This is a genomic window from Alkalidesulfovibrio alkalitolerans DSM 16529 (assembly GCF_000422245.1).
GTDB classification, from domain to species: domain Bacteria; phylum Desulfobacterota; class Desulfovibrionia; order Desulfovibrionales; family Desulfovibrionaceae; genus Alkalidesulfovibrio; species Alkalidesulfovibrio alkalitolerans.
In genome coordinates this window covers 1-112892 of record NZ_ATHI01000032.1, presented here as the reverse complement: position 1 = coordinate 112892, position 112892 = coordinate 1, and the positions used below count along the sequence as shown (strand labels likewise).

Here is a 112892-nt window from a genome sequence, read left to right as displayed (position 1 = left end):
CACAACGGCTCGCCTGTGTCCTTCGAGGCCGGTTCCGGCGACGTCAAGACCTTCACCTTCCCTTAGGAAGCCTTCGTTCGGAGTCGCCCATGGAGTTCACCGAAAGGGCCTTGGTTCTGCGAACCGGGCGTTTTCGGGAGGCGGACATGTGGGTTCGGCTGATCGGCCCCACACGCGGCCTCTTCCAGGCCTTCGCCTTCGGCGGATGCCGCAGCCGTCGTCGTTTCGGGGGCTGTCTGGACACCTTTAACCTCGTCATGGCCACAGCGGCCACCGATCGGGCCGGACGTTACCTGCATCTGCGCGAGACAACCCTCGTGCGCGCATTTCCCCGACTTCGCCATGACCTTGCGCGTCTTGGCATGGCCGCCAACTGCCTGGCCTTCGCCGAAGCCGTCCAGGATGGGGCGCAGAGCGCGGGCAGCGTCTTCGACGCCCTCCTGGGAACGCTCGATCTTCTGGACGTAGGTGAAAGACTCCCCGAAGGCCTGCCTATGTTCTTCAGGACTCGCGCTCTGGCCGCCCTGGGCTACTGGCCTGAGCTTCAGTCTTGCCATGTCTGCGGCAAGGGTTTACACGACATGCCCTTGGCGTTTCTGGCTATCGACAGCGGTCGCCTGTCCTGCCCCGCCTGCGGGTGGGGCGATCTAAGTCTGCTGCGGCTCGGCCAGGAAGCCGTGAGTACCTTGCGTTTTCTTTCCCGGAGCGATCCCGGCGGCTGGCCCGACCTGGACGTCTCGCCCACGGCGCGGCGCGAATGCTTCGCCGCCGTGGACAGGTTCATCGAATACCATCTCGGCCTCGCGTGGGACGCGGGCCGTTATCGCCGCGCCTGAGCCCGGCGAAAAGAGGGGAGAGCATGACCTTTCAAAATGTCATCCTGACGCTGCAACGCTTCTGGGCAGAACAGGGCTGTCTCGTGGGCCAGCCCTACGACATCGAAGTGGGTGCGGGCACCTTCAACCCGCACACCTTCCTTCGGGTCATCGGTCCCGAGCCATGGAACGTGGCCTACGTGGAACCCTCGCGCAGGCCCACAGACGGCCGCTACGGCGAGAACCCCAACCGTCTGCAGCACTACTACCAATTCCAGGTGATCCTCAAACCCTCGCCGGACAACGTGCAGGAACTCTACCTCGAAAGCCTGCGCGCCCTGGGAGTCAATCCGGCGCGCCACGACATCCGCTTTGTGGAGGACGACTGGGAGTCGCCCACGCTCGGTGCATGGGGTCTTGGCTGGGAGGTCTGGCTGAACGGCATGGAGGTTACACAGTTTACCTATTTCCAGCAGGTAGGCGGCATTGATCTTTCGCCTGTGAGCGTGGAGCTGACCTACGGCCTGGAGCGCATCTGCATGTACCTCCAGGAGAAGGAATCGGTCTACGACCTCGCCTGGAATGAGCGTGTGACGTACGGTCAAGTGCACCACCAGAACGAGGTGGAGCAGTCACGTTACAACTTCGAACTGGCCGACACCGCCATGCTCTTCGCCAATTTCGACGCCTTCGAGAAGGAATGTCTGCGCCTGACCGAAGCCAGGATGCCCTGGCCAGCCTACGACTACACCCTCAAGTGCTCGCATACCTTCAACCTGCTCGACGCGCGCGGGGCCATCTCCATCACCGAGCGCACCGGCTACATCCACCGCGTCCGCAACCTGGCCGGCCGCGTCGCCCGCCTCTACGACGAGCAGCGCAAGGAAATGAATCATCCGCTTCTGAACACCGCGAGGGGGGAGTAACGATGCCCCGTTTTGTTCTCGAGATCGGCGTCGAGGAGATGCCCGCCCGTTTCTTTCCCGGACTGACCGAAGAACTGCAGCGGGTGGTGGCGGGAGAACTGATCGCCGCCAAGATTGATTTCGACCGCATTTTCGCTCAGGGAACTCCGCGCCGCCTGGTCGTCCAGGTCCTGGACGCGGCCGAGGTACAGCGCAGCGAGGAAGAGATCATCACCGGCCCCCCCGCCAAGGTCGCCTTCGACGCGGACGGCGCGCCCACCAAGGCTGGCTTGGGCTTCGCGCGCGGCCAGGGAGTTGAGCCCGAGAGCCTGTTCACCATGGACACGGACAAGGGCCTCTACGTGGCCTGCAAGAAGCTCACGGGCGGCGGCCGCACCATCGACATCCTGCCCGCGATATGTCGCACCGCGGTCGCATCCCTGTCCTTCCCCAAAAAAATGCGCTGGGGCAGCCGCGAAGTCGGTTTTGGCCGTCCTGTGCGCTGGCTGCTGGCCCTCTTCGGAGAGGACGTGGTGCACTTCGCCTTGGAAGACATCGCCTCCAGCCGCAAGACATGGGGGCACCGCGTCATGGGCCCCGGCCCCTTCGACGTGCCCTCGGCCGATGCCTACGAATCCGTGCTTTTCAATGATTGCAAGGTCGTGCTCGACCCCGAGGAGCGCAGGCGCATCGTGCGCGAGGAGGGCGAACGCCTGGCCGCTGAGGCGGGCGGGCGCATCGTCTGGAACGAGGCGCTGGAAAACGAAGTGGTGGGGCTCGTGGAATGGCCCAGGCCCATGCTTGCGAGCTTTGCGGAGCGCTACCTCGAACTGCCGCGCCAGGTGCTTTTGACCAGCATGCAGAGCCACCAGAAGAGCTTCGGCGTGGAAGGGGCAGACGGCAAGCTCATGAACCGCTTCCTCACGGTCCTGAACATCGAGCCCGTCGAGCCCGGTCTGGTGCGCAAGGGCTGGGAACGCGTGCTCAAGGCGCGCCTCGAGGACGCCCGCTTTTTCTGGGAAGCCGACACCGCCGCCGAGGTGGACGCCTGGCTCGCCAAGCTCGACAACGTGACCTTCCTGGCCCCCCTTGGCTCCATGGGCGCCAAGACGCGGCGCATCGAGGCGCTGTGCGGTCATCTGGCCGCCATGGCCGAGCCCGCGCTTGCCGCCGATCTGCCGCGCGCAGGCCGCCTGTGCAAGGCCGACCTCGTCTCGGAGATGGTTTATGAGTTCGACAGCCTGCAAGGCATCATGGGCGGCATCTACCTGCAACGCAAAGGTTTTTCCGAAACCATCGCCACGGCCGTGGCCGAGCACTACCTGCCCGCCGGGCCGGACACGCCCGTGCCCGCGAGCCGCGCCGGGGCGCTCCTTTCCATCGCGGACAAGATGGACACTTTGTGCGGCTGCTTCGGCCTGAACATGATCCCCACTGGCGGCGCGGATCAATACGCCCTGCGTCGTCAGGCCCTGGGCGTGATTCGCATCGTGACCGAGCACTCTTTGCGCCTGGATCTGGACGAACTCATCAGCCTGGGATTTGCGGGCTACGAGGGAGTCGCCTGGAAGCTCTCCCGCGAGGAGGCCACTGCCAAGCTCAAGGAGTTCTTCGGCCAGCGCCTCAAGGCCTGGTTCACCGGGCGAGGCCTGGAGACTCTGGTGGTCGAGGCGGCGCTCGGGGCCGGATTCGCCGACATGCGCGAACTGTCCGCCCGGCTCGCGGCCCTTTCGGCCTTCAGCGCCTCGCCTGGCTTCGATCAGGCCGTGTTGACCTTCAAACGGGCGGCCAACATCATCCGCAAGCAGGGCCAGGAGGGCGGCCGCGTTCTGAGCGGCATCTACGATTCCGCCCTGTTCGAGAGCGAGGCCGAGCGCACCCTGGCGGCTGCCATGGAAAAAGCAGCCCCGCGCTTCGAGGAGCTTTGGAAGGCGGACGACTTCGAGGCGCTGTTCGGCCTGCTGGCGGAACTTCGCCCTGCGGTGGACGCCTTCTTCGACAACGTCATGGTCATGTGCGACGACGAGGCGCTGCGCACCAACCGCCTGAACCTGCTCGCCGCCCTGACCGGCATGCTCGGGCGGCTGGCCGACTTCTCGGCCTTGCAGGTTTAGCGGCAGGTGCAGCGGGGAGGGGTTGACACCAGCGCGACTTGGGTGTAAAGGCCAGCGTTCCCGCAGGTAATGCGTGAATTTCGAAGATAACGATCAGACCAGACACAAGGGAGACATATTTTGGCCAATCACAAGTCCGCGCTCAAGAGGCACAAGCAGAGCCTGGTTCGCAACGCCCGCAACCGCGCCATGAAAACCAGGGTCAAGAACGCCATCAAGGCCGTTCGCGAAGCCGTCACCCTGGGCGACAAGGAAAAGGCGACCGTCGCCCTCAAGGCCGCCACGTCCGTGCTGGACAAGGCCGCGACCAAGAAGGTCATCCACTGGCGTAACGCCGGACGCAAGGTGTCCCGCCTGAGCGTCGCCGTGTCCAAGCTGGGCTGAGCCGGATCGTCTGAATAGATATTCCGCCCGCCATGCATACGCATGGCGGGCTTTTCGTTTTGCTCTTTCCCCTGGAAACTCCCTTCTGCCGCACTGCCGTTTTAAGGCTCCAGGATAGCCGGAACAAGTCACACAAAAAGAACGGTCCGTGACGCATGTGGCGTCGCGGACCGTTCTTTGCCTCATGCCCCCGGAAACCCGGAAGATTCGGCACGGCTTTGTCCGAAAAGGCTAGACCAGCTGCTTGAGCAGGGTATCCTTGATGGAGTCGATGGAGCCCTCGCCGTTGAGCTCGATGTAGGTGAAGCCGGCCTTGGGAGCCAGATCCTTGTAGAAGTAGCTGGCGGCCAGGGTACCGGTCTTGGTGTCGTAGTAGATGTCGTGGCGCTTGTCGATGGCGCCCTCGTCCTGGTCGTCGGAGCGGGCAGAGAGATCGCCGCCGCAGACGCGACACTTGTCGCCGTTGGGCTTGATGGCGTCGATGAAGATGTTGTTGGGATGGTTGGGGTCGTTCTTGCAGATGCGGCGGCCCATGATGCGGTTCTTGGCCACCTGGCGGGGCAAGAGTATCTCGATGACGTAGTCGAGCTTCACGCCGTCCTTCTGCAGGGCATCCCACAGCTTCTGGGCCTGGACGATGGAGCGGGGGAAGCCGTCGAGCAGCCAGCCCTTCGCGCCGGACTGCTTGAGCACGTCGAGAACCATGGGGATGGTGATGTCGTCGGGCACCAGCTCGCCGCGGTCGATGTATTCCTTGGCCTTTTTGCCCAGTTCGGTGCCGCCGCCGATGTGCTGACGGAAGATGGCCCCGGACTCGATGTGGTCGAGATCGTACTTTTTCTTCGCCAGGGAACCCTGCGTTCCCTTGCCGCTGCCGTTGGGGCCGAAGATCAGGATATTCATCGCGTCCTCCTGTGGAAATTTTCACAAAGTGGTTCTGTCTACTCCTTCACTCCCTCCCTGTCAACGTCGCGAACGTGTGTAAAGAGAAGGAGTCGAAGGACGTGCCGCTCTTCACAAGAACGTCAGCCGCCTTCCCGACGCACGCGACCAAAGGCGATGCCTTCGCGCGTGACGAGAGCTTCCTTGTCGCCGGGAAAGCGCACCGCGGCCCCAATGCGGCCCTCGGCGTAGGCGCGTTCGAGGTCGAGCAAATTGTCCATGCGCGCCTGCCCTGGCCCGAGGCGCTCCAAGGCCCGCTTGCACAAACGCAGGCGCAGGGAAGGGTGAAGCGCGTCGAGGGAGGCACGGGACAGCAGCAGACTCTCGCCGTCGGACAGGGCATGCGCCTCGTGATCCGCCATCAGCCCGGCGAGATGGCCCTGGTCCAGGCGGGCCAGCCGCCACAGCCGCGCTGCGGCCTCCAGATAGCTGGGGTTCTCCTCCACAAGCAGTGGCAGCATGCGCGCCCGCACGCGGTTGCGCAAAAAGGCTTGGTCGGCGTTGCTCTCGTCCTCGCGCCAAGGCACGTCCAGGTATTGCGCAAAGGCCCGCAATTCCGCCTTGGGCGTCAGGAGCAAAGGGCGCAGGAGGGCGCGTTCGGGGTCGATGGCGGGCATGCCGCCGAGTTCGGGCCAGCCCGCGCCGCGCATGAGGCGCATGACTTGATCCTCGGCCAGTTCGTCGAGTTGGTGGCCAAGGAGCACGAAGGCCGCGCCGGTCTCGCGGCGCACTCGTTCGTAAAGCGCCAGCCGGGCGCGGCGTCCGGCGTCCTCGATGCCCAGCTTCTCGCGCGCGGCCAAAGCGGCCACTTCCTCGCAGGCCTCATGAAGCGGAACGCCGAAGGCCTCGCAGACCGCGCGGCAATGGGCCGCGTCGTCGGCCGAGGCCGCGCGCAGGCCGTGGTCCAGGTGGACGGCGCGCAGGGCCGCGTCGAGCCTGGGCGCGAGAAAGGAGAAGCAGGCCAGAAGGGCGGTGGAATCCAGTCCCCCGGAAAAGGCGATCAGAAGCGTCTTGCCGCGCAGCCTTGCGCCGAGTTCCTCCTCGACGAACCGCTGCACGCCAAGGCAAAAGTGCGCCCAGCGCGGAGCCAGTTCCTGAAGTGTTGCGGGCGGATCGGGGAAAAGGGGCACAAGGCCTCCCGGCCTGCTAAACCGGGATGTCCAACTCCCGGATGAAGGCGTCCACGTAGTTGATGGCCCAGGCGCGGGCCTCGGGGCTTGCGTAGTGCACGCACGAGCAGCGCATGCGGCCTCGGGCGCGCACCAAAAGCTCCAAGCGCACGAAGTCCGTGTCCGTCTCAAGGCCCATGACGTGCGGGCCGCATTCGTCCGCGTGGGCTTTTTGCTCCTCGGAGAGCAGTTCATGCGGCACACTCAGGTAGTACAGCCCTTCGAGCGGGCTCTTCATGTCTTCCCTGGCGCTCAAAGCCTGGTCGATGCGCGAGGCGTCCTCGCGCGTCAACTCGTCGATCACGTACCAACGCATCTCAATCCTCGGTCTCGTCTGAGGCGCACGCGCCGTTGTCGTCATCTATGGATTTCGGTTTGCGGTCGGCGTGGGCGTCGGGCGGCACGCGCTCGCTGTCCAGGTTGAACATGCGCCGCGAGAGGTCGATGAAATGTTCGGCCCCGCCTTCTTCCTGAGCCCGGCGTTTCAGGAAGCAGATGGGCTCGTGGTAGAGCTTCTGGGCCACGGAGAGGGCCAGCGTCTCGATACATCGCACGACCCGTTCGTCCGTGTCCGGCCCCAGGCGGCGCAGGGTCTTGGCCAGTTCGCGCCGGGCCAGATCCTCGCCTTGCGCCATGAGGTCGCGGATGGTGGGATGCAGGTCGAGCGAGGCCAGCCAAAGGGCGAAGCCCGACGTCTCCGCATCCACGATGGTCAAGGCGCGCGTGGCCTCTCCCTGGCGCTGGGCCATGTTCTCCTCCACGACCTCTTTCAGGTCGTCGATGTCGTAGAGATAGACGTTGTCCAACTGGTTCACGTCGGGGTCGATGTCGCGCGGCACGGCGATGTCGATGAAGAACATGGAGCGGTTGCGGCGCTTGCGCAATACCTCGCGCACGTCCTTCGCCCGGATCACGGCCGTGGGCGAGCCCGTGGAACTGATGATGATGTCCGTGTCCGGGAGGTGGTCGTACATCTCCTCGATGGCGATGGGCGTGCCCTTGAAACGCGTGGCCAGTTCCTGGGCTCGCGCGAGGGTGCGGTTGGCCACCGTGATGTGCGCGATGCCCGCGTTCAACAGATTCTGGGCAGCCAGTTCGGCCATCTCGCCCGCGCCCACGAGCATGGCCCGCATGCCCGAAAGCTCGCCGAAGATTTTCTTGGCGAGTTCGACGGCCGCGTAGCTGATGGAGACCGCGCTGGAGGCGATTTCGGTTTCGGAACGGACGCGCTTGGCCACGAAAAACGCCTTGTGCAGCAGGCGGTTGACGATGACCCGGGCCGTTCCCTGGGCCAGGGCGGCGCGGTAGGCGTCCTTGAGTTGGCCAAGGATCTGCGGCTCGCCCACGACCATGGAATCGAGGCTTGAGGCCACGGTGAAGATGTGGCGCACGGCCCCGAGGTTCGTGTGGGTATAGACGGCGGAGCGAAGATCATCGACTGGCTGGCCGCAGACCCCGGCCCAGTGTGCGAGAACGTGGCCGACGATGTCCGTGCCTTCCTGCCCTACGGCCAGGATTTCGACACGGTTGCAGGTGGACAGGGCCATGGCCTCGCTGACCGGCCCGTCGACCAGGGTGCGGGCGAAATCCGGCTTGTCGGAAAGGGCGAAACGTTCGCGGATTTCGACGGCCGCGGTTTTGTGGTTCAGCCCTATGAGGTGGATATCGTGTTTCACGGCTTGCTACGTTGGATCGACGAGGCTGTGGTGCATGGGAAAAAGCCAGTTCACGGCCAGCATGGAGCCGACGATGAAGACGAAGAGCCAGATGGCCAGACGGGCTGGTTTCTTGCCCTGCCAGCCCTGGACGAAGCGTTGATGGAAAAGGAAGGCGAAAAGCAGCCAGGCTGCCAGAGCCAGGATCTCGCGCGGGTGGCCCGTAAAGACGATCTTGCGCGCCATGGCCGACCAAACGAACCCGGAGAGCAGCCCCATGGTGTAGAGTGGAAAGCCGAGCAGGGAGGCCAGCCGGTTGACGCCGTCCAAAGTATTTAGGCTCGGCATCTGGTGCGTGAAGCCCGAGAGTTTGGCCTTCGACTTGATGGCCTGCTCCATGTATTGGAAGGCCAGCCCCGCGCCGAAGGCCATGGCCAGAAGGCCCATGGAGATGTAGAGCGAGCCGATATGCACGATCCAGAAGAAGGTGGCGTATTGCTTGGGAACGGCCACGGTCAGGCCGCTGAAGGCGAAGGATGCCGAAAAGAGAAGGAAGGCCAGCGGTGTGGCCGCAAGCCCCAGGAACGAGACTCGAACGAGCCGCCACAGGGTAGCGAAGACCACCAGCACGACCCACGACAAGAGGCTCATATAGAAGGCCGCCGGGGCGCTCTTGAAGTCGCCCGAAAGCCAGACGCCGAGATCGAGCGTGTGCACGAAAAGCCCAAGGCCCGTGATCAGGGCGCAAAACCGCAGGGCCGAGGGCTTTTGCCCGACGAAGCCCGCGATAACGCTGATCGTGCCCGCCAGATAGCAGACGAAGACGATCCAATGCATGAGATCAAAAAAGGCCATCGAGCACCTCGTCGATGCGGCCGTGCAGTTCCTGCGGCAGATGGGCTGCGAGGATGCTCCTGGCCTGTGCTTCGTCCCCGCTCTCCAGGCATTCCATGAGCGGTGAGCCCACGATGTCGCGGAACAGGGCGGTGTTGTGCTCCGTGCCCCGGGCCAGCCCCAGGACGTGCGGCCGCAGGCGGGCCATGAGGATCAGGAAGTCGCCGTAGTGGGAGCCGAAATAATCCTGCAGGTCGCGGCGGATCTTCTTGGCCAGGGCGGGGCTCGATCCGCCGGTGGAGATGGCCAGGGTCAGGTCGCCCTTCTGCACCACGGCCGGGACGATGAAGCTACACTTTTCCGGCTGGTCCACGATGTTGCACAGGATGCCGCGCTCGCGGCAGAGGTTAGAGACGCGCCAGTTCAGCTCCTCGTTGTCCGTGGAGGCGATGACGATGAACTTGCCCTCCACGTCCTCGTCGCGAAACCCGCGCGTCTCGTAGCGGATGACGGGGTTGTCGAGCAGGGAGGCCATCTCCTCGGAAGGAGGACGGGTATCCACCACGAGCACGGAGCGGGGTCCGCGCTCGGCCAGGGAGGCGATCTTGCGGCGGCCGACGCCGCCCGCGCCCACGACCAGGCAGTCCTTGTCCGTCAGATTAACGAAGATGGGGTAGTAGCGCATAAGGGTATTCCCCTTACCAGAAGGCGCGCCGGGAGTAAATGAAACCGTGCTTTCTTGCCCAGGCCGGGCGAATGCGGTAGGAGTTCCGATGAACCTCAGCCCCTCCCGGACGTGAAGCAACGATTCCTCGTCATCCAGCTCGCCCGCTTCGGCGATCTCGTGCAGACCAAGCGCCTGATCGCGACGCTTATGCGGCGCGGCGAGGTGCATCTGTGCCTGGACCGTTCGCTCGACGAGCTGGCCGGGCTCGTCTTTCCCGGCGTCGCGACCCACCCGGTCCGGGCGCACGCAACGGGTCTTTCCAGGGGCCAGGGGGCGGCCGAGATCGCGGCCTTCAACCTGCCGGTCATGGCAGGCCTTGCGGGGCTCGATTTCGATGCCGTCTTCAATCTGAACTTCTCGGGACTCAACTTCGCCCTGGCCCGGCTCTTCGACCCTGGCCGTGTGCGCGGCTATGCGGCGCAAAACGGCCAGGAGACGCGAGACGCCTGGGCGGACATGGCCTTTCGCGCCGCGCGGCGGCGTACGACCCACGGCTTGAATCTGGTGGACTTCTGGGCCATGCACGCGCCGTGCCCGCTTCCGCCCGCCGAGGTCAACCCGCCCGCCGAGCCCAAGGGCGGCGGCGTGGGCGTGGTGCTCGCGGGCAGGAGTCAGCGTCGCTCCCTGCCGCCCGAAATCCTCGGTCCCGTGGCTGGGGCGCTGTGGAGCGCCAAGGGCAGGGGGCGGCTGGTGCTTTTGGGCGGACCGGGCGAACGTCGAGCGGGCGAGGAAGTTCTGGCCCACATCCCGAGGATCGCGCGCGGCGCGGCCCAAAACCTCGCGGGCCGGACGGATTGGGCCGGGCTGATCGAGATCGTCTCCGGGCTCGACACGCTGCTGACCCCGGACACCGGGACCATGCACCTGGCCGCGCACCTGGGCACGCCGGTCACGGCCACGTTCCTGTCCTCAGCCTGGGCCTTCGAGACCGGGCCCTACGGCGAGGGGCACACGGTCTGGCAGGCCGTGGCCGACTGCTCGCCCTGCGTGGAGTCGCGGCCCTGCCACGAAAACGTGGCCTGCCGTTCTCCCTTTGCCGATCCGTCGTTTCTCAAGGCCCTGGTGCGGCACGAGGCAGAGCCCTTGCCCGGTCTCGTTGGGCTGCGCTCCGTGCTCGACCCCTTGGGCGTGGACTTCGCGTCCTTCTCGGGACGGATTCCCCAGGCCGCGGAGCGAAGAGCCTTTCGCGCCTTCATGGCCCGCCACGCTGGCCTCGACGCGTCAGGCGAACCATCGGCGCACGGCCTGGCGGGCGAGATGCTGCTCGAGCGCGATTGGCTCGGTGGCCCGGATATGAACCGACCTCTTGCGAGCGAGTGACATGAACCGATCGTTGCGCATCCTGCTCGTCCTGCCGCTGTACGGCGGCTCCCTGCCCGTGGGCCGCTTCTGCGCCTCGGCGCTCTCCCGCCTGGGGCATCTGGTGGAGACGGTGGAGTCGCCGGATTTCCAGCCCACCTACCTCGCCCTGCGCAACCTGAAGGTCGCGGGCGACAAGCTGGATTATCTCCAGAACTCCTATTTGCAACTCGTGGCCCAAGCCGTGGTGGCCAAGGCCGAGACCTTCGCTCCTGACATGGTGCTGGCCATGGCCCAGGCGCCGCTCTCCCGCCAGGCCCTGAAAAAGTTCAAGAGCCTGGGCATCCCCACGGCCATGTGGTTTGTGGAGGATTTTCGTCTCTTCACCTACTGGCAGGCCTTCGCGCCGCTCTACGATGTCTTCGCAGTCATCCAGAAAGAGCCTTTCGGCGAGGAATTGGAGAAGATCGGCCAGCCGAACCACCTCTACCTGCCCTTGGCCGCCGATCCCACATTTCACGCGCCGCTCGACCTCACACCCCAGGAACGGCGCAGGTTCGGCTCGGACCTGTCCTTCATGGGAGCGGGCTATCCCAATCGGCGCGTGGCTTTTCGGCAACTCTTGAACCATGACTTTAAGATTTGGGGCAACGAATGGGACGGCGACCCCGTGCTCGCCCCGTACGTGCAGGAAGGCGGCCGCCGGGTGAGTTCCGAGGAGTGCGTGAAGATCTTCAACGCCTCGAAGATCAACCTGAACCTGCACTCCAGCATCGATCCCGAACGGCTGGTGACAAACGGCGACTTCGTCAATCCCCGGACTTTTGAGCTTGCCGCCTGCGGGGCGTTCCAACTCACGGATAGCCGCTCGCTCATGGACGAGGCATTCGCGGTCGACGAGGTGGTCCGCTTCGCCTCACTGGCGGAGATGAAAGAAAAAATCGTCCATTACCTGGCCCACGAGGACGAACGGACAGCCATCGCCGCGCGGGCCAGGGCGCGGGTCCTGGCCGAGCACACCTACGACGCGCGCATGCAAACGCTGCTCGATTTTTGCGCCGAACGCCTGACCGGCTGGCCCAAGGAGCGCGAACGGCCTGGCGACGCAGTGGAGGCCGCGCTGCCCGAGGATCTGCGTCGCGAACTCGCCGCGCTGCGCGAACGCCTCGGGCTCTCGGGCGAGGCGTCCTTCGATGATCTCGTATGGGCCGTGCGCGGGCAGCAGGGAAAGCTCTCGCCGCTGGACACGACGATCCTCTTCCTGGACGAATGGCGTAAGCAGTACGGATTGGCGGGCCGTTGAAAAAAGCGCCGCTGGGGCCCCTGGACCCCGCGATTCGCATCAAAATCATAGCTGGCAAAACCGACGCCGGTGCGACGATGAAACCAGGCTGGAAAAGGGTTTGTCAACAAGCTCGTGATGCTTATCAATCCAAAATTACTTGCTTATTCCGCTGCTGGAGTTGTCTTTCAGGCGAGGCGTCAAAAACCGCGAGGGCAAGGCGCAAAAAGAATCCACACCCGATGCGTATTACAGATACGCGAGGGGGTTGGATTCTTTGCGGCAACGCAGCCAGCGCGGGATTTTCACGCCTCGCTTGCCTCGCATCGAAATCATCGCCTGTTTGCTACGAGGACCGGCCCTTGTCCGGCGGGGAGGGCGGCTTGCCGCGCCCGGCCTTCATCTTCAGCACCTTCTGATACCAGAGATTGATCTTGGGCTCCATGCCGTGCTCCCTGGGGTGGTAGAAGCGGCGGCCGGAGATGTCCTGGGGCAGGTACTCCTGGTCGGCCCAGCCTTCGGGAAAGGCGTGGGGATACTTGTAGCCCCGGCCGAACCCCCAGTCTTTTTGAAGCTTTGTAGCGGCGTTACGCAGATGCAGGGGCACCGGCCGGGGCCCGTCGCGCCGCACCTCCTGCTGCACGGCCAGATAGGCCGCGTAGGTGGAATTGCTCTTGGGCGCGAGCGCCAGATAGACCGTGCATTCGGCCAAGGGGATGAACCCCTCGGGCATGCCCACCATTTCCACAGCCTGCTGCGTGCTCACGGCCAGCGGCAGGGCGTAGGGGTCGGCCAGCCCGATGTCCTCGGAGGCCGAAAGGATCAGACGGCGGCAGACGAAGCGCGGATCTTCGCCCGACTCCAGCATGCAGGCCAGATAATACAGGGCAGCGTCCGGGTCCGAGCCGCGTATGGACTTGATCATGGCCGAGGCCAGTTCGTAGTGCGAATCGCCGCCCCGATCGCCCCGGATGACCATTTCCGGCAGGGTCTTGGCCAGTTCCGCGGGGACCAGCTTCTCAGGCGGCAGTTTGGCCGCGTATTCGATGAGATTGAGGAGCGTGCGCGCGTCGCCGCCGGACATGCTGGCCAGAAGCTCCAGCGACTCCTCGGAAAGATCGAGGTTCAAGGCTGCCGCGCCGCGCTTGGCGACTTCAAGGAGTTCGTCCTGCTCCAGGGCGCGCAGTTTGAGTACGTGCAGCCGGGAAAGGAGCTGGCGCGTGACCGAGAACGACGGGTTCTCCGTGGTCGTGGCCAGAAGCGTCAGTTCGCCGGATTCCAGGATGGGCAGGAAGAAGTCCTGCTGCGCCTTGGAGTAGCGGTGCAATTCGTCCAGGATGAGGACGCGGAAGCCCTGGATCTCCTTGCGCAGGGCGGCAAGCCCGGTCTCGGGCGCAGAGAGGCGGCGAAACGGCAGCCCCGTGGCCTTGGCCAGGAGGATGGCGATGGTCGATTTGCCGCAGCCCGGAGGGCCAAAGAGCAGCATGCTCGGCAGCCGCCCGCCTGCGGCCATGGTCGAAAGTCTGCCGCGCAGATGCTTCTGCCCGATGAATTCTTCGACGCTTTTCGGGCGGAGGCGTTCGGCCAGGGGGGCGTCGGAAGCGAGTTCGATCTTCATGATGTTTCCGGCTGCACAATGCGCGCATGGTAATGAAGTCCCATGACGAGAAGGGCGGCCGTCTCAAGCCGGAGAATGGACGGGCCGAGGTGCCGACTGGCGAAGCCCGCATCCATGAATGTCCGGGCCTCGGCCTCGGCAAGCCCACCCTCCGGGCCGATGACGGCGAAAACGCTGCCTGCGAGGTCGTCCTGCGAAAGGACGATCTTCGTTTCCTTTTCCCAAAGCAGCAACCGGGAGCCGTGCACCTTGCCCGCCTCGGCCACGGCGGCCGCGCCCGAGGAAAGAAGGGTGATCTCCGGCAGCCAGACTGCGCCACACTGCTTGGCTGCGGCGATGCACGTCTCCCGCCAGGTCCGCTTGACCGTTTCCGGCAGGCGTCCCTGGCTGTGCGCGGCCTGCCAGAAGACGATCTCGCCGACCTGAAGCTCCACGGCCTTCTCTAGGAGCCAGTCCCGGCGGCCCGCTTTGGAGAATCCCAGGGCGATCGTCAGGCGCGAGGTCGGTCTCTCGACGTTGCGGATTTCGAGAGGCGCGAGCCGGGCGACGTCCTTTCGGCCCGAGATCAGTTCAAAAAGGCCTTCTCGGCCGCAGCCGTCGAAAAGCCGCACCCGCGTGCCGGGCCGCGCCCTGAGCACGGTCAGCAGATGGCGCGCCTCGCCACCTTCGAGGGTGTAGGGCTCGCGCCACGCCTCGGGCGGGAGATGGAAGCCGTCGATCCGGGCCATGGCGACGTCAGGAGGTCTTGGCCCTCGCCGTGCCGTTGCGGTAGAAGGGCAACTCGGTCCTCTTGGCGGGCAATTCGGCCCGCGCGGCGCGGATGACGAAGGCCTCGCGTTCGGCGAATTCGGCCGAGACGTAGGCCAGAGCCACGGCATGGCCCAGGGACGGCGCAAACGCGCCGCTGGTCACCAGGCCGCATTCCTTGCCGCCGACGGTGAGCACCGCATCGCCGTGGCGAGCGGCGCGGCGGCCGTCGATGGCCAGAGCCACGAGCTTTTCGCGCACCGCGCGAAGCGACTCCTTGCCGACGAAAGGCGTCTCCTTGCCCATAAGAAAGCCATAGCCCGCCTCGACGGGGGTATGATCCTCGTCGAGGTCCTGGCCGTACAGGGGATACCCCAGTTCGAGGCGCAATGTGTCGCGTGCGCCAAGCCCGGCCGGGCGAACAAACGGCACTGCGGCAAGCGCCTCCCAAAGGGCCTGAGCCTTGTTCCAGGTCAGATAGAACTCGTACCCCAGTTCGCCCGTGTAACCGGTGCGCGAGACGTAGAGCTTGTCGCCTTCGTAGGTAGTCTCCTCGAAATTGAAATACTTCAGGTGTCCCCATTTCCCGCCGAGAACCTGCTCCAGAGCCTTGAGGGATTCGGGGCCCTGCAGATCGATCTTAGCCGTGAAGGAAGAAATGTTGGCGATGTGCACGCTTTCGGGAAGACGCTCCTCGAGCCACTTGAAATCGCTTGCCTCACATGCTCCGTTGACCACGAGCATGTAGTTGTCTGGGGCCAGACAGTAGATGATGAGGTCGTCGAGAATCCCGGCGCGTTCGTTGAGCATGAAACCGTAGCGGCACTTCCCCGGTTCCAAGGTCGCGAGATTGTGGGTCAGAATTTGGTCGAGTGCGTCGCGCGCGCCTCGTCCGGAGATCAGGAACTCGCCCATGTGGCAGATGTCGAAGATCGAGGCTTGTGTGCGGGTGTGTTCGTGCTCCTTGATGATGCCCTCGTATTGCACCGGCATGGACCAGCCGGCGAAATCGACCATCTTGGCGCCGTGCTGCGCGTGCCACTGGCTAAGCGGGGTTTCCTTGAGCGGAGACATGCCATCCTCCGTTGTCGTTGGCGCGATGACGCGAGATTATTACCCGGAGAGGGAAGCATGCAATATTCTCCTTCTCCGGGCTATCAACACGGCCCGCCTAGAGCGGGCCTGCGCGGCGGAGCCGCGTGGATGCAAAGTCAAATGCTGTGCGCTCCCGGCAATATGCGGCAAAATACAGGGAAGGGCAACGGAAGATCACAGGACGGCCGAGAGTTGCGGCAACGGACTTCGCTCCTGACGCGCCTTGCGGATGCCCGCGAACTCGTCGAGTTGGCCGACCAGCCTGCGGTATTGACGGCGGATGTCCTTGCCGTAGGGGGTCAGGCTGTCCTCGGGGGGCTCCACATAGGTTCTCCTCAGGTAGCTGTCCGAGGCCACGCGCTCGCCGATCGCCAGGACACCAATGACCAATTCGTCGAAATAGTTGACGATCTCGAACTTGAGGTCGCCGAGAATCTCGTTGATGCCACGCAGTTGGTCGAGATAACTGCGCGCCTGGCCGCTTTTGCCCCGACGCTCGGCCAGATCTTCGAGCAGCTTCACCTTGCGGGCCTGCTGGATGTAGCTGTAGCGGCTCCAGACCTCTTGATAGAGGTCGTGCATGGCGCTGAAGGTTTCGAAATTGTCGGGCGCGAGCAGATAGCTGTCCAAGACCTTGATGACCTTGGCGTAGAACTCGTCCGAATAGCCGATGATCCTGCGTTGGTGCTTGGTCAACCAGGTGAAGAGGAACTTGAGCCGCTTCTCGTGCGTTTCTGTGTTGAAAAGCACCTCGCGCCGCTTATAGGTCACCGCGCCCAGATACTCTCCGCGCACGATATCGTTCAAGCGCAGGATCATGTTATAGGAATCCTTGAGGATATTGATGTCGGTACGGATCTCTCCGGTCAGGGGGTGGATGACCTCCTGACGGGTGGTGGACAAGGCGCGGTCCTGGCGCACGTTCTTGGGGTTGAACTTGTGCTGGCGGTACACAGCCCGCAGCAGCACGGCATTGCGCTTCCGGTCGACAAAAAATCCGCCTTTTTCAAGCTGCTCGATCGCCTCCTTCTGGTCTTCGTCCACGCGCACCAGGGCGACCTTTTCCACGCGTGGGTACGTCTTCGCCTGGGGATGTGAGGAAAGCGTGGTGATGGTCCGGTCCGACTGCCCCATGACCCGGACGAGAAAACGCTCGCCCATGCGAAAGAGCCGACGGGAGAAGAGTGCCGCGGCCGTGCGTCTCTCGGAGACGATGGAGAAGCCGTAAAGCTCCATAAGGAATTGATAGACGAACAGTCTGTTGCGTTCGTAACGGGCGTTGTCGCCGGGCGCAAATTTGCCGGTGCGCAGGCCAAAGCGTTTGATCTCCGAATCGAGGTCGGCTGGCAGCGAGGCATAGATGCCTGAAAGATGGAACTCGCCGTAGGCGTCTTTGGAGATGACGTGAGCGCGATCCATTTCCAGAAGATAACGCAGGAGCGGAGCGTAGTTTTCTAGGTAGGTGATGTCCTTGCTGCCGAAGCGCTTGAGAAAATCTTCCTGAAATTTCTTTGGAAGACGGGAACGAACGGTGTGGATGTTCTGCTCCACCACGTTGTTCTCAAGAGGACAGGAGAGTGCCTGGCTTCCGTCTCCGGCATCCATGATATTGTAGAGGCGGTCGAACTGAAAGACCTCCTCGAAGGGGACGACCGGTCGGTCGAAGGCCACGAGGAGAAAGCCCGGAAGCTCCTTGTGCTCGAAAAGTTCAGGCTCGAAAGAGGGCAGAAGGCTCCGTGCCTCCACCAGGGGATAATCGGGAAGCTCGGCGAACGGCTTGAGGATGCATTGCTTAATGTGCACCCAGTCGAGATAATCCTTGAGCTTGTCGAGGGTGTCCAGGCGCCTGCTCGACTCGACCTCCTCGGCGGCTGTCCAGCGCAGGTGGGGGAGCTTGGAGAAAGCCTCGGTCCAGTCGAAGGTCATACGGTCTCGCAGGGGCTATTCATTTCCCGATCTCTACGGCAACATGCGCAAGATTGTCAAAGCGCGCACACGAATTTGACGGTCATCTCCGCAACCATCTCCAAGGAACCGCGAAGCCTCGTCCGATTGACACGTCAGGCTGCTTTTCCTACTAGACACTGGAGGCGGACCAAGGCCGCCCGAATCTTCCCCACCGGAGACGACGCAGCCATGGATATCGCCACCCCCCTTTCCCCCTCAACCGCCCGGACCGGACGCCCGCCCCTGGCCAATCGGCCTTCGGGCATGCGGCGATAAAACGATACATGGCAGAACATCTCGTCAACCAGCAGCTCTTGAGCATCATCTGCAACGTTTTCGACGCGCATTCCGCCGTGCTCTTCATGCCCGGCGAAGACGGCCGAACATTCCGCATGGCAGGGTGCTTCAGCCTTTCCGACAAGATCGTCACGGACATCGCCATCGCTCCGGGTCAAGGGCTGGCAGGCTGGATCATCCGAAACGGGGAGCCTCTTCTGATCAACAATTTCGACCAGAAGCGCGGAGTGCTCGGCTACTACCAAAACGGTGAGGAAACGCGCATCAGGGCCTTCATGGGCTGCCCGCTCGAAAACGGCATGGGAGCGTTGTGTCTGGACAGCATGCGCACCTATTCCTTCAGCGCCAAGGATCAGAAGATCCTGCACCAGTTCGGGCAATTCATCGTCTCCCTGGACAGGGAGCGGCGCCAATGCGCCACGGACGGATCCTGCTTCACCTATTACAACGCCCTTCGGGCCGTGCAGGCCATGCGCCTGAAGACTCCGCGCTGGTCGCGCTTCCTGGACGGCTTCCTGGAGATCGTGGCCAAGGCCAGCGGAATGACCACGTGCTTTTTGACCGTGCGCGGCGAAACAGGCACCCATTTCCACATGGAAGGAGCCACCAGGCCGCCCATGCGGGGGGATACGGGAGCGCACGGGTTCGCCATGGGCAGCGGGGTCATCGGCTGGGTCTTCAACAACGGCGTGCCGGTCTTTTCCGGCGAGAGAGAGTCACCCTCGCGCATGCCTCTCTTCGGCAGGGACGTCGTCACGCCGCCGTTCACCACGATCGTCTGTCTGCCTCTCCTGGTCCACAAGAAGACCAGAGGGGTGCTCGTCCTGGCCGACGAGCGTTCGCTGAACATTAACGACCCACTCAAGGAATTCCTGGGGCTGGTCGCGGATAACTTGGCCCTCTTTCTTGAAAACCTTTACTTGAGAAATCGTTTGACCTCCCAGGCGGGAACAGAATAATTGTTCGAGCGGTGATGTGTGCGGCGTTTTCGCCGGAATTCCTTCCAAACAGAGGCGTGACGAGACCTATGTTCCTGAGCAAACTTTTCGGCTTTCTCGGCAAGAACTTGGCCATGGACCTGGGCACGGCCAACACGCTGCTCTACACCGCCAAAGACGGCATCGTGCTCAATGAGCCGTCCGTCGTGGCCATCGACAACCGGGAAGGCAAAATCATCGCCGTGGGCAGGGAAGCCAAGGAGTACATGGGCCGTACGCCGGGGAAGATCCGCGCCATCAGGCCCCTGAAGGACGGCGTCATCGCCGACTTCGAAGTCACGCGGGAGATGATCTCCTTCTTCATACGCAAGGTCATAACCGGTCTGAACATCGTCAAGCCGAGAATCGTGATCTGCGTGCCCACCGGCATCACTCAGGTGGAAAAGCGAGCGGTCATCGAGTCTGCACAGCAGGCCGGAGCACGCGAGGTCAGACTCGTCGAGGAGCCGATGGCCGCAGCCATCGGCGCGGGACTGCCCATCGAGCAACCCATAGGCAACATGGTCGTGGACATTGGCGGCGGCACCACCGAAGTGGCCGTCATTTCTCTTTCCGCCGTGGCCTACGCCGAATCCGTCCGCGTGGCGGGCGATGAACTGAACGAATCCATCCAACGATATTTTCAAGATCAATTTCAGATGCTCATTGGCGAGAACACGGCTGAGCGCATCAAAATCGCCATCGGCTCGGCCTGGCCGTTGTCCGAACAATTGACCATGGAAGTCTCGGGCAAGAACCTGGTTAACGGAACGCCGACCTCCATCACGGTCACGGATGGCCACATCCGCGAAGCCATCCAGGAACCCGTGTCGGTAATCGTGCGCGCCACCAGGACCGCCCTGGAGAAGACGCCGCCGGAACTCGTGGGGGACATCGCCCGCAACGGCCTTCTGCTCGCGGGCGGAGGGGCGTTACTGAAAGGACTGGACCGCCTCATTGCCAAGGAGACACAGTTGCACGTCATCATCGACGAGGATCCGTTGACGACCGTGGTGCGCGGCACAGGCAAAACCATGGCCGACGAGACGACCTTCAAGGCCGTGTTCATCAACTGATCGTCCGGCGCGCCGGATGTTTCAACACGGGAAAGGCGGTCCGCGGGCCGCCTTTCCGTTTTTTGGGAGAACGACGATGATATCAAAGGATCTCATGGACGGGCTCATGGCCGCCACGGCCAAGGCCGCCGACGTCATCCGCGCCGACTGGAACCAGGAGCGCGACATCGTCAACAAGGGCCGCATCGACCTGGTGACGGCCACGGACCTTCACTGCGAGGCATTGTTGCGCGAGGAGCTTGCGCGGCTGCTGCCCGAAGCGTCCTTTTACGGAGAGGAGTCATCGGACGGCTCGGGGCCGGGCGAGCTGGCCTGGGTGGTCGATCCGCTCGACGGCACCACCAACTTCGCGCACCGAATTCCTTTCGTGGCCGTATCCGTGGCGCTTTGGCGCGAAGGGCGTAGCGAACTTGCTGTGGTCGAGGCGCCCATGCTCGGCGAAACCTACCACGCCCGGCGGGGGGGAGGGGCGTTTTGCAACGGCCTCCCCATACGCGTCTCAAACTGCGACGCGCTCGTCGACAGCATCGTGGCCACGGGTTTTCCCTACGCCATCGAACGCTACGCTGAACGCATCCTGGCCCACATGCGCCGCATGCTCCTGGCCACGCAGGGCGTGCGCAGGCCGGGAGCCGCGGCCATCGACCTGGCCTATGTGGCCGCAGGACGCTACGACGGCTTTTACGAGTACGCGCTCAAGCCCTGGGACACGGCGGCAGGTTGGCTCCTGGTGGAAGAGGCGGGCGGCCGCGTGAGCGCCTTTGACGCAAATGTGCCGTACGATCTCGGCGCGGACGGCATCCTGGCCAGCAACGGCCTCGTGCACGAAGTCCTCTCCCGGCTGCTACTCCTGGACATGGAGAAAGGCGACGGCTGACACATTTTAGGCTGTCGGCCCCAACGTCTGCCCACCGCTTTCGAGCGGGTGAGAGAAAAGCAGGTTGTTTTCCCAGAAATGCAGAAGCGTGGGGGTCAACAACTCCCGAAACTGGTCGATCAAGCAGGAAAGCTCGGTTCGATCAACGAAATAGCCGCCGTCCACCTCATCGGGATTGGGCACCGGCGTCTCCTGGACCACGCCCGCCGAAAATACGGTCACAAACTCGTACCCGGTGGCGGGGGAGGGTGAAGCCTCACCCACGCGCCGCAGGCGCTTTCCAGTGATTCCCAATTCCTCGGCCAGTTCGCGCGCGGCGGCGTCCTCCACAGCCTCCCCGGCCGTGACGTGCCCCGTGGCCGAAAGGTCCCAGCGCCCGGGAAAACGGCTTTTTGATGCGCTTCGCCGTTGCAGGTAGACCTTCCCCTGCGCGTTGTAGACGAGGACGACCACCGAGCGATGCATGAGCGTCTGGGCATGCACGTCGTCGATGCCCATGACGGCAAGAGGGCGATTGCCTTCGTCCACGACCTCGATATACTCGACGTCCCGGGGGGCGTGGTCCGAAGGCGTAAGCGTGCGTCGTCTGCTTTTTCTGGCCATGGCCGACTCCTGGGAAACCTCCTACCCGACATGACGCATGGTCACAACACCGCAGCACGACGTCCGCCCGAAAGCCTCCGTCGTCCGGCTGACGCCCGAGGACGCGCCGGACCTCGCCCGGCTCGAACGCGCCTGCTTCTCCCACCCCTGGACCGAGGAGCAACTCGCCTACGGCCTGCGCGAACGGGTGCTGCACGTGTTCGGACTTCGGGAGAGCGGCAGCGAACTCGTAGGATATTGTTCGTTCTATGCCGTGGCCGACGAGGCGGAGATCGTGAACATCGCCGTGATTCCGCAGTTGCGGCGCATGGGATTTGGCCGCACGCTGCTCGGCGCCATGTTGCAAAACGCGGCCGAACTGTGCATAAATCGCGTGTTTCTGGAGGTGCGCCGGTCCAACGCCGCGGCCATCGGGCTGTATGAGGCCCACGGCTTCGCGCGGACGGGAGTGCGCACGCGATATTATCCCGATACGAATGAAGACGCGCTGGTCATGACCCTTGAAATGCCGCACGCCCCGTCCGGGCAAAGCGGCCAACCAGCGTGGCCCAGACACGGCAACCAGGGGAGAGACGATGAAAAGTCTTGAAGAAATGGATGTTGCGGGCAAGCGGACGTTGATTCGCGTGGACTTCAACGTTCCCTTGAAGAACGGAGTGATCCAAGACGACAACCGCATCGTGCAGAGCCTTCCCACCATCCGGCTGGCCCTGGAAAAGGGCGCGGCCGTTATCCTGTGCGCCCATCTGGGCAAGCCCAAGGGCAAGCCCGTGTCGGAATACTCCCTGGCCCCGGTGGCGGCTCATCTTTCTGATCTTCTGAACATGGAAGTGCCCCTGGCCCCGGACTGCATCGGCCCAGAGGCCGAACGCATGGCCATGGAGCTCGCCCCTGGCAATATCCTGATGCTTGAGAACCTGCGCTTTCACCCCGGTGAGGAGGCCAACGATCCCGAGTTCGCCGCCGCCCTGGCCAAGGCCGCCGAGGCATACGTGGACGACGCCTTCGGCACGGCGCATCGCGCCCACGCCTCCAACGTCGGGGTGACCCGCCACGTGCGTGAGTGCGGCTGCGGCCTCCTGATGAAGAAGGAATGGCGTTACCTGGCCGAGGTGCTGGCCGCTCCGGCTCGCCCCTATGCGGCGATCTCCGGTGGCTCCAAGGTCTCGACCAAACTCACGGTGCTGACCCGTCTCCTGGACAAGGTGGACACGCTCATCATCGGCGGCGCCATGGCCAACACCTTCCTGCTCGCAAAAGGATACGACGTGGGCAGATCGCTGGTGGAGCCGGACCTCGCGCACGAGGCGACGAACATCATGAACGCCGCCGTGGACAAGGGTATCAAACTGCTGCTGCCCGTGGACGTGGTGGTCGGCTCCTCGCTCGACGACAAAGTCACGGGAGGGGTGTTCCCTGTCGAATCCATCCCAAAAGACAAGATGGTGCTGGACATCGGCCCCGCAAGCGTGGAACTGTTCACAACCGAACTCGCCACGGCCGGAACCGTAATGTGGAACGGTCCGCTCGGAGCCTTCGAGAACCAAGCCTTCGCCCAGGGCTCACTGGCCGTGGCGAGGTGTCTAGCCGGGCTCGACAAAGCCACGACCATCGTGGGCGGAGGCGATACGGACGCCGTGGTGCACGCAGCCAAGCTACAGGAAAAATTCTCCTTCATTTCCACCGGAGGCGGATCGTTCATGGAATTCATGGAAGGCAAGGAACTTCCGGCCTTCACGGCCCTCAAGGAGTGCGGCGCATGAAACTGATGGCGGCCAACTGGAAGATGTACAAGACGCGCGGCGAGGCCGAGGCCACGGCGCGTGACATGTTGCGTCTGATAGGGCCGGATATCCCCAAGGACCGGCAGGTGCTCGTGTTTCCCCCGTTTACAGCCATCGAGGCCGTGGCCAAGGTTTTCGAGGGGCAAGCGGCCTTTGCGGTCGGAGGCCAGAACTTCTGGCCCAAGGATGAGGGGGCGTTTACCGGCGAGGTCTCGGCGCGCATGCTGGCCGACCTGGGGTGCTCCTGGGCCCTGGCTGGACACTCCGAACGCCGCTGGGTAATGGGCGAAAGCGACGAGTTGGTCGGCGAAAAGGTCGCCTTCGGTCTTGCGGCGGGGCTTCGCATGGTGCTGTGCATCGGCGAGAAGATCGAAGAGCGACGTGCGGGCAAGGTCGAGGAGGTGCTCGACCGGCAGCTTGAGAAGGGCCTAGCAGGCCTTTCCAGGGGCTTTGCGACCGAAACCCTGGCCATCGCCTACGAGCCAGTCTGGGCCATCGGCACGGGCGAAGTGGCGGGGCCGACGGAAATAGCCCACGCGCACACTCACACGCGAGAAAAAATCGTGCGGCTGCTGGGGCAAAAAGCCGCCGCCACCCCCATTTTATACGGCGGCAGCGTGAAACCCGAGAACACTTCCGAAATTTTGTCGCTTGACAACGTGAACGGAGTGCTGGTAGGTGGCGCAAGCCTGACGGGTGAGAGCTTTAGCCGGATCGCGTTGGCATGAACCCGAAGGGAATTTCTGGAGAGAGACGTTGAGCGGAATTGTTCTGACCATACACATCATCGCCTGCATCGTGCTCGTGGGACTGGTCCTTTTGCAGTCGGGCAAGGAAGGCATGGGAGTCATCTTCGGCGGCGGCAGCTCGTCCGTGTTCGGCAGCTCCGGCGCGGGTGGGGTCCTGGTCAAGGCAACGGCCGTTCTGGCGGTCCTCTTCCTGCTCACTTCCCTGACGTACAACAAGCTCACGGGCGTCAAGGCGGTGACCAGGGACTCGATCATGATGAGCGTCCCGGCTCCCGAGCCCAAGGTGCCCGAGGCGGCCAAGCCCGAGGTCATCTTCGAGGAGCCCGCCCCGGCCAAGCCGCAGGGAGAGCAATAGATTCAGACAAGACGGTTCGCGGAAGTGGTGGAACTGGTAGACACGCTATCTTGAGGGGGTAGTGGCCAAAAGCCGTGGGGGTTCGAGTCCCCCCTTCCGCACCATATATCGGCGGCCCGAAGCGATGCTTCGGGCCGCTTCTTTTTTGTCAACGCCACGAGACGAGGGGCTAAACGGAAAAGATAATTTAATGGCTTTCTTTCCAGGGTATTAGGTTGTCGACCAGGATTTTCTCGACATGACAGCTAAAGACCTCGGAGACTGGGAACCGATAAGGACCAGAAGACGGAGAAGAAGTCACATGGACAGTGGCAGGCAAGACGAGCAGGCGACCGGGCAAGGAATTCCGGTGACGCCCCGTGAAAACCCGGAGGACAGGGCCAAGCGCATTCAAGCGCTCAAGCGCCTTGTCCAGGACGGTTCCTATCGTCCCTCGCTCGTCGCCGTGGCGGACGAACTCCTGTGTGGGGGGCACCTGAGCTTTGACCACGAAGAATGATCTGCTCCGCTCTTTTTTGCTGCCACTGCAAAATAAAAGGCCCTGTGGAGAACCCACAGGGCCTTTGCCTTTCGTGATGTCCGCAAAAGGCTATTCGCTCTCCATCTCGGGCGCAATGATGTCGTCATAGGTCTCACGGCGGCGGATGAGACGGACTTTTGCGCCGTCCACCAGTACTTCGGCGGCCCTGCGGCGCGAGTTGTATTGCGAGGACATGGTCATGCCATAAGCGCCGGCAGAAAAAGCGGCCAGATACTCTCCAGGCTCGACGGCGGGCATTTCGCGGTCGCGGGCCAGGAAGTCCGTGGATTCGCAAATGCCTCCCACGATGTCCACGATCTCGACCGGACGGCCCATTTTAGCCACTTCCTCGATGCGGTGGTACGATCCATAGAGCGAGGGCCGCACGAGATCGTTCATGGCCGCGTCCACGATGAGGAATTTCTTGACCGGCGTAGTCTTGGTGTACAGCGTCCTGAAGGCCAAAATACCTGCGTTGCCGCTGATAACCCGGCCTGGTTCGAGGATCAGCGTCAGCGGCAGATCCTTCAACCGCTCTGTCAGCGCCTCGCCGAAGGCCGAGGGGTGGGGCGGCTCTTCCTCGTTGTAGGTGATGCCAAGTCCCCCGCCCAGATCCAGATAGGTGACCTCGATGCCCATGTCCTTCAGGCGGCGATAGAAGCCCAAAACCTTGTCCAACGCTTCGAGGAAAGGTTCCAGGGTAGTCAGTTGCGAACCGATGTGGCAATCGATGCCCACAGGCTCGACGTTGGTCATGTCGCGGGCCATTTCGTATCCAACGAGTGCGGTCTCCATGTCCAGGCCGAACTTGTTCTTCTTCATCCCCGTGGAAATGTAGGGATGGGTCTTGGGATCGACGTCGGGGTTGATGCGCAAGGCTACCCGGGCCTTCTTGCCAAGCCTGGCGGCCGTGGCATCGATGGCTTTCAATTCGTCCAGAGATTCGGCGTTGAACATCAGGATGCCCGCCTTGAGGGCGTCCTCAATCTCGTCGGCCGTCTTCGCCACGCCAGAAAAGACGATCCGTCCACCGGGCACCCCGGCCTTGAGCGCGCGATACAGCTCGCCACCCGAGACGATGTCCACTCCTGCGCCTTTTTCGGCCAGAAGCCTCAGGATGTGGATGTTCGAGTTGGCCTTCACGGAATAGCAGACCATGTGCGGAAGGCGTGCGAAGGCCGAATCAAAGGCCTCGAAATGGCGACGGAACGTGGCTGAACTGTAGACGTAGGTGGGCGTGCCGAAACGGGCGACGATCTCTTCGACCGGTACGTCCTCGGCAAAGAGACGATCGTTGCGGTACTCGAAATGATTCATGCGCTGTTACTCCTGGGTCAGGCGTGGATTTTCGGGACGGGGAAGCACCGGGGTCTGCGCGGGCGCCATGGACCGTATGCGGTTGTGGCCCAAGAGCCTGAACCGGTAGCTCCTCGCACCGGAAATGTCGCAATGGATGATCTGCACCCTGTCCCCTTTAAAACGCACGCGCTGGTCCTCGAGTCCGAATTCGACGCGGTGCTGCGGGGCGAAGGGGCATTGCGGGCAATCAAGCGTCATATCCTCGATCTGAAGGCTGAAATGATCGAGCATGGCGCGATTGCCTTCGACGGTGGCCTCCACGACGATGCAGCCGCTGGAGATGTTTCCTTGTGCCTTGGTCAGGACGAAAACGTCCTCGGACACTTGCGGGGAGGGAGGGGCCTTGCTGCCGCAGGAGACGGCGAAGGCGAGCAGCAAAAGCGCCGCGAAAAGCTGAAAGCGCTTGATCGTCACGTGTCGTTCTCCAGGCTGTCTTTCCATTCGTATATCCGTTGCAGGGCCTGCATGGGCGTCAGGCTGTCGGGCTTGAGCGCCTGCAATGCAGCGAGAACGGGATGCGAAGCAATCTGGGGGGCTCGCTCCGCATCCGTTGCCGGGACAAGCCCCGGCAACGTTTCCTGCCGCGAGTGAGCGGGACGTTGCACACCATCGCGGCAACGCTCCAGATCGGTCAACAACTCCTTGGCTCGCTGCACAACGTTTTGCGGCACTCCGGCCAGTTTTGCAACCTCGATTCCGTAGCTCTTGTCCGAAGGACCGGGTACGAGGCGGCGCAGGAATACGATGTCACCCTTGTATTCCTTGACCGCAATGTTCAGGTTGCGCAGTCCCTCGATGTGTCCTTCAAGGCTCGTCAATTCGTGATAGTGAGTGGCGAAAAGCGTGCGGATGCCGCCGCCCGCACGCCGGGCGAGTTCCTCGACCACGGCCCGCGCCAGGGCCATGCCGTCGTAGGTTCCGGTCCCCCGGCCGATCTCGTCGAGAATGACGAGGCTTTTGCGGGTGGCCTGTCGCAAAATGCGGGCCGTCTCCATCATCTCGACCATGAAGGTGCTCTGGCCGAGCGCCAGATTGTCCGAGGCTCCGACGCGCGAGAATATACGGTCCACGAGGCCGATCTGCGCCTCGGCCGCCGGAACATACGAGCCGATCTGTGCCAGGATGGCGATGATCGCCGCCTGGCGCAGGACCGTGGACTTGCCCGCCATGTTCGGGCCGGTGATCAGGAGAAGCCTAGCCCCCTCGTCCATGAAAAGGTCGTTGGGGATGAAGTTGGCCTGCCCCTGCACGGCCTCGACCACCGGGTGGCGTCCGGCCCGGATGCGCAGGCGCAGATCCTTGTGCAGTTCGGGCCGGGTCCACTCGTGCCGCACAGCCGTCTCGGCCAGCGCCTGCCAGTAGTCGAGCCGGGCCAGACGGGCGGCGGCGTCCATGAAGCGCGGCCGGGCCTGAGCCATCTCCTGGCGCAGTTCGAGGAACAGGCGGTGTTCGAGGTCGCGGCGGCGCTCGGCCGCATGGAGTATCTTGTCCTCGAGTTCCTTGAGCGCGTCGGTCACGAAGCGCTCGGCGTTGGCCAGGGTCTGGCGGCGGATGAAGTGCGCCGGAGATTCCTGTCCGGCTGTGCGCGAGAGTTCGAAATAATAGCCGAAGACCCGGTTGAAGCCGAGCTTGAGGCGCGGCAGGTTCAGGCTCCGGCGTTCGGACTCCAGAAGCTCCTGCATGCGGCTTTCGCCGTGTTCGGCGAGTTCCAGCAGTTCGTCGAGCTCAGGGCGAAATCCCGTCCGGAAGAGCCCGCCATCGGTGATCGCGAGGGGAGGGGAATCGACCAAGGCGGCCGTGAGCACGGCATGCAGGTCGGAAAGATCGTCCCAGCCGTCGAGGATCTTGACCACGGCCTCGGGGGCGTCGCCCGTCTCGTCCACCGCCGCGCGCAAGAGCCCGGCCATGCGCGGCAGCACGGCGAGACTCTGCCTGAGGGCGGCCAGATCCCGGGGAGAGGCGCGACCCATGGAGATGCGCGTCGAAAGGCGCTCGAGGTCGTGAACGTCGCGCAGCAGCGCGGCCAGGGCCTCACGCGTCTCGTGGCGCACCACGAGAAAGGCCACGGCCGCCTGGGTCCGCTCGATGGGAACAGCCTCACGCCAGGGATGGCGCAGGCGGTGTTCGAGGTAGCGCCCGCCCATGGGCGTCATGGTCCTGTCGATCACAGTACGCAGCACCCCCCGACCGTTGCGGCCATCCAGGGTGCGGAAAATCTCGAGATTGCGCTCCGTGAGTTCGTCCAGAATCATGTAGCGCCCCATGTTGAGGGGCCTGAACTGGCCGAGGTGCCTCATCTCCTGGCGCTGGGTCTGGACGAGATACGCCAGGAGCGCTCCGCAGGCACGGGTCAGGAACGGCTTATCGTGCAGATCGAGGGCGTCGAGCCCGGCCACGCCCTGGGCGGACAGCAAACGATCGCGCCCGGCGCGGTGATCGAAGAAAAGCTCGGGCACGGGCGTGATCAACCCCTTGAGGTCCGCGAACTGGTGCGGCGGCTTGACGCCTCCCGGCAGCAACACCTCGCGCGCCCCGATCTTGACCAGCCACTGCCACAGGGCGGGCTCGCTCTTGGCCTCGAAACCGCTCCATTCACCCGTGGAGACGTCTATCCAGGCCAGGGCGCCAAGGCCCTTGCCTGAATCGAAGAGCAGGGCGGCAAGGTAGTTGTGGGTCTTGGCGGAAAGGCTCGCGTCCTCGACCAGGGTGCCGGGCGTGAGCACCCGGGTGACCTCGCGCTTGACCAGCCCTTTGGCTTGGCGCGGATCCTCAACCTGATCGCAGATGGCCACCCTGTAGCCTTTCTCAAGAAGCTGACCGAGGTAGTTCTCCACGGCATGGTGCGGCACGCCGCACATGGGAACCGGAGTCTCCTGATTGGGATTGCGGCAGGTGAGGGCAATCTGAAGTTCGCGCGCCGCGATCTCGGCGTCTTCGAAGAACAGTTCGTAGAAATCCCCCATGCGAAAGAAGAGCAGGGAGTCCGGATTCTCACCCTTGATCCTCAGATATTGCTCGAACATGGGCGTGATACGCCCGACAACGGCTTTGGACATGGAAAACAGGCCTCACTCAGTCAGACGCATGCGATAGCCTATGGAATGCCAGCTTTGACACCGCACGCAGAGATAGAAGACATGGTCGCGTTTCAGCCCGCAAACGCGGCACGCGAACCGCTTCACCTCGCGAGCCTTGCTGACGAAATATTCCAATTGCACGTCGAGGGACGACTCGGGCGGGGTTCTGTGCCGGGCTCGGTCCAGCAGTTCAAGGCGAGCGGGCCAAAAATCCGGATTGAGCCGTACGCACCTTTCGAACCAGACCTCAGCCCCAGCTTCGTCTCCAAGCGCCTGCCGCAGGCGGCCCCCGTAATATTGAAGCAGTACGTCGGGTTCGTGATCGGCCAAGGGGCGCAAGAGCCGCGCGGCAAGTCCCTGCGGGCCGAAGGCCCTGTCGGGAGGCTCGAACACTCCCAGTGGCAAGGAGCCAAGAAGCATCTCCAGAACCACAAAACGAAGCCCGGGCTCGATCGCATCGAGCGCCTCGGCCAACCGCTCCTCGGAGCCCGGCGGAAATCCCGCCTGCAGATCGAGGATGACCGTCTCGGCCCACGCTTCGGGGGATCCGGGGTGAACGGCAAGGGCCTGGGAAATAAGTTGCCTTCCCGTCTCCACCTCCTGGATCGCCAGACCCTCCACAGCCAGACGCACGAGATAATGCGCCTGGGCCTGAGGATGACCGAGCCGGGCATAGAGGTCGGCGGCCGCCGCGTATTCTCCTGTTTCAGCTGCGAGCCGCGCCATTTCGCCGAGAATGGCGGGTTCGTTTCCCACCAGTTCGCGGGCTTTCTCCAGCGCGCCAAGAGCCCGGTCCATAAATCCCGAACGTTTGTAGTCCCGGCCCAGTTCGAAGAGCGCCTTGGCCTTAAGCGCTGGAGGAATGCCCTTGCGGTCGATGATGTTCGCGCGAAGTTCCACGGCTCGCTCTATCTCGCCCTGGGCACGATAGAGATTGCCCAGGGCAAGATAAGGCTCGATGGCGTCCGGATTGTTGCGGACGGCACGGCTGAGTTCGCCGATGGCGGCGAGGGTATCGCGGGAGGGCGGGGCATGTCCTTCCTGGTCGAGATCGAGGCCAAGGCCGCCTTGGTCCGGCTTATCGCCGAACAAATCACGCAGCCAGGACCACGACGGCATCGGACACCCGCGCGCGCTCCCCTCAGGAAGCGGTGCTCTGGGATTCCTCGGTTCCGGAACCGTAGGTCGTGGGGGCGGCTCCGGCCTGCTCCTTTTCGGAGCGCAGCGTGCGGACTTCGTCCTCGAGCTTGCGGTTCTTGCTGTTGGCAGCGCGTAATTGCGAGGCCAAACGAACCTTCTCGAAGAAGAAATAGATCGTGGCAAGGACTGCTCCGGCCAGGAATGCGATCAGGACGACGAGATAGATGGGCATTTCCAGGGACGTCCAGCGCCAATCGAATATCTCGAGCTTGAGTTGGATGATCTCGGAGAAGACTGGTGTGTTCTGGATGAAGAAAATCATGGCGATCACGAAGGCCACGGCCATGAAAAGAACCTTGATGTAGCGCATGCGGACTCCTTTGCCCTGACTCAGCCGGCGAAGAGCGGTAACAGCCGGGTGTAGGTTGAGCGGAGGTGTTCGGGAATGACGTGGGTTTCTCCGAACACGGCCATGAAAGAACTGTCCCCGTTCCAGCGGGGAACGATCTGAAAATGAAGATGCGCCGCGATGCCCGCACCAGCGGCCTCGCCCAAATTCAACCCGGCGTTCACGCCGTGCGGCCTGAAGGCCCTGTGGAGCACTGCCACTGACTTTCGGACCAAAAGCATGATTTCGATGGCCTCGTCGTCATCGAGGTCGGTCAGGCAACTCACATGGCGGTAGGGTGCGACCATGAGATGCCCGTTATTGTAGGGGAATTTGTTCATTATTACATAGGACAGGCGGCCACGATGCACGACGAGTCGTTCCTCATCTTCTCCCGTGTCCGAAGGGAGACAGAAAACGCATTCATCGGGCTTGGGCCCGAGGATATATTCAAGGCGCCACGGCGCCCACAAGACTTCTCTGACGCTCACACCAGCCTCATTCGAAGAAATTCCCGGCCATAGAAACCGCCTGGTCAAAGTGGTGACCGACTCGTTCCCGGTGACGGCCACATGGCGTTCGCCGGTCATGTTCGTTCATGGTTGCGCGCCATCGTCTTTACACGCCAAACGCCCGTAGAGCAACCATCAGCCACCTTTTCGCGACGCGGGCGGCATGTCGGCGGATTTCTTGCGCAGCACTTTTTTGACCAGCCTCCGAGCCAAAGCAAGCTGCTCCTCGCGAGCCTCGGCCTGTCCGTCTATGCGCGCGGCTCGCACGATGCGCAGAATCTCCCCGTATGCTGGGCCGGGCGTGAGCCCGAGACGCCGTAAATCCTGCCCGGTGATGGCGATGCCTTCGTCTCGCAGTCGGGTGAGATACAGAGAAATGCCCTTGCGCACCTCCTCGCGGGTGCTGCGCGCCATGAGGTACAAAAGCCCCTCCGCGGGCAGCGTTTCGATGGCCAGACACAGCTCGGAAAGAGGACCGGAGCGCGATATCCAGCCCCCGATGCGGTTGAAAGCCGTGCTCACGGACTCGCGTAGCGACAAAAACTCGCGCTGATCGCGTTTGGAGAAATTGAGTCTGTCCGTGAGATCGGCGACTTCCGCGTCATTCATCTCCGAGCACAGCCCGAGCAGATAGATCATCCAAGGGTCGGGTTCAGGCTCAGGCAAAAACAGCAACCTGTACCAGTCGAGAACTTCGTCGATCTTCTCCAGCAACCCGATCTTTTTGGCGTTCAATTCCAGACCTGGGTGCAGTTGGCCCAGGAGTTTGAACTCCTCCAGGCGGACGATGCAGCGCGAGGCATTTTTCTCTTCGCACAATAATTTGAATTCGTTAAAGATACGACTTCCGGTCAGCCGCTGGAAGAACTGCATCTGCACGGCGTTTTTAATCAGCCGCTCAGTCTGTCCGCCGATGCGGAATCCGAAGCGCTGTTCGAAGCGGATGGCCCGGATGATGCGCGTGGGGTCTTCGACAAAAGATAGGGAGTGCAAAACTCGGATGTTTCTGTCTTTCAGGTCGCGCTGGGCATCGAAGAAATCTACCAATTTGCCAAACGACTTTGGATTGAGGCGCACGGCCAGGGCATTGATGGTGAAGTCGCGACGGAAAAGGTCCATTTTGATAGAGGACAATTGCACCGTGGGTAAGGCAGCGGGATATTCGTAATATTCGAGCCTCGCCGTGGCCACGTCGATGCGGCGACCATCGGGCAAGATGGCGACGGCCGTGCGGAACTTGTCGTGCTCCTTGACCCGGCCGCCGTATTCCTGGACCAAGCGGTTTGCAAAAGCGATTCCGTCGCCCTCGATAACGATATCCATGTCCAGATTGGGCCGTGCCAAGAGCAAATCCCGAACGAACCCCCCGACTACGTAGGCCTCGACCCCCAGTTCCTCGGCGATTTCGCCCGCCCGCCGCAAAACATCAAGCATATCTTTAGGAATTCTTTCATTGAGAATGGAAACAACGCTGCGCTCGCGCTTGCGGCCGGGAAGGCTTTCGGGAATGCGAGCCGGCTCTTCCACAAGGATGTGGATTAGGTCTGTGCGGGTAATCACGCCCACGACTCTCCCATCCTCGACGACGGGCACCAATCGCTGGCGGTGACCGAGAATGATCTCCATGGCACGGTAGAGATCGGAATCAGGGGCCACTGCCGTGATTTCACGGGCCATGTATTCACGTACCTGCACTGCGTGCAGGCCGTGCGTTACGGCCTTATCGGCCAACTCGTGCTCTAAAAGGCCGACAAGCTTTCCATCCTCGTCCACCACAGGCGCGGCCTTCAGGCCGTAGCGGGACATGACGGCCGCGGCATCGCCGAGCAAGGCATCGCGCCGCACTGTGACAGGAGACTTAGACATGAAGTTGGTCACAAGATGCTGCGGATTAACCTCGGAGTAGAGCAGAGCGAATATCTCGTCGCGCACCTGGGGCAGGGTGCGATCCTTGACTGAGGCCGAGGCCGCGTAAGGATGTCCGCCACCGCCGAGGGACTCGCAGATGCGCCCCACGTCCACCTCGGCCGTGCGCGAGCGGGCCACCACGGTTATACGGTCGTCCATGCGGCCCAGGGCGAAGAGGACGCGGATGCTTTCCATCTCCATCATTTTCTGCGCCAGGACCGCGAAATCGCCCACGTAGTGGTCCATGGTGGCTTGAGTAATGACCACTTTGATGCCTTTGATGTCATGAGTTTCCGCGAGTTTGAGCAAGGCATTGAGGACGCGCACCTGCTCGGCGGTCAGATCGCGCGAAAGCAAATCGCCGACAACGTTCAGTTCGACCCCGTGTTCGACCAGCCAAGCCGCGGCTCGTAGGTCGTGCGGCGTGGTGGAGGGATAGACGAAACTGCCCGTGTCTTCGTAAATGCCCAGCGAAATGATCGTGGCCTCCTCGGGGGTGAGGGAGATGTCCTTGCCCATCATCTCGTGCACCAGAATAGCGGCCGTCGATCCCCAATTGCGCACCGTCGAGACGGTTGCAGGTAGGTCGTCCGGCGAGTCGGGGTGGTGGTCGTAGAGATGGATTTCAAGCCCGGGGATGTCTAAAAGATGCTGGACGTGCGGCACGCGCCCGCGCTGTCGGGTGTCCACCACAACCAGACGCTTGACGAACGCCGGGTCGATGTCCTTGCCCGAGACGAAATTGAAAAGATACATCGCACTTTGGATGTAGAAATCGCGCAGGTTCTTCTCCTGCGAGCCGGGAAAAACGAGGGCCGCGCCGGGATATAGACGCGCAGCCGCAATGATCGCGGCCAGGCAGTCGAAGTCGGCGCTGGTGTGTCCGGTGATGACTGTCTCGACCTGAACGGGAGGGGGTGTAGTCTGGCCCATGCGGTTCTTTCTAGTGGATTTTCGGCCGCATGACAAAAGAATCGTGCGCGGGATTCAGGAACGGGGGTGGAATCGGTCGTGTACGGCCTTGAGTCTGCCAGATTGGATATGAGTGTATATCTCCGTGGCGCTGATGTCCGCGTGGCCGAGGAGCATCTGGACGCTGCGCAGATCCGCCCCGCCTTCGAGCAAGTGGGTGGCGAAGCTGTGCCGCAGGGTGTGCGGCGAGATGTGTCGGGTGATCCCGGCCTTCTCCGCGTAGCGCTTGATGATCTTCCACACCCCTTGACGGGTGAGCTTTCGCCCGGAGCGGTTGAGGAAGACTTCCTGATCGCGAGGCGAGAACAGGCCACGCCAGGACGTAAGCCAATCGGAGAGAAATGTCTGGGCGGTCGCGTGGATGGGCACGAGACGTTCCTTGCCGCCCTTGCCCCAGATGCGCAAGACGCCGGTCTGGGGATCGAAGTCCAAGGGACGAAGTCCCACGAGTTCGGAGACGCGCAGTCCGGCGGCGTAGAGCAGTTCGAGCATCACCCGGTCGCGGAAGCCGAGCTTGTCGGTGAGCAGCGGCAAGGCGAGCATGCGCTCGACCTCTTCACGACTCAGAAATTCGGGAAGCTGCCGGGGAAGTTTTGGGTTTTCAAGCAGTTCCGCTGGATTACCGCTGACCAGTCCCTCTTCGACGAGATAGGCGAACAAGCCGCGAAGGGCGGAGAGATGCCGGGAGATGGTGCGGCTCTTCAGTTCCCGCGCCCGCATGGTGACCAGATAGAGAAACAGGGTGTCCTTGCTGGTGTCCTCCAGCCGTCCGCCGTTGTCGGCCAGGAAATGGAGAAAGTCAGCCAGATCAGTGGAATAGGCGCACAGGGAGTTCTCGGCCAACCCCTTTTCGACGGTGAGACGCTGCAGGTAGGCATCCACCCACGGATGGTGGAGGGCAGGGGAACGGTTGGCGCGCGCGTGCGTCGTCATATCCGGGCTCCTTTAGCGCCGCTTGAGCCCGCAGGCAAGAGGCAGGAGGAGGGCATTTTGCAGAATTTGACAGACCACGGCAGGCAATTTACACCAGCGGTCCTGATCGTAAGAACATCATCCCAATCCCAATAAGGAGCAAGACCACATGGCCGACTTCCCGTTCGCTGACAGACTCGCCACGCTGCCTCCCTATCTCTTCGCCGCCATCGACAAGGCCAAGGCGGCCGTCAAGGCGAGAGGAGTGGATATCATCAGCCTGGGCATCGGTGATCCCGACATGCCGACCCCCGACTTCATCATCGAAGCGCTGCACGAAGCCGCGAAAAAGCCCGCCAACCACCAGTACCCCTCCTACATCGGCATGCTCAGCTTCCGCGAGGCCGTGGCCGAATGGTACGGCAAGCGCTTCGGCGTCGAACTTGCCCCGCAAAACGAAGTCCTGACCTTGATCGGTTCCAAGGAAGGCATCGCCCACTTTCCGATCGCCTTCATCAATCCCGGCGATCTGGCCCTGGTCTGCACGCCCAACTATCCAGTCTACAACATCGCCGTGAATTTCGCGGGCGGTCAGGTCGAATTCGTGCCCCTGACCGACGCCAACGACTTCTTGCCCGATCTCGACGCCATCTCCGAGGAATCCTGGCAGCGCGCCAAGATGATCTTCGTCAACTATCCCAACAATCCCACGGCCGCCACGGCCACGCCCGAGTTCTACAAGAAGCTCATCGCCCGGGCCAGGGAGACGAACACCATCATCGTCAACGACGCGGCCTACACGGAGATGTACTTCGACGAGCAGGACAAGCCCTGCTCGATCCTCGAGTTCGAAGGGGCCAAGGACGTGGCCATCGAATTCCACTCCCTCTCCAAGACCTTCAACATGACGGGCTGGCGCATCGGCATGGCCGTCGGCAACCCCTCGCTCGTGCAGGGACTGGGCAAGGTCAAGGAGAACGTCGATTCCGGCGCGTTCCAGGCCGTGCAGGAAGCGGGCATCGCCGCGCTCTCCAAGGGCACGCCCTACGTCGCCGAGTTCCGCAAGATATACCGGGAGCGGCGCGACAGCGTGTGCGCGGCCCTGTCCAAGGTCGGCATTGAGCATCGCGTGCCCAAAGCCTCGGTCTTCGTCTGGGCCAAGGTGCCGCAGGGCAAGACCTCCACGTCCTTCTGCACGGAGGTCTTGGAGAAGACCGGCGTGGTGGTTACGCCGGGCAACGGCTTCGGCGCGCCGGGCGAGGGCTTCTTCCGCATCTCGCTGACCGTGCCCAGCGACAGGCTGGAGGAGGCCGTATCACGCATCGCGGCCCTGTAGCGGCATATCTGGGCCTGGGATCGAACATCGGCGATTCCGAGACCCTTCTTTCCCGCGCCATGGAGCGGATCGCAGCCATCCCCGGCATTACGCCGGGGATGGTTTCGTCCGTGTTCCAGACCGAGCCGCAGGACGTACGCGAGCAGCCCTGGTTCGCCAACTGCGTGCTTCAGGTCTTCTGCGGCGAGGACATCGGACCGCATGACCTGTTGCGGTCGTTGCGGTCCATCGAGGACGAATTCGGACGTGAACGCACGGTCCGCTTCGGGCCACGCACCCTGGACATCGACATCCTGCTTTTCGGCGATCTCGCTGTCGAGGACGAGGAACTGACCATCCCGCACCCGAGGATGCGGCAGCGGGCCTTTGTGCTCGCCCCGCTAGCCGAGATCGCTCCCGATCTGCGGCTTCCCTGGGGGGAGACGGCGACGGAGGCGCTCTCGCGCCTTGCACACAGGTGCGAAGGGCGGCGCATCTATCAGGAGCCTTGATTGTCATTTCCCCTCAAAGGGCGTAGGGAAAGCGAAAAAGAAAACGTCGGAGCCGAATGATGTGGAAATTGATAATTTTGCTGATTGCCGGATTCGTTCTTTATAAAATGTTCATGGGCGACAAGAAGAAAAAGGATCTGGACAAGAAGAAGGAAACCGAGAAAAAGGCCGCCACCGGCCAGATGGTCAAGGACCCCATCTGTGGGGCTTTCGTGCCTCTCGACGGCGACATCCGGGTGCGCGAGGGCGAGAACGTGCACCATTTCTGTAGCTACGACTGCCGCGACAAATTCATCAAGCGTCTTGAGGCCCTGCACGCCGAACCCAACCAGGATGAAAAGCAACAATGAAATTCTTCATCGATACCGCAAACCTGGAAGAGATTCGCAAAGCCAAGGAATATGGCCTCATCGACGGGGTGACCACTAACCCAACGCTTCTGGCTCGAGAGGGCGCGGACTGGAAGAAGCAGATGGAACTCATCTGCAAGGAAGTGGACGGCCCGGTCTCGCTTGAAGTCATCGGCCTCAAGGCCGATGGAATGATCGAAGAGGCCCGGGAACTGGTCAAGTACGGTCCCAATGTCGTGGTCAAAATCCCCATGACCATGGAAGGCATGAAGGCGGTTCGTCACTTGGCCGACATGGGTGTGCGAACCAACGTCACGGTCTGCTTCTCGGCTGCCCAGGCCCTTTTGGCCGCCAAGGCCGGCGCCGCCTACATCAGTCCCTTCATCGGTCGCCTGGACCATCTCTCGCAGCGAGGCATGGACTTGGTCGAAGAGATCGTGGCCATTTACGGCAACTACGACTTCGAGACCGAGGTTCTGGTGGCCTCGATCCGGCATCCGCTGCACGTCGTGGAAGCCGCTCTGGCTGGAGCTGACGTGGCCACCGTTCCCTTCAAGGTGCTCTTCGACCTCGCCAAGCACCCCATGACCGATCTTGGCATCGAGAGCTTCCTGACGGACTGGAAAAAGGTCTTTCCGGACGGGTAGGGCAAGAAGCCCCGCCCGGCAGAGCCAGCCGCACCGCGTGCAGGCTGTTGAAAAAGTCCCATTTGCTGCGTTGCTGCGAAAAGCTCAAATCCTCGCGTATTGCAAATACGCGTCGGCCTTGAGCTTTTCTTGCGCCTTGCATCTGGGCTTTTTGAACAGCCTGAAAAAAGGGGTTTGTCAACAATCTCAGGCCGGGGCGACCCGGCCTTTTCTTTTTCCTTTGCGCTGAAATTGCAGGGTTCGCTACGTCGAGCCGCATTTCTCCGTCGCATTCAGACAGGCTTTCTGCCTGAATCTTTCGTTTTAATATCCGTTGATGAAGCGTGAGGAGTGCGGCCGTGCCCATGAGCACGGCCTTTGTTCCGCGTCCGCCTTCCATGAATCGTCATCAGGAGAATCAGGGAACGAAGCTTTGGAAATTCAATAGTAATTCAAATTGAATGACAAAAAGACTCCATATCAATAGCTTGATAAGTCGTTAAAGTGGCAATCTGATTAGAACACCAAATGATCCCAAAAAGAAACATATTCATTCCTGGCTACTTAGAATAGCAAAGTCGGCCCCGTGTGTTAGTGTCTCATAATGTAAATTATGTTAACTTTAAAATATGATGAGATTCCCTTCCTGTCGTTTTGGCCTCTTCATGTGCTGGTCGGATTGGCTCTACTCATTCACATCTCACGATCATAAAGCAATTGTTCCAGCAATTTAGGTGCAGCCGCCTTTGATGTGCGCCAAAACGAACCGCCAAGCAGTTCGTCGCAACTCGCGTTTTTCAAGGCTGCCTCTTGAAAAACGCTTCAAAATCACGCTCGCGATCCGCCCGACACTCCAGGACAGTGATCCGCAAAGTCATGATTGCAAAACGTAGACGAAATAGCATACTTTTCATATCTTATTTGCCGCCACTCTTCCCAGCCGGGTCAAGGCCGCTTCGATCCGAGCGCTCCAAACCTTCAACCTCGTCTGCCCGGGCAATAGTTCGGGGCGGGTCAGCCCGTACGCCAAGACGCTCCCTGTCCCCGCGGCACTGGCTCCGAGAACCGGCGCCATGGGTAGACGAAGCGTTGCTTGTTTTTGCCCTTCGCCGCTGTTAGTTCCTGATGCGAGCCTATCCGCAACCATATGCCCCGGAGACCGCATGCACCTCAGCTCAACCCGCCTTGCAACCAGTGCGGCCCTACTTTTCGCCGCCGCCTTTCTCCTTATCCTGCTCCCGTGTTCTGCCTTTGCCAACCAGGACTTCATCCAGTGGTTGAGCAAGCACGGCATCCACGAAATCGTGGAACGGGAACTCGCCCAGGATGAGCAGACTCCGGAGATCGTGCTCGAACGCGCCAAGCTGCTTCTCGGTTCTGGGCAGTTAAAAGAAGCGTACACCATTCTACGCGATGCCGCTCCCTTTGCGGACGCCTCCCAGGAACGGGCACGCCTGCTTCTTTTCGCAGTTGCAGCCAGACGAGCGGGCTCGCTCTCCGAAGCCGTTTTCGCCTGGAGTCTTGCGCTCGGGGCTCCCCCAAACAAAGCCGACGCGGAAAATCTCAGGCAGGAGCCGGGGTTCCCGGACGCCTTCGAGGACGTCTGGCGGCAATGGTACTGGCAGTACACCCGTATGGTGGACCGTGATCTCGCCTTTGCCGTGCTCACACGTCTCAACGCCTCCTTGAACACGGGGCGCGCCGTCTGGCCGGGATCGCCTTTTTGGGATGCAGCGGCCGTGGCGCTCAGAGAAAGCCGAGACGTTCCCCGCTTGGTCGATCACCAGCCCGCCATGGGCGCGCGTTTGAGCGATGACGACCGCAAGGCGATTTCGTCTTTCCTGGGCTTTGCAGCCCTTGGCAGGTTACGCGAGGCGAGGGCCGCGTTGACGCCGGTGAGCGATCCCACGGTGCGACGGTTCTTCACCGACTTGGCGGACTCGCTCATCGCAAAAGCCCCTCGCTTCACCGCCGCTGCCTATTCCCAGGCCGGGTATCCCCTGGCTTCGGCCTTTGCAGACGGCATCGCCGCCGGTCTTGGCCCCTACTCTCCCGAGGCATGGCAGGTGCGCGAGCCACGGCTCGTGAACTGGCCGGAAATCCGTGGGAGATTGGCCGTGGCTACGCCGGAAAGCGCCATGGACATCATCGAACGCGAACTGGACAACGCCGGGCTCGACCCGCTGACCACGGAGCGTTTGCGGCATTTGGCCACGGCGCAGGCGCTTGCCGCTGGCGACTTGGAACGCGCCGCCGCGTATCTTGCAGAAGTGGACCAAAAGCGCCTCCCCCTCCCCCTCAAGCTTCACTTTAGTTTTTCATCCGGACAACACCCCCGCCTCCTCTTCGAGCAAAACGCCGAGGATTCAGGGTTTCTCGAACTTTCCTGCTGGCTTGCCGCCGCTGCTGGATATTCGGCCCTGGGGCGCGAAACCCTGCCCTTCTGGTCCGCGCTCGCACCGGATGACGTCGAGCTTGAAAGCGCATCACGCCCCCTGGACCAGGCCCTTTTGCTGGCCGGTTTCGACGCCGCCTTCGCCCGCGCCCCCTCCTCCACCTTGGCCAGGCGGGTGGGCTATCTGTTCCCCTTGAGCACCACCGGCGCGGCAGCCCTGGTCCTGCTCGCGAACGAGGCCGGATCGGCCGGAGCGGTCGAGGCTGCGGCGACCTATCTCGGCCGCCTCGACCCCGGCAAGCTGCACGGCCCGGTTCGCCTCGACTGGCTCAAGGCCAAGGGAGCGCTTGAAATCGAACTGGGGCTTGAACGAGAGGCCCTAGCCACCTACTCCACCCTGTATCGCGAAGACAGGGCACGCCTGCTGCCACTGCAACGGCTGAAGCTCGCGCTCTTGGCGCAACGCATGGGCAACCATGGGTTTGCCCGCGAGATCCTGGGGGAATTATGGAGTCACAAGGAAGCTCTAACCGAGGCCGAGCAGGCCGAGACGCTGTTCTGGTTGGCCGAAAGCGCCGAGGCCATGGGCGAGGACAACGAAGCCCTGCACGCCTATCTCCGGGTGGCCTGGGGATACCCGGCCCAGAACATATGGGCGGTCACGGCCATGTACCGGGCCGCTCTGATCCTAGAAAATTCGGGACGCGGAGAAGCGGCGCGCGGGCTGCTCAAAATCGTGATCGCCAACTCCGACCGCGCCAGCCAAAAGGAACAGGCCGAACAGCGCCTGAAGCAGATCGAAGAGCGCAGCCGCGCAGCCGCCAGATCAGGAGCGCGAAACGGCCAAAAGCGGCCAGAGGCCTTGTTCTGACGTAGCCGAAGGCGTTCGACTGGCGAAAAATCAGGAGGGAGACAGGGCGTCCTCTTCGGGAGGGCGGGTCTTCCAGCGGCGGTGCATCCAGAACCACTGTTCGGGAAAGCGGCGCACGTATCGCTCCACCGCCTCTGTGTAAAACGCCGCCGTGGCGGCGATCCGGGCGTCGCGGTCTCCCTGGAGCGTTTCAGTGTCCAAAGGCTCGTCGAAATGTTGCACGTAGCCATTGCCGGTCGATCTGACCAAAAAACCGGGAACCACCAGAGCGCCCGCGCGCACGGCCAGGAGCGCCGGCCCCACGTTCACGGCCGCGAGCCGCCCGAGGAACGGCAGGAAGACGGCCTCATCGCGGGTGCAGTTGTGATCCACCAGAAAAGCGGCCATGCCGCCCTTGCGCAGGGTGCGCAGCACGGGCATCACGGCCTGACGATGCGGAACCACGTCCACCTGTGGACGGGTGCGCAGCCGGGTCATGACTTCATGCAGAGCCCTGTCCTTAGGGCGGCGCACCACGATGACCTTGCGTTTGCCCGGATAGACGTTCAGCGATCCGGCCTGAAGCTCCCATGCGCCAAGATGCGCCGTGGCAAAGACCACGGGACGCGGCGTTTCGGCCAGAAACCGGACGCGTTCGGGATCCGCGAACGTCAGCCGTTCGCGGATGAAGCGCAGATCCATGCGCCGCGTAAGCATGATCTCGATAAAGGATCGGGCGTTGTGGCGAAAGCTCTCCCGGGCCAGACGCAACGCTTCGTCCGGCTCCACGCCGAGGCGTTCGGCGATGGCTGAGACGGCCAGGGCTCGGCGCGACGGAAGCATCCGCCACATGCCCCGGCCAAGAAGGTCACCGAGACGGGAGGCGCTCGCCACGTTCAGCTTTCCGCCGATCAGCGCCGCGAATTCGTAGAGCGCGTCGCGCACGTCAAAACCTCATGGCCGAGTACAGGCGCGCAAAAACCGCCCGGCTGTAGATGTGCATGCGCGTGGCGAACCAGGAGAGTCCCTTTGCGCGCCGCACCTCAAGGCGCGGCAGCCGCATGAGGTCCGTCCCAGGCGAAAGTGGCCCGCGTTCCAAGGTGAAGCAGAGGCGAATCCCGGCCTTGTGCGCAGCCCAAAGCCCTTCCGGCCGCCAAGCGCCCCAGGGCCAGGCCAAGGAACGCACCTCGCAGCCAAGCCTGGATTCCAGTTCATCCCGGCTTTTCAGAATATTTTCCTCAACCCTTGCTTTAAGTTCCTCGATCGTCTCCAGCCTCCCCTGCTCCTCGACTCGAATTGGCGCTGCCAGTTCCGGGGCGAGGCGTGGGAAGGTCTTCTGACCACGCCAAGGGGCATAGGCCCAGTGCGCCGGGACTTCGCCCGCCTGCGCCTCGCTCACCGGGGCCATACGGTGCGTCAGGGAGTGCGAGCCGACCTCGACCACCCCTTCCCGCTGCAATTCGGCGATCTCGGCCCAGGACATCCAGGCCGAGCGGTCACCCCGCAGGACAAAGGCCTCGTGCGCGGCATCGGCCATAATCGGCTCGCCGGTTCCCGGCTCATGGTCCTCGCGGATGCGGTTGGGCACGACGAAGGCCAGGCAGGAGAATCCATGGCGGCGCAGAATCGGCGCGGCACGGGTATAGAGGTCACGAAACCCGTCGTCGAAGGTCAAGAGAACCGAGGGCTCCCGAAGTGGCTCGCCGCGCAAAAAGGCCTCGACCCCGGCAAGGGTCAGACTGCGCACGCCGCGCGCGGCCAGCCAGTCCATCTGGGCGGCGAAGCTCTCTTCGGGAACCCCGTTGCCGCCGATGTTGTGGTAGCACAGCACCGGAACCGAGGACCGCCCAGGAGTGAACTCAGACAAGAGCGCCAAGGCGCTCCTCCAGGCGCGTGCATTCCTCGGCCATGGCCGCGGCGTCGAGTTTCCCTTCCTTGGGAGCGTAGGCCTCGCCGAAATGTATGGTCACGCGCGAGAACGGCAGCGGGAGCTGAAAACGGTCCCAGGATTTCGTGAAGACGAAGCGGGTATGCATGACGAGCCGCACCGGGACGATGAGTCCCCCGACCTTCGAGGCGATGTAGATGGCCCCTTCCTTGGGCTTGTGACGCGGTCCCTTTGGTCCGTCCACGGTGATCACCGCATCGCGCCCGTCGTCACGCATGAGTTGAATCGCCTCGCGCATGGCCTGAAGACCACCCCGACGGCTCGAACCGCGCGCTGTGGCATACCCCAGGCGGTTGATGATCTGGGCCAGGAACTCACCATCCCTGCTCTGGCTGACCACGGTCACGAGACGATGCTGTTGGCGGATGCCGAGTCCGGTCAGAGCGAAAAGCTCGTCGTGCCACAGGCAATAGACGAGTCTCTTTCCCTGGGCTTGGTGGGCGGCCAACGCCTCCTGGCCGATCGGCTCGTAGCGGAGCGTGGCGCACCACAAACGGTACACCCAAGCGATCAGCCTGCCGAGCAGCTTCGGATCGAGCTTGACGGCCACGGCGCTAACCCAACGCCGCCTGGACGGCTTGGTCGCAGGTCCTGGGACCGTCTTCGGTCATATCCATAAATTGCATGGAATACAGTCGCCGGTACAGAGGGCACGATGCAAGAAGCTCGTCGTGGCGCCCCTCGGCGATGACCCTGCCCTTCTCCATCACCAGGATGCGGTCCGCGCCGAGCACGGTGGACAGGCGGTGCGCGATGACGATGCTAGTCCGGTTCCGCATAAGGTTTTCCAGAGCCTTCTGCACGATGCGTTCGGACTCGGTGTCCAGGGCGCTAGTGGCCTCGTCAAGAATGAGCAACGGCGGATTCTTGAGCAGGGCCCGGGCGATGGTCAGCCGCTGCTTCTGACCGCCAGAGAGCTTGACGCCTCGCTCGCCGATGATTGTTTCGTACCCCTGCTGCAGTTGCAGAATGAATTCGTGGGCATAGGCCGCCTTGGCCGCCTCCTGGACTTTGTCCATGTCCAGCGCCTCGCGGCCGTAAGCGATGTTTTCGGCCACCGAGGTGTTGAAAAGGAAGGTGTCCTGCGAAACCATGCCGATGTTCAGCCGCAGACTGTCGAGGGTGAACTCGTCCAGCGCGTGGCCGTTGAGCATGATCGTACCGCCGCTGGGCAGGTAAAAGCGGGGGATAAGGTGCACGAGGGTCGATTTTCCGGAGCCCGACGGGCCAACCAGGGCCAGCGTCTCCCCCGCGCGCACGGTGAACGAGACCTTGTCGAGCGCGGGCCCGTCGCAACCGGGATACTGGAAGGTCACGTTTTCGAAACGCAGTTCCTGCAGCGGTCCGGAAAAGACGCGCGTGCCATCGCGCTCGACGCTGATCTCCGGGGAATCAAGAATTTCGAAGACGCGCTCGGCTCCGGCCAGGGCACGCTGGATCTCCTTGTTCGACTCGCTCATCTTCTTGATGGGCTCATAGAGCATGATTAGCCCGGCGCAAAAGGAGAAGAAGGTGCCGGGAGTCGATTCACCGCTGATGACCTGCATGCCACCGTAGAAGATGACCAGGCCGATGCCTAGCGCGCCGACGAGCTCCATGATCGGCGAGGAAAGCTCGTTGTAGATCATCTCCTTTCGGAAGATGCGGATCAGGCGTCCGTTTTCCTGCTCGAACCGTCCCTTCTCCCGATCCTCGTTGGCAAAGGCCTTGACCACCCGGATGCCACTGAAAGATTCCTGGAGAAACACGGAAATGTCGGCCAGCTTGACTTGGTTCTTGCGGCTCAACCCCCTGAGTTTTTTTCCGAAATACACGAAGGGGTAGAAGGCCAGCGGCAGGACGAGCACGGCCCAAAAGGCAAGGAAGGCGTTCTGATAAAATACCACGCCGATGAGAAAAAGCATGGTCAACGCCTGGCGGACGATCATGACCACGGCGGGCATGGAGTTACGGATGGACATCACGTCGTAGATGATGCGCGACATGAGCATGCCCACCTGGTTGTCCTCGAAGAAGCGAAGCGGCAGACGGACCATCTTGGCGTAAAGCTCCCGCCTGATCTGTTCCAAAACTTCGAGTCCGCAAGACTGCATGATGTAGTTTTGCAGAAAGCGCCCCAGTCCCTTGGCCGCGATGACGAGCACGAAAAGCGGTGGCAGAAAATACAGCGCCTGACTTTGCTTGTTGATGAATATTTCGTCCAGGGCAGGTTTGACGAGATAGGCGGCCGCTCCGGTAGCCGCCGCGACGACCCCCATGCATGCGAAGGCCAGGACGATGCGCCAGGTGTAAGGTTTGAAGTACCGGAGACAGCGTTTGAGGAGGTACCAGTTTTGAAGATGGGGCTTTTTTTCTTCCACCAGGGGAAATCCTTCGTGAGAGTGCTTTGCGTCGGTGCGTCGGGGGCGGAGATACTGCGCATCCATCCGCTTGGCAAGCGTCATGGAGCGAGACGTTCCATGTACGCTCCTATCCATCTTGGCAAGGCGATAGGTTTAATCTATTTGACCAGTCGCCCTGGCTGTGGTTCCACGAAATGTGCCACATCCCAATCACCCAGACAGGAGATGCATCATGCCTGAATTCGACCTGGACTGCCAGGGGCTTCCCTGCCCCGAACCCGTGTTGCGCTGCAAGCAGTGCATCGAAAAGGACGAGCCCGAGGGGATCAGGGTGACAGTGGACAACGAAGCAGCCGTGCAGAACGTGAGCCGCTTTCTGGCCGCGAAGGGCTACGCGGTGGCCGTGGACGCTCTGGGCTCGGGCTGGCTCATCGTGGGCTCGCGCGGCTCCGACGCCAAGCCCTGCGACTGCGAGGTCATGGGCCAGGATGAAATCGCGGCCCACGCCGCCCCGCTCGCCCGCTCGGTGACCGTCTTCGTCACCGCCGACACCATCGGCCGCGGCGATGACGAACTCGGCGGCAAGTTGATGCTGAATTTCCTGGCCACGCTCAACGAGATGGGCGACGAGTTGTGGCGCATCGTGCTGGTCAACGGCGGGGTCAAGCTGGCCTGCGCGGGGCACCCGTGCCTCGAAAAGCTCAATATCCTGGCCAATCGCGGCGTGTCCATCCTGGTTTGCGGCACCTGCCTCGACTTCTACGGCCTGCTCGACAAACGCCAGGTGGGCGAGACGACCAACATGCTCGACGTAGTCACGAGCCTGCAACTGGCCGCCAAGGTCATTCAGGTCTGAGATGCCCGCTCCCCGCGAACCGGCCAAGCGCGGCCGCGCGGCCGACAATGAGGATGGCTCGACCGCGTTGCGGCTGAACAAGGCCCTGGCCCAGGCCGGGGTCTGTTCGCGCCGCGCGGCCGACGACCTGATCTTCGCGGGCCGCGTGACCGTGAACGGCGAGACCGTGACCGAGCCCGGCCGCCGCGTCGATCCCGGCACGGACCGCGTGGCGGTAGACGGCCGTCCGCTGGCCGCACCGCCGCCGCGCCACGTCTACGTTCTTCTGCACAAGCCAGTGGGCGTGGTGACCACCCTTTCCGACCCCGAGGGACGACCCACAGTGCTTGCCCTGCTTCCCGCGAGCATGCGCAAGCGCCGGATCGTGCCCGTGGGGCGGCTCGACGTCATGTCCGAAGGGCTTTTGCTCCTGACTGACGACGGGGAACTGGTCAACCGCATGACCCATCCCCGCCACCACGTGCCCAAGACCTACGCCCTGACCGTGCGTGGGGCGGTGGACGAGGCGGCGCTTGGGACCATGCGCAGGGGCATGCGTCTGGCCGAAGGCGAAAAGCTCGCGCCCGTCGAGGCCAGGATCGTCGGTCGCACGCGAGAATCCACACTGCTCGAACTGGTGCTCAGGCAGGGGGTGAACCGTCAGATACGGCGCATGTGTCGCGATTTGGGCCTGACCGTGCAAAAACTCAAACGCACGGCCATCGGGCCGCTCGCGCTCGGCGACCTCGGCCCTGGCAAAGCTCGCGAACTCACCAGGGGCGAAATCGGCCGCCTGCGCTCGGCGCTCGGCCTTACTGCCTGACGGTGTTGTCCTGCACGGTCACGCCCGAGGGCGGAGTGAATGTGAAAAGATCGGAGGAAAGCCTCGGGTTGAGCACCAGATTATCCAGCCCGACCCGGTTCGCATTGCCGTAAAAATCGATCAACAGGATGCTCTTCAGCATGTTCGTGGCCGGATCGACCCAAACGAAGGCCTGGACAAGCGACGGCTCCGGTTCCTTCGGAGTCAAGGCGAGCTTGGTCAATCCGGCCTCGCTGCCCTGTTCCTCGACGATGAAGTCCTCGTCCAGGCGCGCCTGGCCGGAGATGAAGCGGATCATGGTCTTGGAGCCCAGGACCGTGGCCAGCGGATTCTTGATGGCCGTCTTCTCGGCAGGCACGTAGTTCCAGACCGCGTCGCTGCCCACGACGAGCAGTTCCTTTTCCGGGGTCACGGTCTCCCAACGAATCAAGGACGGCTTCAGGTAGGCGATGGAGCCCTCACGCTCCTCAACCCGCCCCGTGGTGGCGTTCTTGAGTTGCTGCAGAAAGTCGGCCTGGAACGAATCGAGCGATTCGTACTGCCGCTGGATGGCGGCAGTGACCGACTCGGCCTTGACCGGAGCCCCCGCGAGGAGCACAAGGAAAATAAGCGAAAAAAAGGCGGCGATCCGCGAAATTATCATAGTTTTGTCTCTCTCTTCGTGTTCCATGGAATTGACACGGAAGGAATGCTAACCGTGCCCTGGAAAAAAGCAAGGGGAGCGAAATGGCCGCGCAGAACCTGACCAATCTCGAACGCAGGATCATCGAGGCCAAAGCCTTGTCATCGGTCTTTGATATCCTGTGCGCGCGCCTGGACCGGGAACAGGCTCTGTCCGTGATCTGCGAATCCACGAAGCGAAGCGCATTCGATTTCGGTGCGGCTTACGCCAGGACCGCTCCCGATGGACCGAGCCTGGAACATTTCGCCACGATTCTTGATTTCTGGAGTGCGGGCGACGCGCTGCGCATCGCTCAAGTTAAACTTGAAGAAAAATCCTTCTCCTTCAAGGTCACCCGGTGCGTCTACGTGGAGCGCTACCGCGAGATGGGCCTTGCGGACGATCTCATCTACTGCCTGTCCTGCGCCCGCGACGGCGCTTTCGCCCAGGCCTACTCTCCCTGCCTCTCCATGGAGCGCACGCAGACCATCAGCCGTGGCGCTCCTTCGTGCGTATTTCGCTTCACCTGGCGGACCTGAGGGAAATCCCGCATTATTCCCGGCCTCGCAGCACGGCGCGGGGCTTTGCGCCTTCCTGGGGACCGAGCATGCCATCGAGTTCCATCTGCTCGATGAAGCGGGCCGCACGGTTGAAGCCGATGCGGAAACGCCGCTGGAGCAGTGAAATGGAGGCCTTTCCCTGGGCCGAAACGAACTCCACGGCCTCCCTGTACATGGGGTCTGCATCCATAGCCCCTGGTTCGCCCTCCACGGCCTCCCCGGCCTGCTCCTGCGCCCAGGCCTCGAAATCCACCTCGAAGCTCTGCGGGCACTGCGCACGCCAATGGTCCACCACGCGCGCGATGTCCTCCTCGTCCACGTAAGCGCCGTGCACGCGCACCACCTTGCCGCCGCTGGGCTTGAAAAGGCTGTCGCCCCTGCCCAGGAGCCGTTCGGCCCCGCCCATGTCCAGGATGGTCCGCGAGTCGTGTTTGCTCGTGACCTGAAAAGACAGGCGCGTGGGGAAGTTGGCCTTGATGAGGCCCGTGACCACGTCCACGCTGGGCCGCTGCGTGGCCAGGATGAGATGGATTCCGGCCGCCCTGGCGAGCTGGGCCAGGCGCACGATGCTCATCTCGGCTTCCTTGCCTGCGGTCATCATCAAGTCGGCAAGCTCGTCGATGATGATAACCAGATATGGAATGGGAGCGAGTTCGGCCAGTTGGGGCTTGGCTTCGATGTCCGCCTGGGGGAGTTTCTGGTTGTAGCTCTCGATGTTCCGCACGCCCAGAAGAGCCATGGCCTGATACCGGCGGTCCATCTCGGCCACGGCCCACTCCAGGGCGCTTTTGGCCAGGGGCATCTCTGTGACCACCGGATGCACCAGATGCGGCAGGTCGGCATAGACGGAAAGCTCGATGCGCTTGGGGTCCACGAGCAGGAGCTTCACCTCGTCGGGCGTGGCCTTGTAGAGAAGGGAGAGCAGGATCGTGTTCAGGCTCACGGACTTGCCCGCGCCCGTGGCGCCCGCCACGAGCAGGTGGGGCATGCGCGCGAGGTCGGCCACGTAGGCCCGGCCCTGGATGTCCTTGCCCAGGGCCAGGGCGAGCTTGGAGGGCGCGCCCTTGAAGGCCTCGGACTCGAATATCTCGCGCAGGGCCACTCCCTCGCGCGTCTCGTTGGGGATTTCCACGCCCACGGCGTCCGAACCGGGAATGGCGTCGATGCGCACGGCCAGGGCCTTCATGGCCAGGGCCAGATCGTCGGCCAGCCCCGCGATGCGGCTGATCTTGGTGCCGGGCGCGGGCTTGACCTCGAACATGGTCACCACGGGGCCGGGCTTGATGGCCGTGACATCGCCCTTGACTCCGAAGTCGGACAGGCAGCTCACCAGATCGAGCGCCATGGCCTTCAGGCGTTCCTTGTCCAAGGGGGAACGCGTCTGCACGACCGGGCTCAGCAGGTCGATGCGCGGAAGCGCAGGAGTCCTGGCCGGGCGTGACTTCGAAGGCCTGGACTTCGCCTTGACGGCCGCAGGCGCGGACGCGTCGGAAGCCTCCCTGGGCTCTTCAACGAAGTCTTCGAAGGCAAAATCGTCTGCAACGGATTCAATAGAGGGTGCTTCCTCGTTCTCGAAGGCAAAACTTGGCTCCTCCATCTTCTCCTCGTCGCGTTCGCGCCCGAACAGCGAAGGGAAGGAAAAAAGGTCGTCGCCACCACGGGAAGAACCGCCCTCGCCCGATGGAACGCGCGAAACCTCGCGCGCCGTGCGGCCCAAAAGCCCGGGCGCATCGAATACCACTGGGGTGTCGGCCTCCGGAGGCGGCGGGATGCCTGTCACGCGCCTGCCGCCCACGGGCGCGACGTCGATGGTCTCGTCGTCGTCTGACGCGAGGGGCTTTCGCCCCTTGCGCACGCTTCGCTCCTTGGGGCTTTGAGCCGCGCCTTGCATATTGTCGCGCAGCCTTCGCAAGGCGTTCGACCAGGACACCCCGATGGCCAGTTGCAGGCCGAAAAGAAAAAGGAAAAGCCAGACGAGTCCAGCACCCAAGGGGCGCAAAAGCGTCTGCGAAACGCCGAACAGCAGCGTGCCGAACAGACCACCCCCGACCACGCCGCCAAGGGCCAGGGAGGCCTTGAACGTGGCCGACTCGGCCCAGGTCATGACGCTCACGGTCACGAGAACGATGCCCACCCAGCGCCACCAGGCGAGGGAGACCCGTTCCGTGAGGCTGGCGGCCGCGAAGTAAAGGAAAAGAAGCGGCCAAAACCACGCGGCCACGCCGAAAAAGTCCACGAGCAAACCTGAGGCGTAGGCTCCGACGAGCCCCGCCATGTTGCCAAGCTCATGCCCTTGGCTAACGACGCGGTTGATGCTCGGGTCCAGGTGCGAGTAGCTGGCCAGGGCGAGCCCCAGGAAGGCCGCCACGAAAAGGGCGGCCAGGGCCAGCAGTTCGCGCAGGAAAGTGCGTCCCTGCGTAGCCCTACCCTCCTACGCCCGGCTGATGTATTCGCCGCTGCGGGTGTCGACCTTGATCTGTTCGCCTTCGTTGATGAACAAAGGCACCTGGACCACGATGCCCGTATTGAGGGTTGCGGCCTTAGTGGTGTTGCCCACGCGGTCGCCCTGCACGCCGGGTTCGGTCTGGACGATTTCGAAGACCAGGCTCGGCGGCAGGTTCAGGTCGATGACCTGGCCGTTGTAGAGCAGCACCTGGATCTCCATGCCGTCGGTGAGATAGCCGGATTTTTCGGAGAGCACGTCGCCCGCCACGTGGATCTGCTCATAGGAGGACATGTCCATGAAGACCAAGTCCGTTCCCTCGCGGTAGAGAAACTGCATGTCCTGGGTCACGAGGTCGGGCTTGGCCACTTTCTCGCCGGAACGGAAGGTGTGGTCCACGACGCGGCCGTTGAGAACGTTGCGCAGCTTGGTGCGGACGATGGCCCCGCCCTTGCCGGGCTTGTAGTGCTGCGACTCCACGATCTCGTAGGGAATGCCGTCCATCTCGATCTTCAGGCCGCGACGAAAGTCGGTGGTTGAATACATGTATCCTCCGATACTGGATTAATCTTAGGTTTTCTCGATATGGAGCAAAAGTGCCTGCACGCCCAGGGCATAGCTCGTCAGGCCGAACCCGGAGATCACGCCGATGCAGTGCTTACCGATGTGGCTCTTCTGCCGCAAAGGCTCGTCGATACGGGCCAGGACGTTGGAAAGATGGACCTCGACACAGGGCAGCCCGATCCAGGCCAGACAGTCGGCCAGGGCCAGACTCGTATGGGTGTAGGCCCCGGCGTTGAGCACGATCCCGTGCGCGCCCTCCTCCCTGGCCTTTTCCAGATAATCGATGAGGGCTCCCTCGCCGTTGCTCTGGAAGACTGTCATTCGGACATCGGCAGAGTGCGGTCCGAGCAGCTTCGCCACGAGTTCCGGCAGGGCCTGCATGCCTTGGCTGCCGTAGATCTCGGGCTGCCGAACGCCCAGATGGCCGAGATTGGGGCCGTTCACGATGCGAATGTCGTATGTCGTCACGGGGAAACGTCCTGCCGTCCTGGCTTGACTGAAGCGCGGAAAAACACCACAAGTTCAAATCCGGCCGCGCGCCACTGGCCATGTACCAACCCTTACCCGAATATTCAAGATGCAGCCGAGCCTGGAACTCATCGCCACCATCTACACGCCCGAGCAGCTTGCCACCGCGCCGCTCGACGCGCCGCAGATCGCCCTTGCCGGACGCAGCAACGTGGGCAAGTCCTCGCTCGTGAACCGGCTCGCGGGATCGAAGAAGCTCGCCAAGACGAGCTCCACGCCTGGCAAGACGCGCAGCATCAACTTCTACCGCGTGCATCCGGCCGGGTATCACCTCGTGGACCTGCCCGGCTACGGCTACGCGCGCATCTCCAAGGCCGAACGCGCCAAGTGGGGCGAACTGATCGAGGCCTATCTGCGCAAGGCCTCGGGCCTTCGAGCCGTGGCCGTGCTCCTGGACAGTCGCCTCGACCCGCAGCACCTGGACATCGACATGGTGTCCTGGCTCAGGCAGGCGGGAACCCCGGCCCTGGCCGTGCTGACCAAGGCGGACAAGTGCACGCAGCGCGACCTCTCACGCCGCCAAGCGCAGTGGCGCGACCTGATGCGCACTCCCGCCCCTCCCCTGCTCTTCTCCTCGGCCACGGGCAAGGGCCTTGCCGGATTGTGGCACGCCCTGGACAAGGCCGCCCTCGGAAACGCCGCGCCATCCTCCGATACTTCCGCCCAGGATTGATTTCCTTCGGATTGCGTGGCCGGAATCCCAGGCCTGGGTCTGGGCGAGGCTAGTGTTTCGACGTGACCCAGACAAGCCGTGAAACAGAGGCCAGCGAGACGATCACGTTACCTGCCCACGCGCCGACGATGGGCGAAACCATGCCCGTCGCGCCCATGGTGGCGCCCATGACCATCAGCCCGTAGAAGGCGAAGGTGGCGACCAGCGAAACAGTGATGTTGACGTAGATGTTGGCTCGGTAGCTGCTCACTGCCATGGCCAAAAGCGCCATGGAGAGAATCGAGAAGGCATAGGCCCACTTCTCCCAATAGGCGGTGCGCAGCGCCTCCACGTTGGAGCCGGTCCTGCGCAGGCTCTCGATGGCCGAGCCGAGCTGCCAGACCGGCAGTTCCGTGGGTTTTGCGGCCGGACCGACCACGGCGAACGCCTGCAAGTCCTGCTCGATGTGCAGATGCAGGGTCGGGGTATGTCTGGTTTCGAAACGCGCCGAGGAGACCGACTGGGCGTCATAGAGCGTCCAGCCAGCGCGTCCAGCGCTGAAACGCGGTGCCGTGATCGTCCAGACGAGGCTTTGGTGATCCTCGGACAACTGCCAGATGTTGATGCGCGTGCCCTCTCCACGGCCCACGTCGGCCTCGCGAAAGAAGACGATGAAGCGGTCGTCGCGAAACCAGATGTCGTGAATCGTTTCGCGATCGACCTGCCGCTCGCGCACGTCCTCGGCCCAGATGCGGCTCGATGTCCTTTCTCCCAGGACTCCGAAATGCTGTGAGAATCCCAGTTGAATGCCAGACCAGACAATGGCGTAAATCACGAAGAAGACGGCCAGACGGCCGTAAGAGACACCGCCCGTCTGCAAGGCCAGAAGCTCGCGGCTGCGCTCCATCACCGAAAGCTGCACAACCATGGCGATGAGAAAGACCGCGGGCATGATCTGAGAAATGATGAGCGGCACCTTGGCACCGAAATAGAGCAGGATGATGTCGATTCCCAGCCCCGCGTTGATGAACTGATCGAGCCTGTCGAACATGTCCGACAAAAGATAGATGAATACGCCAAGCCCCATGCAAACGATCATGAGGAACAGGTTGTTGCGCAAAAGATAGCGGCCGAGCGTGGTCAGCATGTCGAGGCCGCCTTGCGCCTGAAGCGGATGTGAGAGAGTCGTTCGAAAATGTGCGGAAAACGTTCCTTGCCTGCCATGTTGATGCCCGCCACGGCCATAAACGCAAACAAGGCGTTAGGTATCCACAGGCCGATCCTGGGATCGAGCGTGTCCGTCTCTCCCAGGGAGAAGCCGATGGAAAGCATGGTGTAGTAGACCAGGAAACACCCCAAGGCCAGAACCAGCCCCAGATGCTGCTTGAGCCCCTGAAAAGAAAAGGCGAAAGGTAGTGCGAACATGCCCAGGACCATGCAGGCCGCGGGCAAGGCGTAGCGCTTTTGGATTTCCACCTTAAGCTTCTTGAGGAACACTCCGTCCCACAACTCCGCAGTGGCTGGATCGTTTTCGAGTTCGCGCAGTTTGTTAAGCGACATCTCCTTTGGCCGGTCCGAACCGAGCCTGAAGCCGCCCATGAGCCGCGTGAGGTCGAGCCGTACAGCGTAGCTGTCAAAGCCGAGCACATCGAGCTTACCGTCGCTTTGCCGGTAAATGTGGCCATCGTTCAGCAGAAAAATGATCTGTCCCTGCTCCGTGTCCGTGGCCACCTTGCCGCGCGGGGCCACGATGGTTGCGGGCACTGAGGGTTTGGTCTCGTCGCGCACGAAGACGTTGCCGAGGTTCGCCCCGCCCGGCTCGACCTGCTGAGCGAAGAGCGTGAGTCCCGGAAATTCCTTGTTGAAAACGCCCGGCTGGAGCACGAGTTTGGTGCGCGAGCTGGCGTGTTCAAGAACCGTGGCCTTGAAGTTGTCCATGCCCCAGGAAACACCCCAGAACGAAACCCCGACGTTGCCCAGGGTCACGAGGGCGCAAAAAAGCAACGGCGCGGCCAGCAATTGATTCAGGCTCACGCCTCCGGCCTTGAGCGCGAGTAGTTCGTTGTCCGTGCTCATGCGCAGAAAGGTGAGAAAAACCGCGAGCATGCAGGAGATGGGCAGGAGCAGGAGCAGGAAAAAGGGCGTGAGATAGACAAACAGTTCCACGATCTCCACGAGACCGAGGTTCTGCGACAGGAAAAGCTCCTTGAGTTGGAGCATGCGGCCGATGAGGATCAGGCCGAGCAGCGCTCCAAGGCACAAGAGGAAGGAAACGGCAAGCTCCTTGAAGATCTGCCGATGTATCTGTCTGAATCCGAACACGTACCGTCAGCCGGCGACATCTTTCTGCTTGCGCAGGTCGTTTTTGTAAAAGCGTTCGAGGAACTGAGCATCCAATGGACCAAGATTAAATCGCATCGCGGCCTCGTCAATGAGTTTGCGAAGCGGCTTGCCATCACGCAGGCCGCACGATATCCAGTCTATCGCCTTACGGTGTAGTTCGGATGCTGGAATGATGGTCGCCATGGGTAGTCCTCCTGGAGCGACGTGATCTCCTCGCTCCGGGGCCACAGGTACACCACCTGGGTCCGGTCCGCAACACACGCCAAGGCGAACGCAAACGACCGCAAAGGGGTTTTCATGTCGTCTCTCGCCTCGGCTGCGGTGCTGGGCGTGGTGGAAGGACTCACCGAGTTCCTGCCCGTCTCCAGCACCGGCCATCTGATCCTGACCAGTTCCCTTCTCGGCCTCTCCGGACAAAAGATCGACGCCTTCAACGTCATCATCCAACTCGGCGCCATCCTGGCCGTGGTGGTCATCTACCGCGACCGCTTCCTGGGGCTGATCCGTCCCGAGGAAGGGCGCAGGTTCTCGGGCCTTTACGGCATCAAGCTCTTAATCATCACCTCGCTGCCCGCCTCTGCTCTGGGACTCATCGCCAACGACTTCATCGAGCAGGCACTCTTCAACCCGCGCACAGTGGCCATAGCCCTGGCCGTGGGAGCCCTGCTCATCCTCTTCATGGAGTCACGCAACAAGGCGCCCCGCGTGCGTTCCATCGACGAGATGACGCCGGGCCTCGCCCTCGGGGTGGGGCTTTTCCAATGTCTGGCGCTGTGGCCCGGTTTCTCGCGCTCGGCCGCAACCATCATGGGCGGCATGTTTTGCGGCGCGGGCCGCACCGTAGCCGCCGAGTACTCGTTCATCGCGGCGGTGCCCATCATGTGCGCGGCCACGGGCTACAAGCTGCTGAGCACCTGGAGCCTGTACACGTCCGACGACCTTCTGTTCCTGGCCGTGGGGTTCGTAGTCTCCTTTCTGGCCGCCTGGGCCGCGGTGAAGACCTTCATCGCACTGTTGCAGCGCTTCACGCTTCGCCCCTTCGCCTGGTACCGGCTGGCCCTGGCTCCGTTCGTGCTGTTCTTCTGGCCGGCGTGGGCCAGTTGAAATTTTCTGCCTCGATCCCCTTGCCAAGCGATGCGTTAGGAGCTATGAAGCCTCTCCCACGCGTGGCTAGGTAGCTCAGTTGGTTAGAGCATGCGGTTCATACCCGCAGTGTCGGGGGTTCAAGTCCCTCCCTAGCTACCACGAGAACGATACGACGGGCCGGGAAACCGGCCCGTCTTTTTTGGGACTTCGGGCCTTGGACGCCTTGCCAGGACCGAGAAGCGCATTATAGTATTTGGACTGCTCTTTGAACGCGTACGCGTCCATGTGGGGGCGCACCGGTTTCGACGGGGATAGTCGAGGTCGGAGTTGCAGGTCGAGGCGCCGCTGGCCTCGTAAAAAGCGGCACAACCAATAGTTGCCAAGAACGACTACGATTACGCTCTGGCCGCCTAAATAACGGTCACGTCGAAGCGGTGGACGTCAGATAAACCGTGACGGCGAAAACTTATCTGGCTGGCGTCGTTGGTCGGTCCGTTGCCGACGATGCGAGAAAACAGACGGTCTTGGTTTTCCGGCTGCCGTGAGTGGGGGCAATCCGGAAAATGACGACGAAACTCATTCTAAACCTGTAGATGCTCCGTGCCGAGCGTTCTCGGACGCGGGTTCAATTCCCGCCGCCTCCACCATCAGAAAATCCAAAGAAGTACAGATAAGGCCAAAAGACCCCGGAAATCCGGGGTTTTTTGTTGGTGACAGTCCGTCAAAGTCCAGACTGGTCTATTGACATCCGGGCGCAGATTGGGGCAACTTTTGGGGCAACAGGAGAACCGAGCAAATGAGTGTTCCCCAAAAGCTCTCGGAAGCGTTGGTAGCCAAGGCAAATCTGGATTCGCTGCCCGGAAAGTTCTTCGACGGCGGCGGCCTGTTCTGCATGAACCTGCCATCTGGGCGCATGGTCTGGCGGCTCAAGTACAGATTTCAGGGACGGGAGAAGCAAATCTCCCTTGGATGGTATCCCGAGGTCAGCTTGCAGGAGGCGAGGTCACGCCGCGACGAGGCTCGCGCATTGTTGGGTCTGGGCCTTGACCCGTCCACCAAACGGAGGGACGCGGGCGCGGCCACCGGGGAAGGCCCGCTAGACGAGTCCGCCATAGCCGCCGCCGTGCTCTTGGCCGATGGGAGCATTGTCATACGGAAAGACGGCGCGGCCCTGCGCGTGACGCCCGATGAAGCGGCAACCCTTCACAGCCTCTTGGGCAAACTTCTGGGGAGGTGACGCCATGCCCCTGACCAACACCGCCTGCAAGAGCGCCAAGCCCGGCCCCAAGGCCCGCCGCCTGTTCGATGAGCGGGGCCTGTATCTGGAAATTTCCCCCGCCGGTGGCAAGTGGTGGCGCTTCAAGTACCGCTTCGAGGGCAGGGAAAAACGACTCTCTCTTGGTGTCTATCCCGAAGTGCCCCTTGCCGAGGCCCGCGAAAAGCGCGACGTGGCACGCAAGCTGATTGCCCAGGGCATCGACCCCGCCGCTGTCCGCAAGGCCGAGAAGTCCGAGAGCGTCGAGCAGACCAACACCTTCGAGGCCGTGGCCCGCGAGTGGCACGCCAAGTTTTCCCCCTCCTGGGTCGTTTCCCATTCCGGCCGCATCCTGCGCCGCCTCGAAAAAGACGTGTTCCCCTGGATCGGCTCCCGGCCCATCCGCGAGATCATGGCCCCCGAGCTTCTGGAAACCCTGCGGCGGATCGAGGCCAGGGGAGCCCTGGAAACGGCGCACAGGGCCTTGCAAAACTGCGGGCAAGTCTTTCGCTATGCCGTGGCCACCGGCCGGGCAGACCGCGACCCCTCCGGCGACCTGCGCGGGGCACTGCCCCCGCCCAACAAGAAGCATCACGCCAGCCTTACCGACCCCAAGGACATAGCCGCCCTGCTCCGCTCCCTCGACAGCTATTCGGGCCACCACGTCACGCGCTGCGCTCTCAAGCTCGCGCCGCTGGTCTTCGTGCGGCCCGGCGAGCTTCGCCATGCCGAATGGTCGGAGATCGACTTCGAGGCCGCAGAGTGGCGCATCCCGTCCCTGAAGATGAAGGCGAGAGAGAAGCACATCGTTCCCCTCTCGCGCCAAGCGGTGGCCGTCCTGCGCGAGATACAGCCCCTTACCGGGGCGGGCCGATACGTCTTCCCGAGCGCGAGAAGCAAGGCACGGCCCATGTCCGAAAACGCCGTTACGGCCGCGCTGCGGCGCATGGGCTACACCTCGGACGAGATGACCGGCCATGGCTTCCGTTCCCTGGCCTGCTCCGCGCTCAACGAAGCGGGCTGGCACAAGGACGCCATCGAACGCCAGATGGCCCACGCCGAGCGCAACAGCGTGCGGGCCGCGTACAACTTCGCGGAGCACCTGCCCGAGCGCCGCCGCATGATGCAGGCCTGGGCGGATTTTCTGGACGAGCTCAAGGCCGGGGGCAAGGTCATTCCATTGCACCGGGAGCAGGCAGGATAGAGCTTTCCCGCGCCCTAGCCGTGGGCTGATCCCCTGCGGCGAAAACCGGCACTCCCACCGGCGGGCGCGGGATTCATGGGAGGCAAGCCACGGGAGGGCTTGAAATGGTTGATCTGGCTGACGCTGACCTTGAGGCCAAAATTCACCTGCGAAGATGGGCAGAGGTGGCCGAGGCGCTACGCGAGCGGAAAAGCCCATTACCCCCCAACATCTGCGCCATACTGGCGGACAAGCTCGATCCGGACCGCAGGGACAAAAGAGGCCGCCGTGCCGCGCCGTGGGAAACGGCTTGGCGGGATCGCCTCTTGTGTGTGGCCCTGGGCATGGCCCGCGCCACCATCGGGACGCCGGGAGGGCCGATTAACGAGGACGACGCACGGGACCAAGTTTGCCGCGCTCTGGGCGCATCTGATAGCACCCTCCGCAAGGCCCTACAGTGTTTCCCAGGTGTCGCCGAAGAACATGCCAAAATTGCGCGGGAGGTGCTGAAAGAGTAGTGTAATCAAATCCGTATTTCTTTGGCTTTAACATCAGTGCTGGTCCAGCCATGCTTGCCTCAACCAAGGAGGTCCAAGCATGGACACGACGAATCATCCCAGCCCCGCCCGCCTTCTCCGCCTGCCGGAAGTTTTGGCCCGCGTCCCGGTCGGCAAGTCCACCATCTGGCTGTGGGTGAAGCAGAACCGCTTCCCTGCTCCGGTCAAGATCGGCCCGCGCACGACGGCTTGGCGCGAGGACGACGTGCGCCGATTCATCGAAGAAGCCGGTCAACAGGCCGCCTAATATGAGCGCCGCCGATACCTGGGCCGAGTACGCGGAGATCGCGCCGCGCGAAGAGGCCCCGCCCGCAGAAGGACCGCCGCCGGTCATCGACCTGGACGAAATCCGACGTCAAGTCGAGGCGCGGGCCGAGACGTTCCGCGCTGCCGAGAAGCCCCAGGAACAACCCGGCCCGGCTGCGGTCCCTACGTTCCGCTTCGTGGGCCTGGACGAAATGTTGCGCGAGCCCCGGCCGCCTCAATGGCTCGTTCGCGGGTTTCTTGAGGCGGGGAATTTGGGCTGCCTTTTTGGCCCGAGCGGAAGCATGAAGTCCTTCGCCGCCATTGACCTGGGCTTGTGCATCGCCTCGGGCATGGCTTGGCACGGCAACGAAGTGCCCCGGCCCGGCCCGGTCTTCTACATCGCCGGAGAAGGCCTCTCGGGGCTGTCCAAGCGCATCCGGGCCTGGCTGATCGAGCACGACAAGGTTGACGATCGGTTGCCATTCTTTGTGGCCGCGCAGACCGTCCAGTTCCTCGACGCAGTATCAGCCGAGGCCGTGACCCTGGCCGTAGCCGCCCTGGCCGAGCAACACGGCGCGCCCGCCTTGGTGGTAATTGACACTTTGGCGCGGTGCTTCGGCCCCGGTGACGAAAATAGCACCTCGGACATGTCCCGCTTCATCGCGGCCATCGACCAACTCAAGGCCCGCCTCGGCTGTGCCGTGCTGCTGGTCCACCACTCCGGCTTGGCTGACAAGGATCGTTCGCGCGGATCGTCCGCCCTGCGGGCTGCCCTCGATTGGGAATTTCGTCTTGAAGCGCGGGACGAAACGCGCGTCTTGCACTGCACAAAGAGCAAGGACCACCCCGAGCCGCCCGACCTCGCATTCGAGCCCGAGGACGTGGGCTGCTCCTGGGCCGACCCCGAAACGGGGCGCGAAATCACATCCGTGGTCCTTCGGCGCGTCGAGGCTCCCGGCAAGAGGCCCAAGGGCCTGACGGGGGCGAAGTCCAGGGCCATGGACGCCCTGCGGACGTGCTGCGAGGTCGATGGCTGGGCGCACATCGAGATTTGGCGGGAGGCCGCCTACCGCAACGGGATCACCCCGTCAGACGACCAAAGCGCCAAGCGGAAGGCTTTCGGCCGGGCTGTGGCTGGCCTCCTCGAATCCGGGCATGTCGAGACGGAATCTGACCGCTACTGGCCTGCGGGACAGCGGGACAAAGCGGGACATGTCCCGCACCTGTCCCCATGTCCCGAGCGGGACATAACGGGACACACCCCTAAAGGGGTGTCCCGGTTGTCCCGCCCAGGGGAGTCCGACGCATGAACTTGCTGGATATGATCCCTGCCGGGCTGAAACACGTCGCCGGAACCTCGAACGGCGAGTGGGCAGGCCCTTGCCCATTCTGCGGAGGACGCGACCGGTTCCGCATCTGGCCGGACCACCCGAGCGGCGATGCTGGAGGGCGGTTCTTCTGCCGAGGCTGCGGTAAGGCCGGTGACGGCATCGCCTTCCTGCGGGAGCGCGACGGCCTTTCCTACGCCCAGGCCTGCACCGCGCTACGCGTCGAGCCACGGACACGGACGGGACAAGCCGGACATGTCCCGCCTGTCCGCCGGACCTGGGAACCGAAGCCCGCGACCGTGCCGCCCTCCACCTGGCAGGACCGTGCCGCCCGTTTCGCCGCCGAGTGCGCCGCCCACCTGCCGCCCGGTTCCGAGGGCTTGGCCTACGCCACAAGCCGTGGCCTGACAGCCGAGACAGTGCGCCGCCTGACCATCGGCTGGAACCCCGCCGACCGGTTCGAGGATCGCGAAGCCTGGGGGCTGCCGCCGGAGATCAACCCCAAGACGGGCAAGCCCCGCAAAGTCTGGCTTCCTGCCGGGATGACCCTCCCGAGCCGCCGCAAGTCCGGCCTCGTTGCCCTGAAGGTCCGCCGGGCCGCCTGGACGCCCGAAGACGAGCGGCCGAAGTATGTCGCCGTCGCGGGAAGTGCGCCCGGCCTGGCTCTCGGCTCCACCGGCCTGCCCGTGGTCGTGGTCGAGTCCGAGCTTGACGCCGTGCTTGTCTGGCAGGAGGCCTGCGACCTCGCCGGGACTCTCGCCCTCGGGACCGCGACCGGAAAGCCCGACGCCGATATGACCGCCTACCTTCGCGCCGCGCCGCTGGTCCTCGTGGCCCTGGACTTCGACGATGCAGGCCGGGCCGCATGGCCATGGTGGGCCGAGAACCTTCCCCAGGCCCGCCCCTGGCCGGTGCCGCAGGGCAAAGACGTGGGCGACCTCGCCGGAACACCTGCCCTTGTTCGAGCATGGATCAAGGCCGGATTGATCGAAACTTCGCGCCAGGATGAAGCAGGAGACGTTTTCGAGGCCAAGCCCGACACAACCCCCGCGCCGAAGGAAAAAACGCAGCCAGCGCCCCGCCTGCGGCCAAGGTCCAAATGGCTTTGCCCCGACCTGTGCCCCTGCGGAAGCGCGCTTTTTCGAGTGCGGCGCGGGGGCTCGAATTTCTGCGCGGCCTGTCTTCGAGAAGCGGCATGAGCAAGGAGTTTTTGTCATGAAAAAACCCACCGGAACCAAGGCCCCGCGCGGGAATCCCGCCGGACACCCCCCGCGCCGCCCGCGACTGAAGAGCCTGGAGGACGTGAGACGCTACCTCGCCAGCCTGGTCCATGAAACCAGGGAGGGGAAGGTGGACGCCGGTTTGGCAACCAAACTCGGCTATCTGCTCAACCTGCTTTCGGGTTGCATCAAGGACGGCGACATTGAAGCCCGCCTCGCTCGACTCGAAGAACAAGCAAGGGAGAACCCATGAGACGCATTCTCACCCGGCGCATTGTTGACTTGGAGCGCGCGGTAGAGTCCCGCAGGCCGGTGCAGCCTACCGTCGTCATAATCCGCCACCTCGACGGCACGGCCAGCGTGGGCGGTCAGGCCTACGCCAGCGAGTCCGAGGCCCGCGACGCGAACCCGAGCCCGTCCGGCCTGCACGTCGTGGTTCAAACCGCGTGCCGCCGACGCCCTGAACCGGCCCCAGGCCCGGAGGCAGCATGAACCTGCTCAACCGTGTTCAGCGCCTCGAAGCAGCCAACCGTGCCCGGCGTCATCAGCCCTTGTGGATCGTTAACGGCGACGACCTAGCCGGGGCCGAGTCCTGCCGAGGCGAGACATTCACCCGCGACCCCGGCGAAACCGAGCGTCAGTTCGTCGGCCGCGTTGAACGCTCGACGACCTCGCCGCTCATCATTGGCCAGCCCGCAAACCTCAACCCCGGCGACGCGCCGGACGCCGCATAACGGAGACCCACCATGAAAGTCCTGAACGAACGCGACACGCTTTTCATCACCGAGACTGCGTTCTCGCCCATCAACGGCGAGGCCTTGGAGCACGAACTTGAAGCCCACGTTGCCCGCCTGCACGCTGACGCGGCCGACCTCGAACAACGCCTCGCGGCCATCGACAACGACAAAAATCTTTCCGATGAAGGAAAAAATGCAAGGAAGACGGAGCTTTACGCCGAGAAGGCCGCGTTTCTCGATGCGGCCGAGGCGGAATTCACGAAGAACATCTCCGACCGCTCGGGCAACATGGCCAACGCCCTCAACGCCGCTGCGTCCCGTGCCGCGACCGCCGCGAGCACCGGCGACAAAGCGGCCGATGAAGTCCGCGCCGGGGAAATTCGACGCTGGTTCGCCGAGCAAGATCCCGCCTTCCGCGAAAACCGCCTGAGCGAGGCCCTGGCCCAGGGCGATTTCGAGCTTCTGAACGCCATTATCCGCGCCCCGCGCTGCCTCGGGCTGGCCTCCGAGAGCCTGCGCCAGTCCGTTGAACGTCGCCTCGCCGCTCGGATCGACCCCACGAGCGCCGCCACGGCCGACGACCTCCGCGCGCTGGCCAACGTCATGAATCACAACTTCACCCGTGCTCGCAAGGCGTTGGCTCCGTTGGAGGCCATCGCGCGTCAGACTGCCCCGGCGCGGTTCGATCCGGTCCATCGAGTGTCCAAGGGACTCTAGCCCTCCCCGCTGTCCTGTTCTGGACGGTTCCGGGGCGGCTCTCGAAAGGGGCCGCCCTTTTTCGCGCAGAAACGGCCCTCTGCTGCGTCTTCCCAGGCTCGCCCACGCCCTTTGTCGGGCCGAGGCCTGAAAATGCGTCAGACGGGCAGCCAGGGCTTCGGGGCGAGGTCGTTTCGGTCGGGGTCTGGCTGCCGGATGCGGTTCAGCTACCACTTCGAGGGGAAAATAGGCCCGAGAGCGGGGCCATACTCCCACTTCCGGGATATGCGCACCATAACTAGCGATATGTAAACTTCGGACTCCCACCCGGCCCCCACTTCCAAGGGCCGGAATCTCCCAGTTTTCATCCTATCGCGCCTGCAACCTCCGGTCAATCGCCCGGCTCTTTCCCGTCCGGCCCATCCCGCGCAGGCTCGCCCGACATAATCCGCCGCACCGTCTCCTGCGCGGCCTTCACCTCGGCCGAATCCGGCGGCATGGGCGGCATGGTGTCGGTGAACAGATGCGCGTTGGCCTTGGCCCAGGCGATCTTTGCCAAGCGGGTTGGCGTCATGCGCGCCATGTTGGCTTCAATCATGCGGTCAAGGTCATCCATTTTCTTCTCGTCGGCCACTTTCCTACCCCCGCAGGCGTTGAAGTTCCTCGATGCCGTCCGACATGGACTTGTGTTGCACGCCGGTCACGGCCACGAACCATTCAAGCCCGTCATCGGTCTGGCCCCAATGCTCGATTATCAGCCAGGCCGGGGCCTTGAGCGTGAACCGGTTGAATCCGGACTTGTCGTGGAGGATGTACCCGGTCGGGAACGACTTCACGATGGCCTTGTCGAGCGTCATGCGCGCCACCTCCATTTCAGGGCGTAGAAAATACTACCACGACCGGGCCAGCCGCGCAGCAAAAATCATCGTGCGAGGGGCGTTCCATAGAGCCCTACCCGTTCAACCTGGGGGCAACTTTGGGGGCAACATGCGAAATCGCCAATCATCATTTGTCATCTATATCGAAATGATAGGCGCATGGTGCGATTGACGCCGCCCCACCAAATTTCTTTCATGAAACGCCAAAAGGCGGAGATTGCTCTCCGCCTTTTTTCGTTAGCGCGCATCGCCTTCTGTAGGCGACTGCTGCGGCAAGCCTACAAGAATGTTGAACAACTGCTGGCAGACGGTTCGCATACGCAGCCTGCTCAAAAAACGCGGCAGATGGCGCTTGGCGCAGCCTGCTACACGGCGAAGCGCAGGGACAGGCAGGTCAACCCGCCGTCCATCTTCTGCGTCTCGCTCATGTCCAGTTCGATCACCCTTAGCCCCAGGCCGTCTATCAAGGCGCGTACGCCCGGAAATCCCGTCGGCGTGATCAAGGCGTCGTTCACGAGCAGCGTGTTGGCGGCGTATTCCTCCCCTTGCGGGGTCACCAGCAGGTCGTACCCGGCCAGCACGTCCAGACCCGCAAAATCCGGCGTCACCAGAAGCGTTTTCCCGCCCACGTGGTTCACGCCGGACTTGAAGTGCAGCCCCTTCTCCACGGGCACGGCGTCAACCGTATAGCCGTGGGCTCCAACTATTTCCGCGAACTGGCGGACTCCCTCGGCGTTGGTCCGCTCGGAGAGACCGACGAAGAAACGCCGGTCAACGAGCAGCACGTCTCCGCCGTCCATGAAGCCTGGGGACTCGATGCGCGCCAGCGGCTTGTAGCGCCCAAGGACCGGCGCGACGCTGGTCTGCTCGCCGTTGCGCGCGGGAGCGCCGGGGTTGGTGATGACGGCCACCTCGGGCGTGACTACGGCCACGTCTTCCACGAAATGGGCGTCGGGAAAAGCGTCCTCGGGCGGCAGGGTGATGACCGTCAGGCCAAGACCGCGCAACGCCTCGACGTATGCGTCGTGCTGGCGCAGCATCAGGCCATGGTCGGGTGCGCCGAGGCGGCTCGACGTCGTAAGGCCCGAGGCGAAATTTTCGCAGGGAACGCGGACGAGAGCGTGGCTGAACATGCGGGCGGGCTCCAAGGTTCCGGTTGATGGAAGGCCCGCGTTGTAGCCGCGCCCGGCACAGGCTGTAAACCCCTTCGGTCGCCCGTTTTTCCTCCTGGCTTCCTGCCGTGTGACCAAGCTCTCTGTTCACTCTCGGCCCGGAAACCCTCGCGTCAGCAGCAGGAAAAGGCGTCCTTGACCAGGACGGCGTTCCGGAAGGCCTCGTTCTCGGCGAACTTGCGGCAGAACTGTCGCATGCGCGCATCCGACGCCTTGACCGGGAAGAGCTTGCGCGCCGGTTCGGCCCTCAGGTCCATGAAGGGCTTCCCGCGGTGGCGAATCTCGATCACCGGACGCGGATCGTCGTCTCCGGCCACGGACTTGAAAAACGTGAATTCGCCGAAAACCGCAAACGGCTCCTGCTCCATGATCGCGTCCTCCCTCTCTGCATCCATGCCGTTTCTCCCAGGCCAGCGACACGGGCTTGCTGACCGCGAAGCCGCATTCGCCGTCCCGTCTAACACGTTCGGCCCGCCTTGTCCGCCACCGGTTCAAAGTCCTCTGCCATACGGGTCCGCAATCTGCCAATGAAACACGCACAAGGCATGCGATCCCGTCCCCCAGGGAGACGCCAGACCGACAACGTGTGCAATCAAGTCCGACGCTTGCGAAAACTCCCTGAAACACTCGTCAGATATAATGCTCGCACATAAAGAATATTGTGTGGCGAGAATTTTACCATATGACTATCTTGACTATCAATCTTTATTTCCCTATTCCCTCCGTGAACGGCGTGTGAATCGGAAATGAGTCCCGGCACGCCGCAAAGGAGTCGGAAATGATCGGCCGTTTCGCTTCGCTCGGAGAATACCGCGATCTCTTGCCCCGGCGCGACCTGGCGCTGTGCCTGCTCGGCGGGCTTTTGGCCCTGGCCTCGCTCGGATCGGAATATTCGGCCTCCCTCGCCCCGGCGACCGTGTGGCTGGCCCTCGTCTCCTTCGCCATCAACGGCCTGCCCATCATCAAAGGCGCGGCCGAAGGGCTGCTCGAACGGCGCATCAACGTGGACGAACTGGTCAGCTTGGCGCTCGTGGCCTGCCTGATCCAGGGCGAATTCCTGACCGCCGCGGGCGTTGCCTTCATCATGAAGCTCGGGGCCATCGTGGAAGGCATGGTCAGCGACTCGGCCCGGCGCTCCATCCGCGATCTCGTGGCCGTGGCCCCGGAGAAGGCCCGCAGGCTTTCCGGCGAGGACGAGGACGAGGTGCCCATGGAGGCCGTGCGGCCTGGCGACAGGCTCCGGGTCAGGCCGGGCGACCGCGTACCCGTGGACGGAGTAATCCTTTCGGGACGCGGCGCGCTCGACGAGTCGTCCATCACGGGCGAGTCCCTGCCCGTGGACAAGTGCGCGGGCGACGAGGTCTTCGCGGGCACGCTCAACCACAACGGCGTGCTGGTGGTCGAAGCGCGCAAAGTGGGCGAGGAAACCATGCTCGGCCGCGTGGTGCGCCTGGTGGAGGAGGCCGAGGCGCACAAGCCGCAAGCCACCCGCTTCATCGACCGTTTCGTGGTCTGGTTCACGCCGCTGGTGCTCTTCATCGCCGCCTTGGCCTGGGCGCTCTCGGGCGAGGCGAACCGGGCCGTGGCCGTGCTCATCGCGGGCTGTCCCTGCGCGTTGATCATGGCCGCGCCCACGGCCACCGTGGCCGCCGTGGGCAGGCTTTCGCGCGCGGGCGTGCTGGTCAAGGGCGGCCGCCACCTGGAAGCCGCGGCCTCGGTGGATGCCGTGTTCTTCGACAAGACCGGAACCCTGACCGAGGGCCGCCCCAAGGTCGAGGAGATCATCCCCGCCGAGGGCTTCGGCGAAGCGGACGTTTTGGCCCTTGCAGCCTGCGTGGAGGCCGACTGCGGACATCCTCTGGCCGTGGCCGTCATGGACGCCGCGCGCGAACGGGGAGTAGCCGTGCAGCGTGCCCGCGACGTCGTCCAGGAAACGGGTGCGGGCGTGCGGGGACTCCTCGACGGCTCCCGGATCGAGGTCGGCGGCGCTGCCATCACGGGCGACGAATCGGCGCTGCCCGCGTCGTTGCGTCACACGCTCGACAGCATTCGCGAACGCGGCGCGACACCGCTCGTGGTGCTGCGCGACGGCACGCCTGTAGGCATCCTCAGCGTGCGCGACACGCCGCGCGCCGAAGCCCCGGCTGCGCTTTCGGCCCTGCGCGACGAAGGCATCTCGCGCCTGACCATGCTCTCGGGCGACCACGAGCGGGCCGCCCAGGCAGTGGCCGCACACGTCGGCATAGAGGAAGTCCACGCCGGTCTCACGCCCGAAGGCAAGCTCTCGGTTCTCTCGGATACGCGCGAACAGGGCCGCAGGGTCATGTTCGTGGGCGACGGGGTGAACGACGCCCCTGCCCTGGCGCGGGCGGACGTGGGCGTGGCCATGGGCGGACTTGGCGCGCACGTGGCGCTCGAAAGCGCGGACATCGCCCTGGTGCGCGACGACATCTCCACCCTGCCCTTCCTCATCCGGCTCTCGCGCCGGGCCCTGGCGCTCATGAAGATCAACGCGGGCCTGGGCATCGCCTTCAACGCCCTTGCCATGTGGGGCGGGGGCGCGGGTTTTCTCAGCCCGCTACAGGCGTCGCTGGCCCACAACATCGGCTCGGTGATCGTGGTCCTCTCGGCGGCCTCGCTCGCCTTTGCCCGCGATCAGGGCGTAACCCGCTCACGGCCCTTGCCTGAAAGCGCGGCCTGCGCTAGGAGCGATGCATGAGCGACCTGCCCCGCCTGACCCACGCCATCGTGGAGTTCTACGAGAAGCTTTCCTCCTGGGAACACTGCGTGGTGCGCGGCAAGGGGCTGACCCTGCCCCAGATGCACACCATCGAAATCCTGGGCGCGCATGGCCCCATGCGCATGAAGGAACTGGCCGAAAAGATGGGCGTGACCACCGGTACCCTGACCATGCAGGTGGATCGGCTCGAATCGCGCGGCCTGGCCCGGCGGGTGCCGCACGAACGCGATCGCCGCTCCTGGCTCGTGGAACTGACAGCCAAGGGCCTGAAATCATTTGAGGAACATGACACGCTACACATGCGTCTGACCGAGGAGATCACCGCGAGCCTCACACCCGAAGAGCGCGCCCAACTGATCGCCGCGCTCGAAAAGATGAACGGCTGTTTTTAGCCCGTCCTGAAAAGCACGTTTGCCCGAAACGTTGTTCAGACCGCCCCCCAGGGCACTGTCTGCTGCGTTGCCTCCCCTTGCCTTTCTCCACTCGTCCTGCGATGAAAGATATGCGGATTCGTCCCGATCTTGCGCCAATTCATACCGGACCGGCGCGCCGGAGACGATCCGGGGAGGCGACATGCCGCCGCACGATTTTCGCTGCAAACGATGCGGGCACTGCTGCACGGGTCTCGACGACTCGTTTCGCAACACGGCCAGCCGAGACGACGTGCGTCGATGGATCACGGCCGGACGCTGGGATATAATGCGCTACTCGCAACCGTTGCTCGAAGAGGACGGCGAGGGACGCTCCCGTCTGGTCGGCTACCGCATTTGGATAGACCCAGCGACCGGGCTCTGGTGCGAGGACGGCTGCCCCTGGTTCAGCCGCGTGGACGGGCTGGCTGGCTGCGACATCCGCGATCTGCGGCCGGACTACTGCCGCGACTTCCCGACCACGCGGGAACATGCGGACTCCGTAGGGTGTCCGGGATTTTGGATCTAAGCGACAAAAAGACGGCTGATACTAGCCCGGCAAAAGCCGGTCGCGCGTCAGAATTTCGGCTCTTCCTCGCGCACGATCTGTATGGCAGCGTTGCTCTTGACCTTGCCCGGAGTGACATAGAACTTCTTGATGCCCTCCACCTCGGCTTCGAGCGTGTCGTCGTCGTCCGTATCCAAGAGCAGGATGTCGCCCTCCTCCAAGTTCAAAAGCTGACGGCCCGTGATGGACGTCATGCCGAGCCGGACAACCATCTCCACATAGATCTGCATCAATTGTTCGCGGAAACGATTGTGCCAGGCATGGTCAACTTCCAGTCGCTCGGATTGGAAGGAGGCGTGCAGCTTGGAGCGGATGGGTTCGAGCATGGCGTAAGGCAGGCAGCAGATGAGCGAGCCGATGGCGTTTTCGAGCTCCACCTCGTAAGTGATGACCATGACCACGTCCGAAGGCGGAACTATGGCCGCGAACTGCGGGTTGACCTCGGAACGGATCAACTCGATGTGCACTTCGTGCACAGGGTTCCAGGCCTCTTCCATGTTCGAGAGGCATATTTTGACCACGCGGTCGATGAGACCCTGCTCGATGGCCGTGAAGTCGCGGCCCTCGACCTTGGGCTGCCCCCCGGACCCGCCCAGAAAGTTCTCCACCAGGGAGAAGACGAGTCGCGAGTCCACGATAAGCAAGCCGTTGCCACGTAGCGGGTCCATCTTGAAGATGTTGATGCTCGTGGGCACAGGCAGCGAGCGCATGAAGTCGCCGAACTTGGACATGTCCAGCGAGATGGGGTTCACGTCCACGCGCTTGCGCATGGCCGTGACCATGGAGTTCGTGAACAGGCGGGCAAAGCGGTCGTTGACGATCTCCATGACCGGCATGCGGCCACGGATGATACGGTCCTGGTTGGAAAGATCAAAGGAGACGACCCCGGAATCTTCTTCCGGGACGTCGGACTCAGTTTCGACCTCACCGCCGGTAAGCCCCCGAAGCAGGGCGTCGACTTCGTCTTGCTGGAGAATTTTGCCCATTCACGCGCTCCAGGCGACAATTGCCGCCATTTGGTGTTCCTAGCACGATCCGACGGCGGCGAAAAGGGCGCACCACTGCCGTCGCCCAGGATTTCTATCAAGAATCGTTCCATCCACGATCTCAATCGACTCGCAAGGCCCCTTCTCCCCGGCTGCCAAGGCCTTGCGCCTTGACTTCCCCGTGACCTTCCTCCAATAGTTACGTTTTCAATTATTCACGGCGGTCCGGGAGGCCGGATTGCCGTTCACACGGAGGCGTTCCCCACCCCATGAGCGACTACAAGACCACCTTGTGCCTGCCCAAGACCACCTTTCCCATGAAGGCCGACCTCAAACAGAACGAGCCAAAAATGCTCGCCTTCTGGGAAAAGAACGACATCTACGCCCACATGGTAGCGGCCAACGAAGGCAAGGAGCGCTACGTGCTGCACGACGGCCCTCCTTACGCCAACGGGCACATCCACATGGGCACGGCCATGAACAAGGTGCTCAAGGACATCATCGTCAAGTCGCGCAACATGATGGGGCTCAAGGCCGAATACGTGCCCGGCTGGGACTGCCACGGTCTGCCCATCGAACACAAGGTGGCTCAGGAACTGAAGGAAAAGGGCAAGACCGACGTGCCCACGCTCACGGTGCGCCGCATCTGCCGCGACTACGCCCGCAAGTGGCTCGACGTGCAGCGCAAGGAGTTCAAGCGCCTGGGCGTGTTCGGCGTGTGGGACAAGCCCTACATGACCATGGACCCGGCCTACGAGGCGGCCACGGCGCGCGAACTGGGGCGCTTCATCCAAAGCGGCGCGGTGGTGCGCGGCAAGAAGCCCATCTACTGGTGCCTGGACTGCGAGACCGCCCTGGCCGAAGCCGAGGTCGAATACGGCGACCACACCTCGCCCTCCATCTTCGTGCGCTTCCCCCTGAATGACGGGAAGCTCGCCGAAATCTTTCCCGGCGCGGACGTCTCCAAGGCCCATGCGGTCATTTGGACCACTACCCCCTGGACCCTGCCCGGCAACGTGGCCGTGGCCGTGCATCCCGACCTCGAATACGTCCTCGTGCGCGCGGACGGGGCCGACCACCTGCTGGCCAAGGGATTGCTCGAAACCTGCGCCGCGATCTTCGGCTGGAAGGAGTACGAGATCGTGGGCGAGGCCACGGGCGCGGCCCTGGAGGGGCTCACGGCCCGCCATCCCTTTATCGACCGCACCTCGCCCGTCGTCATCGCCGACTACGTGACCCTGGAACAGGGCTCGGGCCTGGTGCACACCGCGCCCGGCCACGGCCGCGAGGACTACGAGACCGGCATGCGCTACGGTCTCGACGTCATCTCTCCCCTGGACGACCAAGGCCGCTTCCTGCAAAGCGTGCCGGAATTCGCCGGGCTGACCGTCTTCGAGGCCAACCCCAAGGTCATCGAGACGCTCAAGGCTCGGGGCCTTTTGCTGGCCCAAAAGAGCGTGGCCCACTCCTACCCGCACTGCTGGCGGTGCAAAAAGCCCGTCATCTTCCGGGCCACCACGCAGTGGTTCGTCTCCATGGATAAGACCGGCCTGCGTAAGGCCGCGCTTGACTCCATCATGAATGAAGTGCGCTGGATTCCGGCCTGGGGCCGCGAGCGCATCCATTCAATGATCGAGAACAGGCCCGACTGGTGCATCTCGCGCCAGCGCACCTGGGGCGTGCCCATCGTAGCCCTGTTGTGCAAGGGCTGTGATCATGCCTACATGGACCCGGACTGGGTCTTCTCCGTGGTGGACCGTTTCGCCACGCACGAGCGCGGCTGCGACTACTGGTTCGAGGCGCCCGTGGAGGAGGTCGCGCCCGCGGACCTCGCCTGCCCCGAGTGCGGCGGCAAGGAGTGGACCAAGGAGGACGACATCCTCGACGTCTGGTTCGACTCGGGCACGTCCTTCGCCGCCGTGGTCGAGCAGCGCCCCGAGTGCCGTTTCCCGGCCGATCTATACCTCGAAGGCACGGACCAGCATCGCGGCTGGTTCCACAGTTCCCTCCTGGCCAGCGTAGGCACGCGTGGCGCAGCCCCCTACAAGGCCGTGCTCACCCACGGCTACGTCGTGGACGGCGACGGCCGCAAGATGTCCAAATCGCTTGGCAACGTCATCGCCCCGCAGGAGATCATCGACAAGAACGGGGCGGAAATCCTGCGCATGTGGGTCTCGGCGGTCAACTATCAGGACGACGTGCGCATCTCCGACGACATCCTCTCGCGCCTGGTGGACGGCTATCGCCGCATCCGCAACACCTGCCGCTTCCTGCTCGGCAACCTGGCCGACTTCTCACCCGAGAAGGCCGTGCCTTTCGCCCAGATGCAGCCCCTGGACCGCTACGCCCTGGACAACCTGCGCGCGAGCCACGAGCGCGTGCGCGAGGCCTATGAGTCGTTCCAGTTCCACAAGGTCTTCCACACGCTCCTCGACCTGTGCGTGTCGGATCTCTCCGCCTTCTACCTGGACATCGTCAAGGACCGCCTCTACACCGCCGGCCAGGATTCGCTCGCGCGGCGCTCGGCCCAGACCGTGCTCTGGAAGGCGCTCATGTCCCTGACCACGAACATGGCCCCCATCCTCTCCTTCACGGCCGAGGAGGTCTTCCAGCACCTGCCCGAGGCCATCAAGCCGCGGGGCGTCACGGTCTTCGAACAGCGCTTCGACTTCCTGCCCGAGGAGCGGCTCGACACGGCCGAACGAGCGGCCTTCGAGAGCTTCATCGCCCTGCGCGAGGAGGTCAACCGGGCCATCGAGCCGCTGCGCAAGGCCGGTGAGATCGGCCACTCCTTGGACACCGCCGTGACCATCCATGCCCCGGCCAAGACCGTCGCCGGGGTGAAGTCCTCGGGCCTTGATCTGCGGGAGTTCCTCATCGTCTCCGAGGCCGGGGTCACCGACGCCCCCGCGCCCGAGGACGCGAGCGCCAGCGCCGAGGCCCCTGAGGGCGTATCCGTGGTCGTGCGCAAGGCCGAGGGCGAAAAATGCGAACGCTGCTGGGTCTACAGCCCCGAACTGGGCACCATCGCGGATCACCCGCGCATCTGCCCGCGCTGCTCTGCCGTGGTCGGCTCCGGAGCCCCTGGCTAGAGCCATGCGCAAACGCTTCAAGACCGCCGGCCTCCTTGCCCTGGGCGTTCTGGTCCTCGACCAGATCACCAAGGCGCTGGTCCTGGAGAACATTCAACCCTGGGAGCGGATCACCGTGATCCCGGGTTTCTTCGATCTGGTCAACGTGGCCAATCGGGGCGCGGCCTTCGGTTTCCTGAACCGTCCGGACCTCGCCTGGCCGAGCATGGTCTTCGGGGCAGTGTCGATCCTTGCCGCCGGCCTCATACTTTGGATGCTTTACACCGCGCGGGACGACGAACGCGTCTATGTCGCCTCGCTCGGGCTCGTGCTCGGCGGGGCCATGGGCAACCTGATCGACCGGCTGCGCTTCGGCTTCGTCGTGGATTTCGTCGACCTGTACGTCGGCGACTGGCACTGGCCTGCCTTCAATGTCGCCGATGCGGCCATCTGCGTGGGCGCGGCAGGTCTGGTCTGGCACGTCCTGACAGACGGACGGCGGCGAAAGGATTCCTGATCATCCGCCCGACCGCCGTTTCTCCACACCGCCCAGGACGTCCTTGCCACTTGCCCTCGATGGCAAAAGGCATTACCCCCTTTCGGCAGACCGGATACATTCGAGCCGGCCGAACGATCAAACAGACGGAAACCGCATGACTATTCTCGGAGTCACCATGCCCATGCAGGCATGGTACGGCATCATCGGCGTGGTCGGCGTCTTCGTGGCCATGACCTGGTGGTCGCTGCGCGACGCCTTTGCCCGGGAGTTCGCATCCACCAACGAAAAGATGTTGTGGATCCAACTCGTCACCATCATCCCCTTTCTTGGCGTTCTGGCCTACATTGCAATCGGCCGGAAGCGCGGGAGGAAAAACGCATGACGACTTGCACACGCGGGCCGATAGGCCTTGGACTTTGTATCCTGCTGCTCGCGGCCCCCGGCTGCGTGGTCAGCAAATCAGAAGTCCAAACCCTTCAATCCCAAGTATACATGCAAGGCAGGCGTATCGACGAAATGCGCGACAAGCTCGATGAAATGGACAGCCAGCTTGCGGCGCTGTCCGAGGTGCGCACGAGCCAGGCCAACATGCATGCCGAAATCGAGGAATTGAAATCGCGCCTTTCGGCCATCCAGGGCGACGTGCAGACCATCACCCATCATGGCGGCCCCAGGGACACCCAGGCCGCCATCACCCAACTCCGTGAAGAGGTGGATGCCATCCGCCTTGCGCTCTCCACCCAGCTTGCCCTGGATATCGAGGGACTCGACGCCGCTTCGACGCCCAAAACCGCGTCTGATGGCGCGGCCGTGGACGAACCGCAAAAACCCCTGGACACCTCTCCCGAGGCACAGGCCAAGACGCTCTACGACAAGGCCTTGGATCAGTTCAAAAGCCGCGAATACGCGCGCGCCCAATCACTGTGGGCTGAATTCGTCACGGCCTATCCCAAACATTCCCTGGTCGCCAACGCGCTGTTCTGGCAGGGCGAGGCATTCTACCAGATGCAGGACTACTCACGGGCTGTGCTGGCGTACGAAGAGGTCATCGCCAAGCATCCCAAAAGCAGCAAATACCCCTCCGCGTTGCTCAAGCAAGGCATGTCTTTCTACCGACTTGGCAACCAGAAGGCTGGCAAGCTCGTGCTTGACGACCTCATCAAGCAATTCCCCAATTCTGCCGAAGCCCGTAGGGCCAAAGGCATCATCGAAGAGAACAGGTAGCCGCCGAGCCCAAACCCTCCGGCACGCCCCCTGCATGGAACGCAACGACATGAACGCAACCTATCGCAAAATCGTCTATCTGACTTTTCCTCCCGGCCAATCGAGCCAGCCGGTGGTCTGTAATCTGGCGCGCAATTTCGATCTGGTTTTTAATATCCTCAAGGCCCAGATCACCCCTCGTCAGGAAGGATTCATGACCCTCGAAATCATGGGGACCGAGGAGGGATACCGCAAGGGCACGGATTATCTGCACAACCAAGGCATCAAAGTCACGCCCGTGGCCCAAAAGATATCGCGGGACGAGGAGTCTTGCCTGCATTGCGGCATGTGTACCGCCCTGTGCACGACCAAGGCCTTGGCGGTCGATCCCCAAAGCCGCACCGTGGTCTTCGATGCGGAGAAATGCTCGGGCTGCGGCTTGTGCGTCAAGGTCTGCCCGGTGCGGGCCATGGAAGTGGACATGGAAAACGGGGCACTCCAGTAGGAGCGCCCAGGAGGCGCGCATGGGAGACGAGAAGAGGACCTTTTCCCGCGTCGAGACCGGCGTCAGGGTCTATATGCGGCGTGTGCCCGAAGATTCGGGATTCGCCACGGGCTTCGACTGTCCCGGCTGCGACACCGACACCAGCGACGCGCTGAAGAAGTCCAATCTCCCCGAAGGAGTCACGGACTTTCTCCTGGACCTCAACCGCAAGCTGGACATTCTCATCAGCCTCAGTTCCCGCAAGATGATCCAGGACGACTATCCCATCCAAGGGTCGGTCTCCGAGATCAGCGGGGCTGGGGTCAAATGCCACGCCCGCGAACGCTTCTCGCCCGGCGACCACGTCGAGATCGTGCTCGTCCTGAGTGCCTTTCCGCTACGCATGGCCAGCGCCATCGCCAAGGTGGTGCGCCTGGAGCGGGGCGGGAAAGATCCTGTATGGGCCATGGAATTCACTCGCGTCCGCGACCCCGACCTGGAGCAGATCGTCCAGTTCGTGTTCAAGGAACAACGCGCCCGCATCCGCGAACAAAAATGGGCCGACCGCTAACCTCCATCCCCGCACGCCATGGACGCCAACGAAAAATTCATCGCTACCCTTCTGGACAAGGTTTCCGACCGCATCGCCGCCGACCTGCGCCACTCCGTGGCGCTTTCCGTGGAGAAAGAGATCCAGAAAAACATCTCTCGCATGCTCCTCGAAGGCGAATTCTTCCGCCATCTCTCCACCGATCTACAGGACGGACTGAAGCGCATCTACAAGGAGATCAACACCGCCACGCGCCAGGATGGCGCAGCGGCTCCTGTCCAGGCCACACGCGAGCGCACGGGCGAGCTGCTGCACGAGACCTCGGATCAGCTCGACCAGATCCTGACAACCACGGAAGAGGCCACGGTCCAGATCATGGACATCGTGGAGCGGCAGATGGAGACGCAGGCCGCCATGGCCGAGAAGCTCGCCGGACTTTTGGACGGCGAGCCCCGCCCCGACGCTCTGGCCGAGGTGGCTGCAGCCAACGAAGTACTGGGACAGGACCTGATGACCATCATGACCGCCCTCTCCTTCCAGGATCTGACCGGGCAGCGCATCAAGCGGGTCATCGCGGCCGTGAAGCAGATCGAAAGCATCACCTTTGACCTCTTCGTCAGCACGGGACTGAAGATCAAAGCCAAGGAGCAGAATCCCGAAAAGGACATGGTGCAGCTCGACGCCGAAGCCAGGCAGCGCGTGTCCACGCTCAAGGGACCGCAAAACGAAAGCAGCCAGGCCGACGTGGACGACCTCATGGCCCAGCTCGGCCTGGAGTAGCGCCGCCGTCACGTCGTGCGCCGTCATCCGAAGGCGTCACACGGTCAGCCGCAGCGGCAGGGATTCACACGCGTCAGCGCGCGATGAGGAAGACCTGGGCCAGCCCCAGAAAGAAAAAGAAACCCAGCGAGTCCGTGAGCGTCGTCAGGAAAATGCTCGACGCCTGGGCAGGATCCCGGCCTAACTTCTTGAGGATCAACGGAATCCCCGCCCCCGCCAGCGAACCGACGAGCATGTCGAGCAGAAGCGCCGTGGCCATGACACAAGCGAGCAGGCCCTTACCCGTCAGCAGGAAGACCGCCGCAAGCGCGATCAACGAGACGAAGATACCGTTCACTAGCCCGATCTTGATCTCACGGAAGACCGCGTACCAGCATTTCTTGCGGTCGAGTTTGTCCACGGCCATTTGCCGGATCATGACCGCCAGCGCTTGCTGTCCGGTATTGCCTGCCTGGTTGGCCACCATGGGCATGAGCACCGCCAGAATGGCCATCTCGGCGATCGAGCCCTCGAAAAGATGCACCACATAGGCGGCCACGGCGGAGTTGAGCATGTTGACGAAGAGCCAGGGAAGGCGCTTTCGGATGGAATAGGTCCATGGGCTGTCCACGGTTTCGTCCGAGCCCGCGCCCACCATCTTCTGCATGTCTTCAGTGGCTTCCTCGTGGATGATGTCGATGACGTCGTCGTAAGTGACAACGCCAAGCAGCCTGTCCTCGTAATCAACCACGGGAATGCCCAAAAAGCTGTACTTCGAGATGAGGTGGGCCACCTCCTCTCTATCCACGTCAAAAGTCACGGAGACCAACACCTGGTTCTTGGCCATGTCCATGAGCATTTCCCCGGCCGGGGCCAAGAGCAGGTCGCGCATGGACAAAACGCCCGTAAGCCGCTCCTGGGCGTCCACCAGGTAGGCGTAGTACGGAACTTCCTTGTCCTTGATCTCGGTGCGAATGACCTGGATGGCCTGATCCGCGGTCAGGCGCTCGTCCAGGATGACGATCTCGGTGTTCATGACGCCACCCGCGGTGTCCGGGTCGTATGTCATGAGGTTGCGGATCTCGGCTGCGTCCTCCTTGGGCACGCGGCCGAGGATGTTCAAGGCGTGCTCGTCCTTAAGCTCTTCCAGGATGTCCGCCGCATCGTCGGGCGACATCTCGGACACAAGCGCGGCCGCATGACGTGGGTCCAGACGCTCAAGAAGCTCGACTCGCTCGTGGCGCTCCATCTCGGCCACGGAATCGGCCGCGTCCCCAGGGGCCATGGACCGGATGATGCGCAGCTGGTCCTCGAATTCAAGCTCTTCAAGGCGCAAGGCGATGTCCGCCGGATGCTCTTCCTCGATGGCGCGCGCCGCGCCTTCGGAGGAAGGAGGCGTGAGGTCGCGCTGCTCTTGGGAATCCTGATGTTCACTTTCCTGCATTGCGGCGTGGTATCCCATCTCCTCAGGGCAGTCAAAGCGCCCATGGTTGCTTGACGCGCTCCAATGCCTGGGCTATTTTTTCTGCCCCATGTTTTGTGGGGGACAAAGCCAAGATACTGACAGGCGCATGTCACAATCCCTTTTCGACGCTTTCTTCCAAGGGCGCGCACGCGCCTTTCTCTTGCGCTCCATCACGGCCGCCCTGGACGAGGATGGCCCGGACCTGACCAGCAAGGCGCTCTTCGTCTCGGGCGAATTGCTCGCAGCCGAAATCGTCGCCAAGGAACGCCTGATCATCGCGGGCCTGCCGATCCTTCCCCTGGTACTCGATGTCCTGGGCAACGCCTGCGACAACGACTTCCGCGTGCGTCTGGAAGCCAACGACGGCGATGTCGCACGCCCGGGGCAGCGTCTGGCATTGATCGAAGGTCCAGCCGCGCCGCTTCTCAAAGCGGAACGGGTGATGCTCAACTTCCTGTGCCACTTGAGCGGCATCGCCAGCCTCACCCGGCGCTACGTGGATGCACTCGGCGAATCCCCCACCCGGCTTCTGGACACCCGGAAGACCACGCCGGGTCTGCGCCACGCCGAAAAGTACGCCGTGCGCGTGGGCGGCGCGCTGAATCATCGCCTGGATCTTTCCGAGATGCTGATGCTCAAAGACACCCACCTCGATCGAGCCGGGAGCATCCGCGAGGCCGTGGCCACCCTGCGCAAGGCGTATTCCCCCTGTCCGCCCGTGATCGTGGAATGCCGCACCCCAGACGAGGTGCGAGAGGCCGTTGCGGCCGGAGCCGATCAGGTGCTCCTCGACAACATGGACCCCCAGACCATTTCAACCGCCCTTGCCGTGACGCCCCCAGGCGTGCGCACGGAGATAAGCGGCGGAGTCTCCCTCGACAACATCGGAGTCCTCGGCGGGCTCGGCGCGGACTTCATCTCCGTGGGACGCCTCACCCATTCGGCTCCGGCTTCAGACATAAGCATGCGCGTGGTGCGCGAGAGCAAACAGGAGCGCTATCGATGAGCGACATGGAGACTGAACTCAGCGCGGCCCAGCGGATCGCCCAGGTGCGGGACGTGCTGGGGTCGCGGCTGACCATCATGGCCCATCACTACCAAAACGACAACGTGGTGCGGCACGCGGACGTGGTCGGCGACTCCCTGGAACTCGCACGGCGCATTCCAGACCTGAAGACCGAGTTCATCATGTTCTGCGGCGTCTATTTCATGGCCGAAACCGCCGCGATCCTGGCGCGGCATTTCCAGAAAGTCCGCATTCCCGACCTCGACGCCGACTGCATAATGGCCGCCATGGCCCCGGCCTCGCGGGTGCGCGCCCTGCTGGCCCATCTCGCCTCAACCGGAAAGCGCGTCGTACCGCTGACCTACGTCAACTCCTCGGCCGCCGTGAAGGCTGTGGTGGGTGAACTCGGCGGCGCGGTCTGCACCTCGGCCAACGCCGAGGCCATGACGCGCTGGGCGCTCGAACAAGGTGACGCTGTCTGCTTCCTGCCGGACAAGAACCTGGCCATGAACGTCGCCGACAGGCTCAGGCTTCCCGAAAACGAGCGTCTGTTGCTCGACGTACGCGGCGACGGCCGCAACGTGGACATGAAAGCGGCCGCCAATGTCAGACTCTTCGTCTGGCCCGGCATGTGCGCCATCCACCACCGCATGCGGCCCGAGCATGTCGAGGCCGCGCGGCGCGATCATCCCGGCTGCCTGGTCGTGGTCCACCCCGAATGCCGCCCCGAGGTGGTCCGCATGTGCGACGCAGCAGGCTCCACACGGCGCATCATCGAGTTTTGCGAACAGGCCCCGCAGGGTTCGACCATCTTCGTCGGCACCGAGATCAACCTCGTCAAACGCTTGGCCGCTCTCCACGCGCCCGGCAAGCGTATCGTGCCGCTGATCGAAAGCGCCTGCGAAAACATGGGGAAGATCACCGAGGAAAAGCTCGCCTTCTGCCTGGAGAAACTTTTGACCTCCTGCAAGGTCAGTGTGCCCGAAGATCAGGCCAAGCTCGCCAAACTGGCGGTGGATCGCATGCTGGAGGCCGGAGCGTGAGCAGCCGCCGCACCTTCTCGGTGCTGGTCATCGGCGCCGGCATCGCCGGGGCGACATGCGCCCTGACCCTGGCCGATCTCGGCGTCGAAGTGGTCCTGCTCACGGCTGCGAACAGCGTTATCGACAACAACACCGCCCTTGCCCAAGGCGGCATCGTCTACAAAAACGGCGAGGGCGACGAGCAGGCCCTGATCCGCGACGTGATGACCGCCGGATGGCGGCACAACAACGCACGGGCCGTCCGCTTCATGGCCAAAAGGGGTCCCGCCGCCGTCGAAGATGTCCTGCTTCACCGCGCCCCGGTGCCTTTTCACCGCACACCTGACGGCGAACTGGCCCTGACGCGCGAAGGCGGCCATTCGCGGCAGCGCATCCTGCATTGCGCCGACTTCACGGGCAAGGCGATCATGGAATCCCTTGCCGCCGCGATCCAAGCCTCGCCCAACATAACCGTGCTCACCGGCCGCACGGCCATCGACCTCGTGACCACGCACCACCACTGCCGCCATCTCGACTACCGCTACTCGCTCGAAAATCGGTGCGCCGGGGCCTATGTGCTCGACGCGGCCAGCGGGCAGGTGGAGACCTTGCTGGCTGACATGACCGTGCTGGCCACGGGCGGCGCGGGGCAGATATATCTGCACACCACGAATACCGAAGAGTCAATTGGCTCGGGTCTGGCCATGGCCTACCGCGCCGGGGCCTGGACCATGAACAGCGAGTTCATCCAATTCCACCCCACGGCGCTTTTCCAGAAGGCCAAACGCCGCTTCCTCATCTCCGAAGCCGTGCGCGGCGAGGGTGCGAGGCTCGTCAACGCGGACGGCGAGGCCTTCATGCCCCGTTACGACTCCAGGGCGGACCTGGCCCCGCGCGACATCGTCACCCGGGCGATCATGGATGAAATGCTGCGCACTGGGCACCCGTGCGTTTATCTCGACGCGGCGAATTACGTGAACATGGACATGACCAAGCGTTTTCCGACCATCCACGCCCGCTGTCTCGAAATCGGCATCGACATGACGCGCCAGCCAATCCCTGTGGTTCCTGCCGCCCACTACTCCTGCGGCGGGGTGCTCACGGACGAACGCGGCCGTACCACGCTCAAGCGACTTTACGCGGTGGGCGAATGCGCCTGCACGGGCGTGCACGGAGCAAACCGGCTGGCCAGCACCTCATTGCTCGAAGGCGTCCTGTGGGGGCGCGAATGCGGCCAGGAAATCGCCCGCGCGCTCTCGCACACCAAGCGCATGCCTCCCAAGCTGGCGGATTCCATCCCCGACTGGGACAGTCCCGGCAACAACCGCAACGAGGACCCCGCGCTCATCGCGCAGGACTGGGCCGCACTGCGACACACTATGTGGAATTACGTCGGCATCGCCCGCTCCACGGCTCGGCTCAAACGTGCGGTCACCGACATCAACAACCAGTATCACCAGGTCCAGAAATTCTATCGCGAAACCCCCGTCTCCAAGGCTATCGTGGACCTTTTCCACGGTTGCCAGACATCCTACATCATCACCACTGCCGCCTTGCGCAACGTAAAGAGCCTGGGCTGCCACTATCGGGTGGAATGACAATGTTCCTGACGGCCCTCTCCCTGTCCAAAACCATTGCCAGCCTGCCTCACCGGCTGGAGGTGATCTTCGCCTTTGCCGGAGAACTCACGCGGCGGGGGCAGAGTTTGCGGGCCGCCCAAGCCCTGGACTGCGGGGCACGATTGATCCTGCTCTCCGAGAACCTACGCTCGCGCGTCTCCGAATCGCTGACCGGCTGGGCGCTCAAGCGCCCTACAGGCTCCATCAGCGAAGGCTGGATGACCGTGGACATCGGCCTGGACCTGGACCGCATCGTTTTCGGCGAAACGTATGCCGGACTGCACACACGGTTGTGCACTCCCACCCCTTCTCCGCTCGTCTCGGTCTGGCTGAACGCCGAAGCCGACCAACTCGCCCCCCGAGACATGGAAACGGCCGTGACCCAGGCGCGGGATAAATCCCAGGCTGGCATGCTCCTCTCCTGCGCAAAAATGCTCGCCCCCCAGGCCCGAATCGCCATCGCGGTCGGCCAGATGGATGCGGCCTTCACGGCCGTGACGCTCCTGTGTTCGATCTTCGACGAGATGACCTGGGAACGCGAGGAAAACGCCGAGCTCTCCGAAGTTTTGGGCATCTGCCTAGCCGGGCTGGTCGTCGCACACGAATCCTGATCCCGCGGGCCGCCAAGCTTCCCCCCTTCCTCCACCGCTGTGAAACTTTTTTCGCACAGGCGCGCATTCATCACTCATGAATTGGGCACCGCAGCCCTGTCGCTCCTGCGCTGCAAACGAAAAGGCGGGGAGGCATGCGCCTTCCCCGCCTTTAAGCGATCCATGTCGTCTGGTTGCAAGCCTGCTAAACGTCGCCCTCGGGGTTCGGCCGAAAACGCGGCTGCGGCTTTTCCTTACGTTCGAAGGACTCCAGACCGAAGGCCAGCAAGACGGGACTGGCGATGAAGATCGAGGAGTAGGTGCCGAAGAAGATGCCGATGAGCAAAGCCAGTGAGAAGTCGTGGATCACGCCGCCTCCGAAAAGAAAGAGGCAGGCGATGACCAGAAGCGTAGTTCCCGAGGTCAGGATCGTGCGCGAAAGGGTCTGGTTGATGCTCGCGTTCAGCATCTCGCCCAGGGTGGGCGCGCTCTTGGCGCGGATGTTCTCGCGGATGCGGTCGTAGACGATGATCGTGTCGTTCAGGGAATAACCTATGATCGTCAAAACGGCCGCGATGACCGTGAGATCGAACTCCTTGTTCAGAAGCGCGAAGATGCCCACGACCATCACGATGTCGTGCATGAGCGAAATGATGGCGCCAAGCGCGAAGTTCAGACGAAGCTTCCAGCACAGCACCAGGGTGATGACCAGCGCTCCCAGGATCATCGCGCCCATGGGCGCGCCAACCAGCTTGAGGACGTAGATGCCGCCCGCAAGTCCCAGAGCCATGAATCCGGCGGCGAACCAACGCTGCTCGAAACGGCCGGAAATATAGATGGCGATGAGCAGCGTGGCGTAGAAGAGCGCCTCCATGGCCTGGGAGCGCAGATCCGCTCCGACCTTGGGACCGACGCTTTCCAGTCGCTGGATTTCATAGGGGACGTCGGGAATGTTGGCCCCGAAGGCGGCGCTCAGGGCCTCGCGAACATCGCCGGAGGCGGTTTCCGAGCCGGTCATGCGCACGAGATACTCGCGATCCCCCTCCATGCCGAACCGCTGAACCGTAGCGCCGGGCAGCCCAGTGGCGGCCACGGCGTCATTGAGCGTGCTCAGGTCGATCTCTTTGTCGAATTTGACCTGAACGATCATGCCGCCCGCAAAATCGATGCCGTAGCGGGGCCCGCCGTCGATGGCCAGGGAGATCAATGAGAAGAGAATCAGGACCGCCGAGAAAATGAACGCAAAGCGGCGCTTTCCGATGAAATCCAGCGAGGTGCCTGGTTTGATGATCGTGAGTCCCATGCTGCGTCCTCCCTAGATGCTCAGCTTGGCGGGAGCGTTCCTGCGCTCGGTCATGACGTCGAACAGAACGCGCGAGACGAAAATAGCCGTGAACATGGAGGCGAGGATGCCCAAGGTCAGGGTCACGGCAAAGCCGCGCACGGGGCCGGTGCCGAACTCATACAGCACCAAAGCGGCGATGACCGTGGTGATGTTGGCGTCGAGAATGGTCATGGTCGCCCGCTGGTAGCCCTCGTCGATGGCTGCCCGGGGCGTCAAGCCGTTTCGCAGGTCTTCCCGAATGCGCTCGAAAATGAGCACGTTGGCGTCCACGGCCATACCGATGGTCAAAATGATGCCCGCGATGCCCGGAAGGGTCAGTGTGGCCCCGAAGGCGGCAAGACCGGCCATGATGAGCACGATGTTCAGCATCAACACGACGTTGGCGATGACGCCCGCCATGCCGTAGTAAACGACCATGAAGACGACGACCAGGCCGAAGCCGATGAGTGCCGCGTTGACGCCCGCGTCGATGGATTCCTGCCCCAGGGAGGGGCCGACCGTGCGCTGCTCGAGCACGGTGACCGGGGCGGGCAACGCGCCCGCGCGCAGCACAAGAGCCAAGTCGTGGGCTTGGTTGACGGTGAAGGAACCGGTGATCTGGGCTCGACCGCCAGCGATCCTGTCCTGGATGACCGGGGCGGAATAAACAGACCCATCGAGCACGATGGCCAGCTTGCGGCCGACGTTCTCGCCCGTGATCCGCTCGAAGAGACGCGCGCCGCGGGTATCGAAGGTCATGGACACGTACGGCTGGTTCCAGGTGTCGAAGGCCGTGCCCGCGTCCACTATGTACTCGCCTGTCAGGGCGGCTTCGGAATGGACCACCACGGGACGTTCGAGGAAGGAGCCGTCGGGGTTGGTCACCCGCATGGTCATGAGTTCGCGGCCCGGGGGAAGCATGCCGCCAGAGGCGCGTTCGATATCTACGTTGTCGTCGACGAGGCGAAATTCGAGATGCGCGGTCTGGCCGATGATGGCGATGGCGCGCTCGGGCTCGTCGAGACCGGGCAACTGCACCTGGATGCGGCCGCCCGACTGCTTGCGGATGTCAGGTTCGGCCACGCCGAACTGATCGATGCGGTTGCGAATGGTGGTCACGGCCTGTTCGACGGTCATTTCGGCTAGGTAGTCTCGATATTCGGGCGTGAAGGCGAGGAGGTACTCGACGCGATCGTCCGCAGTGCGAGCGCGGTTTTGCACGACGAGATTCCTGAACGACTTGCTTAGAAGGGCGTCCATCTCCCCTTGCTGGTCGGCCCGAAGCAGGGTGAACGCCAAGCGTTGGCCCGGACGAGTGGAGGGCCGGAGCAGCGCGATCTTCTCATCCCGAGCGATGTCTCTGATCTCGTTGCCGAATTGGGCCAACTGGTTGGTCAACGCGGTGTCCACGTCGGCCTCTAACGTCAAGTGGATACCACCCTTAAGGTCCAATCCCAGATTAATCTGTTTCTCGGGAAGCATGGAGCCGAGAGCGGAGTCGCGAACGGAAGGGAATGAGGGCAGCATATACGCCAGCCCGAGCAACGTGACCACGAGGATAAGGCCGATACGCAGGCCCAATCGCAATTTCATGTCCGCTCCTTTGGTGCGAAGTGGAAGCCGTGTAGCAGCAGGCAATAGCAAAGGCAAGCGCCGGGAGGGGTCCCGGCGCTCGCTCACTGAGCTTCCACGCGAAATGGGCTATTTCTTGCCCTTGATCTCGCCGATGTCGGCCGGACCGGAAACGAAGTTGCGGTTGATCTTGATGGTCAACCCTTCGCCGATTTCGACCGAAAGGACATCGCCGTCGGTCTCTGTAATCCGGCCGTAGATGCCACCTCCGGTGAGCACATAGTCGCCCTTCTTCAGGCTGGCGAGAAACTCGCGGTGCATCTTTGCCTTTTTCTGCTGTGGACGAATAAGCAGAAAATAAAAGATGGCGAACATGAGAATGAGGGGCATGAAGGACATGAGGGCTCCACCCCCTCCTTCCGCTCCTCCGGCCGGAGCGCCCATGGCGTACGCGATGCTGTCGAAAAACATGTGAGGCTCCTCGTTCGGGTTAGCAGGGACAATACATGTTGCCGTAAGGCCTGTGCGAGAACGGACTCACCTTGTGGAAACGCTCGGCCAGGATGGGTTCGACGCCGACGTCGAACTCACGCGCGAAGGCCGCGACGTTGCACTTGATGATTTCCATGTCCGCGTCCTCGCAGGGCACGCACTTGAGCTTGGGCCCGAGCTGCTCCTCGGGAACCTCCCCGCGCACGTAGATCACGCCGCCGTGCATGCCCGTTCCCAGGGAACGGCCGCAGATGGGTGCATACGTCTTGTCGGAGAACATGCCAAGCAAAATGATGGCCCCGCCGGCCATGTACTCGCCGAGAAAGTCCCCGGCCTTGCCGCCGATGACGATGACGGGCTGCTTCTCCATGTAGGCTTTCATGTGAATGCCCACCCGGTAGCCCACGTCGTTGCGCACGAAAATATGTCCGCCGCGCATTCCGTAGCCGAGCACGTCTCCGGCCAAGCCGTTCACGACTACATACCCATCGTCCATAGTGTTGCCAAGCCCATCCTGGGCGTTGCCCTCCACACGGATGCGTGGGCCGCGCATGAAGGCGCCCATGTCTTGCCCCGGTGTTCCGTGGATCGTGAAGGAAAGGTCCCCGGCCAGACCGGTGGCGATATAACGCTGCCCCTTGATCCCGGTCAGGGTGAAACTCGTAACACCCTCGGTCACGGCCGCGCGGATGCGTTCGTTGAGCTCCCTGTAGTACACGCCCATGGCGTCAATGGTGAGCGACTTGCCTGCCATCACTTGCCCTCCATTTCCACGATGACGGGTTCACCTGCCTTGGGCGCCCATATCTTATCGAGCGTGCCGCAAACTTCGCGGATGGCGCTCTCCTCGCTGGACATGTAGACGCGGCTGCCCTCCTCGGCCACCACCAGCGGCCTAAGCTTGACGCGGTCGTTGAGTCCGAAAAGGCCGTTCTTGTTGCCGACCAGGATGGCGAAGGGGCCGTTGAGGCAGGCCGAGCCGTAGACCATGCGCAGCCCGGTGAAGAGCTTCTTCTCGCGTTCGTCCAGACGCTCGATCTCGTCCCAGAAGGGAGGCGCGAAGACCCAGGCCGCCATGCGCTTGGACAGGCCATGCTTGCGGATCAAGAGATCGATCAGGTAGGCCACGACTTCGGTGTCCGTCATCAGCGTGCAGACGTAGCCGTGCTCTTCGAGATAGCGCTTGTTGATGCCGTAAGACGATATTTCGCCGTTGTGGACGATGGACCAGTCGAGCAGCGTGAACGGATGCGCGCCGCCCCACCAGCCGGGCGTGTTGGTGGGGAAGCGGTTGTGGCCGGTCCAAAGATGCCCGGAATACTCGTCGAGACGGTAGAACTCGGCGATGTCCTCGGGAAAGCCCACGCCTTTGAACGCTCCCATGTTCTTGCCGCTGGAGAAGATGAAGGCCTTGTCCTCGACGTTTTGCGCCGCGCCGAGCGTGGTGTTCACGTACATGACCACCTTGACGACGTAGTCCTCCTCTTCCAGTTCACGCCACTGCGGGCGGTCGTTCCTGGGTTCGAGGAAATAGCGCCAGACCTTGGGCGGCATGGACACGTTGGCCTTGAGGTTGGTGGGGATGGGCTCGGCCGCCTTGACATTGAAGTGCGACTTGAGGATAGCCTCGACCTCGGCCAGCCGCTCGTCCCGATAGCCCATGACGTGGAAGGCGTAGTAGTCGGCCATTTCGGGGTAGATGCCGTAGGCGGCGAAACCACCGCCGAGGCCGTTGCCACGGTCGTGCATGCTGGCCATTCCGGCGATGGCCACCGAGCCGGGGATGCGCACGCCCTTCGTGTCGATGACGCCGAAAACGCCGCAGCCGGAGATGTCCTTCTCGTAATCGAAGCTGTGTCGGCGGACAGTGTTCAAGATGCTCTCCTTGGGAAAAGGGATCGGTCGGCGACCGCCCTGCTCTACTCGTCGATCTCGATGACCAGGGCCGCGTTGGGGCAGACCTCGACGCAGGCGGGGGAACCCCGCTCCTTGCACAGGTCGCACTTGTAGATCTTGCCCACGTCCGGGCGGCGGCCGATGGAACCGAATGGACAGGCCATGATGCACGACCAGCAGCCGACGCAGCGATCCTCGAAATAATCGACCCGGCCCGTGTCGTGGTCCTTGGCCAAGGCGCCGGAGATGCAGGCCCGCACGCACTTGGGTTCCTCGCAGTGCTGACAGGACAAGGCCACGGCGTTTGGTCCGCGGTGAAAGACCGTCTTGCACGGGGTCAGCCCCTCGGCGCGCTCCTGGGTCCAGGCGATGATCAGGTCCTTGGAGCGGCTATGCGCGGTCAGGCAGGCCATCTCGCACAGATGGCAGCCGATGCAGTGTTCCTTGACGGGCTTGACGCGCATCTCGGCTACCTCCCGGCGTGCTTGAGGCCCAGAATGTCGAGCTCCACCTGGTTCAGGCCCACGGCGCGCAACTTGTCGCGGTTACCGCGCAGGCTCTCGATGGAGTTGAGCCCCATGGCGCCGAGCATCTCCTGGATCTCGTGCCCCCAGGCCCTGACCAAATTGGCCAGCTTGCGGGCCGCGATGTCCGGGTTCTGGCGCTTGGCTAGGTTGGGATCGTTGGTGGCGATGCCCCAGGGACACTTGCCGGTGTAGCAACGGCCGCACATGGTGCAGCCCACGGCCATGAGGGCGGCCGTGCCGATGTACACGGCGTCCGCGCCCAGCGCGATGGCCTTGACCACGTCGGCCGAGCAGCGCACCCCGCCCGAGACCACGATGGAAGCCCGGTTGCGGATGCCCTCCTCGCGCAGGCGCTGGTCCACGGAGGCCAGGGCCAGTTCGATGGGGATGCCCACGTAGTCACGGAACATGACCGGAGCCGCGCCCGTGCCGCCGCGCATGCCGTCGATGCACACGATGTCCGCGCCCGCGCGCACGATGCCCGAGGCGATGGCCGGGGCGTGATGCACGGCCGCGATCTTCACGGCCACGGGCTTGGTGTAGGCGGTGGCTTCCTTGAGGGCGTAGATGAGCTGCAGGAGGTCTTCGATGGAATAGATGTCGTGGTGCGGCGCGGGCGAGATGGCATCGGAGCCCAGCGGCACCATGCGGGTCTGCGAGACGCGCTCGTCGATCTTCTCGCCGGGAAGATGGCCGCCGATGCCGGGCTTGGCGCCCTGACCGATCTTGATCTCGATGCCGCAGCCCGCGTTCAGGTAGTCGCGATGAACGCCGAACCGCCCCGAGGCCACCTGCACGATGGTGTTCTTGCCGTACTGATAGAGGTCCTTGTGCAGTCCGCCCTCGCCCGTGTTCCAGGCGATGCCGAGCTCGGTGGCCGCGCGGGCCATACCCACGTGCAGGTTGAAGTTGATTGCGCCAAGGCTCATGGCCGCAAACATGAGAGGATAGTTCAACTCGATCTGCGGGGCGATCGTCGTCTTCAGCGAGGGGCCCTCAGGCGTGTCCTCGAGTTCGATCCGCTCGGGCTTGGCGCCAAGGAAGGTCTTGAGCTCCATGGGTTCGCGCAGGGGATCGATGGAAGGGTTGGTCACCTGGCTCGCATCGAGGAGCATGTTATCGAAATAGATGGGGATGTCCGTGACGCAGCCCATGCCGCCCAAGAGCACGCCGCCAGTCTCAGCCTGACGGTAGATGTTCTTGATGAAGTGCGGCTTCCACAGGTGGTGTTCGCGGAATTCCGAGGGCTTACGACGGATGGTCAGACACTGGGTCGGGCACAGCGCGGCGCAGCGATGGCAGCCGACGCATTTTGTGTTGTCGTGGACGACCTTCTGGCGGTTCTCGTCGAAAGTGTGCACACCATACGAGCATTGGCGCACGCAGACCTGGCAATCGATGCAGGCCTCGCGGTCGCGGTCCACGTGGAACTCGTGAAAGGTCTTGGTGATGGGTGTGAATGCCAAGGCGGACCACCTCGCGTGAGGGTTTGGGTCATCCCCGCATGCGCCGGGCGATTGCTCCAGGCCACGACGCCGGTCGAGAAATGAGGGACGAACATTGTAAAACTTCCTTGCGTGGCGTCAAGGAAAAGTCCGTCGTAAAAACCACACTCACGCACGGCTGTCAAGAACTGATAAGTCAAGTAAATCAAGGATTCGCGGCGATTTTCACAGAATGTCGATAACATTTTTGTGAACGTTTACAATTTTGTACACCAGAACCCCTTAATATCATTCAATTTTGCAGGGCGAACGGCGAACGGCATTCGCGATAGGGGGCGAAGCCCTCCCAAAACGCTTCCCGAAGGCCCGGAAAATCGACACGCCGCCCTCCTGATATGCGTCTGGTCACAACGCAATCCACAGGGCCGAAACGCTTGCTCGCCTGATTGCCCAAAAATGACATCTCGGCGAAGGGCGAGACGAGCACGCGGGGCCACATGCCCTTCCCTTCGAGAATTGCTTGGCGCTGCATCGCGATCAGTAGCCCGAGCCGGGATGGATCGTTGTCGTCATGGGGATAGACGATGGCGAAGCCTTCCCGCACCAATGCTTCCTGGGCCGTGCCCCCTTCAGGGAGGATGACGTGGGCCAGAATGCGGCCGTGGCGGTCGCGTCCGGAACCGTCCGACACGAGTTCCACTTCCTTGCCGAAAACCAGCGCGCGCAGCCTTTCACGGGCCTGCGCGGCGTAGTGTTCGTCCGGCCTGCCGTCGCGGCCGATCTCGGGCGCGTCGATGGCCGCGAGGCGCACCGTACGGCCGTCCGTGGTCGTGAAGGTATCGCCGTCGATGATGAACCGCGCCCGGACGGTTTCGGGCCCGGCCGCACCGGACGGGATAGGGAGGACGAGGCACAGCGCCAGCCAGAAAAACGCAAAAAGGCGGCACATGGCCGCCTTTTGCATGAACGTTCGGGAATTGAATCCGTTGCGCATCAGCTTTCGTAGTAGGACTTGAGAACCTGGCTGCGCACGGGGTGGCGCAGCTTGCGCAGGGCCTTGGCCTCGATCTGGCGGATGCGCTCGCGGGTGACGTTGAAGAGTTTGCCCACTTCCTCGAGGGTGTGGTCGGACTTCTCGCCGATGCCGAAACGCTTGCGCAGCACCTGCTCCTCGCGCGGAGTGAGGTCGGCCAGCACCCGGGCGATCTGCTCGCCGAGCTTGGTGTTGACCACTTCCTCGGCCGGCGCCACGGCCTTCTTGTCCTCGATGAAATCGCCCAGGGAGGAGTCTTCCTCGTCGCCGATGGGCGTCTCAAGGGAGATGGGCTCCTTGGCGATCTTGAGCACCTTCTTGACCTTTTCCAGGGGGTAGTCCATGCGCTCCGCGATCTCCTCGGGCGTGGGATCGCGGCCCAATTCCTGGACCAGGTAGCGCGAGGTGCGGATGAGCTTGTTGATGGTCTCGATCATGTGCACGGGAATGCGGATGGTGCGGGCCTGGTCCGCAATGGCGCGGGTGATGGCCTGCCTGATCCACCAAGTGGCGTAGGTCGAGAACTTGTAGCCGCGCTGGTATTCGAACTTGTCCACGGCCTTCATCAGGCCGATGTTGCCTTCCTGGATCAGGTCCAGGAACTGCAAGCCGCGGTTGGTGTACTTTTTGGCGATGGATACGACCAAACGCAAGTTGGCCCGGATGAGTTCCTGCTTGGCGCGCATGGCCACGTCGTTGCCGCGCTTAATGCGCCACAAGACCTCTTCGAGGTCCGAAACGTTGTGGCAGCACTTTTCCTGCAGGCGTATCAGGATTTCCATTTTTCCGGCCAGCATCTCCTTGTAGGAGAAAAACTCCTCCACGGTAAGCCCCAGGGCGTCGGCAGCCTTGACCGGATTCATCTCGCGGGCGTCCACGGCCCGGAAGAGTTCCTGGATTTCCGCCTGGGTCTTGCCGGTGGACATGATGTAGGCGGCCAGATCGCGCTGACAGTTGTGCATCTGGCGCACGTAGTCCCCCACCGTCTCGATGATGCGATCGATGAGGGTCTTCTCCAGCTTGATGTCCCGCAGCTTGAGCACGATGTCGTCCTTGAACCCGACGATCTCCTGTTGCACGGCGGCCACGCGGCGCGAGAGAGTGGCGCAGGAATCGAGCTTCTGGAAAACCTTGCGCTTCTTCTTGAAGGAGTTTCTAATCTCTTCGAGAAGATGGATGACGCGCTGGCGTTGGTTCATCTCGTCTTCGGAGGGGTCGTCTTCCTCGATGGTCTTGACCACGTCCTTGAGCTTGATGCGGCCGTTCTTCAGATCCTGGCCCACCTGGACCAGTTCCTCCACGGCGATGGGCACCTCGACCAGGGCGTAGAGCACGTCCATCTCGCCGGATTCGATCTTCTTGGCGATGACCACCTCGCCTTCGCGGTCGAGCAGCGGCACCGCGCCCATCTCGCGCAGGTACATGCGCACGGGGTCTGTGCTGCGCGCGGCGTAGTCGGCTGAGTCCTCGGTCTCCTCCATGTCGATGATGGAGGCCGCGTCACAGATCTCGTCCTCGCCCAGGTCCACGGCGCCCATGGTGTCCTTTTTCGTGGCCTCCTTCTCGGAGTCCACGATGGCGATGTCGAGCTGATCGAAGATCGTGATGATCTCCTCGATCTGCTCGGGACTGTTGATTTCGGCAGGCAGGGCGTTGCCAAGCTCCTCGAAGGTCAGGAATCCCTTCTTCTTGCCTTGGGCGATGAGCCCCTGGATCTGCTGAATGTCCTTAAGATTGTTCATTAAGCCTCCCGCACATGTCTGTCATGGCGTCGTTGAGCGCCGTGGTCAGCCTGAGCACTTCCTCGTGATCGTTGCGCCGCGCAGCTTCGCGCAGCGCCTCCTGAAGGTGGCGACGCCGACGGCCGCAGATGACGGCCGCAAGTCCCCGCGTCATTTCTTCCCAGGCCTTGGCGAAAGCCTCGCCCTTGTGTTGGGGCAAGCCGCTCTTTTCCCCGAAAAACCGCTTTTCGTCCTCGTCGAGGAGATGAAGGAGCGTATCGTAGCCACCTTCCCCATTATCGCGGATTTTCTCCCAAAAAGAGCGTCCCCAGTCGGATTCGAGAACCAAGTCATATTCGTTATCGCGAAATTCCCGCCAACATTCGGGATGCAGCACCACGAACGCCAGAAGCTGCCTGTCGGCGGCGCTGCTCTCGGCACCCACGCCCCCATGGCGCGCGCCGAAACCATGGCTTCGGGACGCGTTTCCCGCTGCGTCCGCTGCATCCGCCGCGCCCGCTTTCCCACCGCCCTTGACCATGGTCATGAAGCCCCGCCGCAGCGTCGCCTCGTCGAGGCCGAGCCCTTCGGCCACGCGCGGCAGGTACCAGGCCAGCCAATCGCGCTCGCGCAGGCCGCTCAAAAAGGCGCGCGCCCACTCCATGACCTCGCGCGCCGAACCGGTAGCGCGCACCTCGGTCAGACAGAAATCGAGCCCGTCCCTGGCCTCGTCCAGGCAGGCGGCGAACCCCTCGCGGCCGCGGGCCTTGAGCAAGTCGTCCACGTCCTGCCCGTCGGGCAGAAGCACCACCGAACAGGCCAATCCCTGGCCGAGGATCATCTCCGCGCTCTTCAACGCAGCCTTGCGGCCCGGCGCGTCGCCGTCGAAAACCAGATCCACCCGCTTGCAGAACCCCGCCAGCCGCCTGACCTGTTCTGGCGTCAGCGCCGTGCCGAGCACGCCCACCGCATCGGCGAAGCCGAACTGGTGCAGCGAGAGCACGTCCATGTAGCCTTCGGTGAGCAGCGCCCGGCGCGAGCGAGCCATGCTGGGCCGCGCCTGGAACAGGCCGTACAGGTGCTCGCCCTTCTTGTAGATGGGCGAATCGGAGCTGTTCAGATACTTGGCGGATTCGGTGTCCTTGGGGTCCACTACCCGGCCGCCGAAGGCGATCACCTTGCCCGCGAGATCCTGGATGGGAAAGATCAGCCGACCGCGAAAACGGTCATAGACACGGCCTGCATCGTTCTTCGAATACAGACCGGCGGCCACTCCGTCGGCCTCGGAAAAGCCCTTGGCCGAAAGGTGGCTCTTCAGCGCCTCCCACTCGTTCAGGGACGCGCCAAGGCCGAAGCGCTCCACTACCTCGGGCGTGGCCGAACGCCGGGAAAGATAGTCGCGCACGGTCCTGCCCGAGGCGCGGTTGAGCGTGGACCGGAAATAGTCCTGGGCCACGCGGTGCATCTCAATGCAGACGTTCTTGAGCTTTCGCCTCTCGTCCGCCTTGGGGTCCGGCGCCAGGGCCTTCAGACGCACTCCCGCCTCGGCGGCCAGCGCCTCGACGGCGTCACGAAACTCAAGGCCGTTGATGCGGCCGTAGAAGTCGATCACATCGCCGGTAGCTTGGCAGCCAAAGCAATAGTAAAACCCGAGATCCTGATTCACGGAAAAGGATCCCTTGGTTTCCTGATGGAAGGGGCACGGCCCCATCCATCTGCCTCCGGCGGCTGGACGAAGCTCGACATAGCGCCTGACAACCTCCACGAGGTCGAGACGCGACTTGAGCTCCTGGATGACTCCGGAATCGTAGCCCATGCCTTTCTGCCGCCTTCCGCCGTCGCGGTGGGCAATACCTAAGTCCTCGCCGCCGCTTGACAAGGGGTCAGGAGAACTCGATGATCGTTTTTCCGTCGCCGCCCTCCTCCTCGGAGGCAAGCGCGAACCGGGCCACGGCAGGAAAACCCTTCAGGAACATGTGCACCTCGCGCCTGAGCGCGCCGCTTCCCTTGCCGTGAATGACATCCGCACGCAACGCGCCGCGAAGCAGCGCCTGATCGCAAAACCGGGCCAGGGAGGCCAGGGCCTCCTCGGCCCGTAGCCCGCGAAGATCCAGGGCAAGCTGTTCGCCCGCCTCGGCGCGCACCAGAACCTTCGATTGCTTGACGGACTCTCGCGGGGCGGTCGAACGGGCGCAATCGCCGATCTCCACCCAGAGCGAAACGCCGCCGATGTCCAGCTTGACCTGACGACGTTTAATATCGATGGCCTGAACCACGCCCGACTTATCCCATGGCAGATAACGCACCTGCTCTCCGATGGCAAGGTTGTCCAGGGACAGGACGTCCTCGGGAGGACGCTCGGACGCCGCGGGCTTTTGCAGGCTTTCGCGGGCCTTCGCCAGGTCGGCCAGGGCCTTCTTGCGTTCGATCTTACCCTCGCGCCAGGCGCGCACGATCTCCTGCGAGGCCGCCTGGAGCCGTTCCAGCACCTTGGCGCTCTCCGCCTTGTATCGCTCTTCCAAACGCTTGCGCTTCTCGTCGAGCTTGCGCTGCTCGCGCTTGAGGGAGTCGAGTTCGCGTTCGCGCTCCACGGCCAACTCGTTCAGGCGGTTGAGTACCTTGGATGAATCGCCGCCATCCAAAAGCAGGTTCTGCTCGGCCCGCGTCAGTATCTCGGCGGGCAAACCGTGCTCGCGCGCCACGTCCAAGGCGATGGAGGCCCCGACCTGATCGTAGGCCAGCTTGAAAAGCGGCTTCTTGGTCGCCGGATCGAAGAGCACGGAGGCGGAGCGCACGCGCGGATTGGTCAGGCCGTAGGCCTTGAGTCCGGGAAAGTGCGTGGCGCAGGCGCAGATCGCACCGCGCTCCATGATGGAGTCCACCACGGCCTGGGCCAGGGCCGCTCCCTGCGCCGGGTCGGTGCCTGCGCCGAATTCGTCGAGGATGACCAGGGTGTCCGCGTCCACCTCGGGCCAGGCGCGCGCGAGCGATTTGATCTGGGCGGTGAAAGTGGAGAGGTGCTCCTCGAGGCTCTGCTCGTCGCCGAGAAAGGCAAAAATCCTTTGGAAACACGGTAGGCTGGAGCCTTCGACGGCAGGCACGGGCAATCCCGAGAGGGCCATGAGCGAACACAGGCCGAGCGTTTTCAGGCAGACGGTCTTGCCGCCAGCGTTACCGCCGCTGACGATCAGGGCCAACTGGTCGTCGAGCAGGGAGATATCCTGGGACGCGGTCTTTTCGCCCGCCAGGACGAGCAGCGGATGACGCGCCTCCATGAGCTTAAGCGGTCGTCCCTCGGCGGGCAGGAGCGGCACGCCGTCGAGCGCGCGGCACAAAGCCACCTTGGCCAGCAGAAAATCGACCTCGGCCAGGAGCCCGGCCGTGGCCTTGAGCGCCTCGATGTCCTGGCGCGCATACGAGGTGAGCAACGCGAGAACCTTTCGCTCTTCTTCGCGTTCCTCCTGCTTCAGTTCCTGCAGGCGGTTGTTCACGTCCACCAGAAACAGCGGCTCGAAGTAGCAGGTCTCGCCGGTCTGGGAATAGTCGTGGATGATGCCTGGAAAACGGTTCTTAAAACTGGTCTTGAGCGGCACCACGAAGCGATCGGAGGAGATGGTCATGTAGTCCTCCTGAAGATAGGGCGCAAGCCCCTCCTTCTGGAGGAAATCCTTGACCCGCTTGGTGCAGGTCTGATTGATCGAGCGAATCTCCGCGCGCACGGAAAAAAGCTCGGGAGAGCTTTCATCCCTGAGCCGGCCGTCAGTGTCCAGGCAGCGCTTTATGCCTGCCGCGAGCGTTTCCGGAAAAGCCGCCCCGGCCACGAGACCGTGCAGACGCTCCCAAGGGCGACGAGCGTACTCCGCCAGCGCCTGACGGAGACTCCTGGCTGCGGCGAGCACGTCACGCACGGCGGCCAGGGCATCGAGATCGAGCACCGCAAGGGGCGAACCCAGATAGGCGAAGAGCCCCCCAAGGTCGGGAGACGCTGGCAGCGTATAGCCCGACTCGCCCTGCCAGGCCAGGGCCTGGACCAGAAGGTCGTGGGCTTCCTCCCGTGCCTGGGCCCCCGGCAACGGCCCGGCGGCAAGGCAAAGGCCGCGACCGGCTTCGGTCACGGCAAAATCCGCCAGCGCGGACAAAATCTTGGGAAATTCCAGAAGCTGGAAGGTGCGGCGTTCCATGGGGGACAATGCGGCCCAAGGCCGCGATCAGGACAACCGGGCGCGCACGGCGGCGCTGGCCTTGGCGCCGTCGAAACGTCCCTTGTGCGCCGCCATGAGAGCCTTCATGACCGCGCCCATGTCCTTCATGGAGGACGCCTGGACTTCGGCCACGGCCGCCTCGATGGCGGCGGCCAGTTCCTCGTCCGACATCTGGGCGGGCAGGTAGGCCTCCAGGATGATCAGTTCCTCGCGCTCGCGCGACGACAGATCCATCCTGCCAGCGGCATCGAACTGCTCGATGGATTCCTTGCGCTGCTTGGCCTGGCGGCCGACGATCTCGATGACGTCGCCGTCGGTCAGCTCGCGCAACAGTTCCACCTGCCGGTTCTTAAGGGCCGCCTTGAGCATTCTCAAGGCGGCCACCTTGACTTCTTCCTTGGCCTTGTAGGCCTTGATGTAGTCGGATTCGATGGTCTTTTGCAGGCTCATGACAGGTCCACCATCAGGACATGTTCATCTTGCGCATTTTCTTGAGCAGGCGCTTGCGTGCGGCGGCCTTCTTCTTCTTGCGCTGCACGCTGGGCTTTTCGTAGTGCTGGCGCTTCTTGAGCTCGGACAGCACGCCGGCCTTTTCGATCTGCTTCTTGAAACGGCGCAGCGAAATATCGAAATTGTCGCTGTCGTCGAGAATGACTCCGGGCAAAGGAATCACCTCCTCTTCGTAATATGCTCCCCGAAAGGAAGTGGTTTGCATACCCCACCCCCTTCCACAAGGCAAGCGATTTCCCGAAAAACGGCCGGACAAGACAAAAGGCCCCCGGAGACGAACTCCAAGGGCCTTTCCATGCGATGCGCCGATTCCCTACGGAACGAGAGGCGAGATGGTCACGGTCGGGCAAAGCCCTTTCAGCGCGCCTTCGGGATACGGTTGCAGGATGTTGTAGGAGATGGCCTGGGTCTCCTGGGCGTGGCCCTTCGTGTCGTCGCAATCGCAGTAGGCGCCATTGACTTCGAGGATGTGTTCGATGCGGTTCTGGAAGGCTTTGACGAAGGCGCTTCCGAGGCCGTCGAAGCTCATGTTGCCCAGCCGGAACTGCCCCTTGATCTTAGCCACCTCGTCCAGCGAGAGGGAGTTGGCCTCAAGGTCGGCTTGCTTGGTGATGTACCCCCACACAAGGTTGCGCTCGGGGATGGTGATGGGCTCGACGGCATCGATGATGGTGTGGGGCATGATGATGCATTCCTTGCCCACTGTAATCTTGGCATCCGCCTTGCCGCGCACAAAGGAGTTGAAGCCGGTGAAGACCTTGCGGCCGAGATGGGCGTTGATGACCTTGCCGCCGTGTGCGGTGACGTTCATGCCGTCGTAGGTCGAATTGACGATGTAGCAGCTTTCCTGGGCGTTGGCGCCATCGCCGAGGCTCGACGACTCGATGTAGGCCCGCTGCGAGACGAGCACGTTGTTGCCCACCTTACAATTGCCCTTAACCACGGCATAAGGGCTGACGAACGCGCTCTCTGGAACTTCCACCCCCAGCTCGGGGATGACCGAGCTGTAGATGGGGATAAAGTCTTCCTTGCGGCTCTCGCAGAAGTCGATCAGTTCGCCCTTAGGCTTAGAGCCGGGAGTGAGGCTGATGTACTTGTCCACCACGCCGTCAGGGAAGCGATAGTTGAACTCAAAGGCGCCCTCGGCGCGCACCCAGATGCGCCCTTTCTCGATTTTTTCGTGGCTCAGATCCCCGGCCTGGACATAGGAGAACTCGCCGAAGACGCAGTCGTGGCACATGGACAGATCGACCGTGGCGAACGGCATGAGCAGGCAGCCTTCCATGGTCGTTCCATGAATGTTCGAGTAATGCAGCGCCACGGTGTTGATGATGCGGAATATCTCAAGGCTCTCGGGGTTGTGTGAATTGGCGTGCACCAGGGTCTTGACCAGCATGCTGTCTTTGATGCGAATGATTTCGTCATCGTACAGCGTGACCTTGATGCCGTCGAACTCCAAAGTGCTTCCCTTCGCCTTCAATTCGTCACCACGAATGTCGCTCTTATAGAGAATGCTGTGATCGACCTCGCATTTACCGAGAAAATACGTTCCCGCAAGGCTGGAATGCTTGAAACTGAAATACAGAGGGTGGTTTGGCGTCAGGGCGTAGAACGCATAGTACAGCGCATGGCTGTCCACGGGAACGAGGTTGCGAACATATGGCGCGACATCGAAATACGGCTTGCGCAAATTGATGCTTACGCGGGTGATGATGTGCTCAAGGAGCTTTTCTATCTCTCGCATAATGGTATCCTTATAGACGGGTTGAACGGGAAGTAGCGCGCCCCTATGGCGCATTCTAGCCCGTTTGTTCAATGATCAAACCATTAACTATCGGGACCGGACTGTCAACTGGTCGGCAATATACTGAAAACAAAACAGTTTTCCGCCCTAGAATCTATCTTTCTAGATGGCGAGCGCCTTGTTTGGCCGGTCCTGCTGGGTGATCCTTTCATGCCAGTATGCCGTGGGAACACAAAGCGTTTGGCCTTGCGTTCCCACGGCGCTACAGGTCAACCCGCTGCGGGCAACGTGACCTGCATGCCCATGATGGGCCAGACGACCATGACGAACAGGCCGATCATGGCCATCAGGATCGCCGAGGCGATGGTTCCGTACTTGAAGAACTCGCCCGAGGTGAACTGTTTGGAATCATAGGCGATGGCGTTGGGCGCAGCACCCACGAGCAGCAGGAAGGGCATGCCCGCCGCGGCAAGGGACGCGAAGAGGATGACCTCGCCGGACACGCCGAGGTAGGGGGCGACGACCAGGGCCACGGGCAGCGATATGGCGATGGCTGCCACGTTCATGATGAAGTTGGTCATGATCAGCACGAAGAAGGTCATACCCATGACGAAGACGAACCAATGGGCTTCCTGGAAGATGGTCAGCCAGTTCACGGCCAGCCACTGGGCCGCGCCGGTCTCCCAGAGGCAGAAGCCGATGGACATGGCGCCCGCGAAGAGCAGGATGATGTTCCAGGGAATGGCTTCCAGATCGTTGATATCCAGAATCTTGATGATGAAGAAGGTGATCGTGGAGACCAGCAGAACCGCGGCTTTGTTGTAGTCGGCCAAGGCCGGGATGAAGGACTGCAGCGACATGAAGGCGATGACGCCGAGCACGATCGCTCCGGCGAGGATCTCGTTGCGGGTCACGGGGCCCATGTTCTTGTCGAGCTCGTCCACCTTCTTGCGCAGACCGGGAATGGTGGCCTTTTCGGGCTTGAAGAAGACCATCATGAAAGCCCACAAGATGACGACCATGAGTGCGCCCAAAGGCAGATTGTAGTAAAAGTACTCGAAGAAGGTGATGTCCGTATCCATCAATTCTTTGTAAAAGCCCAGGGCGACCATGCCGCGCGCCGCGCCGAGCAGACAGATGATCGAGCCCGCGCCCGCCACGTAGGCCATGCCGATGAACAGGCCCTTGCCGAACTTGGTGACCTTGTCGCCCTCGCCGTAAAGGCTGTAGATGGCCAGGAGCAGAGGATAGACCGTGGCGGCCACGGCCGTGTGGGCCATGAACAGGGTCAGGAAGGCCGTGACGAAGAAGCAACCCAGGTAGATCATGCTCGTGCGTTCGCCCACGATCTTCAGCATCTTGTAGGCCAGCCGCCTGGTCAGGCCGGTCTTGGTGAAGACGATGCCGATGACGATGGAGCCGAAGATGAACAGCACCGAAGGGTCCATAAAGGCTCGAAACGCCTCGCGTGCGGGCCTGATGAAGAACAGGGCCTGCAACGTGCCGATGAGCAGCGAGGTGACGCCGATGGGCACGACCTCGAAGACCCACCAGATGCCCGCCCACAGGAACACGGCAAGCGCTCCCTTGGCCTCGGGGCTCAAGGCGAAGCTGACGCCCAGCGGGTCGATGGCGTCGGGCCATGGAGGGGAATAATAGACGGTGAAGAACAGGGCCGGGCCCAGGAACATGAAAAACAGCTTGGACCAGTTGATGGGCTTGTTCTGTACAACTTCAGCGGCGCTCATTGTATTCTTTCTCCTGAATCTGCGAGAGTGTCTCGAAAAATCGCCACGGGCGGACGGCTAGTCCATCACGCAGGCCAGCATCCGCCTGCGAACCTCTTCAAAGAGGTCTCCGTAGCGCACAACACCGACGATCTTGCCTCCCGACCGGACCAGCAACGGCTGGCGGATGCCCAGGACGTAGCGGTGCAACGCCTTGTCCAGGCTGTCGTCGGCATCCACGTACTTGTGGTCGGCCAAAGGGCCGATGACATCGCCGACCTTCAGCGATGCAGCCCTGGAACAGACCTTGTCCAGGGATTCAGGCCACAGATCGTACTCGCGGTACATGTTTGAGACATACTCGCTCAAGAGCGCGGTATGAGAGCTCTTTTGCTGTAGAATCTTCTTGTAGGTGGGTTCGAGGGCGAGAAAAATGTCGAGCATGGTCAACACGCCGACTATCTCACCTTTTTCCGAGAACACGAGAGCGTCGCGGTGAGCCCTCTTGTCCCCTCTTTCCTGTTTGTACTTCTCGAAGGCCAGAAAACACTCATACAACGTGTCGGTCTCTTTTACGGCGACGTATTCCGAAATCGGAATCATCAAATTCCTAACGCTGGCGGAATCCATTGTCGTACCTTCCCGGGTTGGGGTCTTGTTGCGGTGCCTAGTCTCTAATCCGTCAGTTACTCTTCTCCCACGATAAACGAGGTCATGTGATAAATTGAACAAGGCATTATGTCAACTGGCCGTAACCCAAATCTCCCGTGCGCTCCACACTTTCATTAGACCTAACGAATGCCCGTAGAGCGCGTATTTTCGCGCCCTTCCGAGCGCAATCGATTACCGCTCGCCTTACAACCCGAAGGTAAATAATGCTAGCGATAAAAATCGAAAGCCAAGATGATCGGCGACCGCAGCCTTCGCGATCCGGGGTCGAGTGAAAAAAGGGGCAAATCCTTGCGTGATTCCGCCAGAGAAGAGGTCCCGCGTGAAGTCTCTCACGGAAAATCTCCACGCGAAACAAGGATAAAACGCCGGAAAGCGTGGCTTAGGAGGATCGTGAAGATTGGGGCAATATCCGCCTCGTTGCGCCCATGTTTCTCGCTCCCCCGGTAGGCCGTATGCGAAGTGCGCCCGGCATCTGTAGCGCCAGGGCATAGACGACGAACGGCAACGCCGCCTGGGTCAGGGCGAAGACCGCCGCCACGCGGCGATCGCCGCCCGCGGCCAGGGTCACGGCCTCGGTTGTCAGCGTGGGTATGCGCCCTGCCCCGGCAAAGATCGTGGGCAGATATTGCGAGACGCTCACGGCGAACCCCACGGCTGCGGCAAAGGCCACGGGCCGCAACAGAAGCGGCAGCTTGACGGTCCAAAAGGCGCGCATGGGCGAGGCCCCAAGGCCCAGGGCAGAGCGGACGTAGCGCTCGTCCAAGGCTCGCCACGGATCGGCGAGCGACAGGAAGACGTACGGGAAGACAAACAGCATGTGGGCCAGAATCACCGCGAAGAGCGTCCCGTCCAGCCCCAGATGCACCAAAAGAGTCTGTAGCCCGTACATGAAGGCGATCTGCGGCACCAGAAGCGGCGCATACAGCAGCCACGGAGTGTATCTGGCGGCCCTCACCCCGCGCCGGGCCTCGTTCTCCAAGCAGCCCACGGCCAGAAGGAGCGATGCGGCCATGGCCGACACGCCCACGACGATCGTGTTCCACAACGGCCAGGCCAATTCGGGCAGGGCGCGCCGCCAGGCGTCGAGGCTCCATTGCGAGGGCAGTGCCTCGGGAAACCACCACGATCTGGCCACGGACCACAGAACGAGCGCCGAAAGCCCCAGGCCGAAGACGCCCCAGACGGCTCCGGCCACGCCGAACACGGCCACGGCCCCTCCCCTGCCCCCGCGCCCCCGGCCGCCCGATACGAGCCAGTCGCGCGCGAGGCGGGCCGCCGTGATCTCTCCAAGCCGCCAGACGCCGAGCGCACCGACGACCACGGCCAGTTGCACAAGCGCCCCGGCCGTCCCAGGCAGGATCATAGCCGGATCGCGGTCCAGGAAGAGACGATAGACGTAGACGGCCAAAGGCGGCGGCGTGGATGGCCCGAGGATCAGGCCCACGTCCACCACGGACAGGGAAAAGGCGAGCAGGGCGTACACGGGCAAACGGATCTGGGGATAGACCTGGGGCAGGATCACCTTGCACCAGGCGGCCGCCCCTCCGTACCCAAGGGAACGGGCCACGGCCAGGAAACGGATTGTCTGGGTCTGTCCAAGCGCGCCGATGGTCATGAACAGGAGGTAGGGAACCGCCTTGAGCAGCAGTCCCGCGATCATGGCCAGCCCGTAAGGGTCTTGGATGATGCGCAAATCCGGCGGCTGCGTGAAGCCCGTGAGCCAGGGCGATACCAGGCGCATGAGCCAACCGCTCGGAGCGATCACAAAGGCCAGGCCGATGGCCACGGCCGCGTGCGGCGCGGCCAGCATGGGCGCGAGCAGTCCCTTCAGCCGCGAAAAGAACGGAGTCCCGTGGGCTGCTGCGCACAGCGCCACCGTCACGGCCAAGGCCAGGACAGTGGAGCCGAATCCGACCGCCAGGGAGACGGCCACGGCAGCGGAAAGCCCAGGCATCTCAAGAAGATGCCGGAGGGCAGAAAGATCGAGGGACGTCCGCCCCAGGGCTGGAAACCAGCCCACGGCAGGCAGAACGGTTCCGGCGAGCCCCGCCGCCACGGGCAGCAGGAACGCCGACACCGCGAGCCAGGGGAAGAAACGCAGCATGTTAGCCGCCGTACCGCCTGCCCCACTCCTCGACGATCATGTTCATCCACGACGGGTGCGGCTCGGGCAGGGGGCGGTCCAGTTCATCCGGGGCGAGCGTGGCCGGTCCCCGCGGCAAGGCGTCGAACAGGGCACGGTCTCCAGCCGTCAGCCTGTTTAGGTCGAGCACGGTCATGTCTCCCCACACGCGCGGATCCTGCTTCCTGGCCTGGGCCTCGGGCGAAAGCAGGAAGTCTGCCACGACCATGGCCGCTTCCCTGGCCGAGGAGTTGAAGGGGATGGCCACGAAATGGGTGTTGCCGATGGTCCCGCCCGCAAGGACGAAGGTGCGCACGCTCGGCGGAAGCTGGCCCGACTGGATCAGATTCGAGGCCTCGGCCGGGTGGAACGAGATGCTCATGTCCACTTCGCCGTCGGCCAGAAGCTGGTGCTGCACCGAGGCGTTCTCGGGAAACTGCCTGCCACTACGCCACAGGTTCGGTTTGAGTTGTTCGTACCAGGCCCACAGCGGCGCAGTCACGATCTGAAAGTTTGCGGGGGTGGCCGGAAGTTGGAGGACCCCGGCGTCATCGACCAGTTCGATGAGCGCCTGCTTGAGGAACGTCGAACCCATGAAGTTGCGCACCTGCGGGTGTGTGAAACGGCCGGGATTGGCCGCGGCCCAGGAAAGAAGAGCCCGCATGTCGCGCGGCGGATCGGGCAATCTGGCGGCATCGTGCAGGAACACGATCTGAGCCATGCCCCAGGGCGATTCCAAGCCCTCCACCGGTACCGTGAAATCGAGAAGAACCGTGGGCTTGCCGTCGTAGTCCACGAGCGCGGCGTTGGGCAGCCGGTCGGCGAAGGGGCCGTACAAAAGGCCGTTCTCCTTCATGGCCAGAAAATTTTCGCCGTTGATCCACAGCAGGTCCACGGAGCCGCCCGATGTCCTACCCGCATTTTTTTCGGCCAAGACGCGGGCCACGGATTCTGCCAGGTTCGTGACCTTGACGTGGCGCAAGGTAATGCCATGGCGACGCGAAACCTCAGCAGCCACCCAGGCTATGTAGTCGTTGGCCGCCTCGGACCCTGCCCAGGCGTTCCAGTAGACGGTCTGGCCGCGCGCCGTGGCGAGAACAGCGTTCCAGTCGTCCGCCGACGCACGTGCTGAAACCGAACCGGCCAGGAGCACAAGCACGGCCATGAAAGAAATCGACAGGCGAAACATGGATCACTCCTTTGAATCAGGTATCGAGGGAAACGACGGGGCCATGGGCGGCCTCGGCGTCGGACTGGTCGTGGGTGACCAGCAGGGTCGGCAGCCCAGCCGCCCTGGCATGATCGAAAACGAACTGGCGGAACTCCTTCCGCGTCTCGACGTCCAGACTCGCGAACGGCTCGTCCAATAACAATGCACGGGGTTTGGCAAGGAGCGTCCGCATCAATGCCACGCGGGCTCGTTGCCCGCCGGAGAGCGTGCCTGGTTCGCGCCGGAAAAAGCCAGCAAGCCCGCACTCGACCAGGGCCTGTTCGGCCAGCGCGATACGCTCGTCCTGGGACAGCCCCCGCCGGGGAATGCCGAACAGCAGATTCCCGCCCACACTCATGTGCGGAAAAAGCAGGTCGTCCTGAAAGAGGATGCCCAGGGCCCGGCGTTCGGGCGGCAGCCCAGAGATGTCGCGACCGTCGAGGATGATGCGGCCCGAGGCCGTGAACGTCCGGGGCAGCGCCCCGCACAGGAACGACAACAGGCTCGACTTCCCCGCTCCGCTGCGGCCCTTGACCGTGACGATGACGCCCGGCGGCACGTCGAGGTTCAGATCCTGGACGAGCACCGTCTCGCCCAGGGCCAGATGCAGGCCGCGAAGCGAAAGCACGCCATGCCCGGAAGAGAGAGGCGCGGGTGCATCGCCTTGCGCGACGGTAGGAGCGAGACAGGCTGCCACATCGACGTGATACATGCATCGTGCAGCGGAGACAACCGATCGGGAAGATATTGGCGGTCTCGATGGCCTGTGGGAAATCGTGCGCCCAAAACGAATGGCCGGCCCCGGCAAGCGCCAGGACCGGCCATCGCGTCATGCAACAGGCGATGCTTCCGGGGCTGCCTGCTAGACCGCCCTGGCCATCTCGCGGCGCACGGCGCCCAGGTTGATGACGATGGGGCGGATGAGATCGAAGCCCTTGGAATCACACCATGCGTGCTCATCGGCGAAATGGCCGTCGTAGAGCACATTGTCGAGGATGAAGTAGTCCTTCTCGCCCATGATGCTATCCCAGCGCTGCACCTGGAAGGTGAACCGGGCCGGATCGAAATCGGAGATGTCGTTCCAACGCCAGACGCAACCGCAGGGCTCGTTGTCGTAGCCGAGCACGCAAGCGTAGTTGGCATTGCTCTCCAGGTACATGCGGCGGCGAACCTCAAAGACCTCGCGGGTCAGCCCGGACTGGTCGAACTCCTGCGGCGCGCCGTCGAGGCGCACGCGCACGAGGAGTTCGGGATCAACGCGCATGCCGCAGGTAGTCGTGTTCCCCTTGCGCCACCAATTGGCGTATTTGTGGCGGTACACGGCCTTGCCGAGCTTCTGCATCTTCTTGGCCACCAGCCCGGAAACTGGGTGTAGGGCCAAATCGCAACACAATCCACGGGTATCGAATTCCAAACGCATTGTGTTCTCCTTCTTATTCACGTTGCTCCCACCGTGTGCGGACGGAGCGCCAGACTGATTGATTGATCGATCAGCCAATGTGAAGGAAGTATCAAACGCCGCTGCGCCTGGCAAGAACTTCCTATTCCCAAAAGCCCGGCGGACGAGCGCGCACGTTTATCGACACGCTATGGGCAGCGACCCCGCGCAACGGCCACTCGACGAAACTGAGCCGCCGCCACGAAGAGTTCCGGGACGACAGGCGGAAAGTCTGGACATCTGCCGCAAAGGGGCGGATGCTGCATGTGCGGTTTCAGGACGCAGTGCCGACTCCGCGTGGCTGCCTCCAAATCCAGATCGTGGGAGATATGCGTGTCCAAAGCATTCGCATCGAGATCGGTGCTGCGGTGAGGGTGTCGGAACCGTGCGTCGGCTGCGGCCGCTGCTGTCTTGGCGACCAGTGCGAAGTCTCGCACAGACTGCACGGCTACAAACCACGCTGCCCCGAGCTTTCGTGGGATGCCGCCGCTGGTCGCTACGTCTGCCTGCTGATGCTCAATCCCGAGCGAGGGGCGACTTTCAAGGCTGAACTCTACGCTGGCGAAGGTTGCTGCTCGCCAGACAATCCCTGGCGGAGAGATGTGCGCAAGCGCGACCTGGGATCTTGAGCGGAGATTTTTTGTCGATCCCACGACAAATCCCGTTGACATCCCAGATCGGAATAGATAAACACCGACTTCCCGTTGCACGGGCGGATAGCTCAGTTGGGAGAGCATCGGCCTTACAAGCCGAGGGTCGCAGGTTCGAGCCCTGTTCCGCCTACCACCCGTGCCTTGAAATTCGGAGCGGTAGTTCAGTTGGTCAGAACGCCGGCCTGTCACGCCGGAGGTCGCGGGTTCAAGTCCCGTCCGCTTCGCCATCAAGAGAACAAAGGCCAGTGAGCAATCACTGGCCTTTTTCTTTTGCCCATTTCGCCGTCCTCCTCCCGTACCGCCCTGCACGATCCAAAATCGGCTATATGGCGGCGGCGAGGCCGTCGATGTCCCTCAGATAGTCCTCGATGCGAGCGAAGGTCGATGGGTTGCGCAATGCGCGGCTACCTGGCCGCGTATACTCGTGCCAGGCCATGTAGCACCAGGACAAGGCGCGCAAGAGAATGGTCCGTTCCATGAGCGCCACCTTGGCGTCCAATTCTTCAAGTGGCTCTTCAAGTCCCGATTCCACCAAATAGGTCGTCAGAAAACGCAAACGCTCGTCCGGGCCGAACGTGTAGTCCGTCTTCCAGCGCGTGGTGGTGCGCACCAGGAAATGCCCAAGATCCTGACAACGCGTTGAAAGCACTGCCTTTTCCCAGTCCACGAGCCAAGCGCGGCCCTGCCGCTCCCCTTCCCCGACGATAAAATTACCGGAGTTGACCTCGGTGTTGACCAGCACCTGGGCATCGCGCGCAAACAGTTCGCGGGCCTCTTCGGCCAGCCGCAGGACGCGCGCGTGCAGGCCCAAAAGCGCCGTCCGCTTTTCGCGCAACGGATGTTCCGGATAACGCTCGATGAGCGAAAGGCTTTCGTCGGCAATGGCGGCGACGGGATCGGGCTGGCGCACAAGCTCCGGATTTGGCGCGACCTCATGGACGCGGGCGAAGATACGGGCCGCAAGATCGCTGTCAGTCGCATAATCGAAGGCACGGCCGGGCAGATATTCCATGAGCAGGACACCGCCGGGAAGGCCCCGCGGCGCTGGCTCCACGACATGCGGCCGGGGCGTGACCCCGCTTTGAGCAAGGGCCTGCAGCACATTGAATTCGTAAACGATCTGCCGCTCGCCAAGCCCCAACTGGCTGCCGTGATTGATGCGCAGCACCAGATCGCCATGCGGCGCGCGGACAAACCAGTTCTCGTTGTATTCCCCGGCGGCCAGAAAAGTGACATCCGCAGGCGAGGACACGTCCGCCCAGCCCGATTCGCGCACGAAGACGAAGACCGCCTCGCGCCTGTCCGGAAGCGACGCCTCAGCCGCCATGCCCCGCGATGCCCTTGAGAAGTCCCAGGCAGCCCGCGACCATCATATCACCGCCGGGATGGGGGAATTCGGCCTCGAATCCCCGCAGGAGATCGCGGCGCGGGCCGATGACGAAGGTGGGCGCGAAACCGGCCGCCCGCGACGGCGCATCGAGCGTCATGCAGCCGTGCCCCTTGGCCTCGAAAACCTCCGCAAAGCTGAGGCGGCAGGCCTTGAAGCGCGCCAGATCGTCCCACAGGGCGCGGCCGTCGAGGAGGCCGGTGTGCTGCTCGTACACGCCGTACACCCGGCCATCGAGGACCAGGAAGGCGATGGTGTGCGAGTTGCCCACGTTGACAACGCAAATGCCCTGCTCGCGCGAAAGCTCCTCGATGCGCGGCACGCTGAGCACGCCGAGCACCGCGGCCGGGCCGGAATCCGCCACCGGACCGCCGCCGATGGCGCGCTGCAAAACGGCCAGGCGCGTCAGTTCCTCGGGCGGCGCGGCATAGACCAGGGCCTCGATCCGGCCGTTCGCCTCGGTCAGAAAGCGCCGCCACAGGGCGAAGCGGCCCTCGCGGTTGCTCTTGCCGGGATGAAAGCCGTGGTCCTGGGCGCAGGCCGCGACCATCTCGGGCAATGGCAACCCGGCCGCGCCGAGGAACGCCTCCCAAAATCCCGGATCGTAATCCGCGAGTTGGACCGGCGCGTGGCCGCGCGGGGCCGTCTCGCTCAGCCGCACGCCCATGGTCGTGACGAGGCCAAGGTCGTCGGCCAGGGCGAAGGCCGCGTCGGGATGGGCGGAGGCCGCGAACCCGGTCGCAAGGTGGTCCTTCAGTGCCCGCACGAAGCCGCCGCCCATGTTCGTGCCGCACAGGTGAATGTCGCGCCCTTGCCGGGTCAGTTCCCGGATACGGGCGTCCACGCGCCGGGCCGGGGCGGGCAGCACGAATTTGGGCCAGTTAGAGGGGTTCTGGTCGGCCAGGGCGTAGAGCACGTCCTGGGTGCCGCTGCCGATGTCCAAAAGCAGGATGCGTTCGGCGGGATAGATCATGCATTTTCCTTCTTGCAAGGGGAAAGACAGGACAAATGCTTCAATGCACCCGTCCGCCCACGGGAACGTCGCGCTCGGGTTCGAGCAGCGTCACCCTGCCCTGCTCGTCGGGCACGCCCAGGACCAGAACCTCGCTCACGAATCCCGCGATGCGGCGGGGCGGCAGATTGGTGACGGCCACGACCAAACGTCCGACGAGTTCGTCGGGGGCATAGAGGTCCGTAATCTGCGCGCTACTATGACGCAGGCCATGCTCACCGAAATCTATGCGCAGCCTGTAGGCAGGCGTTTTTGCCTTGGCAAGCGGCTCGGCAGTCACAACGCGCCCAACACGCATCTCGACTTCGAAGAACCGCTCGGCCGTCGTTTCCGAAAGATCGTCCCTGCCCACTCTTGCCTCCCCGTGCCGGATCATGGCGCAGACATGCCTTGTGCCGACCCGACAATCTAGTATAGGAGCCCGAGACCTGACAAGGTGGCATCCAAGACCGCCAGGGAGGTTCCCGTGTTCATCATATATGCCCTTCTCGCCTACGTGGCCCTGCTCGCCCTCGTCTCCACGGCCGTGGCTGTGATCATCCACGCTCTCCTGTGGTACGAATCCTTCGGCACGCCGCACGAGGAAAGGCTCAGGCGCCTTGCCCGCGAAGGCCTCTGGCGCTTTTTCCTGGGGCGTGTCGCCATCTCTGCCGCCTGCCAGTTCTTCCTGCTGCTCACCCTTCCGCTCGGCCGCCTGCCCTCGCTGGCCAGGCCGGACAAGGACGCCTCCGGGCCATGCGTGGTCTTCATCCACGGACTGTACAACAATCCAGCCGTCTGGCTCTTGTGGCGCCGGTGGTTCAGACAGGCGGGCCTGCCCCGGCAGTACTGCCCGCGCTACGAAAGCCTGCACCAGGACTTCATGCCCGCGATGCGCGGCGTGGCCGCCCAGGTGCGCGCGATCATGAAAGAAAATCCAGACCGCCCCATCATTCTGGTGGGACACAGCCTTGGCGGCGTGATCGCCCGGCGGCTGTTGGCCGAGGAGGACATCGCAAAGCGGGTCGCGGCCTGCGTCACCGTGGGCGCGCCGCACAGAGGAAGCAGCCTCGGGGCGCTGGGCTTCGGCCGTCTGGTGGACGACCTGCACCCGACCTCGGAGGTCATGCTGGCGCTGCAGGCCTTCACGCCCGCTGCGCCGGTGCCCGCGCTCTCCCTGCGCTCCAACGTGGACGCCATGGTCCTGCCAGTGGACAACAGCAGACCTCCGGCAGGCTCGGGCTTTCAGGACGTCGAGACGCCGACCTGCGGCCACGTTCAGTTCCTCTACCATCCGGGCGTGGCCCGCATGGCCATCGACTTCGTGCAGTCGTCCCTGGCCGGACGAAGCGCTCCTAGTCGATGACCCCGTGAAGCGCCCCGCCCGGCGCGGCCAGGGCGTCCACGCGCGCCTCGACCACGGGATCGGGGTCGAGCGGCGGCGCGTGGTAGGTCTTCAGCCGGGCGTCGATGACCAAGGGTCCGGCGCACCCCCAGTGCTTGCAATGGGTGAACGACTTGCCACCGTAGATGTCGGTGGCAGGGTCCGAGCGGGTGAACGTAACCCACAGGAAGTTGTCCCAGTCAGCCGCAGTGAAGGCCGCATCGTCGCAGACCACCACCAGAGGCAGCCCTTCCATGCCGCTCGTCTCGCCCAATGCCTTGGCCAGGGATTGCAGCCTCGGGTCGTGCCTATCGCGCCCTGCGCCGTGCGGCGGGCCCTGGACGATCACGATTCCTGCCGAAAAGACGCGCGCTTCGCCAAAGGGCTCGGGCAACGCGAAGTCCCGGGGAAGCTCGGAGGAAAGCTCGCGCCGGGGCGCTCCTGCGGCCGCGATGATGACCTTGGATCCCTGATTCAGGCTGATGCCTGAATAATCCAGGGTATCCATGGTCGTGCGCGTGAGAAAGTGCAGATCGCGGGAGAGGTCGATGCGCTCCAGCACATGGGCCAGGAAATGCGGGATCTTGTGGGCTGAGAGGAGTCCGGAATCCTCGGCCGCCGCGATGATGACGTACTTGGAGAGCGAGGTCTGCGTGGTCCCCAGCAGCGCGCAGGCCGATGTCAGCAACTCCTGTGGCTGACGCTCGGCGGCATAGGGCACGTAGCGCTCGCTGCCCACAGCCAGAAGCAGCGGATGCACTCCGGCCGCATCCACGGCGTGCACTTCCCGCACACCCGAAAAAACCGTGGGCACCAGCGCCCCGGTGAGATCGTGAATGAATTCCCCGAAGACCGTGTCCTCCTGCGGCGGGCGGCCGACAGTGGTGAACGGCCACACGGCGTTTTCGCGATGCAGCACGCGGGTCACGGTCATAACGGGGAAGTCGTGGGCCAGGGAATAGTAGCCCAGATGGTCGCCGAACGGCCCCTCGGGCTTGACCGCGTGCGGCTCGATGTAGCCCTGGATGCAGAAGTCCGCCTCGGCCAGGACAGGCAGGCCGCCTTCGGGCCGCACCATGCGCACTCGCCGTCCGCCCAGCACTCCCGCGAAGAATATTTCGGGCATGCCCTCAGGCAGGGGCATGACGGCAGCCAGGGTCATGGCCGGGGGACCGCCCACGAAGACGTTGACCGGCAGCCGCTCCCCGCGCCGGATGGCGGCCGCGTGGTGCGGACCAATACCGCGATGAATTTGGTAGTGCAGGCCCACCTCGCGGTCTGGGGCAAAGGTCTCGCCTGAAAGCTGCACGCGGTACATGCCGAGGTTCGAGCGCGCATATCCCGGCGCATCGGGGTCCTCGGTGTAGACCTGCGGCAACGTCACGTAGGCCCCGCCGTCCATGGGCCAGGAGCGTAGTTGCGGCAGCTCCGAGAGACGCGTGGTGCGGGCCATGATCGGCCCCGTGGACACGGTCTTGGGCATGGTATGCAACAGCGCCAGGGGAACACCACTGAAGCGCAAGGGCTTTTTCAAAAGCGCGGCCGGGTCGGCTTTCAGGCTCATGAGGGCTTCAAGAGAACGCAGGGTGTCGCGGAAGATGTAGCGGATGCGCTCGGAGGTGCCAAAGAGGTTGCCAACCATGGGGAAGGTGCAACCCTTGACGTTCTCGAAGAGAATCGCTGGTCCACCCTTGCGGTATGCCCGGCGCTGGATGACTCCAGCCTCAATATTCGCGTCGACCGGCTCGCGCAGGCGCACGAGGCGGCGTGTCGCTTCGAGCTCGCGCAGACATTCGGACAGATTCACGTACCCCATGAGGTCTCCTTTTCATTACCGGAAGCGCAAAACGGAAAACTGGATCATGACACAACGCCCTGCCTAGCAAGGCACGGGTCACGCGGTCAACCCGATGGCCCGCGCGAACTCGGGGTTGGCAAGGGATCATCGACGTAGCGCCATCTTTTCCAATTTCCTACCCAGCAGATATTGATTTCCACGCGAACTTGGTATAGGCAGCTTGCGTTCCCTGGCGACAGCCGCCACCTTCCGCATCGCATACCTCCATGCGAGCGCCTTCGCGACAGGCCTCCATGACCATGCGCGTCCGCGGCGCGACCGCCGTGACGCGTGGACATTTTGCCATGAGGTCGTCATGAGACTATCGACGAAGAGCCGCTATGGGACTCGACTCCTGCTGGATATCGCCCTGAATTGTCAGGACGGCCCCGTCCGCATCCAGGACACTGCCCAGCGGCAGGACATCTCCGTCAAGTATCTGGAGCGCATAGCCCAAATATTGCGCAAAGGCGGCTTTCTCAAAAGCCGTCGTGGCAAAAAAGGTGGCCACACCATCGCCAAGCCGCTCGACCAGATCAGCGTGGGCGAAGTGATCAAGTTGCTCGAGGGCGACAGCCTCCTGGCGGAATGCGGAACCAACAATCCGCATTGCAACCTTGCCGGTAATTGCATCACCCGACTGGTCTGGATGGAGGCCAGCACAGCCATGTTCGAGAAGCTCAACACCATCACTTTCGCTGATCTGGCCAAACACGCCAAGGAAGGCACCATCTTCGACCAGCATTGCAACGGCCTTGCGGTCTGCCTTTTGGACGACCCCAGGGCCAAACGGAATTCCTCCTGACCAGCTCGACCCGAGGGAGCCTGCGCTTCCGCCACGGGCAAATTCGCATATCCGCCTTGCAGGCGGGCAAGAGCGCCGGGACGG

At 63.0% G+C, this 112892-nt stretch carries 112 protein-coding genes, 4 tRNA genes and 1 other RNA gene (1 of these 117 running past the window's edge); 57 read left to right on the top strand and 60 right to left on the bottom strand.

All coding sequences use genetic code 11. The annotated features are described in order from the left end of the window. The 5 genes from DSAT_RS14455 to rpsT form a co-directional block, all read left to right on the top strand. Positions 1-66, top strand: the final stretch of a protein-coding gene (locus tag DSAT_RS14455) for a helix-turn-helix domain-containing protein (protein ID WP_020888278.1). 849 nt of this gene lie to the left of the window's left edge; 66 of the gene's 915 nt are visible here — the last part of the coding sequence; the start codon falls outside the window, past its left edge; the stop codon is at positions 64-66. Between the two features lie 23 nt (positions 67-89). Beyond that, entirely contained in the window at positions 90-836 is a 747-nt protein-coding gene (gene recO / locus DSAT_RS14450) for a DNA repair protein RecO (protein ID WP_020888277.1), read from the top strand. Positions 837-859: 23 nt separating this feature from the next. Then, positions 860-1741, top strand: a complete 882-nt coding sequence (gene glyQ, locus DSAT_RS14445) for a glycine--tRNA ligase subunit alpha (protein ID WP_020888276.1) — start codon at positions 860-862, stop codon at positions 1739-1741. 2 nt (positions 1742-1743) lie between these two features. Continuing rightward, positions 1744-3834, top strand: coding sequence for a glycine--tRNA ligase subunit beta (gene glyS / locus DSAT_RS14440; protein ID WP_020888275.1), 2091 nt, complete (start codon positions 1744-1746; stop codon positions 3832-3834). A 120-nt stretch (positions 3835-3954) separates the two neighbouring features. Next, positions 3955-4218: a 30S ribosomal protein S20 gene (gene rpsT / locus DSAT_RS14435; protein WP_020888274.1), complete on the top strand. Its 264-nt coding sequence runs from the start codon at positions 3955-3957 to the stop codon at positions 4216-4218. 231 nt (positions 4219-4449) lie between these two features. Here rpsT and DSAT_RS14430 read toward each other — a convergent pair whose 3' ends face one another. The 6 genes from DSAT_RS14430 to DSAT_RS14405 all read right to left on the bottom strand — a co-directional run bounded on the left by DSAT_RS14430 (position 4450) and on the right by DSAT_RS14405 (position 9503). Further along, positions 4450-5121, bottom strand: coding sequence for an adenylate kinase (locus DSAT_RS14430; protein WP_020888273.1), 672 nt, complete (start codon positions 5119-5121; stop codon positions 4450-4452). A 122-nt stretch (positions 5122-5243) separates the two neighbouring features. Further along, positions 5244-6290, bottom strand: coding sequence for a tRNA lysidine(34) synthetase TilS (gene tilS, locus DSAT_RS14425; RefSeq protein ID WP_020888272.1), 1047 nt, complete (start codon positions 6288-6290; stop codon positions 5244-5246). A 16-nt stretch (positions 6291-6306) separates the two neighbouring features. Continuing rightward, positions 6307-6645, bottom strand: a complete 339-nt coding sequence (locus DSAT_RS14420; protein ID WP_020888271.1) for a hypothetical protein — start codon at positions 6643-6645, stop codon at positions 6307-6309. A 1-nt stretch (position 6646) separates the two neighbouring features. Beyond that, positions 6647-8005: a glutamyl-tRNA reductase gene (gene hemA, locus DSAT_RS14415; RefSeq protein ID WP_020888270.1), complete on the bottom strand. Its 1359-nt coding sequence runs from the start codon at positions 8003-8005 to the stop codon at positions 6647-6649. Between the two features lie 6 nt (positions 8006-8011). Beyond that, complete coding sequence (ccsA, locus tag DSAT_RS14410; protein WP_020888269.1) at positions 8012-8839, bottom strand: cytochrome c biogenesis protein CcsA; 828 nt, start codon at positions 8837-8839, stop codon at positions 8012-8014. Next, positions 8826-9503: a precorrin-2 dehydrogenase/sirohydrochlorin ferrochelatase family protein gene (locus DSAT_RS14405; RefSeq protein ID WP_020888268.1), complete on the bottom strand. Its 678-nt coding sequence runs from the start codon at positions 9501-9503 to the stop codon at positions 8826-8828. Before DSAT_RS14405 ends, ccsA begins: the two co-directional genes overlap by 14 nt. A gap of 111 nt (positions 9504-9614) precedes the next feature. Between DSAT_RS14405 and DSAT_RS14400 the strand changes: the two genes are divergently transcribed. Beyond that, positions 9615-10865, top strand: coding sequence for a glycosyltransferase family 9 protein (locus DSAT_RS14400; protein ID WP_020888267.1), 1251 nt, complete (start codon positions 9615-9617; stop codon positions 10863-10865). Between the two features lies 1 nt (position 10866). Continuing rightward, positions 10867-12147 carry a CgeB family protein gene (locus tag DSAT_RS14395; RefSeq protein ID WP_020888266.1) on the top strand — a complete coding sequence of 427 codons (1281 nt, stop codon included), beginning with the start codon at positions 10867-10869 and terminating at the stop codon, positions 12145-12147. A 325-nt stretch (positions 12148-12472) separates the two neighbouring features. Here DSAT_RS14395 and DSAT_RS14390 read toward each other — a convergent pair whose 3' ends face one another. From DSAT_RS14390 to DSAT_RS14375, 4 genes are all read right to left on the bottom strand, one after another. Then, complete coding sequence (locus DSAT_RS14390) at positions 12473-13744, bottom strand: replication-associated recombination protein A (protein ID WP_020888265.1); 1272 nt, start codon at positions 13742-13744, stop codon at positions 12473-12475. After that, the gene (locus DSAT_RS14385) at positions 13741-14472 is read right to left on the bottom strand and encodes an RsmE family RNA methyltransferase (RefSeq protein ID WP_020888264.1); all 732 of its coding nucleotides are present in this window, start codon (positions 14470-14472) and stop codon (positions 13741-13743) included. The genes DSAT_RS14390 and DSAT_RS14385 overlap by 4 nt, the downstream gene beginning before the upstream one ends. A gap of 7 nt (positions 14473-14479) precedes the next feature. After that, positions 14480-15565 (bottom strand): glycine cleavage system aminomethyltransferase GcvT, encoded by a 1086-nt coding sequence (gcvT, locus tag DSAT_RS14380; RefSeq protein ID WP_020888263.1) that lies wholly within the window; start codon positions 15563-15565, stop codon positions 14480-14482. A gap of 195 nt (positions 15566-15760) precedes the next feature. Continuing rightward, entirely contained in the window at positions 15761-17512 is a 1752-nt protein-coding gene (locus tag DSAT_RS14375) for a hypothetical protein (protein ID WP_020888262.1), read from the bottom strand. Positions 17513-17817: 305 nt separating this feature from the next. On the opposite strand from DSAT_RS14375, the gene DSAT_RS14370 reads away from it, so the two are divergent. From DSAT_RS14370 to DSAT_RS14360, 3 genes are all read left to right on the top strand, one after another. Continuing rightward, on the top strand, positions 17818-18789 hold the full coding sequence (locus DSAT_RS14370; RefSeq protein ID WP_020888261.1) for a GAF domain-containing protein: 972 nt from the start codon (positions 17818-17820) through the stop codon (positions 18787-18789). Between the two features lie 68 nt (positions 18790-18857). Then, positions 18858-19883, top strand: coding sequence for a rod shape-determining protein (locus DSAT_RS14365; protein WP_020888260.1), 1026 nt, complete (start codon positions 18858-18860; stop codon positions 19881-19883). Between the two features lie 76 nt (positions 19884-19959). Then, complete coding sequence (locus DSAT_RS14360) at positions 19960-20760, top strand: inositol monophosphatase family protein (RefSeq protein WP_020888259.1); 801 nt, start codon at positions 19960-19962, stop codon at positions 20758-20760. 6 nt (positions 20761-20766) lie between these two features. Here the strand turns inward: DSAT_RS14360 and DSAT_RS14355 are convergent, their stop codons facing one another. Further along, entirely contained in the window at positions 20767-21363 is a 597-nt protein-coding gene (locus tag DSAT_RS14355) for an NUDIX hydrolase (protein ID WP_020888258.1), read from the bottom strand. 37 nt (positions 21364-21400) lie between these two features. On the opposite strand from DSAT_RS14355, the gene rimI reads away from it, so the two are divergent. The 6 genes from rimI to DSAT_RS14325 all read left to right on the top strand — a co-directional run bounded on the left by rimI (position 21401) and on the right by DSAT_RS14325 (position 24750). Beyond that, positions 21401-21952 carry a ribosomal protein S18-alanine N-acetyltransferase gene (gene rimI, locus DSAT_RS14350; RefSeq protein WP_020888257.1) on the top strand — a complete coding sequence of 184 codons (552 nt, stop codon included), beginning with the start codon at positions 21401-21403 and terminating at the stop codon, positions 21950-21952. Further along, positions 21939-23126: a phosphoglycerate kinase gene (locus tag DSAT_RS14345; protein WP_020888256.1), complete on the top strand. Its 1188-nt coding sequence runs from the start codon at positions 21939-21941 to the stop codon at positions 23124-23126. The genes rimI and DSAT_RS14345 overlap by 14 nt, the downstream gene beginning before the upstream one ends. Then, complete coding sequence (gene tpiA, locus DSAT_RS14340; RefSeq protein ID WP_020888255.1) at positions 23123-23875, top strand: triose-phosphate isomerase; 753 nt, start codon at positions 23123-23125, stop codon at positions 23873-23875. Before DSAT_RS14345 ends, tpiA begins: the two co-directional genes overlap by 4 nt. Positions 23876-23903: 28 nt before the next feature. After that, positions 23904-24251, top strand: coding sequence for a preprotein translocase subunit SecG (secG, locus tag DSAT_RS14335; protein ID WP_020888254.1), 348 nt, complete (start codon positions 23904-23906; stop codon positions 24249-24251). Between the two features lie 18 nt (positions 24252-24269). Next, positions 24270-24355 (top strand) — tRNA-Leu (locus DSAT_RS14330). A 197-nt stretch (positions 24356-24552) separates the two neighbouring features. Further along, positions 24553-24750, top strand: coding sequence for a flagellar biosynthesis anti-sigma factor FlgM (locus DSAT_RS14325; RefSeq protein ID WP_020888253.1), 198 nt, complete (start codon positions 24553-24555; stop codon positions 24748-24750). A 90-nt stretch (positions 24751-24840) separates the two neighbouring features. Here the strand turns inward: DSAT_RS14325 and lysA are convergent, their stop codons facing one another. The 8 genes from lysA to xerD all read right to left on the bottom strand — a co-directional run bounded on the left by lysA (position 24841) and on the right by xerD (position 35060). Beyond that, positions 24841-26088, bottom strand: a complete 1248-nt coding sequence (gene lysA, locus DSAT_RS14320; RefSeq protein ID WP_020888252.1) for a diaminopimelate decarboxylase — start codon at positions 26086-26088, stop codon at positions 24841-24843. Between the two features lie 6 nt (positions 26089-26094). Then, entirely contained in the window at positions 26095-26544 is a 450-nt protein-coding gene (locus tag DSAT_RS14315; RefSeq protein WP_020888251.1) for a hypothetical protein, read from the bottom strand. Further along, positions 26541-29186, bottom strand: coding sequence for a DNA mismatch repair protein MutS (gene mutS / locus DSAT_RS14310; RefSeq protein WP_020888250.1), 2646 nt, complete (start codon positions 29184-29186; stop codon positions 26541-26543). The genes DSAT_RS14315 and mutS overlap by 4 nt, the downstream gene beginning before the upstream one ends. Positions 29187-29198: 12 nt before the next feature. Continuing rightward, a complete protein-coding gene (locus DSAT_RS14305; protein WP_020888249.1) occupies positions 29199-30326 on the bottom strand; it encodes a tetratricopeptide repeat protein in 1128 nt (375 codons plus the stop codon). A gap of 22 nt (positions 30327-30348) precedes the next feature. Then, entirely contained in the window at positions 30349-30717 is a 369-nt protein-coding gene (locus tag DSAT_RS14300) for a LapA family protein (RefSeq protein WP_020888248.1), read from the bottom strand. A gap of 20 nt (positions 30718-30737) precedes the next feature. Beyond that, complete coding sequence (locus DSAT_RS14295) at positions 30738-31226, bottom strand: HIT family protein (protein ID WP_040371420.1); 489 nt, start codon at positions 31224-31226, stop codon at positions 30738-30740. Between the two features lie 156 nt (positions 31227-31382). After that, a complete protein-coding gene (locus DSAT_RS14290) occupies positions 31383-34088 on the bottom strand; it encodes a CBS domain-containing protein (RefSeq protein WP_020888246.1) in 2706 nt (901 codons plus the stop codon). A 54-nt stretch (positions 34089-34142) separates the two neighbouring features. Then, a complete protein-coding gene (gene xerD / locus DSAT_RS14285) occupies positions 34143-35060 on the bottom strand; it encodes a site-specific tyrosine recombinase XerD (RefSeq protein ID WP_020888245.1) in 918 nt (305 codons plus the stop codon). A 148-nt stretch (positions 35061-35208) separates the two neighbouring features. Between xerD and DSAT_RS14280 the strand changes: the two genes are divergently transcribed. The 5 genes from DSAT_RS14280 (at position 35209) to DSAT_RS14260 (ending at position 41108) form a co-directional block, all read left to right on the top strand. Then, on the top strand, positions 35209-36375 hold the full coding sequence (locus tag DSAT_RS14280; RefSeq protein ID WP_020888244.1) for an LL-diaminopimelate aminotransferase: 1167 nt from the start codon (positions 35209-35211) through the stop codon (positions 36373-36375). Further along, a complete protein-coding gene (gene folK / locus DSAT_RS14275; protein ID WP_084712876.1) occupies positions 36354-36866 on the top strand; it encodes a 2-amino-4-hydroxy-6-hydroxymethyldihydropteridine diphosphokinase in 513 nt (170 codons plus the stop codon). Before DSAT_RS14280 ends, folK begins: the two co-directional genes overlap by 22 nt. Before the next feature lie 59 nt (positions 36867-36925). Further along, complete coding sequence (locus DSAT_RS14270; RefSeq protein ID WP_020888242.1) at positions 36926-37216, top strand: TRASH domain-containing protein; 291 nt, start codon at positions 36926-36928, stop codon at positions 37214-37216. Continuing rightward, positions 37213-37863 carry a fructose-6-phosphate aldolase gene (gene fsa, locus DSAT_RS14265; RefSeq protein WP_020888241.1) on the top strand — a complete coding sequence of 217 codons (651 nt, stop codon included), beginning with the start codon at positions 37213-37215 and terminating at the stop codon, positions 37861-37863. Before DSAT_RS14270 ends, fsa begins: the two co-directional genes overlap by 4 nt. A 1142-nt stretch (positions 37864-39005) precedes the next feature. Further along, a complete protein-coding gene (locus DSAT_RS14260) occupies positions 39006-41108 on the top strand; it encodes a tol-pal system YbgF family protein (protein WP_020888240.1) in 2103 nt (700 codons plus the stop codon). A 30-nt stretch (positions 41109-41138) separates the two neighbouring features. Here DSAT_RS14260 and DSAT_RS14255 read toward each other — a convergent pair whose 3' ends face one another. Genes DSAT_RS14255 through DSAT_RS14240 form a run of 4 tightly spaced genes read right to left on the bottom strand, consistent with a single transcriptional unit; the run spans position 41139 to position 45479 of the window. Further along, on the bottom strand, positions 41139-42032 hold the full coding sequence (locus DSAT_RS14255; protein ID WP_020888239.1) for a lysophospholipid acyltransferase family protein: 894 nt from the start codon (positions 42030-42032) through the stop codon (positions 41139-41141). Position 42033: 1 nt separating this feature from the next. Beyond that, positions 42034-42963 (bottom strand): polysaccharide deacetylase family protein, encoded by a 930-nt coding sequence (locus DSAT_RS14250; RefSeq protein WP_020888238.1) that lies wholly within the window; start codon positions 42961-42963, stop codon positions 42034-42036. Further along, positions 42947-43585, bottom strand: a complete 639-nt coding sequence (locus DSAT_RS14245; RefSeq protein ID WP_020888237.1) for a lysophospholipid acyltransferase family protein — start codon at positions 43583-43585, stop codon at positions 42947-42949. Before DSAT_RS14245 ends, DSAT_RS14250 begins: the two co-directional genes overlap by 17 nt. Positions 43586-43589: 4 nt before the next feature. Continuing rightward, positions 43590-45479 carry an ABC transporter ATP-binding protein gene (locus DSAT_RS14240; protein ID WP_020888236.1) on the bottom strand — a complete coding sequence of 630 codons (1890 nt, stop codon included), beginning with the start codon at positions 45477-45479 and terminating at the stop codon, positions 43590-43592. A 130-nt stretch (positions 45480-45609) separates the two neighbouring features. Here DSAT_RS14240 and yedF point away from each other — a divergent pair, with 130 nt between their 5' ends. Together yedF and DSAT_RS14230 are read left to right on the top strand one after the other, a co-directional pair. Then, positions 45610-46233 carry a sulfurtransferase-like selenium metabolism protein YedF gene (gene yedF / locus DSAT_RS14235; RefSeq protein WP_020888235.1) on the top strand — a complete coding sequence of 208 codons (624 nt, stop codon included), beginning with the start codon at positions 45610-45612 and terminating at the stop codon, positions 46231-46233. A gap of 1 nt (position 46234) precedes the next feature. Continuing rightward, positions 46235-47035 (top strand): pseudouridine synthase, encoded by an 801-nt coding sequence (locus DSAT_RS14230; protein ID WP_020888234.1) that lies wholly within the window; start codon positions 46235-46237, stop codon positions 47033-47035. Here DSAT_RS14230 and lolA read toward each other — a convergent pair. Beyond that, positions 47025-47678 (bottom strand): outer membrane lipoprotein periplasmic chaperone LolA, encoded by a 654-nt coding sequence (gene lolA, locus DSAT_RS14225; RefSeq protein ID WP_020888233.1) that lies wholly within the window; start codon positions 47676-47678, stop codon positions 47025-47027. The genes DSAT_RS14230 and lolA overlap by 11 nt on opposite strands. 83 nt (positions 47679-47761) lie before the next feature. On the opposite strand from lolA, the gene DSAT_RS14220 reads away from it, so the two are divergent. Further along, entirely contained in the window at positions 47762-48235 is a 474-nt protein-coding gene (locus tag DSAT_RS14220) for an L-2-amino-thiazoline-4-carboxylic acid hydrolase (protein ID WP_020888232.1), read from the top strand. Positions 48236-48248: 13 nt separating this feature from the next. On the opposite strand, the gene DSAT_RS14215 is transcribed toward DSAT_RS14220, so the two are convergent. From DSAT_RS14215 to DSAT_RS14205, 3 genes are read right to left on the bottom strand one after another with little or no spacing between them, the layout of a single operon-like run. Further along, on the bottom strand, positions 48249-50648 hold the full coding sequence (locus tag DSAT_RS14215) for a DNA translocase FtsK 4TM domain-containing protein (protein WP_040371374.1): 2400 nt from the start codon (positions 50646-50648) through the stop codon (positions 48249-48251). A gap of 39 nt (positions 50649-50687) precedes the next feature. Continuing rightward, complete coding sequence (gene efp, locus DSAT_RS14210) at positions 50688-51245, bottom strand: elongation factor P (protein WP_020888230.1); 558 nt, start codon at positions 51243-51245, stop codon at positions 50688-50690. Between the two features lie 24 nt (positions 51246-51269). Next, complete coding sequence (locus DSAT_RS14205; protein WP_020888229.1) at positions 51270-51731, bottom strand: type II 3-dehydroquinate dehydratase; 462 nt, start codon at positions 51729-51731, stop codon at positions 51270-51272. 109 nt (positions 51732-51840) lie between these two features. On the opposite strand from DSAT_RS14205, the gene yihA reads away from it, so the two are divergent. Beyond that, positions 51841-52464: a ribosome biogenesis GTP-binding protein YihA/YsxC gene (gene yihA / locus DSAT_RS14200; RefSeq protein ID WP_020888228.1), complete on the top strand. Its 624-nt coding sequence runs from the start codon at positions 51841-51843 to the stop codon at positions 52462-52464. Between the two features lie 49 nt (positions 52465-52513). Here the strand turns inward: yihA and DSAT_RS14195 are convergent, their stop codons facing one another. The 3 genes from DSAT_RS14195 to DSAT_RS14185 are packed head-to-tail and all read right to left on the bottom strand — an operon-like array spanning position 52514 to position 54969. Beyond that, positions 52514-53590, bottom strand: coding sequence for an LptF/LptG family permease (locus DSAT_RS14195; RefSeq protein WP_020888227.1), 1077 nt, complete (start codon positions 53588-53590; stop codon positions 52514-52516). Continuing rightward, positions 53584-54765: an LPS export ABC transporter permease LptF gene (gene lptF, locus DSAT_RS14190; protein ID WP_020888226.1), complete on the bottom strand. Its 1182-nt coding sequence runs from the start codon at positions 54763-54765 to the stop codon at positions 53584-53586. The genes DSAT_RS14195 and lptF overlap by 7 nt, the downstream gene beginning before the upstream one ends. A gap of 6 nt (positions 54766-54771) precedes the next feature. Next, positions 54772-54969, bottom strand: coding sequence for a hypothetical protein (locus DSAT_RS14185; RefSeq protein WP_020888225.1), 198 nt, complete (start codon positions 54967-54969; stop codon positions 54772-54774). 114 nt (positions 54970-55083) lie between these two features. Here DSAT_RS14185 and DSAT_RS14180 point away from each other — a divergent pair, with 114 nt between their 5' ends. From DSAT_RS14180 to DSAT_RS14125, 13 genes are all read left to right on the top strand, one after another. Continuing rightward, complete coding sequence (locus tag DSAT_RS14180) at positions 55084-55890, top strand: undecaprenyl-diphosphate phosphatase (protein WP_020888224.1); 807 nt, start codon at positions 55084-55086, stop codon at positions 55888-55890. Positions 55891-55954: 64 nt separating this feature from the next. Then, positions 55955-56031: transfer RNA gene (locus DSAT_RS14175), tRNA-Met, on the top strand. A gap of 128 nt (positions 56032-56159) precedes the next feature. Further along, positions 56160-56519, top strand: a transfer-messenger RNA (tmRNA) gene (gene ssrA / locus DSAT_RS15225). A gap of 149 nt (positions 56520-56668) precedes the next feature. Next, the gene (locus tag DSAT_RS14170; RefSeq protein WP_020888223.1) at positions 56669-57109 is read left to right on the top strand and encodes an Arm DNA-binding domain-containing protein; all 441 of its coding nucleotides are present in this window, start codon (positions 56669-56671) and stop codon (positions 57107-57109) included. A 4-nt stretch (positions 57110-57113) separates the two neighbouring features. Further along, on the top strand, positions 57114-58331 hold the full coding sequence (locus tag DSAT_RS14165) for a tyrosine-type recombinase/integrase (RefSeq protein WP_020888222.1): 1218 nt from the start codon (positions 57114-57116) through the stop codon (positions 58329-58331). 104 nt (positions 58332-58435) lie between these two features. Next, positions 58436-58828 carry a hypothetical protein gene (locus DSAT_RS14160; RefSeq protein ID WP_020888221.1) on the top strand — a complete coding sequence of 131 codons (393 nt, stop codon included), beginning with the start codon at positions 58436-58438 and terminating at the stop codon, positions 58826-58828. Positions 58829-58907: 79 nt separating this feature from the next. Next, complete coding sequence (locus DSAT_RS14155; protein WP_020888220.1) at positions 58908-59114, top strand: helix-turn-helix transcriptional regulator; 207 nt, start codon at positions 58908-58910, stop codon at positions 59112-59114. A gap of 1 nt (position 59115) precedes the next feature. Next, positions 59116-60423 (top strand): AAA family ATPase, encoded by a 1308-nt coding sequence (locus tag DSAT_RS15005; protein ID WP_020888219.1) that lies wholly within the window; start codon positions 59116-59118, stop codon positions 60421-60423. Next, positions 60420-61640: a primase-helicase zinc-binding domain-containing protein gene (locus tag DSAT_RS14145; RefSeq protein ID WP_020888218.1), complete on the top strand. Its 1221-nt coding sequence runs from the start codon at positions 60420-60422 to the stop codon at positions 61638-61640. Before DSAT_RS15005 ends, DSAT_RS14145 begins: the two co-directional genes overlap by 4 nt. A gap of 16 nt (positions 61641-61656) precedes the next feature. After that, entirely contained in the window at positions 61657-61914 is a 258-nt protein-coding gene (locus DSAT_RS14140) for a hypothetical protein (protein WP_020888217.1), read from the top strand. After that, complete coding sequence (locus DSAT_RS14135; RefSeq protein WP_020888216.1) at positions 61911-62153, top strand: hypothetical protein; 243 nt, start codon at positions 61911-61913, stop codon at positions 62151-62153. The genes DSAT_RS14140 and DSAT_RS14135 overlap by 4 nt, the downstream gene beginning before the upstream one ends. Then, positions 62150-62395, top strand: coding sequence for a hypothetical protein (locus DSAT_RS14130; protein WP_020888215.1), 246 nt, complete (start codon positions 62150-62152; stop codon positions 62393-62395). The genes DSAT_RS14135 and DSAT_RS14130 overlap by 4 nt, the downstream gene beginning before the upstream one ends. 12 nt (positions 62396-62407) lie before the next feature. Further along, a complete protein-coding gene (locus DSAT_RS14125; RefSeq protein ID WP_020888214.1) occupies positions 62408-63115 on the top strand; it encodes a hypothetical protein in 708 nt (235 codons plus the stop codon). Between the two features lie 370 nt (positions 63116-63485). Here the strand turns inward: DSAT_RS14125 and DSAT_RS14120 are convergent, their stop codons facing one another. The 4 genes from DSAT_RS14120 to DSAT_RS14105 form a co-directional block, all read right to left on the bottom strand. Continuing rightward, positions 63486-63728 carry a hypothetical protein gene (locus DSAT_RS14120; protein ID WP_020888213.1) on the bottom strand — a complete coding sequence of 81 codons (243 nt, stop codon included), beginning with the start codon at positions 63726-63728 and terminating at the stop codon, positions 63486-63488. A gap of 4 nt (positions 63729-63732) precedes the next feature. Continuing rightward, complete coding sequence (locus DSAT_RS14115) at positions 63733-63951, bottom strand: hypothetical protein (RefSeq protein WP_020888212.1); 219 nt, start codon at positions 63949-63951, stop codon at positions 63733-63735. A gap of 386 nt (positions 63952-64337) precedes the next feature. Continuing rightward, positions 64338-65105 (bottom strand): dimethylarginine dimethylaminohydrolase family protein, encoded by a 768-nt coding sequence (locus DSAT_RS14110; protein ID WP_020888211.1) that lies wholly within the window; start codon positions 65103-65105, stop codon positions 64338-64340. Positions 65106-65257: 152 nt separating this feature from the next. Continuing rightward, entirely contained in the window at positions 65258-65539 is a 282-nt protein-coding gene (locus DSAT_RS14105) for a hypothetical protein (RefSeq protein ID WP_040371371.1), read from the bottom strand. A 383-nt stretch (positions 65540-65922) separates the two neighbouring features. Here DSAT_RS14105 and DSAT_RS14100 point away from each other — a divergent pair, with 383 nt between their 5' ends. The 3 genes from DSAT_RS14100 to DSAT_RS14090 all read left to right on the top strand — a co-directional run bounded on the left by DSAT_RS14100 (position 65923) and on the right by DSAT_RS14090 (position 68823). Then, positions 65923-67863: a heavy metal translocating P-type ATPase gene (locus DSAT_RS14100; protein ID WP_020888209.1), complete on the top strand. Its 1941-nt coding sequence runs from the start codon at positions 65923-65925 to the stop codon at positions 67861-67863. Further along, positions 67860-68276: a MarR family winged helix-turn-helix transcriptional regulator gene (locus DSAT_RS14095; RefSeq protein WP_020888208.1), complete on the top strand. Its 417-nt coding sequence runs from the start codon at positions 67860-67862 to the stop codon at positions 68274-68276. Before DSAT_RS14100 ends, DSAT_RS14095 begins: the two co-directional genes overlap by 4 nt. A gap of 181 nt (positions 68277-68457) precedes the next feature. After that, on the top strand, positions 68458-68823 hold the full coding sequence (locus tag DSAT_RS14090) for a YkgJ family cysteine cluster protein (RefSeq protein ID WP_020888207.1): 366 nt from the start codon (positions 68458-68460) through the stop codon (positions 68821-68823). Between the two features lie 47 nt (positions 68824-68870). Here DSAT_RS14090 and fliM read toward each other — a convergent pair whose 3' ends face one another. Beyond that, entirely contained in the window at positions 68871-69848 is a 978-nt protein-coding gene (gene fliM, locus DSAT_RS14085; RefSeq protein WP_020888206.1) for a flagellar motor switch protein FliM, read from the bottom strand. A gap of 269 nt (positions 69849-70117) precedes the next feature. Here fliM and ileS point away from each other — a divergent pair, with 269 nt between their 5' ends. The 7 genes from ileS to DSAT_RS14050 all read left to right on the top strand — a co-directional run bounded on the left by ileS (position 70118) and on the right by DSAT_RS14050 (position 76435). Further along, positions 70118-72940 carry an isoleucine--tRNA ligase gene (gene ileS, locus DSAT_RS14080; protein WP_020888205.1) on the top strand — a complete coding sequence of 941 codons (2823 nt, stop codon included), beginning with the start codon at positions 70118-70120 and terminating at the stop codon, positions 72938-72940. 4 nt (positions 72941-72944) lie between these two features. Next, positions 72945-73436, top strand: coding sequence for a signal peptidase II (lspA, locus tag DSAT_RS14075; RefSeq protein ID WP_020888204.1), 492 nt, complete (start codon positions 72945-72947; stop codon positions 73434-73436). A gap of 136 nt (positions 73437-73572) precedes the next feature. Continuing rightward, entirely contained in the window at positions 73573-73800 is a 228-nt protein-coding gene (locus tag DSAT_RS14070; RefSeq protein WP_020888203.1) for a PLDc N-terminal domain-containing protein, read from the top strand. Beyond that, positions 73797-74642 (top strand): tol-pal system protein YbgF, encoded by an 846-nt coding sequence (gene ybgF, locus DSAT_RS14065; RefSeq protein ID WP_020888202.1) that lies wholly within the window; start codon positions 73797-73799, stop codon positions 74640-74642. Before DSAT_RS14070 ends, ybgF begins: the two co-directional genes overlap by 4 nt. 49 nt (positions 74643-74691) lie before the next feature. Further along, complete coding sequence (locus DSAT_RS14060; protein ID WP_020888201.1) at positions 74692-75126, top strand: NIL domain-containing protein; 435 nt, start codon at positions 74692-74694, stop codon at positions 75124-75126. 19 nt (positions 75127-75145) lie between these two features. Then, the gene (locus DSAT_RS14055) at positions 75146-75676 is read left to right on the top strand and encodes a PilZ domain-containing protein (RefSeq protein WP_020888200.1); all 531 of its coding nucleotides are present in this window, start codon (positions 75146-75148) and stop codon (positions 75674-75676) included. Positions 75677-75694: 18 nt separating this feature from the next. Next, positions 75695-76435, top strand: a complete 741-nt coding sequence (locus tag DSAT_RS14050; protein ID WP_020888199.1) for a protein phosphatase CheZ — start codon at positions 75695-75697, stop codon at positions 76433-76435. Positions 76436-76508: 73 nt separating this feature from the next. Here the strand turns inward: DSAT_RS14050 and mgtE are convergent, their stop codons facing one another. After that, positions 76509-77858: a magnesium transporter gene (gene mgtE, locus DSAT_RS14045; RefSeq protein WP_020888198.1), complete on the bottom strand. Its 1350-nt coding sequence runs from the start codon at positions 77856-77858 to the stop codon at positions 76509-76511. Between the two features lie 127 nt (positions 77859-77985). On the opposite strand from mgtE, the gene nadC reads away from it, so the two are divergent. Genes nadC through DSAT_RS14025 form a run of 4 tightly spaced genes read left to right on the top strand, consistent with a single transcriptional unit; the run spans position 77986 to position 82137 of the window. After that, complete coding sequence (nadC, locus tag DSAT_RS14040) at positions 77986-78885, top strand: carboxylating nicotinate-nucleotide diphosphorylase (RefSeq protein WP_020888197.1); 900 nt, start codon at positions 77986-77988, stop codon at positions 78883-78885. After that, the gene (locus tag DSAT_RS14035; RefSeq protein WP_020888196.1) at positions 78882-79928 is read left to right on the top strand and encodes a quinolinate synthase; all 1047 of its coding nucleotides are present in this window, start codon (positions 78882-78884) and stop codon (positions 79926-79928) included. The genes nadC and DSAT_RS14035 overlap by 4 nt, the downstream gene beginning before the upstream one ends. Beyond that, positions 79925-81505 carry an L-aspartate oxidase gene (gene nadB, locus DSAT_RS14030; protein WP_020888195.1) on the top strand — a complete coding sequence of 527 codons (1581 nt, stop codon included), beginning with the start codon at positions 79925-79927 and terminating at the stop codon, positions 81503-81505. The genes DSAT_RS14035 and nadB overlap by 4 nt, the downstream gene beginning before the upstream one ends. Before the next feature lie 2 nt (positions 81506-81507). Then, positions 81508-82137 (top strand): hypothetical protein, encoded by a 630-nt coding sequence (locus DSAT_RS14025; protein ID WP_040371365.1) that lies wholly within the window; start codon positions 81508-81510, stop codon positions 82135-82137. Positions 82138-82321: 184 nt separating this feature from the next. Here the strand turns inward: DSAT_RS14025 and secF are convergent, their stop codons facing one another. The 20 genes from secF to DSAT_RS13925 all read right to left on the bottom strand — a co-directional run bounded on the left by secF (position 82322) and on the right by DSAT_RS13925 (position 105733). Then, positions 82322-83419 carry a protein translocase subunit SecF gene (gene secF, locus DSAT_RS14020; protein ID WP_020888193.1) on the bottom strand — a complete coding sequence of 366 codons (1098 nt, stop codon included), beginning with the start codon at positions 83417-83419 and terminating at the stop codon, positions 82322-82324. Between the two features lie 12 nt (positions 83420-83431). Beyond that, positions 83432-85033 (bottom strand): protein translocase subunit SecD, encoded by a 1602-nt coding sequence (gene secD, locus DSAT_RS14015; RefSeq protein ID WP_020888192.1) that lies wholly within the window; start codon positions 85031-85033, stop codon positions 83432-83434. Positions 85034-85141: 108 nt separating this feature from the next. Next, a complete protein-coding gene (gene yajC, locus DSAT_RS14010; RefSeq protein WP_020888191.1) occupies positions 85142-85483 on the bottom strand; it encodes a preprotein translocase subunit YajC in 342 nt (113 codons plus the stop codon). Between the two features lie 19 nt (positions 85484-85502). Next, entirely contained in the window at positions 85503-86258 is a 756-nt protein-coding gene (locus DSAT_RS14005; RefSeq protein ID WP_020888190.1) for a GltB/FmdC/FwdC-like GXGXG domain-containing protein, read from the bottom strand. Continuing rightward, positions 86258-87379: a class II glutamine amidotransferase gene (locus tag DSAT_RS14000; protein WP_020888189.1), complete on the bottom strand. Its 1122-nt coding sequence runs from the start codon at positions 87377-87379 to the stop codon at positions 86258-86260. The genes DSAT_RS14005 and DSAT_RS14000 overlap by 1 nt, the downstream gene beginning before the upstream one ends. A 44-nt stretch (positions 87380-87423) precedes the next feature. Further along, positions 87424-87864, bottom strand: a complete 441-nt coding sequence (locus DSAT_RS13995; protein ID WP_020888188.1) for a 4Fe-4S dicluster domain-containing protein — start codon at positions 87862-87864, stop codon at positions 87424-87426. Between the two features lie 5 nt (positions 87865-87869). Continuing rightward, on the bottom strand, positions 87870-89393 hold the full coding sequence (locus DSAT_RS13990; RefSeq protein WP_020888187.1) for a glutamate synthase-related protein: 1524 nt from the start codon (positions 89391-89393) through the stop codon (positions 87870-87872). 271 nt (positions 89394-89664) lie between these two features. Beyond that, positions 89665-90366: a thermonuclease family protein gene (locus DSAT_RS13985; RefSeq protein ID WP_020888186.1), complete on the bottom strand. Its 702-nt coding sequence runs from the start codon at positions 90364-90366 to the stop codon at positions 89665-89667. After that, positions 90366-92147, bottom strand: a complete 1782-nt coding sequence (gene rpoD, locus DSAT_RS13980; RefSeq protein ID WP_020888185.1) for an RNA polymerase sigma factor RpoD — start codon at positions 92145-92147, stop codon at positions 90366-90368. Before rpoD ends, DSAT_RS13985 begins: the two co-directional genes overlap by 1 nt. Continuing rightward, positions 92134-93942 carry a DNA primase gene (gene dnaG, locus DSAT_RS13975; RefSeq protein ID WP_020888184.1) on the bottom strand — a complete coding sequence of 603 codons (1809 nt, stop codon included), beginning with the start codon at positions 93940-93942 and terminating at the stop codon, positions 92134-92136. The genes rpoD and dnaG overlap by 14 nt, the downstream gene beginning before the upstream one ends. A 67-nt stretch (positions 93943-94009) precedes the next feature. Further along, on the bottom strand, positions 94010-96307 hold the full coding sequence (locus DSAT_RS13970) for an endonuclease MutS2 (RefSeq protein WP_020888183.1): 2298 nt from the start codon (positions 96305-96307) through the stop codon (positions 94010-94012). Between the two features lie 27 nt (positions 96308-96334). After that, a complete protein-coding gene (locus DSAT_RS13965; RefSeq protein WP_020888182.1) occupies positions 96335-96778 on the bottom strand; it encodes a GatB/YqeY domain-containing protein in 444 nt (147 codons plus the stop codon). Between the two features lie 13 nt (positions 96779-96791). Beyond that, on the bottom strand, positions 96792-96992 hold the full coding sequence (gene rpsU, locus DSAT_RS13960; protein ID WP_040371396.1) for a 30S ribosomal protein S21: 201 nt from the start codon (positions 96990-96992) through the stop codon (positions 96792-96794). Positions 96993-97151: 159 nt separating this feature from the next. Beyond that, a complete protein-coding gene (locus tag DSAT_RS13955) occupies positions 97152-98582 on the bottom strand; it encodes a transferase hexapeptide repeat containing protein (RefSeq protein ID WP_020888180.1) in 1431 nt (476 codons plus the stop codon). 269 nt (positions 98583-98851) lie between these two features. Further along, positions 98852-100330, bottom strand: coding sequence for an SLC13 family permease (locus tag DSAT_RS13950; protein ID WP_020888179.1), 1479 nt, complete (start codon positions 100328-100330; stop codon positions 98852-98854). A 57-nt stretch (positions 100331-100387) separates the two neighbouring features. Beyond that, positions 100388-100912, bottom strand: a complete 525-nt coding sequence (locus DSAT_RS13945; RefSeq protein WP_020888178.1) for a CBS domain-containing protein — start codon at positions 100910-100912, stop codon at positions 100388-100390. A gap of 448 nt (positions 100913-101360) precedes the next feature. After that, positions 101361-103085 (bottom strand): ABC transporter permease, encoded by a 1725-nt coding sequence (locus DSAT_RS13940; RefSeq protein ID WP_020888177.1) that lies wholly within the window; start codon positions 103083-103085, stop codon positions 101361-101363. A gap of 1 nt (position 103086) precedes the next feature. Next, positions 103087-104292: an ABC transporter substrate-binding protein gene (locus DSAT_RS13935; RefSeq protein WP_020888176.1), complete on the bottom strand. Its 1206-nt coding sequence runs from the start codon at positions 104290-104292 to the stop codon at positions 103087-103089. A 16-nt stretch (positions 104293-104308) separates the two neighbouring features. Next, the gene (locus tag DSAT_RS13930; RefSeq protein ID WP_020888175.1) at positions 104309-105025 is read right to left on the bottom strand and encodes an ATP-binding cassette domain-containing protein; all 717 of its coding nucleotides are present in this window, start codon (positions 105023-105025) and stop codon (positions 104309-104311) included. A 150-nt stretch (positions 105026-105175) separates the two neighbouring features. Beyond that, positions 105176-105733 carry a hypothetical protein gene (locus DSAT_RS13925; RefSeq protein WP_020888174.1) on the bottom strand — a complete coding sequence of 186 codons (558 nt, stop codon included), beginning with the start codon at positions 105731-105733 and terminating at the stop codon, positions 105176-105178. A gap of 347 nt (positions 105734-106080) precedes the next feature. On the opposite strand from DSAT_RS13925, the gene DSAT_RS15220 reads away from it, so the two are divergent. The 3 genes from DSAT_RS15220 (at position 106081) to DSAT_RS13915 (ending at position 106631) form a co-directional block, all read left to right on the top strand. Continuing rightward, entirely contained in the window at positions 106081-106380 is a 300-nt protein-coding gene (locus DSAT_RS15220) for a hypothetical protein (protein ID WP_084712884.1), read from the top strand. Between the two features lie 81 nt (positions 106381-106461). Further along, positions 106462-106537, top strand: a tRNA-Val gene (locus tag DSAT_RS13920). Between the two features lie 17 nt (positions 106538-106554). Further along, positions 106555-106631 (top strand) — tRNA-Asp (locus tag DSAT_RS13915). A gap of 95 nt (positions 106632-106726) precedes the next feature. Here DSAT_RS13915 and DSAT_RS13910 read toward each other — a convergent pair. Genes DSAT_RS13910 through DSAT_RS13900 form a run of 3 tightly spaced genes read right to left on the bottom strand, consistent with a single transcriptional unit; the run spans position 106727 to position 109155 of the window. Then, on the bottom strand, positions 106727-107731 hold the full coding sequence (locus tag DSAT_RS13910) for an aminoglycoside phosphotransferase family protein (protein WP_020888172.1): 1005 nt from the start codon (positions 107729-107731) through the stop codon (positions 106727-106729). Continuing rightward, positions 107721-108764, bottom strand: coding sequence for a DUF1786 domain-containing protein (locus DSAT_RS13905; RefSeq protein ID WP_020888171.1), 1044 nt, complete (start codon positions 108762-108764; stop codon positions 107721-107723). Before DSAT_RS13905 ends, DSAT_RS13910 begins: the two co-directional genes overlap by 11 nt. Positions 108765-108804: 40 nt before the next feature. Beyond that, the gene (locus tag DSAT_RS13900) at positions 108805-109155 is read right to left on the bottom strand and encodes a tRNA-binding protein (protein WP_020888170.1); all 351 of its coding nucleotides are present in this window, start codon (positions 109153-109155) and stop codon (positions 108805-108807) included. Between the two features lie 114 nt (positions 109156-109269). On the opposite strand from DSAT_RS13900, the gene DSAT_RS13895 reads away from it, so the two are divergent. Beyond that, positions 109270-110148, top strand: a complete 879-nt coding sequence (locus DSAT_RS13895; RefSeq protein ID WP_020888169.1) for a lipase family alpha/beta hydrolase — start codon at positions 109270-109272, stop codon at positions 110146-110148. Here DSAT_RS13895 and DSAT_RS13890 read toward each other — a convergent pair. Next, the gene (locus tag DSAT_RS13890; protein ID WP_020888168.1) at positions 110138-111982 is read right to left on the bottom strand and encodes a UbiD family decarboxylase; all 1845 of its coding nucleotides are present in this window, start codon (positions 111980-111982) and stop codon (positions 110138-110140) included. The two genes, DSAT_RS13895 and DSAT_RS13890, sit on opposite strands and share 11 nt — an antisense overlap. Before the next feature lie 337 nt (positions 111983-112319). On the opposite strand from DSAT_RS13890, the gene DSAT_RS13885 reads away from it, so the two are divergent. Next, the gene (locus tag DSAT_RS13885; protein WP_020888167.1) at positions 112320-112808 is read left to right on the top strand and encodes an RrF2 family transcriptional regulator; all 489 of its coding nucleotides are present in this window, start codon (positions 112320-112322) and stop codon (positions 112806-112808) included. Positions 112809-112892: the final 84 nt, after the last annotated feature.

Coding starts and splice junctions, on each gene's coding strand:
- recO (WP_020888277.1), top strand. CDS start 90: ATGGAGTTCACCGAAAGGGCCTTGGTTCTGCGAACCGGGCGTTTTCGG.
- glyQ (WP_020888276.1), top strand. CDS start 860: ATGACCTTTCAAAATGTCATCCTGACGCTGCAACGCTTCTGGGCAGAA.
- glyS (WP_020888275.1), top strand. CDS start 1,744: ATGCCCCGTTTTGTTCTCGAGATCGGCGTCGAGGAGATGCCCGCCCGT.
- DSAT_RS14430 (WP_020888273.1), bottom strand. CDS start 5,121: ATGAATATCCTGATCTTCGGCCCCAACGGCAGCGGCAAGGGAACGCAG.
- DSAT_RS14420 (WP_020888271.1), bottom strand. CDS start 6,645: ATGCGTTGGTACGTGATCGACGAGTTGACGCGCGAGGACGCCTCGCGC.
- ccsA (WP_020888269.1), bottom strand. CDS start 8,839: ATGGCCTTTTTTGATCTCATGCATTGGATCGTCTTCGTCTGCTATCTG.
- DSAT_RS14405 (WP_020888268.1), bottom strand. CDS start 9,503: ATGCGCTACTACCCCATCTTCGTTAATCTGACGGACAAGGACTGCCTG.
- DSAT_RS14395 (WP_020888266.1), top strand. CDS start 10,867: ATGAACCGATCGTTGCGCATCCTGCTCGTCCTGCCGCTGTACGGCGGC.
- DSAT_RS14390 (WP_020888265.1), bottom strand. CDS start 13,744: ATGAAGATCGAACTCGCTTCCGACGCCCCCCTGGCCGAACGCCTCCGC.
- DSAT_RS14385 (WP_020888264.1), bottom strand. CDS start 14,472: ATGGCCCGGATCGACGGCTTCCATCTCCCGCCCGAGGCGTGGCGCGAG.
- gcvT (WP_020888263.1), bottom strand. CDS start 15,565: ATGTCTCCGCTCAAGGAAACCCCGCTTAGCCAGTGGCACGCGCAGCAC.
- DSAT_RS14375 (WP_020888262.1), bottom strand. CDS start 17,512: ATGACCTTCGACTGGACCGAGGCTTTCTCCAAGCTCCCCCACCTGCGC.
- DSAT_RS14370 (WP_020888261.1), top strand. CDS start 17,818: ATGGCAGAACATCTCGTCAACCAGCAGCTCTTGAGCATCATCTGCAAC.
- DSAT_RS14365 (WP_020888260.1), top strand. CDS start 18,858: ATGTTCCTGAGCAAACTTTTCGGCTTTCTCGGCAAGAACTTGGCCATG.
- DSAT_RS14360 (WP_020888259.1), top strand. CDS start 19,960: ATGATATCAAAGGATCTCATGGACGGGCTCATGGCCGCCACGGCCAAG.
- DSAT_RS14355 (WP_020888258.1), bottom strand. CDS start 21,363: ATGGCCAGAAAAAGCAGACGACGCACGCTTACGCCTTCGGACCACGCC.
- rimI (WP_020888257.1), top strand. CDS start 21,401: ATGGTCACAACACCGCAGCACGACGTCCGCCCGAAAGCCTCCGTCGTC.
- DSAT_RS14345 (WP_020888256.1), top strand. CDS start 21,939: ATGAAAAGTCTTGAAGAAATGGATGTTGCGGGCAAGCGGACGTTGATT.
- tpiA (WP_020888255.1), top strand. CDS start 23,123: ATGAAACTGATGGCGGCCAACTGGAAGATGTACAAGACGCGCGGCGAG.
- DSAT_RS14325 (WP_020888253.1), top strand. CDS start 24,553: ATGGACAGTGGCAGGCAAGACGAGCAGGCGACCGGGCAAGGAATTCCG.
- lysA (WP_020888252.1), bottom strand. CDS start 26,088: ATGAATCATTTCGAGTACCGCAACGATCGTCTCTTTGCCGAGGACGTA.
- mutS (WP_020888250.1), bottom strand. CDS start 29,186: ATGTCCAAAGCCGTTGTCGGGCGTATCACGCCCATGTTCGAGCAATAT.
- DSAT_RS14305 (WP_020888249.1), bottom strand. CDS start 30,326: ATGCCGTCGTGGTCCTGGCTGCGTGATTTGTTCGGCGATAAGCCGGAC.
- DSAT_RS14300 (WP_020888248.1), bottom strand. CDS start 30,717: ATGCGCTACATCAAGGTTCTTTTCATGGCCGTGGCCTTCGTGATCGCC.
- DSAT_RS14290 (WP_020888246.1), bottom strand. CDS start 34,088: ATGGGCCAGACTACACCCCCTCCCGTTCAGGTCGAGACAGTCATCACC.
- xerD (WP_020888245.1), bottom strand. CDS start 35,060: ATGACGACGCACGCGCGCGCCAACCGTTCCCCTGCCCTCCACCATCCG.
- DSAT_RS14280 (WP_020888244.1), top strand. CDS start 35,209: ATGGCCGACTTCCCGTTCGCTGACAGACTCGCCACGCTGCCTCCCTAT.
- DSAT_RS14270 (WP_020888242.1), top strand. CDS start 36,926: ATGTGGAAATTGATAATTTTGCTGATTGCCGGATTCGTTCTTTATAAA.
- fsa (WP_020888241.1), top strand. CDS start 37,213: ATGAAATTCTTCATCGATACCGCAAACCTGGAAGAGATTCGCAAAGCC.
- DSAT_RS14260 (WP_020888240.1), top strand. CDS start 39,006: ATGCACCTCAGCTCAACCCGCCTTGCAACCAGTGCGGCCCTACTTTTC.
- DSAT_RS14240 (WP_020888236.1), bottom strand. CDS start 45,479: ATGACGCTTGCCAAGCGGATGGATGCGCAGTATCTCCGCCCCCGACGC.
- yedF (WP_020888235.1), top strand. CDS start 45,610: ATGCCTGAATTCGACCTGGACTGCCAGGGGCTTCCCTGCCCCGAACCC.
- DSAT_RS14230 (WP_020888234.1), top strand. CDS start 46,235: ATGCCCGCTCCCCGCGAACCGGCCAAGCGCGGCCGCGCGGCCGACAAT.
- lolA (WP_020888233.1), bottom strand. CDS start 47,678: ATGATAATTTCGCGGATCGCCGCCTTTTTTTCGCTTATTTTCCTTGTG.
- DSAT_RS14220 (WP_020888232.1), top strand. CDS start 47,762: ATGGCCGCGCAGAACCTGACCAATCTCGAACGCAGGATCATCGAGGCC.
- efp (WP_020888230.1), bottom strand. CDS start 51,245: ATGTATTCAACCACCGACTTTCGTCGCGGCCTGAAGATCGAGATGGAC.
- yihA (WP_020888228.1), top strand. CDS start 51,841: ATGCAGCCGAGCCTGGAACTCATCGCCACCATCTACACGCCCGAGCAG.
- DSAT_RS14195 (WP_020888227.1), bottom strand. CDS start 53,590: ATGCTGACCACGCTCGGCCGCTATCTTTTGCGCAACAACCTGTTCCTC.
- DSAT_RS14185 (WP_020888225.1), bottom strand. CDS start 54,969: ATGGCGACCATCATTCCAGCATCCGAACTACACCGTAAGGCGATAGAC.
- DSAT_RS14180 (WP_020888224.1), top strand. CDS start 55,084: ATGTCGTCTCTCGCCTCGGCTGCGGTGCTGGGCGTGGTGGAAGGACTC.
- DSAT_RS14170 (WP_020888223.1), top strand. CDS start 56,669: ATGAGTGTTCCCCAAAAGCTCTCGGAAGCGTTGGTAGCCAAGGCAAAT.
- DSAT_RS14165 (WP_020888222.1), top strand. CDS start 57,114: ATGCCCCTGACCAACACCGCCTGCAAGAGCGCCAAGCCCGGCCCCAAG.
- DSAT_RS14160 (WP_020888221.1), top strand. CDS start 58,436: ATGGTTGATCTGGCTGACGCTGACCTTGAGGCCAAAATTCACCTGCGA.
- DSAT_RS14155 (WP_020888220.1), top strand. CDS start 58,908: ATGGACACGACGAATCATCCCAGCCCCGCCCGCCTTCTCCGCCTGCCG.
- DSAT_RS15005 (WP_020888219.1), top strand. CDS start 59,116: ATGAGCGCCGCCGATACCTGGGCCGAGTACGCGGAGATCGCGCCGCGC.
- DSAT_RS14145 (WP_020888218.1), top strand. CDS start 60,420: ATGAACTTGCTGGATATGATCCCTGCCGGGCTGAAACACGTCGCCGGA.
- DSAT_RS14140 (WP_020888217.1), top strand. CDS start 61,657: ATGAAAAAACCCACCGGAACCAAGGCCCCGCGCGGGAATCCCGCCGGA.
- DSAT_RS14135 (WP_020888216.1), top strand. CDS start 61,911: ATGAGACGCATTCTCACCCGGCGCATTGTTGACTTGGAGCGCGCGGTA.
- DSAT_RS14130 (WP_020888215.1), top strand. CDS start 62,150: ATGAACCTGCTCAACCGTGTTCAGCGCCTCGAAGCAGCCAACCGTGCC.
- DSAT_RS14125 (WP_020888214.1), top strand. CDS start 62,408: ATGAAAGTCCTGAACGAACGCGACACGCTTTTCATCACCGAGACTGCG.
- DSAT_RS14115 (WP_020888212.1), bottom strand. CDS start 63,951: ATGACGCTCGACAAGGCCATCGTGAAGTCGTTCCCGACCGGGTACATC.
- DSAT_RS14110 (WP_020888211.1), bottom strand. CDS start 65,105: ATGTTCAGCCACGCTCTCGTCCGCGTTCCCTGCGAAAATTTCGCCTCG.
- DSAT_RS14105 (WP_040371371.1), bottom strand. CDS start 65,539: ATGGATGCAGAGAGGGAGGACGCGATCATGGAGCAGGAGCCGTTTGCG.
- DSAT_RS14100 (WP_020888209.1), top strand. CDS start 65,923: ATGATCGGCCGTTTCGCTTCGCTCGGAGAATACCGCGATCTCTTGCCC.
- DSAT_RS14095 (WP_020888208.1), top strand. CDS start 67,860: ATGAGCGACCTGCCCCGCCTGACCCACGCCATCGTGGAGTTCTACGAG.
- DSAT_RS14090 (WP_020888207.1), top strand. CDS start 68,458: ATGCCGCCGCACGATTTTCGCTGCAAACGATGCGGGCACTGCTGCACG.
- fliM (WP_020888206.1), bottom strand. CDS start 69,848: ATGGGCAAAATTCTCCAGCAAGACGAAGTCGACGCCCTGCTTCGGGGG.
- ileS (WP_020888205.1), top strand. CDS start 70,118: ATGAGCGACTACAAGACCACCTTGTGCCTGCCCAAGACCACCTTTCCC.
- lspA (WP_020888204.1), top strand. CDS start 72,945: ATGCGCAAACGCTTCAAGACCGCCGGCCTCCTTGCCCTGGGCGTTCTG.
- DSAT_RS14070 (WP_020888203.1), top strand. CDS start 73,573: ATGACTATTCTCGGAGTCACCATGCCCATGCAGGCATGGTACGGCATC.
- ybgF (WP_020888202.1), top strand. CDS start 73,797: ATGACGACTTGCACACGCGGGCCGATAGGCCTTGGACTTTGTATCCTG.
- DSAT_RS14060 (WP_020888201.1), top strand. CDS start 74,692: ATGAACGCAACCTATCGCAAAATCGTCTATCTGACTTTTCCTCCCGGC.
- DSAT_RS14055 (WP_020888200.1), top strand. CDS start 75,146: ATGGGAGACGAGAAGAGGACCTTTTCCCGCGTCGAGACCGGCGTCAGG.
- DSAT_RS14050 (WP_020888199.1), top strand. CDS start 75,695: ATGGACGCCAACGAAAAATTCATCGCTACCCTTCTGGACAAGGTTTCC.
- mgtE (WP_020888198.1), bottom strand. CDS start 77,858: ATGCAGGAAAGTGAACATCAGGATTCCCAAGAGCAGCGCGACCTCACG.
- nadC (WP_020888197.1), top strand. CDS start 77,986: ATGTCACAATCCCTTTTCGACGCTTTCTTCCAAGGGCGCGCACGCGCC.
- DSAT_RS14035 (WP_020888196.1), top strand. CDS start 78,882: ATGAGCGACATGGAGACTGAACTCAGCGCGGCCCAGCGGATCGCCCAG.
- DSAT_RS14025 (WP_040371365.1), top strand. CDS start 81,508: ATGTTCCTGACGGCCCTCTCCCTGTCCAAAACCATTGCCAGCCTGCCT.
- secF (WP_020888193.1), bottom strand. CDS start 83,419: ATGGGACTCACGATCATCAAACCAGGCACCTCGCTGGATTTCATCGGA.
- secD (WP_020888192.1), bottom strand. CDS start 85,033: ATGAAATTGCGATTGGGCCTGCGTATCGGCCTTATCCTCGTGGTCACG.
- yajC (WP_020888191.1), bottom strand. CDS start 85,483: ATGTTTTTCGACAGCATCGCGTACGCCATGGGCGCTCCGGCCGGAGGA.
- DSAT_RS14005 (WP_020888190.1), bottom strand. CDS start 86,258: ATGGCAGGCAAGTCGCTCACCATTGACGCCATGGGCGTGTACTACAGG.
- DSAT_RS13995 (WP_020888188.1), bottom strand. CDS start 87,864: ATGCGCGTCAAGCCCGTCAAGGAACACTGCATCGGCTGCCATCTGTGC.
- DSAT_RS13985 (WP_020888186.1), bottom strand. CDS start 90,366: ATGCGCAACGGATTCAATTCCCGAACGTTCATGCAAAAGGCGGCCATG.
- rpoD (WP_020888185.1), bottom strand. CDS start 92,147: ATGAACAATCTTAAGGACATTCAGCAGATCCAGGGGCTCATCGCCCAA.
- dnaG (WP_020888184.1), bottom strand. CDS start 93,942: ATGGGCTACGATTCCGGAGTCATCCAGGAGCTCAAGTCGCGTCTCGAC.
- DSAT_RS13970 (WP_020888183.1), bottom strand. CDS start 96,307: ATGGAACGCCGCACCTTCCAGCTTCTGGAATTTCCCAAGATTTTGTCC.
- DSAT_RS13965 (WP_020888182.1), bottom strand. CDS start 96,778: ATGAGCCTGCAAAAGACCATCGAATCCGACTACATCAAGGCCTACAAG.
- DSAT_RS13955 (WP_020888180.1), bottom strand. CDS start 98,582: ATGCGAGAGATAGAAAAGCTCCTTGAGCACATCATCACCCGCGTAAGC.
- DSAT_RS13950 (WP_020888179.1), bottom strand. CDS start 100,330: ATGAGCGCCGCTGAAGTTGTACAGAACAAGCCCATCAACTGGTCCAAG.
- DSAT_RS13945 (WP_020888178.1), bottom strand. CDS start 100,912: ATGATTCCGATTTCGGAATACGTCGCCGTAAAAGAGACCGACACGTTG.
- DSAT_RS13940 (WP_020888177.1), bottom strand. CDS start 103,085: ATGCTGCGTTTCTTCCCCTGGCTCGCGGTGTCGGCGTTCCTGCTGCCC.
- DSAT_RS13935 (WP_020888176.1), bottom strand. CDS start 104,292: ATGTTTCGCCTGTCGATTTCTTTCATGGCCGTGCTTGTGCTCCTGGCC.
- DSAT_RS13930 (WP_020888175.1), bottom strand. CDS start 105,025: ATGTATCACGTCGATGTGGCAGCCTGTCTCGCTCCTACCGTCGCGCAA.
- DSAT_RS13925 (WP_020888174.1), bottom strand. CDS start 105,733: ATGCGTTTGGAATTCGATACCCGTGGATTGTGTTGCGATTTGGCCCTA.
- DSAT_RS15220 (WP_084712884.1), top strand. CDS start 106,081: ATGCGTGTCCAAAGCATTCGCATCGAGATCGGTGCTGCGGTGAGGGTG.
- DSAT_RS13910 (WP_020888172.1), bottom strand. CDS start 107,731: ATGGCGGCTGAGGCGTCGCTTCCGGACAGGCGCGAGGCGGTCTTCGTC.
- DSAT_RS13905 (WP_020888171.1), bottom strand. CDS start 108,764: ATGATCTATCCCGCCGAACGCATCCTGCTTTTGGACATCGGCAGCGGC.
- DSAT_RS13890 (WP_020888168.1), bottom strand. CDS start 111,982: ATGGGGTACGTGAATCTGTCCGAATGTCTGCGCGAGCTCGAAGCGACA.
- DSAT_RS13885 (WP_020888167.1), top strand. CDS start 112,320: ATGAGACTATCGACGAAGAGCCGCTATGGGACTCGACTCCTGCTGGAT.